Raw genomic sequence first — 115,343 nt, 5'->3', positions numbered from 1 at the left:
AACGATATCTCCGATATCTAAGCCCTGATATTTTTCTTTTAATTCATTTTGAACCGGTTTCGCAGCGTAAGCTTGAATGCGGCCAGAGGTTTCTTGAATCACTAAAAATGGACCACGCTTAGCCATAATACGACCAGCAATAGCAACAGTTAGACTCAACTCTTCTAGCTCTTCTTTCGTTTTTTCACCGAATTGCGCTTGAATATCGCCCGCTAAACTATCGCGACGAAAATCGTTAGGGTGACCATTTGCTTTACAGTTAGTGCGGATGTTATCTAATTTAGCACGACGCTCAGCAATCAGCTTATTCTCTTCTACGTTTGGCTGTTGTACCTGTTCAGTCATTTTATTTTGCCCTTATAATGCGCTTACAAGCCTGACTTCAGGCTGGCTTCGATAAATTTATCTAGATCACCGTCAAGAACCGCTTGTGTATTGCGGTTTTCAATTCCGGTGCGTAAATCTTTAATACGAGAATCATCTAATACGTAAGAGCGAATTTGGCTGCCCCAACCGATATCTGATTTCGAATCTTCATTCGCTTGTTTTTCTGCATTTTGTTTTTGTAGTTCAAGCTCAAACAGTTTTGCTTTTAACTGTTTCATCGCTTGATCTTTGTTTTTATGCTGCGAACGATCATTCTGACATTGAACCACGGTATTGGTTGGCAAGTGGGTAATACGCACCGCCGACTCTGTGGTGTTTACGTGCTGCCCACCGGCACCCGATGCACGATATACATCGATACGAAGCTCAGCAGGGTTAATGTCGATAGCGATGTTGTCATCAATCTCCGGATAGATAAATGCAGAAGCAAAAGAAGTATGCCGACGACCACCAGAATCAAACGGCGACTTACGAACCAAGCGATGTACACCTGTTTCTGTGCGTAACCAACCGTAGGTGTATTCACCTGATATCCGCACAGTAGCCGATTTCAAACCAGCGACTTCCCCTCCAGAGACTTCAATGACTTCGGTCTTAAAGCCTTTGGATTCAGCCCAACGAAGATACATACGAAGTAACATAGCGGTCCAATCTTGCGCTTCAGTACCACCAGAGCCTGATTGAAGATCAATATAGCAATCTGAGCTGTCGTGCTCACCGGAAAACATACGGCGAAACTCAAGTTTTTCTAACTTGGATTCAAGCTCGGCAAGTTCAGGCTCTATTTCATCGAAGGTTTCTTGGTCTTCAGCTTCAACCGCAAGCTCAAGTAAACCGTCAACATCTTCGACACCTTGATCAAGAAGATCAATGGTCTCAACCACGGCTTCTAAAGAAGAACGCTCTTTGCCTAGCGCTTGTGCTCGCTGAGGTTCGCTCCATACATCTGGTTGTTCTAATTCTGCATTTACTTCTTCTAGACGCTCTTTTCTGGCGTCATAGTCAAAGGTACCCCCTCAGGATATTCGTGCGCTGTGTCACGTCCTGTAAGCGGTTTTTAATAGGATTGATTTCAAACATGTTTACTCAACATTTATGAATAGAATTTAACCGAAGAATTCTACTCAAAAATGTGATGAAGATACAGAAAAAATTGTAATACTATTAATTCATTTGAATAATAGATTCGAACGAAATGCGCTCAAAACGGCAAGCATTTATGAAACTCATCTAACAATCAATATGATCAACCATCAATTGCAATGACTGATTGCCTCTAAACTCATTTATATCAAGCTTGAAAGCAAGCTTGACTGTTTTTGCAGTGGCATCAGGCCAGCGTCTTAAATCCACATTAAATGCGATAGCATCCAACATTATATTAGTAGGCTGTCCTTTGAAAAGTGGTTCCACCATCATTTTCAGATGCTTCTCACCAACCAATTTTTGGTGCAGTAGTCTAAACTCACCATCAAAGATAGGTTCAGGGAAATTTTGTCCCCAAGGGCCACCTTCTCGAAGTTCCGTAGCGGTATTCATTGAGAACTGTTCTGGCTGTAATTCACCATCAGATAAAACAATACCTTGCAATGCGGACTCATCAAGCTTGTTGCGTACAATCTCATCAAATAGTGACGCGAAGGTCTGGAAGTTCTCTTCTTTAATGGTTAAACCGGCCGCCATAGCATGGCCACCAAACTTAAGAATTAAACCCGGATGAGTTGTATCCAAAAGATCCAGAGCATCGCGCATATGCAACCCGGGGATGGATCTACATGACCCTTTTATATCGCCATCGCCACCGTCAGCGAAAGCAATGACTGGACGATGAAATTCATCTTTAATTCGAGAGGCTACAATTCCAATAACCCCCTGATGCCAGTCTCTCTGAAACAACACTATCCCATAGGGAAGTTCGGTGTCCTCACCAAATTGTAGCTGCTCACAAAACGCCATCGCTTCTTGTTTCATGCCTTGTTCTATTTCACGTCTAGTTTGATTTAATCCATCTAACTCACTGGCCATTCTTCTTGCGGCGTGTATGTTATTACTCATCAACAACTCAACACCAAATGACATATCATCTAAACGACCAGCTGCATTAATCCTTGGGCCCAAAGCAAAGCCAAAATCTGCGGCTATCAAACGACGCGCATCGCGCTTTGATACTTCAATCAACGCCTGAATACCGGGGCGTCCTTTTCCTGCACGAATTCGCTGAACACCTTGATGGACCAATATACGGTTATTCTCATCAAGAGAAACCACATCGGCAACCGTCCCTAACGCCACCAGATCCAGAAACTCAGCAAGATTAGGTACCGGTATACCTTTCAATGAGAACCAATTTCGCTCTCTCATGAACGCACGAAGCGCAAGCATCAGATAAAAAGCCACACCAACACCAGCCAAAGATTTGGATGGGAATTGGCACGAATCTAGATTGGGGTTCACCATCGCATCAACATCGGGAAGGACTTTTCCCGGTAGATGGTGATCGGTAACGATGACTTGAATGTTGTTTTGTTTAGCGTATTTTACCCCTTCGATAGAGGAGACGCCATTATCCACAGTCATGATGACATCGGCTTTATACTCAATGGCTTGATCAACCACTTCTGGGCTCAACCCATACCCATCTTCAAACCGATTGGGAACGAGATAGTCAACGTTATGACAACCGAGAGCTCGTAATGCGAGTACTGACAAAGCCGAACTGGTTGCGCCATCGGCATCAAAATCGCCCACAACAATAATTCGCTTACCCTGCTCAATAGCGGCAAAAAGTAGCTCTACGGCTTTTTCTATCCCACCCAGTGCTTTATAAGAAAGTAACCCTTGGGCCGATTTTTCAAGCTGGCTAATATTATCTATACCTCTGCTGATATAGATGCGCCTAAGCAATTCAGGAATAGAATCCGGAAGGTTTGAAAGGTCTATTTGAGGACGGCGTTTTATTTCTGTCATGATGAATTAGGTTACTCGGTGTGTGAAATAGGTCTTTAGAGCAAATAGCCAGCTTGCAATGGCATTTGAAAGCCGAATGATCTTTCTCTCTAAAACACCCTTATATATAAAAAGGAGGTATTAGAAGGAAAATTAATGACTACCCGACTTTCATATGATCATCGTATTTATTGTGCCATCTCTAGTTCAATGCGTTGGAACATACCCGCTGGTGGCATATATCCGGCCAACAATTTGCCATTTGGTAGAAATACAGCAGGCGTACCACTGATACCTAAGTCACGACCCAATGCATATTGCTCCATAATTTTTTGCCCACACTGCTCTATATCCGCGGTTCCTGCTTTGAAAGGTTGCCCCGATTTAGATAGTGTCATTGCTTTAGCTGGATCCTCTGCACACCATACATTGGCCATTTCTTGAGCCACTTCACCTGTTGGACCTTGGCGAGGATAAGCAAGATAGCGAACCGTAATACCTAAATCATTGTAGTCTTTCATTTGGCGATGCAATCGCACACAGTATCCACACGTTGTATCGGTAAATACGGTAATCACATATTTTTCATTTTCAGCGGGGTAAACAATCATGTCTTCGGTGTATTGTTCTATTTTTTCTGCATTAAGTGGCGCTTGTCGCTCGGCAAGCACATCCACATATTCACCATTGTCACCAAGTGCATACAAAGTACCCGCGATAAATTGATCTCCTTGTGCATTCGAGAAAACCAACCCGCTCGATGTCTCAACCTCATATAAACCATCGATGCTTGCGGGTGCAATAGAAACAATACTCACCCCCATTGCTTCAAAACGACGCCTTAATTTGGCTTCATCAAACTGACTTCCAGCTTCAGCGGCGCTGTCTACGGTTTCTTGTATCGGGGTCGTCACCTCAACGGCACTTGTAGTATCCGAAGCATTTGTATCCGCGGCATCACATGCCGCAACGAAAAATGGAGTAGCTAAAATCAATATATTGCGTAACACGCTCATTAATAACACCTTTTAAAATTATTACTTATTTATGCTCTAGGATGATGCTGCGAATGGATCTGTTTTAACCTTTCCGTGGCAACATGAGTATAAATTTGCGTTGTTGATAAGTCACTATGTCCTAATAACATTTGCACCACACGGAGATCTGCCCCGTTATTAAGCAAATGTGTAGCAAATGCGTGTCTTAATACATGGGGTGACAACAGGTCTGTATCTATTCCCGCGATCACTGAATAGTGTTTAATTCGATGCCAAAATGTCTGTCTTGTCATCTGCTTGGCTCTTTTGCTAGGAAAAACCACATCCGAACTCTTTTCACCCAATAGAATAGACCGTCCATCCTGCAAAAAGTTTTCAATCCAATCGACTGCATTTTCTCCCATAGGGACCAAACGTTCTTTATTACCTTTGCCTATAACACGAACGACACCCTGACGCAGACTCATATTCTCCATTGTTAAGCTAACCAGCTCAGTCACTCGTAGCCCTGTCGCATAGAGAAGCTCTAACATCGCTTTATCCCTTAGTTCCAAAGGGTCATTAGGGTCTGGTGCATCTAACAAAGACTCAACCTGTTGTTCAGAAAGGTCTTTAGGTAATCTCTTTGGCAACTTAGGGCTAATTAGCAATGCACTAGGATCATCAGTTCGCACTTTTTCTCTATACGAATATTGAAATAAACGGCGAATCGCTGACAGCATTCTCGCTTTAGACGTCTGCTTATAGTTTTCGTCTGTTAACCACGCTTGATAATCTTGTAAATCAGAAATAGTAATAGTGGTAAACGTTAAGTTATTATCTTCCATCCACTTAATCAGCTTAGAAAGATCATTTCGATATGAAGACAGGGTATTTTCAGAAAGCCCTTTTTCCATCCACAAAGCATCGAGGAACTGTTCTACAAAAGCTTGGTCATTCATCTTTTATCATCACTCAAACACTGGCTTTCAGAGTAATTCAGCAAAAGCTAAATTACTAGAATTTTATCAAAACAGGAACTAAGGACTGCAATCATACCCTGTTTATAGGTAAAATCCTTAGCAAAGACCTAATATGCGAATCTATCTAACATGAAAATTGGACTCTTCTACGGATCAACCACCTGCTATACAGAAATGGCAGCGGAAAAAATACGTGCCATTATTGGAGAAGAACTCGTCGACATTCACAACGTCAAAGAGACGTCATTAAGTGTAATGAACGATTATGACCTATTGATTTTGGGCATTTCAACATGGGATTTTGGTGAAATACAGGAAGATTGGAGTGCGATTTGGCAAGAAATCGCAGGGGTTTCATTGAAGAACAAGCACGTCGCGCTGTTTGGTTTGGGTGATCAAGAAGGTTATGGCGAGTGGTTTTTGGATGCTATGGGCTTACTTCATGATGAGCTAATACCGACAGGTGCACAATTTCTTGGGTATTGGTCTACGGATGGCTACAAATTTGAGGCATCAAAAGCCCTTACTGAAGATGGTTCATTGTTTGTAGGATTAGCACTCGATGAAGACTCTCAGTACGAATATAGTGATGTACGTATTGCGAATTGGTGTGAACAAATCCTCACTGAATACCAAGAAACACTTTGAACCTCTAGCATTCAACAGATCTAGAGGTTCATAAGCTTGGTTCGCTTAGCATAGGTAACCTTCCCTTAACCTAAGCAATATACTGCTGACTACAAACAACAATGCCCCTGCGTAAACCGCGAGGACATTGGATTAAGAGAGGACTTTTCAGTAAAAAACTAGGCTGCTTCTTCCACCAGAGATTTCTGTTTCTTGCGACCAACAAATAGCATTGTAATCAATGCTAACCCTGTCGGTAGCAACCAACCCATACCATATTCAAATAATGGTAAGAACGTAAATACCGAAACATCCACCCCAGCAATTTTCGCGGCATCTATTACGGCAAATAACAGCGAAACAATAATAACACTCCGATAGGCTAATTGTGGATTTGGTAAACGCTTTCTAAAAAACGTTAACGCAACCAACGCTATCGCCACCGGATACAGCGTAAATAGCACAGGCACTGATAGTGAAATAAGTTGAGCTAAGCCAACATTTGCTACCGTAGCGCATATAACACCGATGATGATGACCCAAGCCTTGTAGGTAATCGGAGTTAGCGTACTAAAGAAATCAGAACAGGCCGATACTAACCCTATAGCTGTGGTTAAACACGCCAGTAACACGATAGTCGATAGGACAAGTTGACCAGACGAACCGAATAGTGATTGCACATATTGACTAAGAATAATCCCACCATTATCCGCGCCTTCTACTACACCACCACTTGTTGCACCTAAATAAAATAGTGAGATATAAACAAATGCCAACCCTAACGCAGCAATAATTGCGGCGATAGTTAGATATTTTGTCGTCGCGGCTTTATCCGTAATGCCTTTGCTGCGCAACGAATCCACTATCAACATACCAAACATCAACGCACCAAAGGTATCCATGGTGTTATAACCTTCAAGAAACCCTTTGATCAAAGGTTGAGAGATATAATCACCTTGAGCGGCCAAAATAGTGCCCTGAGGATTTACAAATACAGCAATCGCTAGAACAACAAGTGTGACAAATAGCGCGGGAGTTAAAAACTTACCGATCACATCAATAAGCTTGCCTTGAAACCAAGCAAAAAACATAGCAACGGAGAAAAATAAGATCGAGAACAGTGTGAGATCAAGTTGTGCTGCATTAGCAATGAAAGGTTTAATCGCCATTTCATAGGCAACAAGACCGGTACGTGGCGCCGCAAATGCAGGACCAATGATGACAAAAATTAAAACGGCCATTATTGTTGCTGCTCGTTTGGGGAGGTCTTTAGTCAGTGACTCCCACGTGCCACCAGCAATAGCTATTGCTATAATAGTTATCAAAGGTAGCCCTACAGCCGTTAGCAGGAAGCCGATCATGGCTAAAAACGCATTATCACCAGCAAGTTGCCCTGCCAAAGGAGGAAAAATGATATTTCCCGCCCCTAAGAAAAAGGCAAAGAGCATAAATCCTACAGCAATAATATCCGTTAATTTTAAGTTCTGACTCATAGGTCAACCTTATAATAATATTTCATCAATTCAACAACAGCCAGAACATCTGACTTTTTAAGGTTGGTGATAATGAAGAAAAAGAGAAAAACAATCAATAAGGTTAATAAAAACGGAATTTAACTTCACAATATGAACAGTAAGGCAGTTTTATTGACCAGTAATATAGAAAAAGACAGCTTATACGACTCGAATAATGAACGATTTGCACTACAGAATATAGATAATAACTTCATTCAATTAATTCAAACTAGTTATAAACTCCGCATATTAGAGTGTATACAGAAGATAATGACAGAATTAAAAAAAAGAACAAAAGACTTTAAATTCAAAAGGTTCAACGTTTATGGTGGATTCTCTGGCATGCCTGTCAGTACCGATGGCGTACTGTTAGGTGCTTGGATTGACTCAGATCAAAGCAACGCTATTTTAGACATAGGTACGGGAACTGGCCTACTTACATTAATGTGTGCTCAACGCTTTCCACATGCACAAATATCGGCGATTGAAATAGATTTAGAGGCCTATGATGCTGCGAAAATCAATTTTCATCATTCAGGTTGGACTGATCAAATTAATCTTATTCATGGCGATATTTTACAATGGGAAGCCGTAAATCCATTCGACACGATTATTTGTAATCCCCCTTATTTCACTGATGGTGAGCAATCTCATTCATCCCATAGAGCGACCGCACGACATACCGATTCTTTATCGCACTCCCAGCTATTGGTTGTATGTGAAAAGCGACTAGCACCAGATGGAAAAGCGAACTTTATTCTCCCGCTAGTTGAGGGCATGGCGTTTATCTCTGCCGCGAAATCTTTGGGGTGGTCGGTTTCTCGGTTATGCCAAGTTGCACCAACGGATACCAAGCCCGTCAGTCGTTTATTAATAGAACTGAGCCTAAAAGAACACAAAACCGAACCATCAAATTTGATCATTCATCAAGCTGGGCAATACTCCGCAGACTTTATTGCTCTAACGAAAGATTTTTATTTGAAGATGTAAGATATAATGATGTTGATATAACCATTATTCCTCTATAATGCGCGACCGAACTTTTAACTACTGCTTGTGGAGATCCTACTGTGATCAATAATTTTTCTGACCTTGAGCTTGATGAAAACCTTGTTGAAGCTATTACCGAACTGGGTTTTGAGCGCCCGACTCAAATTCAGGCTGAGGCGATCCCACTAGCATTAGATGGCCGAGATATTCTTGCTTCTGCGCCTACAGGAACAGGAAAAACCGCTGCTTTTGTTCTCCCTGCTTTGCAATTTTTGCAGGATTTTCCTCGCAGAAGAGCAGGACCAGCTCGTGTTCTTATTTTAACGCCAACAAGAGAGTTGGCAATGCAGGTTGCCGATCAAGCTCGTGCACTAGCAAAAAATACCAACCTGAAAATCATTACGATTACCGGTGGTGTAATGTATCAAGATCACGCTGATATTCTGGCAAAAACACAAGATATTGTCGTCGCAACACCGGGGCGATTAATGGAATACATCGATGGTGAAAAATTTGATTGCCGCGCTATCGAATGGTTGATTCTTGATGAAGCGGATCGAATGTTAGATATGGGCTTTGCACCCGTTGTCGACCGTCTTGCTGGCGAATGCCGATGGAGAAAGCAGACACTGCTTTTCTCTGCGACATTAGAAGGCAAAGGCGTGGAAGGCTTTACTGCCGATCTTCTAAAGGAACCAGCAGAAATTGAAGCGGATCCTTCTCGACGTGAGCGTAAAAAGATAACTCAGTGGTATCATCGTGCCGACACACTAAAACACAAAAACGAGCTGTTAAAGCATATCCTCAAAGAACAGGCTGATCGGTCTATCATCTTTGTAAAAACCCGAGATCGTCTAGCGGATGTAAGATCACTGCTAGAAAGTGCACAGATACCGTGTAGCTGGATCCAAGGTGAGATGCAACAAGATCGCCGCAACAATGCGATTCGTCGTTTCCGCGAAGGCGAGGTGAACGTACTCATCGCGACGGACGTTGCCGCTCGTGGTATCGACCTTCCTGATGTGTCTCATGTGATTAACTATGACCTACCGCGTACTGCCGATGTTTATATACATCGCATTGGACGTACTGCTCGCGCCGGTAAAAAAGGTAATGCGATATCTTTAATCGAAGCACACGACCAATCAATGATGGCTCGTATTGCTCGTTATATCCAAGATGATGTGAAAGAACGTTTTGTGAAAGATATGCGCCCAACGCATAAAAAACCAAATGTTGGCAAAAAGAAGAAAGTCAAAGCAAAGACCGCAGCACCAGTGAAAAAGAAGAAGAAAAATAAAAAGAAAAAATAGTCGTCAATAAATAGACCCTTTAGTCACTCTATGCACAAAAAAGCGTCATATCCATACTCTGGAAATGACGCTTTTTTATTCGATTAATCTTCTAATTCTGCTCTTCTCTCTTGAATACCAACTCTGTCGCTGATGACTCTTCTTCTACAAAATAATAACCTGCCACATCAAACTGAGTTAAAGTCTCAATTGAGGAGATACGGTTATCGATGATATAGCGAGCCATCATGCCACGAGCTCTTTTGGCAAAAAAGCTGATCACTTTATACTGGCCGTTCTTGCAATCTCTGAATATTGGCGTAACAACAGTGCCATCAATCTGTTTGGTTTTTACCGACTTAAAATATTCATTAGACGCAAGATTAATCAGAACATTGTCGCCCTGTTCGTTTAAAGCATAATTAAGCTTTTCGGTAATCACACTCCCCCAGAATTGATACAGATTTGAACCACGTTCATTCGCCAATTTGCTACCCATTTCTAGGCGATATGGTTGCATAAGATCTAGCGGCCTTAATACCCCATAAAGACCAGACAACATACGTAAATGAGATTGTGCATAATCAAAATCAGCTTCACTCATCGTTTGGGCATCTAACCCCGTGTAAACATCACCTTTAAAGGCCAAGATAGCTTGACGAGCACTCTCTGGGGTAAAGGTTTCACTCCACTGTTCGAATCTCGCCACATTTAAGCCAGCGATCTTATCGCTTACCTTCATCAAGGTGGAAATATCCAAAGGCGTTAGCTTCCGGCACTCGTTGATGAGTAATTTAGCATGACCAATCAGTTCTGGTTGAGTATATTTTTCAATAGCTAACGGGGATTCATAATCCAATGTCTTAGCCGGCGAAACAACAATGAGCATATTTTTTCTTCCCTGGTAATTCTATTTGTTATGCGACTAGATTATAGAAAAAGTCGCACCCAGTCAGCACGTCTTATTCTATTTATTTAATCGCTCTCAACAATGGATGGTTTTAGTCAATCATCCCAAACATCTTTTTCTAGTTGAGCCATTAACTCTGGAAACTCATTCGGTTTAAATTTGGGCACTCGTCCCATAATTAATTGACGGTTATAATCTTTGGCGAGTTTAATCACAATACCAGACAGCAACATTATCGCCATCAAGTTAACGATAGACATCATCCCCATAGAAACACTCGCCAGTGCCCATATCGTTGGCAATGCTTCGATCGATCCATACATCACCATACACAACACCAATACACGCAAGACCATACTGCTTGTTTTATGATTATGCTCTAGAAAAGTCAGATTCGTTTCTGCATAGGAATAGTTTGCAATGATGGAAGTAAAAGCAAAAAGAAAAATGGCAATGGCAATGAATGAACTTCCCCACTCGCCTACCTGAGAACTCAACGCCTTTTGAGTCAGTTCGATGCCGGTAATGGATCCGTGAAGTTCGTATTCACCAGACACAAGAATAATCGCGACAGTGGCTGTACATATCACTATCGTATCAAGAAATACGCCAAGCATCTGTACATAACCTTGGGATGCAGGATGTGGAGGATATGGCGTTGCCGTTGCTGCTGCATTAGGCGCAGAGCCCATACCTGCTTCATTTGAAAACAAACCTCTCTCAACCCCATTAATGACAGCTTGAGAAATCGAATACCCCACCCCACCGGCCACGGCTTCCTGAACCCCAAAAGCACTCTTAACAATGAGAAACAGCGCCCCTGGCACCTTATCTACGTTTAAGACAACCACGACAGCCGCCAACGCTAAATAAGCAAGTGCCATCAAGGGCACAACGATTTCTGCAGTACGCGCAACCTTGCGAATACCACCAAAAATAACAAATGCCGATAGGATCACAACGAAAATGCCGACGTACATTGAATCCCAGCCAAAAGCGGTTTCCATTGCACTCGCGATAGCGTTGGCTTGAACTGCATTAAATACCAAACCAAAAGTAATGATTAAAAACACAGAAAAAAGCGCGCCTAACCAGCGCATCCCTAATCCTTTCTCCATGTAGTAAGCTGGACCACCACGAAAATTACCGTCGTCATCTCGGGTTTTATAAAGCTGTGCCAAGGTGCTTTCAGCAAAAGAAGTCGCCATACCTAGCATACCTATCAACCACATCCAGAATATCGCTCCTGGGCCACCAACCGTCAACGCAATTGCCACACCAGCCATATTACCGGTTCCGACTCGAGCCGCTAAGCTCGTACACAAAGCTTGAAATGAAGAAATACCTGAACCTTCAACGGTTCGGCTATTTCTAAGCACTTTAAATGTATGGGTGAAATGCCGAAACTGAATAAAACCTAATTTAACAGTGAAGAAGACCCCAACACCGACGAGTATATAGACAAGTATCGATCCCCATAAAAGATCGTTAAGTAAACGAATAGTTTCTGCCACAAGGTCCTCTCCGTGGATGATGGCGAATAGAATATTTTACCTACAACATTCTGGTTGAACTCATTCAGAAGTCAACTTACAAAACCAGAACTCGGGAGGAAGGTGCTAACTGATTAATTTTTAAACAGTTCGGCCGTATAAAACTGTGAATTAAGGTAGATTTCCTAATAAAAGCTTCATCAAAGGGTAACAAATGAGAAACACATCATAGTTATTCTTACCACACTTATGGTACTTAAAAGACTCCGTTAGGAGTACATTAAATAAGAGAGGTCAACATGGAAGGCTTTCTACTAGATGACATTATGGAATCGGACTCTAACCCAACGCGTTCTGGTCGTGCCAAGCCAGCGAAACGCCGATGGCGTGAAATAGAAGCAATTAAAGATCGTCAACGCTTACAAAGAGAGTTGATGGAATTAGATGTTTGCAATAGTTATGGTTTAAAAGAGAACGATCAGTATTAAATACCAATTAAAATACAGAAACAGGCACTCAAGTACCTGTTTCTAAACCTACAATTGGTAATTGTTTTTTATACTAAACCATCATTCTTACTCAGTTTTCACTTGCCTGACACGTTCAGCAAGTTGCTTATATTGGTCAGCAATAGTATTGCCAAAGACAGGATCATCATCGCTATGATCCCAGCGACTTTCCACTTCCTGCCAATCTTCTGTCGTAAAGGTACTTTTTATCAGCGGTAGTATCTCTTTCTCTTCAATATCTAAATGACGCTTCTGGTTTTGTATGAAGCTTTCTAACTGATCCAGAAAGACATCCTGAGGTACCACAGCATCTTGAAGAATCATATCCACAATTAATATAAAATCTTGCGTTTTCTCAGACAACTTTTGGTGCTCAAGTTCCAAATTTTTAATTCCAGAATTTACTGGATATTTTTCAACATAATAACGATAAAGTATATCTTCTTTTGGGTGGTGTACAGTTTCAGAATGGCTAGATAGGTACTCAACAATTTCTTTTATCAAACTGTAATTAATTGGCTTCTCATCCTTAAGTGCATTCCATTTGCTCCTAAGAATAGCTAACAAGCGTACCATATACCCGTGTTCGCGGTGGATCTGCTCCATCATCATTGCTTGCTTCTCCTTTTTAATTAACCTGAACTCAGGTTAGTTATATCCATACCCTTAATAAGTGTATATAAAGAATGGCAAGCGTGCTTTGATAGTGGTCGAAATTCAACCAATTAATTACCGGTTAACAATATGGATATCAATCAAAATTAGGTTGCCAGTCAATCGGTTTTCGACCTGTCTCAACCAGAATTTTATTGGTTAAAGAGAAGTGCTTACACCCAAAAAAACCACGATGAGCCGATAATGGTGAAGGATGAGGAGCATTCAAAACATAGTGCTTATTACGGTCAATAACTTTACCTTTTTTCTGTGCATGTGCCCCCCATAACAAGAAAACGACGCCTTGGCACTCCGTATCAATCACGGAAATTATCTTATCTGTAAACGCCTCCCAACCCGCTTTAGAGTGAGAATGCGCTTTGCCTTGCTCCACAGTCAGCACGGTGTTAAGCAACAAGACACCTTGTTTAGCCCAACTTTGGAGAAAGCCATGTTTCGGTATTTCAAAGCTAGCAATATCTTGCGCCAATTCTTTATAGATATTGACGAGCGACGGGGGTGTCTTAACATCTGGTAAAACTGAAAAGCAAAGACCATGAGCTTGATTCGGACCGTGATAAGGATCTTGCCCTATAATCACGACTTTTACATCGCTAATTTCGGTCAGAAAAAAAGCATTATAAACATCCGCATCTGATGGATAAATAACCCTGCCGGCCTCTCGTTCAGACTGAATAAATGCTAAGGTTTGTCTGAAGTAATCTTTCTTTTTTTCTTGTTCAATCACGTCGTTCCAGGCCAATCTATCACTCATGTTTGCACTCCTTTAAAACAAGAAGTGAATAATATACAACTAAAAGAGAAACAGAAAGCGGGGTTCTTTGAACCGATGATCTCCGACGACTAAATTCGAGTGTGATCAAGCATGTCTTTGAGGGGTTCTAAAGTGGCCCCTACCTTGTACATGACGGTATGGCACTGGGGTTCTAGGTCGGCTGTATAACAAAGATGAAAAACGCATATTGGCATCCTCTTGTGGCTAGGTTTGTGTAGCGCACGATATAAAGATCGTTTACTTAATCTAGTGATGAAAGAAGGATGCCAACTTTTTTATTTTATTGTTAACTCGTCATTCAAGGCCTCAATTTTGCTTACTTTTGCATCTCTAAATGACGGAGAGCTTGTATTTCATCTCCCCATATCTCAGGTTCAATTGTTTCTAAAATCAAAGGCATAGAATCAAATCGGCTATCTTGAGCTATATATTCAAAACAATCCCAGCCAATTTTCCCTTTACCTAAAGAATGATGACGATCGACATGACTATCAAAATCCACTTTTGAATCATTTAGATGCATCGCTCTTAAATAGTGCATACCAACGACACTATCAAACTCAGCAAACGTTTTTTCACATGCTTCTTTCGTACGCAGATCATACCCAGCAGTAAAAGTGTGGCAGGTATCAAGGCAAACCCCTACCCGTTCTTTATCCTCCACTTGAGCAATTATTTCAGCAAGGTGTTCAAACCGCCAACCTAGGTTAGTTCCCTGCCCTGCTGTATTCTCAATAACAGCCACAACATCTGGCACAGCTTGGTGGGCAAGATTAATCGACTCTGCAATTGCCGTTAAGCACGCCTGTTCTGAGATCTGTTTCAAATGGCTCCCAGGATGAAAATTGAGCAAATGTAAACCAAGTTGCTGGCACCTTTCCATCTCATCGATAAATGCGGCACGCGACTTTTCTAACTTCTCTGGCTCTGGTGCGCCAAGATTAATCAGATAGGAATCGTGAGGAAGTATTTTTTCCGGTCCAAAACCTAATTCGAGACAGTTTTTTTTAAACTGATTAATACTCTCTTCTGTTAGGGGTTTAGCCACCCATTGCCTTTGATTTTTAGTAAACAGGGCAAACGCATTTGCACCAATCTCTTTCGCTCTAATTGGTGCATTCTCTACTCCACCCGCAGCAGATACATGCGCACCAATAAATTTTTTACTCACCATTAGAACTCTTTCTTTCATTTGTTAGTTTTTAACGACGTTATAGTAATAAGGGGAACAATACAAACACTCAGATTGTTAATTTAATTAAGCAATGCAGTTAGCAGTATGATACGGAAATGTAGTCAATTTACTACAATGCGTAAGTGATAAAATTATCATATAGAACAGCATTTTACGGGAAAACACTGAAACTAAAGGGTTCTTGACCTACATCAATAAAATTAGCACAAAAAAAACAAGGTTTTTAGTTGTATTTTGACCTAAATCAATATTATTATGGCTGCAACAAGTTATCGAAATATGCTAATTAATTTAATCACGTAAGTGAACTAGGAGAAGTTTATGATCCAAGGTATTCAAATCACTAAAGCAGCAAACGATGAGCTACTAAACTCTATCTGGCTACTAGACTCAGAAAAAAACGAAGCTCGTTGCATAGCAGCTGTTTCTGGCTTTGAAGCTGATCAAGTTGTTTCAGCCTCATCTTTGGGTCAATTCGAGAGCCGTGAAGTTGCAGTAGAGACAACACCACTTGTTGAAGGTGGCCAACACCTTAACGTTAATGTTCTTAAGCGTGAAACGCTAGAAGATGCTATCAAGAATCCTGAGAAGTACCCTCAGCTAACGATTCGTGTATCTGGTTACGCTGTACGCTTTAACTCGCTGACGCCAGAGCAGCAAGCAGACGTTGTTGCGCGTACTTTTACAGAAACTATGTAAACATCGTCGCTATAAACCGATAAAGAAGCCGCAGGATAATCAAATATGTCCTGTGGTTTTTTTGAATTAACTAATTATCCTACATGCATTATATCTCACGCTTTTCCCCTTAATTGAGAATTTAAGAAAGTAACCTTGCAACCGAACGCTCCCTCATTTATCACCTCATCGTAAAATGACCAAGCTTATCTATTTGACAATATTGCCGTAAGTGACGGTTGGTTACATTCAACGGATGAATAGACTGACTGGTGACAAAAGTTGATACTCTCGCACCGACGTAATTTGGTTCAACCTGTATTAGGGCTATAAATTGTAGATTTTTTGATTCTTGCTAGGTTGGTCAGCCTTCTACCTTGTCACCGCAAGATAAAATCGATAGGCTCCCACTAAGTTATTAGCCTAATACCAAACACGGAGCTCTATGTCATCCGCCTTACATTATCAATTAGGCCTCTCTCCGGAAATTATTTTCACTCCAGAACAACATCTTCTGGTTGTCGGTGGAGAAATTTGTCATCTCGAACCTCTACAGTCACGTATGCTCACCTTTTTTATTCAACATCAAGGTGAAGTTCTAAATACCAAAGATATTGCCTCTCAAGTCTGGGAGCGTAGCCAAGTGTCCGATAATTTGGTCAGGCAAGTTATCAGTATTTTAAGATCGCAACTACGAGACAAAAGCAGACCTTATTCCATTATTAAAACCATTCCTAAGCAAGGGTACCTGTTTGATATAGACGTTATTGCCTTACCATCAATATCTAAACCGGAACAAAATAACCTCTCTAATAATGAGGCGACTAACCCTGGACTGGAATCCGACAAGAAGAAAGAAAAAACACCTTATCGTCATAAAATGGCGGCAGTATTGATGCTTTCCCTAGCCATTACACTTGCTGGTTTGGCTCTATATTGGCAAGATCTTCAGCCTAATGTTAATCAACCTTCAGTCATGGGTAATCAAATTATTCCCGTTGTATTTCATGATATTGTCTTGGATAAAAATCAGGATTTCACTGTCGCACGAAGTGTGTACGAATACATTTTCTTTGGCTTGAACTCATCGAAGAATATCGTCGGATATCGTTATTCTCAATTAACACCAGAAGCCATTGAACAGATTAAATCTGAAGGCATTGAGCTGAAAAGTTGGATTAAACAGACAGATTCTGGTTATGTAATAAAGATGTCGTTGGAAAATCATAGAAATCCAGAATCTAGTTTGCAACTCGAACAACGTTTTACTATCGACAATTTTTTCTCACCTATTGGTGATCTTATTTTAGATGTTAAAACGCGTGTCGTGCCGGTTGAATCTAGTTATAACGTTGCCAGTCATAGAATTACGTCCATTCAAAATTATGACGACTGGCGGGTCATCGCCAAAGGCATTTCTTTGTTCTATCAAGGAAAAGGTTTTCAAGAATTGGATGGCATTGAGAAAGAGCTTGTTGAGCTACGAGCACAAGGCAGAGAATACTATTTACTCGACTCTCTCGGTTCGTATATATCGTCTATGCGGTATTTAAATCAAGGCCAACTAGAAGACAAACATCGCGCTTTGACTCAGGCAAATCAGGCGTTTGAAAAGAACCCTCGTTGTAACATCGCCAATACGACATTAGGGTTAGCTCTGCTTCTAAACGATCGAAGTGAACAAGCCTATCCTTACCTATTTTATGCATCTGAAAACTCCCCTAGCCCACTGAGTTATTACCTTTTAAGTATTGCAGATCAACAATCTAATAACCCGAGAGGGGCGGAATATAACTATCAGCGATTTTCTGCGTTAAACAAGAGTGATACAGGTCAACTATTTGGTCTTAATGAGTATTTACAAAAACCAAACCTTTTTGATAAGACTAAATCTGAACATTAAACTTCATGGCTCACCGATCTAGGTAGTAGAGGCTCCCCCTTTACTACTGAACTAACCGAATAGCCGTTCATCACTATATCAATTATTTGATTTTTGTTTGCTTTACTCTCTGATTGTCTTGCATCAGCTTTAACACTTTCCTCATACCCCACAATCTCGTCATCGAATCATTCATATTCATTATTAAAGCAACATAAGCATCGAGGAATTTATATGAACACGTTGGTTTACGTATTTATGACCATGGTTGTCTGGTGGCTAATACGCTCACCAGAAAAAGAGGGCCGATCTATCCGCTGGTTTGTTATTTCATTATTGACACTAGTACTTTATATCGTCGCATACATTTGGAAACACCCATATTTATATGGACCACTATAAGGAGAGCGCTAAGATGATTAATATCAATGAAAAGAATTTCTACAACATCATTGCCATTGCAACCCTTATATTAGGCTTTGGTGTCTTCGTTGCAACGTTCTACGAACAACTGTGGCTAGGGGATATGCCGTGTGCCAGTTGTCTAATTACTCGGCAGTTAATCTTGTTGGTTATGATGGCTGCCTGCTTTGTATTGAGGTATGGTCCACGATCACAGTTTGTTGGTTTCATTCTGATTATTGCTGCCATAGATATTTACATGAGTATGCGCCATTCAACCTTCCATTGGTTTGAGTTCGAAGGCACAGAAGGTCGTTTCATGGGGGTTCACATGTATCTTTGGGGCTATTTCTTGCAAACTGGTGTTGTCGCCATGGTTGGTCTTCTCATGTGCGTGATGCCTAAAGTCTTTGATTTTTGCAAAACCATACCAGCGAATGGCCGAGTTTTAAATAATCTACAAAAGTTCACATTTTGGGCGGTATTGTTCCTTATCATAGGGAACTTGGTACTCTCATTTGCCTTAGTCGGCCCTCCACCTCTAAAAGCACCTTATCCTGCGACATACTGGAGTTGGATTGAGAACGGCTGGAACTGGTAATATCACGATATAATAATGCCTTAGCGAAAAGGCGCTACATTAGCGCCTTTTTTTATCTCTTTTTTATGCTCTAATTTAACGATATTTTACTCCCTACAATTGTTTCCCAGCCCAATGCTCTGTAGGCTATAACTCCTTATCTACCTCAGAAGCGAATCAACACATGAGAGCGCCTACCCGAGTAAGCATTCTAATTATGCTAGGCATACTATTCTTAGCGCTCAATCTAAGAGGTCCATTTACAAGTCTGGCCCCTGTGCTCGCGCAGATAATGCATGATCTTGACCTAGCCTCATCCGCTGCTGGCTTCCTCACCGCATTACCTTTGCTCACTTTTGCCCTGTTTTCCCCAATGGTTACCCATTTGTCTCGCAAACTGGGCTTAGAACCTAGCTTGTTGCTTGCGCTATTGCTCATTTCATTTGGTATTGGTCTACGGTCATGGGGGTTCATTTCAACATTGTACTTGGGCACCATTCTCATCGGTATCGGCATTGCCATAGGGAATGTACTTTTGCCTGTGGTCGTAAAAATCAACTATCCGACACGCATCGCGGTCGTCACCTCTATTTATATATTCACGATGGGAATTGGCTCAACACTAAGCTCTAGCCTAATGGTGCCTCTATCTGAGCTTACTTTTTTTGGTTCAACTGGGTGGCAGCTTGCTCTCTTTATGAACGTATTATTTCCTATCCTCGCTCTCACCATCTGGTTTCCAAAAATCAGAAAAAAAACGTCGGAAGTGAAAAACCAACATACTGTCGACAGTTCGACCTCAATACGCAGTTTGCTAAAAAGCAGTGTCGCATGGCAAGTTACATTGGCCTTAGGTCTAAACTCATTCACCTTTTACTCTTTAGCAGGTTGGCTGCCAAAAATATTAAACGACCTTGGTTACAGTGAGATTGATGCCGGCTATATCTACGGATTTTTGCAGTTCTCGACAATGGTCCCTGGGTTACTGTTACTTCCAGTGCTAGGCAGAAAGAACAACCAGCGATGGCTTATTACTGTATGTGCCTTTAGTGTGTTTATCGCTTTAATTGGCTTACTTTACCTTCCCGATTTAGCCATATTTTGGGTTGGACTGTTTGGCCTTACGAATTGCTCTACGTTTATCATTGCTTTGTCATTTATTGGCTTGCGAACCGAAAATGCCAGCCAAGCCGCAGCGCTCTCTGGCATGTCCCAAGGCATTGGCTATGCTCTAGCAGCAACGGGCCCAACGATTGTTGGTCAGATCCACGCTAAAAGCGATTCATGGACCATTCCTTTACTGCTTATCGCTGCTGTAGCATTAATTTGTACCTGCTTTGCCGCCCTAGCCGCAAGAGATAAAAAGGTGCTGCGTTAGCGTATTGATAAAGCAGTTGCTTTAGGTAAATATCATTACTTCGACAATACTTTCGTATATTGCAGGGAGAGTAGATAAACCGATACGGCAAATACATTAAGATGGCGTAGACAAAAAGTTCGCGGAATTCTTTATGAAGATGATGCCCTAGTAAAAACGAATCCTCTTTGTACGTAATTTATTAACAGTATGCCTAACCCACACACCATTAGGAGTGGATTTATGAGCAACGTTACTATAGTAAATCAATGATATTCCGAAAACCCTACCAAGCGACAGGCTCTCAACTTACTGACAACACCTTAATAACAAGAAAAAATAATTACCTTTTAGATAACATTGTACAAAGAGACGCAAGAAAACTAGGGCTAAAACACAATATCGTTAATATCTTCTCTTTATCTTTACTGCTCTCATCTGCCACTTTGGCATTTATTCCTCAAGTTGACTCCATTATTTTTGTTCTCATTTTTGTTATTAGTTTATTATTTTTTAGTCAATACAAGCTGCGAGCGATGGTTAGCTCCGCAGAAGGAAATGGAGTCAGTCTTACTCACAATCGATCTTCACAGAAATTTTTGGTGATAAAATCCATTCAATTACAGTTAGTCCATCAGCTTAAAACACACAAAGAAAAACTTTAATAGTCATGCTGATTACAAACTTACTTAATTTGGTATAGGCATAAAAAAGCGGGTGACTCTATTGAATCACCCGCTTTAAGTAAGTCTTAACACTCAGTATCAACGGTTGTAGGCAGTTGATGCCTAACTACACGTTTTTATAAGAATGACTTCTGAACCTTTCTCAACACCACTTTCAGCGCTTCAAAATCAGCATCCAGCTCTTCCGATAGGTTTTCCATCACAGCATGCTTGGCAAGCGGTGCGGGTACCTCAATATCGGTTCCTAGAATATCGTCCACAACTTCTTTGAACTTAGCAGGATGAGCGGTACATAAGAATAAGCCTGTTTCGCCGTCTTGGAGCTGTTCATTTAAGCTTCGGTAAGCGATAGCACCATGTGGTTCACATAGGTAACCAAGATCGTTCAGCTCTTTTACCGATTCTGCGCTCTGCTCGTCCGTTACCACACCTTTGCCTAATGTATCTAAGCCCCAGCCTTTAATACGGCATAGCTCTTCAATGCGGGGCCAGTTATTTGGCTGGCTAACATCCATGGCGTTAGACGTGGTGGCAATCGTTGGTTTTGGATCCCACTTCCCTGTTTCTAGATAACGAGGAACGGTATCATTCACGTTAGTCGTGGCGATGAAACGTTTAACTGGTAAACCCAGTGCTTTCGCTAGCAGGCCTGCTGTTAGGTTGCCGAAGTTACCACTTGGAACGGAGATAACGAGGTTCTCACGCTCTGCTTTGCTCATTTGAGCGGCCGCTTCAAAGTAATAGCAGATCTGAGCCATTAAGCGGCTAATGTTGATTGAGTTAGCCGAATTTAGGCCAATCTCTTCACGCAGCGCTTGGTCATCAAATGCTTGTTTAACCAAGGACTGACACGCATCGAAATCACTGTTGATTGAAACCGTGTGAATATTTTTACCTAAAGTACAGAAAAGCTGCTCTTGTAGGCGGCTGATCTTTCCTTTTGGATAAAGGATCACAACATTAATATCTTCCATTCCATAGAAGGCATGGGCTACAGCAGCGCCAGTATCGCCAGATGTTGCGGTCAGGATAGTAATTTTGCCACCATCCGTTACGGCAACAAGTGACTGAGCCATAAAGCGGCCACCGAAGTCTTTAAACGCCAAGGTTGGTCCGTGGAATAGCTCAAGCGCATAAATGCCGTCTTTAACACTTTTGATTGGTGCCGGAAATTGAAAAGCATTTCCAACGAGTTCAAGCACCTGTTCTGTACTCAGTTCGTCACCAATAAGTGCGGATAAAATCTTACCACTGCGGGAGATAAAGTCTTCTGCTAGCAGTGCATCCACATCATCAAACTTTGGCAGTTCAGATGGGAAAAATAGACCTTGATTGCGGCCTAACCCTTGGCGTACAGCTTGCCCAAAGGATACTTGTTCGTCATTTTCTTTGATGTTATACAGCTTCATAGCTCACTTCCTGTCACGCTCGAACCCTGTTTATCTAAACGACAAACGTGAACGAATCCTTCTTCATTTTGGATATAATTTTGTTCTAACCAGCGAGCAACTCGCTCAGCGACATCTTTTTCTTTGCAAATACTAAATAGTGTCGGGCCTGACCCCGAAATTCCAGTCGCGAGTGCACCTGCAGACATTGCATATTTACGCGCATCAGCAAAACCCGGTAATAGTTTCTCACGATATGGTTCTGCGATCACGTCTTTGATCATCTTAGCTGCGAGTTCAGGTTGCCCAGAATGACAAGCATGTATAAACCCAGCCAAATGACGACCGTGAGCAATGACATCTTGACGGCGGTATTGCGATGGTAATATCTCACGCGCGTCTGCGGTAGACACGGTGATACCTGGATAGGCCATAACCCAATACCATTCATCAAAACAGGGCACTTCTTGACTGATCATGCCGAGCTCTTCTAGCATCAATTGCAAACCACCTAGGTAACACGGCGCGACGTTATCGTAATGGATGCCACCAGAGATTTTGCCTTCCATCTCTCCCATTAGAGCAAGTAGTTCTGTTTCATTCAACGGCTGACCGTGGAAACGATTGAGTGCATCCAGAGCAGCAGTGATAGAGCAAGCACTCGAACCTAACCCGGAACCAATAGGCATATTCTTCTCAAGAGTCATCTCTAGAGGCTTAAGTACAATCTCTTTCTTATCTAATTCACGAGCAAAAACTACCCAACAATCGTAAACAATGTTCTCTTTAGGATTGGTAGGTAATTTTGCAACAAAACGACCTGATGTTTTTAACTCAAACGGAGAATCACCCGCTTTCACCAACACACGGTCACCAAGAAGCGTACCATCAATAGGAGAGACTGCTGCCCCTAACACATCAAAACCAACGCTTACATTACCGATAGAAGCAGGCGCATAAACGACAACAGCCATATCACTTGAATTCATCCGTTATACTCCTAGTTTCCAGCCTAAGGTACGCATTACATCCGCAAATACGCCCGCTGCGGTGACTTCAGCACCAGCACCGTAACCACGCAGCACGAGTGGAATGGGTTGATAATAACGGCTATAAAATGCCAGAGCATTCTCTCCATCTTTCACTTTATTCATTGGATCATTTCCATCAACAGCAACAATTCGTACTCGACATTTACCGTCATCGATTTCACCGACATAACGAAGTACCTTGTCTTCTTGTGCCGCTTTCTCGACTAAATCAGCGAAATAAGCATCCGCTTCTGGTAAACGAGCCATAAAGTCATCCACAGAACCGGTGTCATCAAAACCCGGTGGCAACGCTTGTTCAACAACAACATCGTCTAGTTCTAGCTCCATCCCTGCTTCACGAGCAAGGATAAGCAGTTTTCTAGCGACATCCATACCCGATAGATCATCTCGCGGATCAGGCTCTGTAAAACCATTCTCTTTTGCAATGTTGGTTGCTTGACTAAGTGTCAAACCTTCGTCCAATTTACCAAAGATAAAGGACAGGGAACCGGACAAAATACCATTGAACTTGTCTAACTCATCACCCGCAGAGATCAAATTTTGAAGGTTTTCAATAACAGGAAGACCTGCACCCACCGTTGTTTCATACAATAACTTACGACGAGAACTACGAGCGACCTGACGCAACTGATGATAATACGCCATGCTTGCTGTATTCGCTTTTTTGTTCGGAGTAACGACGTGGAATCCAGCGGCTAGAAAATCAGCATACTGCTCTGCTATTCCTTCGCTAGACGTACAGTCCACCAACACAGGGTTAATAATATGATTTCGTTGTACCGTAGAGATAAGCGCAGCTAATGAGAACTCCTCAGAAACATGCTCCATACGATCACGCCAGTCACCTAAAGGCAATCCTTTCGCATCAAGTAAAACACCTTTGCTGTTTGCAAGGCCACAGACGCGAATAACAATACCCTTTTGCGCCAATTTTGCTTGTTGACGTTGTACTTGATCGACCAGTTCAGCACCCACACCACCCACACCAACGATAAATAGATCGAGGAAATGCTTAGAGTTGAAGAAGTTCTCGTGACAAGCTTTGATAGATTCAGACACTTTGTTTTCAGGAATCACGGCAGAGATAGCTCTCTCAGATGAGCCCTGTGCAATAGCAACGATATTTACGTTCACTTCTGCAAGTGATGAGAAAAACTGCGATGCGACGCCTTTCGATGTACGCATACCATCACCAACTAAGGTAACAATCGCGACATCGTCAATAAATTCGACTGGTTCTAATAGGCTATCTTTTAGTTCAAGTTCAAAGGCATCATGCAGAGCCTGTTCAGCTCGTTGCTTATCGACGGCTTCAATACAGAAACTAATGCTGTATTCCGACGAAGATTGAGTAATCAATACAATAGAAACACCTGATGAGGACATCGCACCAAATACACGACTCGCCATTCCTACCATGCCCTTCATTCCTGGGCCTGATACATTTACCATGGTCAGTTTGTTTAGCGTTGTAATACCTTTAATTGCAAGGTTATCTTCGCCAGTGTCTTGGCCAATTAGTGTACCCGCACCTTGAGGGTTAAAGCTATTTTTGATTAAGCAAGGAATATGGAACTGAGCGATAGGGGCAATGGTTTTAGGGTGAAGTACCGATGCACCAAAATAAGACAGTTCCATGGCTTCTTGGTAACTAAGCGATTTAAGCAACCTCGCATCGTCAACTAAACGTGGATCGCAATTGTAAACACCGTCAACATCTGTCCAGATTTCACAACAATCCGCTCTCAAACAAGCAGCAAGAACAGCAGCAGAGTAATCAGAACCATTACGGCCAAGGGTGACAAGTTCACCTTTTTTATTGCCCGCAGTAAAACCAGGCATGATATTCACGTGACCAACAGGCAGTGGTTCTTTTTTGAAGTTTAACGTTGAAACTTCAACATCAACCATCGCTTCAAGGTGATCACCTTTAGCAAACAGAAATTTGACAGGATCGATAAGGCTTGCCGCTTGACCTTTCGCTTCCAATACCGCCTGCATCAGTTTAATCGAGATCCTCTCTCCTTTACTGATGATTCGAGCGTTCGCGTTATTTGGGCACATGCCTAGCAACGCAATACCATGGACGAACTGGCGTAGTTGCAACATAGATACATTTACTTGCTCATCAAATGCTGCATTGTCTACATTCGGCAATATCGCTTTTATTTCTGTAAATAGTTGAGCAAAAGAGTTCTCTAACTCTGCAATTTGCAGATCGGCGTCACCGTTTCGAAGTGCGCCTTCAATAACAGCAACCAATTTATTTGTTGTTTTCCCTGGTGCGGATAAAACCACCGCTACCTCTTCTTGTTGAGCATTGTTCGCAATAATGTCTGCCGCTCTTAAAAAACGGTCAGCATCTGCTAACGATGATCCACCAAACTTGAGAACTCGCATCCCTACCTCCAGTATGTTTAAAACTTGTATAAAAAAAGGCCTGTATCTTCTTGGATACAGGCCTTTTTTTGAAATTTCTTTCGTTTAGCAGCCTGCCCCAACATTGGTAATGTCGGTAATAATGGTTATGGTCATTATTGTGTGGCGTACTGTATGCATAATTATGTATTTACATTCGTGTTTTGTGTTTGCTTACCCATACATTTACCGATTTTCACTCATAGAGTCAATTTAAAGTTCAATTTTTTTTCGCTCAGCCTCTTATTTCCGACAAAAAACCATTTTTGAGACTCACTTATTAACTGATTGTTTTTCAAACAAATAGCATGGAATATCAATCTCTAAATAACCAAAACAACTATATAAAGAACAAAATGGAAGGATCCCCTTTTCTGATTTTGTGTTTTAATTAAAGTTACTGATAATCAAAGTCAGAACAAAAATCGAACCATCATAATAACAATAACAATCAGCAGGGAGGCGAAAATGAAGACAACACTATTCATATGTGTCGGCCTTTCTATTTTTTCGGCTCACACCCTTGCCGTTACGTTACCAAATCTCCCAACTCAAAATGAAGGTTCACCTCATAAACTGTTTTTGTCTAGTCAAACTGAATCCAATAATGAATTTGATTCTTGGAAGATAGATAGCGGCTATGCTTATTCGTTGTTTGACTCTGTCGATCTTTATGTAGGGGCACGTTTAGACAACTCTTCCGAGCAACATAGTGAAAATGGTTTTCTAAGTGGGGTCAGTTATACCTTTAATGAAAGACTGTCGCTTAAAAGTACAATTCATACTACAAAAGAGTTTCTTGAAGATGGGACTGAAGAAAGTACAGTGTCCGCCGAAGTCACCAGCCTAATGAAAATATCAGATAATGTAGACCTGCATGCCACTTTCGATTACGAACAGTGGCAGCAAGGTGTTGAAGTGGGTTTAGGTTTTCGCTTTTAGAGTTCGAGCAATTTATTTGACAACAATGTGCCATTCCAATCTGCGTAAACATAATCGCCTGGGTGAACCATCTGACGGTTCATGGTTAGGCATACATTTACCTCACCAGCGCCTTTCTTTTCCGTTTTAAATGGACATGCTGCTAAGGCTTTAATACCGATGTCGAGTTCCGACATAACCGCAACATCTCGTATTGCACCATTAACAATGACTCCCTCCCAACCATTCTCAATAGCTAAGATAGCAAGTTGATCACCTAATAGTGCTTTCTTAAGGGAACCATTCCCATCGACAAAAAGAACTTTACCTTTTCCATCTTGTTCCAAAACTTCTCTCACTTTAGAGTTGTCATGGAAGCAGCGTACGGTGACCACTTGACCAAAGAAAGCATAGCGCTGACCAAAGTTTTGTAGTGGCAGGTCAAGCAATGTTACTTGATCCTCGTACTTGTCACATATATCTGGAAGTATATCGTTCATTTTTCCTCCTTGATTTACACAGTCTCTCGAAACACAGATCAACTGTGATTGATTTTAAATTCTGTTTTACTTATTCATTGCTAATGAATATCTGCTATTAATATTTTTGTAAGACGATCTTCTGAGAGAAACCACGTATCATCTCGAGAAGTTGTTTTCTAAGCAGGATATGAAATAGAGCTGATCATTTTCCACGAGCTATATGGCATTATGGTGAACAGTATTTCGAGCTCTATCATGAATTCTGAGGCATTTTTACAGCACAAATTTCTTCGAACCATGCTCTTTTTAAATCACCATCCAACATTTTGCAATAACTAAAATCACTCAAAACTCTCTTGATTACCTCATTTACCCTATCAATTTCATCTTTTAACCCTACACAGATGTACGGATTTCATGCGGTATTAATGGAAAACTGAGGCAGATTTAACTCGCTGTTAATAAAGAAATAAACATCCTTATAAATACTCTGCAATTTTGAATTTTTACCCACGCTTGCTTCCTTGACATAAAACTCAATAAATAGAGCAAATGTTATGTTATATCTATTGATGTAAATCAACAAAGTGAAAAGAATTAACAAACTGTTATTGTTGCGATACGTTTAAGATAATAAAATCCATCGCAAATATAGCAAAAATGTAAACAAGCATACTCGATTATATGTTTACCTCTAAAAATAGGTTATTTCCAGGGACTGGCGTACCTAGTTAAAGTGTTTTTTAACGGTTTTTGTTACAAGTTGTCGCAAAGATTTTACCCATATGTTACTTTTTGCTTAGAATTATTTAAAATATACACAAAATCTTTACAATTTAGGTGTCGCCAATGCAAACCCCGCAAATACTCATTGTTGAAGATGAGCAAGTTACTCGTAACACGCTAAAAAGTATTTTTGAAGCTGAAGGATATACCGTATTCGAAGCAAGTGATGGTGAAGAAATGCATCATGTACTTGCTGATAACCAAGTTAATTTGGTTATCATGGATATCAATCTCCCTGGCAAGAATGGACTACTTTTAGCTCGTGAACTTAGAGAGCAGGCAAATGTTGCTCTTATGTTTTTAACTGGTCGTGATAATGAAGTTGATAAGATCTTGGGCTTAGAAATAGGTGCCGATGACTACATCACCAAACCATTCAACCCACGTGAACTTACTATTAGAGCACGCAACCTCCTGACTCGCTCAATGAACGATAATACCGTCTCTGAAGAGAAAAGAAGTGTTGAAAAGTACGAATTTAATGGCTGGATATTAGATATAAATAGCCGTTCTTTAGTCAGCCCATTGGGTGACGGCTATAAGCTACCTCGTTCAGAGTTTAGAGCACTGCTTCATTTTTGTGAGAATCCAGGAAAAATCCAGACTCGAGCGGATCTTCTCAAGAAGATGACTGGACGCGAACTTAAGCCACATGACCGTACGGTTGATGTCACTATTCGTCGTATCCGTAAGCATTTTGAATCAATCACAGATACACCAGAAATCATCGCTACGATCCATGGTGAAGGGTATCGCTTTTGTGGTGATTTAGAAGAGTAACAAATTCGCTTTCGGCGATAGGCACTATAAATTAGTCGCCTATCACCTTAAGCTTATATTACAGTTATCCAACTCAACCGCTATTACTTATCTTGTCCCGCTAACCATGCTCTCAAGATCTCAATGTCATTTTGATATTCATTTTTAATCTCATCAACCCAGTCCGCAATATTTTCCCACCATGCTGGCATTTCTGGTGACTGAGCTTTTTGTGCGACTTTTTGAATATGCATTAATCCGATAGACCCGGCTGCACCCTTTATTTTATGCGCTTCCGATACAATTCCGTCTTGATCTTGCGCCACCATATTAGAGTCTAATATCTCTAAATAACCCGGCAACATCTCTTCAAACATTTTTATACTCTCTAACACTGGCTGCGTACCAACGATATCCACATAGGATTTGAGCATTTCAATATCTAAAAGCGTCGAAGCAACATCTGAGCTTGATATTTTTTCTTGTTCTTTTAGTGGTTCCCCACTCTTTTTAGGTTCATCTTCAATACACCATTTTTCAATGACCCTTTGAATCGCTTTTACTGAGAGAGGCTTACTAAGTGCGTCATCCATTCCTTTTTCGATATAGTCTTTTTTGTCTTTCATTACATTCGCAGTCAATGCAACTAATGGAGGTAACTCTGTAAATTTCTCACGGTAGTATTGTGCGACATCAAAACCCGTCATATCTGGCAACTGAATATCCAGCAAAACTAAATCATATTTGTCTGGGGAGAACTGTGCGATGGCGTCCTCCCCATCCATTGCGATATCAACAGAGTGACCCAAACTTTCCAGCAAAGATTTAGCAACCGTAATATTCAGTTGAATATCTTCTATCATGAAAATACGAATCGCTCTTTGTTTCTTCGGCTTGTTCTTCACTTCAGTGACCGCTTTAACAACCGGTACGCGGATATTTAGAGTAAAGGTGCTTCCAAACCCTTCTTCACTGCTGACAAGGATATCTCCGCCCATCATTTTGACCAATTGCTTGGAGACAGCGAGCCCAATCCCAGTTCCTACTGCATGTAAATTATCCTTACCCGATTTCACTTGATAATACATCGCAAAGATTTTATCGAGTTCTTTTTCAGGTATACCAATGCCCGTATCTTCTACTTCAAATACAATGTCGGCCATGCCATCTTCAACATCAACGCCGACACTCATTACCACACCCCCCTCTTTGGTAAACTTGGTGGCGTTTCCAATTAAATTCCAAAGCACTTGACGTAGACGGGTCGCATCGGCTTCGATAAAACTAGGAAAGTTGGTCAGTCGCTCTAGATCGAATCGCAAACCTTTTTGTTCGGCCATCAACGCCGAAATACTCTCCATCTCTGAAACAAAATCTTCTAGATTGATCGCCTTTGGCAATAATTCTAATTTTCGACGATCAAATTTGTCCATATCGATAATATCGTTAAAAATATTACCCAAGGTAATAGCACTGACATTGATGGTTTGCATATGTTGGCGCTGTTCTTCCGAAAGTGAAGTATCTAGCAGCATTCGACTTAAGCCAACAATGCCATTAAGAGGGGTTCTTAATTCATGGCTCACGGTAGAGACAAAGGTGGTTTTATCTCTACTCGCCTTTTCTAAAGCATCTTGATACTTCTTACGCTCCGTGATGTCTCGCCCAAAGCCAACCAATCCTAGGTGACGCCCTTCTTTGTTATAAAATGGTACTTTACGAAGCTCAAAATAGACTTTTTTTCCGTCTGGATATTCTAACCATTGTTCATAAGTGATCTCTTCATTATTACGAAAAACCAGTTCATCCGTGGTGACGACTTCCTGTGCAATTTCTTTGCTGTAAACATCCCAAGGAGTCAAACCAACTAACTCTTGCTCTGAACGACCCGTTAGTTCTTCAACCGCTCGGTTGCATCCAGAAAAAATACCCTCTGCATTTCGATAATAAATAAGGTCTGGTGATGTATCGATAAAAGATCGAAGTAGTGTCGTCCGTTCAGCTAGCTCTAGTTGCGTTTTCTCTCTCTGATAAACTTCATTCTCAAGATCATTGATAGCATCTTGTCGAGCTTCTTCCGCTTTTTGTCTCTCTTCTATCTCTTGATTGAGCTTAATTATGTTCTGTTGTAATTGATTATTCAGCTCTTTATCTCGTGAACGCATTTCTTTTAACTTAGAGACCAACTTGGAAAGTCTCTGGCGAGATTCTTCTAACTGATCCACTACAACAGACAAAAAGTACACCGCCCATGGGGTAATAAGAAGCCCAAAGAAAACAGAGCGAATAATGTCTATGTCATCAACATTCCCTTGCAGGCCTAGTGTGATGCCAACCTGAACAAAAACCGCAAGAGCGACGAGCGCAAGGGCGAGAAGAATCGAAAACCGAAGAATGCCTAGCTTAACGAGAAGATCAACATAATACTGAGCTAAGCTTTTGATTGGTTTCATTTATTACTCCGAGAAAAAGAAGATACGCTATTCTATCCATTAGGAAGTAGCTTGTAAGTACTACCTATCACTTTTTACCACTAATTTTGATGATATCGGGTCTGGTTTCGCCCCTGTTTTTTCGCTGAATAAAGGGCCTGATCTGCATAGCCTATTAATCTATTGGGCACATCGTTGCTCGTCGGTGTTACCGATACAACACCAATACTCAATGTAATTCGATCGCTCACTGACGAGAACTCATGCTTAATATTTAGCTCCTTAATCACATCATGAATTTTTCTTGCCAGTACTTGTGCTCCGTTGTAATTGGTATTCGGAATAACGAAGCCAAATTCTTCGCCACCATACCTTGCTACACAATCCGATGAACGTGTCAGGACCTGTTGAAATGACTGTGCTACGAGCCTTAACGTTTCATCACCTTTTTGGTGCCCATAGTTATCATTAAAGTCTTTAAAGAAATCGATATCGCACAGCATCACTGTGAGTGACATTTTTTGTCTTTTATGAATATTCAATATCGTATCAAGTTGTTCGTCAAAGCTTCTTCTATTCGCTATTTGCGTTAAGCCATCCAAAAAGCTTAGCCTTTCTAATTCATGATTCATCTCTTCCAACTGCATTTCCACTAGGCAACTATCGGTCACATCTCGAGTCATAAGCAATACACCATTCGCCCCAGAGTTAGGATCTTTATAAGGCGATTTTACAACGTCAAACCATCTAGGATGACCGTTCTCATCAAACGTCTGCTCACGATATCTCAATGGTTTACCGTCTTTGAGTACTTGCTCATCGGTGCGAGAGATATCTTTATCCATTTTCTGTAGCAAAACCTCTTCAATTCGTTTTCCCACTAGCGTCGTGTAGTCAGCAATGCCCAGCATATCAGCAAAGGCTTGGTTACATGCTTCATACACTTTGTTTTCATTGAACAATGCAATACCGTCGGGTGAAGATTCTAACAAGGATTCTAAAATAGTATCCCTTTGTGCCAGAGCTATCTCTGTTCCCTTGCGCTTCTCCATTTCATCACGTAGGTCCTGCTGCATCTTAAACCAATCGGTGACATCATGGCTTATACCTAGAGAACCAAGAACCTCGCCATCGCTCGATAGTAGTGTCGATTGTGAGGTTTCTAGCAAGCAACCTCTACCTTCGGGATCGGTTGTCCAACGCCTCTGTGTACTTCTTCCTTGAAGGATTCCTTCAATATCGACATCGGACTCGTCAACTCTTCCTTTCCAAAACTTATCAAAGGCGTGGTTGGTATCGACAATATGACCGTCTTTATTCTTGATATAAATTAGTTCAGAAAGTGTATCGAGCGAGGTTCTAGCAATCCTTAAGGAGGTTTTCACTTGTTCATTTTCTAAGCCAGAATTTTGATGCAAAGTTGCATACAACAACCAAGATGAACGGTTATTGAAACGAATTTTTTGCCCAGAAAAGTCAATATGGATTGGAGGTCTATCTGAAGTGGTCCACGTCTGTTCAAGGTTTTGAAAGCGCTTGCCACTGATCGGTTTAAATGTCTTTAAAAAAGAGGCCTCTTCTAACCCTGATGGGTATAGGTATTTTTCCCCAATTTTTCTTATGCCTAGTTGTTGCATAGCACTTCGATTAGATAGCGAAATGATACCTGACTCCCTATCAATCACCATTATTGCGATTGGCGCATTCTTATAGTAAGAGGTAATTTGATTTTGATACTTTCGCCTCTGCATAACGATGATAGAGAATGCGATTACAACCACCAGCACTTCTATTTCTGCAAAGTAATTCCATTTTGCTATCTGATAAAACAGGTTGTCCATTTCGTATCGTGTTCATTTATAAATAATTGTTACGAATATATCAGTTTGTTCTGCTCTGTTCTTTAACTATCGGTATTGAGTACACGAATGGAACATCGGTCAAAGAGCCTTGCGCACCATCTTTGTCCAATGCTCGTCCTATTTCTGTCATCCCTAACCATCTATTTTCACACCAAAGTGGAGCAAGTAAAGTCGGGCGGCGGGCGGCGGCAGAGACTCTGTGATACACCACTTCTGGAGGTGTCATTCGAATAAGTTCACTGGCTACAGCAACATATTCGTCCATTTCTGGGGCTTCTAATCGACCAGTTCTCCACGCTTTGGCCATCGTACTCCCCTCAACGATATGCAGTGGATGAAGTTTTATACCATCCGTGCCCACTTCCAAAACCTTCCCCATCGTGTCGAGGTAATCGATTTTGGTCTCTTTTGGTAAACCGATGATGAGATGCGTACACACTTTTATACCCAATGCCCGAGCTTTTTTAGTGATCTCTGCATAGCATTCGAAATCATGCCCTCTATTTATACGTTTCAACGTATCGTTGTTTGCTGTTTGTAAACCCAACTCGAGCCAAATCTCGTAACCTTGCTGAACATAATTAGATAACAAATCTAAAACCGCGTCAGGAACGCAGTCTGGCCGAGTTCCTACACACAAACCAACCATATCCGCGAGCTTTAACGCTTCTTCATACATGTTTTTAAGGGTCTGAACTTCAGCATAGGTGCTTGTGTAAGCTTGAAAGTAAGCGAGATACCTTTTGGCTCTCTTCACCTCCCCCGCTCGCTCTGTTAGCTGTTCTAAGATGCTCTGTTTCTGAGTTTTCTCATCAGAAAAAGAAGCCACATTACAATAAGTACAACCACCTCGCCCTAGCGTTCCATCTCTATTAGGACAGCTAAAACCGCCATGTAGCGTTAGTTTATGGACTTTTTCTCCATATCTATGTTGAAGGTCTTGACCAAGGGTATTGACTAATTCATGTAATTGCATCGATTCGAACTACCTACTTCTGGTTATTGAGTGCATATGAAAGAAAATTACATCATTGAAAAATAACGCCGCGAAATTATAGGCAGTGGTACAAAGTGATTCACTATCCCATATCAATAAAGCGATACAGATTCTAATAAAAATGCACTATCTTCGCTTGAAATTGGCATCTTTGGGGCATTTTTACTGTTTATTATTCATGTGTTTATTAAAAAAACAGAATCAAGCTCAACTTTTTGATGGAATTAAGCTACACAAAATTGTAGGATGGATGGATGTCTGCATTTAAAACCCTAGGGAAAGGGCCCGCATTTTAATGCAGAATAATCTGTGTATATCCAACCCGCCAACACAAACCACCATAAAGTGGCCTGATAACAACGGATAACACTGACGGAAATGTTTTTTTCACAAATAAATTTCCTGTGAAGAACGGAATGGACTCAAGCTAACCACACTTGGTGATGCTATGAACTATACAAATAATAAAATGACAGGGTGGAAATGCCTTAGGCATGTTACGCCTGAAATTTAATTGGAAGGATGTATCTTATGGTAGATAGAGAGCAGAAAAAACAAGGTCTTTATACTCCTGAATTGGAGCATGACGCTTGTGGTATTGGTTTTGTTGCTCACTTAAAAAACCGTAAATCGCACGACGTTGTAACCCAGGCGCTAGATATGCTAGCGAGAATGGAACACCGTGGCGGTCAAGGTTGTGATCCATGCAGCGGAGACGGTGCTGGAATCTTGCTACAAAAACCTCATGAATTTTTACTTGAAGAGTCGGTAAAGCTTGGTATTAAGCTACCGTCTTTTGAAAAGTATGGTGTGGGCGTATTACTTTTCCCTAAAGATAAGTACAAACGTCAGCAGTGCCGCGATATTTTAGAGCGTAACGCACGTCGACTCGATCTAGAAATCGTAGGTTATCGAGTTCTCCCTGTAGACAACTCTATGCTTGGTGATGATCCACTAACTACTGAGCCACAATTCGAGCATGTCTTTATTTCTGGTAGCCCAGGAACAACACCTGAAGAACTTGAACGTAAACTGTATGTATTACGTAACTACACCGTTCGTGTATGCCTAGAAAGTGTCTCTAATATCAAAGACGAGTTTTATATCAACTCAATGTCTTATAAGACGCTTGTTTATAAAGGTCAGTTAACTACTGAGCAAGTACCTCAATACTTCTTAGACCTTGGCAATCCAGCCATGGTTACCGCTCTAGCGTTAGTACACTCTCGTTTCTCTACCAATACCTTCCCTAGATGGCGTCTAGCTCAGCCTTTCCGTTATATCGCACACAATGGTGAAATTAACACCGTACGCGGTAACTTAAACTGGATGAAGGCCCGTGAAGCGATTCTTGAGTCAGATCTGTTCACTCAAGCTGAAATCGATATGTTGCTTCCTATTTGTCAGGAAGGGATGTCGGACTCATCTAACTTTGATATGGCGCTAGAACTGCTGGTTCTTTCTGGTCGTTCATTGCCACATGCACTCATGATGATGATTCCTGAAGCGTGGCAAGAAAACAAAAACATGGACAAGACCCGCCGTGCATTTTATCAATATCACGCGAACTTGATGGAACCATGGGATGGCCCAGCTTCTGTCTGTTTCACTGATGGTGTTCAAGTAGGAGCGACACTAGACCGTAACGGTCTTCGCCCTTCTCGCTATACAGTAACCAAAGATAACTTCCTAGTGATGGCATCTGAATCTGGTGTGGTAGAGATTGAACCAAACAATGTGGAATATCACGGTCGTTTACAACCAGGTCGTATCTTTGTGGCTGACCTTGAACAAGGCCGCATTATTTCTGATGAAGAAGTGAAAGATGGTATCGCTTCATCTCAGCCCTATCAGCAGTGGGTTAAAGACAACTTATTAAGCCTGAAGAAGTTGCCTGATGCGGATAACATGCATCACCAACCTTCTGCAGAACGCTTACTTCATAGCCAACAGGCTTTTGGTATCACAACTGAAGAAGTAAACGAAATTATTGTTCCGATGGCTAGAGAAGGTAAAGAACCTCTAGGCTCCATGGGCGCAGATTGGCCACTGGCGATACTTTCTCACCAGTCCCAACACTTATCTAACTACTTTAAACAGCTCTTTGCTCAGGTAACCAACCCACCTATTGATCCGATTCGTGAACGTATGGTTATGTCTCTGAATACTTACCTAGGTAAAGATCAGAACCTACTAACTGAAACAGCAGAACACTGTCAAAAAGTTGAGCTTGAGTCGCCTGTTCTTTCTAACTCTGAGTTAGAGAAACTACGAGCCATTGATAACGAATACCTCCAAGCTAAAACGCTTGATATAGTATTCCGTGCAAGTGAAGAAGAAGGCAAGCTAGAGCGCGCTCTTAAACGAATCTGTCAGTATGCTGAAGATGCGGTTAACGATGGCTACTCAATTATTCTTCTGACTGACCGTGCAACCAACTCTAATCATGCTGCGATTCCTGCCATGCTTGCTGTTGGTGCCGTTCACCATCACTTAATTCGTAAAGGATTACGTGCTAAATGTGACATCGTTGTTGAAACAGGTGATGCTCGTGAAACTCACCATTTCGCAACACTTATTGGTTATGGTGCCAATGCGGTTAACCCTTACCTAGTAATGGAATCCATTGTTGACCTTCAGAAGAAGAAGAAACTAGACGCAGAAACGCCATCAGAAACGTTGTTTTGCAACTATCGTAATGGTGTCAATGGCGGCTTGCTTAAGATCTTCTCTAAGATGGGCATATCTACACTGCAGTCTTACCATGGCGCACAGATCTTCGAAGCGCTTGGTATCAGCAAATCTGTGGTTGATAAGTACTTCACAGGTACCGTTACTCGTATTCAAGGTTTGACTATCGACGACATTGCGAAAGAAGTATTGGTACGTCATCGTATCGGCTTCCCGACTCGTGAGATTCCAGTACAGATGCTGGATGTGGGTGGTGTTTATCAATGGAAACAACGTGGTGAAAAACACCTGTTTAATCCAGAAACGATTTCACTGCTTCAAAAGTCTACGCGTAACAAAGACTACGATCAGTTCAAACAGTATACCAATGCTGTAGACGCTCAAGGGGACAACGCAGCAACACTACGTAGTCAACTAGATTTCGTTAACAACCCTTCTGGATCCATTCCTCTTGAAGAAGTGGAACCAATTGAAAGCATTCTCAAGCGCTTTGCCACTGGTGCAATGAGCTTTGGTTCTATCTCCTACGAAGCGCACTCAACACTTGCTGTTGCGATGAATCGTATTGGAGCGAAATCGAACTCCGGTGAAGGTGGTGAAGATCCTGATCGTTTCGAAAGAAAAGAGAATGGAGATTGGGAACGTTCAGCAATTAAACAAGTTGCCTCTGGCCGCTTTGGTGTTACCTCTTACTACCTCACGAATGCTGATGAAATTCAGATTAAGATGGCGCAGGGAGCGAAACCCGGCGAAGGTGGTCAATTACCAGGCGATAAAGTGGATGATTGGATCGGGGCAACTCGTCACTCTACTCCAGGTGTCGGCTTGATTTCACCACCACCGCACCACGATATCTACTCAATCGAGGATCTGGCTCAGCTGATCTACGACTTGAAGAATGCGAACCGTGATGGCCGAGTGAACGTGAAACTCGTGTCTGAAGCCGGTGTAGGTACTATCGCTTCTGGCGTTGCAAAAGCCAAAGCCGATGTCGTCCTTATTGCAGGCTTTGATGGCGGTACAGGTGCTTCACCTATTTCGTCCATTCGTCATACTGGCCTTCCTTGGGAACTGGGATTGGCAGAAACGCACCAAACGTTGCTGAAAAATGGTCTACGTAACCGTATTGTTGTTCAGTCAGATGGTCAGATGAAAACACCACGTGACCTTGCAGTTGCAACACTGTTAGGTGCTGAAGAATGGGGTGTAGCAACGGCTGCACTGGTTGTTGAAGGTTGTATCATGATGCGTAAGTGCCATAAAAACACTTGCCCTGTAGGTATCGCCACACAGAACAAGACACTGCGTGAACGCTTCGACGGCCGTGTAGATGACGTGGTTACTTTCTTCCAATACATGGCTGAAGGCCTACGTGAAGTAATGGCAGAACTTGGGTTCCGCACTATTCAAGAAATGGTTGGTCAATCTCACAAATTAAAAGTACGTGATGATATTAAACATTGGAAATATAAGAACCTTGACCTAACACCTGTACTTCATGTTGAAAAAGCGCGTGAAGCAGATGGCGTCTATAACCAAATCAAACAGAACCACCAACTTGGAGATGTTATTGACCGTAAGCTGATTAAGATAGCGAAACCAGCATTAGAGAAAGGCGAATCGGTTTCAGCAAGCTTGCCAATAATAAACACCGATCGTAGTACCGGTACTATGCTATCGAATGAAATTTCGAAAGTATACAAAGACCAAGGGCTACCAAAACCGATGGAAGTCAAATTCACCGGTTCTGCAGGTCAATCCTTCGGTGCATTCCTTGCAAAAGGTGTGAAGTTTGAAGTTGAAGGTAATGCGAATGATTACTGGGGTAAAGGCCTATCTGGCGGTACCCTCGTGCTCTACCCGGATTCAAACACTACCATTGTGCCAGAAGAGAATATCGTTGTTGGTAACGTCTGTTTTTACGGCGCAACCTCTGGTGAGTCATTCATTAGAGGCCTTGCTGGCGAACGTTTCTGTGTAAGAAACTCAGGTGCGAAAGTAGTTGTAGAAGGTATTGGAGACCACGGTTGTGAATATATGACCGGTGGTATTGCCATTATCCTTGGCTCAACAGGTAGAAACTTTGCAGCAGGCATGAGTGGCGGTACGGCTTATGTTTGGGACAAAGTTGGGGACTTCGATAAGAGACTTAACCCCGAACTTGTCGACCTAGATCCAATTGAACAAGAAGATAGAGATCTTCTTGAAGATATGTTAACTAAACACATCAAGTTCACTGGAAGTTCGGTAGCAAAAGCTTTCCTTGATGATTTTGACGCAAACTTAGCGCAAATGATCAAAGTAATGCCACGCGATTACAAAGCAGTAATGCAAAAGCGCAAAGCGGATGCTCAAGCAGTAAACACGGAAATGTTGGAGGCAGTATAATGGGTAAGGCTACTGGATTTTTAGAGCATGGTCGTGAACTGCCAAAGAAGACCGACCCTAGTGTTCGTATTCAAAACAATAAAGAGTTCGTTCTAAACGAAGAGTTTGGTGAAAACATTGAAACTCAAGCTTCTCGTTGCATGGATTGTGGCGTGCCGTTTTGTCATAGCGGCTGCCCTATTGGTAATATCATTCCTGAATTTAACGATGCGGTCTATCGTGATAGCTGGGAAGAAGCATGGCACATTCTGAGCAGCACAAATAACTTCCCAGAGTTCACGGGTCGTATTTGCCCTGCTCCTTGTGAGACAGCCTGTGTACTGGGTATTAACCAAGACCCAATCACTATCTGTAACATTGAAAAAACGATTGTAGAGACTGCGTACCGTGAAGGGTATGCTCAACCTAAAAAGCCACGTATTCGCTCTGGTAAAACAGTGGCCATTGTCGGTTCAGGTCCGGCTGGTCTTGCTGCTGCAGAACAACTGAACAGCGCTGGCCACTGCGTGACTGTCTATGAGCGTGATGAGAAAATAGGTGGTTTATTACGTTTTGGTATCCCTGACTTTAAACTAGGCATGGATGTTATTGATCGTAAAATCAACCTGATGGAGGATGCTGGAATCATTTTTGAAACCCATTCTCATATCGGTGTAGACATTAACGCTCTGCAATTTCGTCAAGACTTTGATGCCGTTATATTAACCGGAGGTTCTACCGTTCCTCGTGATCTTCCGATCCCAGGGCGTGAACTTAAAGGCGTTCATTTTGCGATGGAATTCCTCGGTCAAAATAACCGCCGTGCAAACAACATGAATCTAAAGACTGAAGAGATTCATGCGAAAGATTGCAACGTGATTGTCATTGGTGGAGGCGATACTGGTTCTGACTGTGTGGGTACATCAAACCGTCATGGTGCAACAAGTATTACTCAAGTTGAAATCATGCCAATGCCACCAGAGAAGCGTCCTGTAAACATGCCATGGCCTGAGTATCCAATGATTCTTCGTACATCGTCTTCCCATGAAGAAGGTTGTGAACGTCACTGGAACATTCTAACCAAAGAGTTCATCGGTGACGAATCAGGTCAGGTAACGGGTTTACGTTTAGCGGATATAGAGTGGGAAGACGCGAAACCAGGCGAACGTCCAAACTTTAAAGAAGTTGAAGGTAGTGAACGCGTTGTTCCTTGTGATAAAGCTTTCTTGGCAATGGGTTTCCTTCACCCGGAACCAACCGGTGTTCTCGCCCAACTTGACATCAAATTGGATGATCGCGGTAACGTCGCGACAGAAGACTTTGCTACCAACCAAAAAGGTATCTTTGCTGCAGGTGATATGCGTACAGGTCAATCATTAGTGGTTCGTTGTATCAACGAAGGCCGTGAATGTGCTCGCGCAGTAGATGCTTACTTGATGGGGGGTACTAATTTGGAAGCCAAAGCAGATTCGTTGATGCTTTCAAATGCTTAATCTTTTTATATAACAAAGGTTTCCTTCCAAACTTTGTTTTGGCCAGCTATTTTAGCTGGCCTTTTTTGTTCTTGAGTCTTAAACAACAAGTACTCAAAACGTCCATGTACGTATATAAAGTGACCTCCTAGTACACTTAACAATGAGCCTCCCAACCTATTGATATCTGCTTTATGATATCCACATTGCTGAACAGTTCGTTTTCCAGATAAGCATAGGCTCGCGTCTAAATTCTAGATTCCCAGTCCAAATCTATATGCTACAATCTCACATTAGCTATCTATTTAAATCTCTAAGAGAAAATCATGAAAATCGGCATTATTGGTGCGATGGAACAAGAAGTGTCCATCTTAAAAGACGCATTGTCTAACTGTGTAGAAGAGAAAAAAGGAAGCAGTACTTTTTTTTCTGGCCAGATAGAAGGGGTTGATGTTGTTTTACTTCAATCGGGTATTGGTAAAGTTGCCGCTTCCATTGGAACCGCCATTCTTTTAGACCAATATTGTCCAGATATTGTCATTAATACTGGCTCTGCCGGAGGCTTTGACTCGAGCCTAAACCTAGGTGACGTTGTTGTATCAACAGAGGTTCGTCATCACGATGTAGACGTTACCGCATTTGGTTATGAAATGGGGCAAATGGCAGCACAACCCGCCGCATTTACAGCCGATGATAATCTCATCAGAATAACTGAGAAAGCGATAGCGATGAAAGATGGGCAACACTCTGTTCGAGGTCTTATTTGTACTGGCGATGTTTTTGTCTGTACCGATGAGAAAGCACAATATATTCACAACTATTTTCCGTCGGTTATCGCCGTTGAAATGGAAGCGGCAGCCATTGCTCAGACTTGTCATCAATTTAATATCCCATTCGTCGTTGTACGCGCGATATCTGATGTTGCGGATAAAGAGTCTCCAATGAGCTTTGATGAGTTTCTGCCACTGGCCGCAAAAAATTCATCTGAAATGGTCATCAACATGGTTAAATTGTTGAAATAGCCAATATGCAAACAGCATTCGACCAGATAGTAAGTAATGGCGCTCTATTGGTTTTGTGGGGGGGCTTGCTCTTCCACTTAATCTTACCTATTCCTATGTCGGCTCATCCTGCGACATTATGGCGCGCCTTTGCCAGAATATTGGCAGAAAAGGTCAATACTAATAAAAGCCATTCCCAAAGTATTCTTTCAGGCTCTTTAGCGTGGATGTTAATGACCTTGCCCGCATTTGCCGTTTTGGTCGCACTAAAACCATTGGTTTGGCAACCTCAGTTGTTCGATCTTGCTCTTTTATTGCTTGCTATTGATTGGCGAAATAGTGAAAAACTGGGCCACGCTCTGGCGGATGCGCTTGCAAAAGAAGATAAAAAACTTGCCCGAAGCCTTCTTCTGCCGATTCTAAATAGAGAAACAAAGTCTTTGTCCCCATTAGGTATTGGCAAAGCGGGTGCTGAAACCTTGATTTTGGGTTATGGTCGAAACGTTGTGTCCGTGCTTTTTTGGTTTGGCTTAACCGGCGGGATTGGCGCGCTCATGTTTAGGTTAATATCCGAATTAGCCAGAGCATGGTCTCCTAGCCGCAGTGAGTTCCTCCCTTTTGGCCTTACTTCTATTCGAATGTTGGCACTGGTTGAGTTTATACCACTGCGCATGTTCAGTATCATGATCATCATTGGAAAGAATGCAATGCAGGTTTTTACTCAAGTATTAACGCAGAGTAAAACATGGCCAACGCCCGGATCTGCTTGGCTTCTTTCTTCGGTTGGCAATAAATTAGAGCTCTCCTTAGGTGGCCCCGCTATTTACGGCAACAATAAAACTATCCGACCAAAAATAGGTGGCAGAGTTGCACCGGGGGCGTTGCATCTTGGTCAGATCCAAAAACTACTCGCATGGCGACTTTTTGTCTGGATAGCACTGCAAAGCATAATTATGTTTTTGTTTTATCAAGGTATTTAGCTTGCGTCTTACTCTATTCGTTTTATTATTTTCAGTCTCCTCATTCGCTTATTGCATAGATCGAGTGATCTCACTTGCCCCATCTTCCACTGAGTTAATCTACGCGGCAGGGTTAGGTGATAAACTGGTTGCAGTGAGCAAGTACAGTAACTATCCAGAAGAGGCGCAATCACTAGAAATAGTGGCCAGTTTTGACAGCGTTAATATCGAAAGGATTGTCGCTCTCAATCCAGATCTTATTGTTGCTTGGCGATCTGGTGGTTCAATGAAGGCTCTCAACCAACTTAAAGAGCTTGGTTTTTCCATCTATTATTCCGATACAACTTATTTATCTGAAATAGCCGATAGAATTGACGAATTAAGTCAATATGCAGACTCTGCAAAAATTGGTCATGACAATGCACAAGCCTATAGAACAGAACTAAAGAGGCTACAAAACCACTACTCCAATAACGTTCCAGTTTCCTATTTTTATCAACTAAGTAGCAAACCCATATACACCATTGCGAAAAACCATTGGCCTAGCGAGGTTTTTTCACTCTGTGGTGGCGTGAATATCTTTGAACAATCCCCAATACCCTACCCACAAGTAGGTTTAGAACAAGTTATCTTAAAGGCACCAGAAGTGATGTTTACGTCACCTCACACGATACAAAACACGGAAATTTGGCAACCATGGCAAGAGCAAATACCCGCAGTTAAGCATCAGTTTATCTGGTCGCTCAATGCCGATTGGTTAAACCGCCCCACTCCTCGTTCATTAAAGGCAGTGGCACAAGCCTGTGAGTTTTTTGACATCGCCAGAAAGGAATACAACCCGGAGACACTTAGATAAAATATACGCAGTAGTGTATCCATCATTAATGTAATCCGACGGATTAGGATAAATACTTCGTCATCACACTAGAAATTGGAGTAAAATCGAGCCAATTTTCACCCTAACTAGTTTTTAGTCACCTATGGATTCTACCCTACTTTACTTTATTGATATATTTGGAACCGCTGTTTTTGCTATTTCAGGCGTACTGCTCGCTGGACGGTTAAAGATGGACCCATTTGGTGTCATTGTGCTTGGTAGCGTTACAGCTATTGGGGGCGGATCTATCCGAGATATGGCATTAGGTGCTACGCCTGTATTTTGGATTACAGACATCGCCTACATCTGGATAATTATCATCACCTGTTTGTTAACCATGATAATTATTCGTCGACCGAAGCGTTTACCTTGGTTTGTATTGCCAGTTTGTGATGCCATCGGGCTAGGTGCGTTCGTCGGTATTGGTGTAGAAAAGTCACTATTATTTCAAGACTCGTACTTGATTGCCGTGATTATGGGGGTTATTACTGGATGTGGTGGCGGTATTATTCGTGACGTACTCGCACGAGAGATACCAATGGTGCTAAGAAGTGAAGTTTATGCCACCGCTTGCATTATCGGTGGCAGTATTCACGTTGGAGCACTCTATTTCGACTACAGCAATAGAACGGCATTTATCGCGGGCGCTCTCGCCACACTGATCATTCGATTGGGCGCAATTAAGTGGCACCTATCACTGCCTACTTTCGCTCTTCATCGATAATGAACTTAACTTAATAGCTCTACTAACTTAGCAAGGGCGTGATAACACGCCTGTTCGCGGACTCTTTCTCTATTACCACTAAAACAAACCATCTCTTGCTCTTCAAACTGGTTGCCTATTTTCCAGCCAAACCATACGGTTCCTACTGGTTTATCCTCCGTTCCTCCTGTCGGACCCGCTATCCCACTCACCGATATTGATATCGTTGCTTGTGAATGTCTTAACGCTCCAGATGCCATCTCTTCTACCGTTTCCTGACTTACCGCACCATAGATATTGAGTGTTTTAGGACTGACACCAATCATGTCCATTTTTGCTTCATTGCTATAAGTAACAAACGCTCTATCAAACCAAGCGGAACTCCCTGAAATATCGGTAATGGCAGACGCAATACCTCCCCCGGTACAAGATTCTGCCGTAACCAAAACATGGTTATTTTCTGCTAATAAAACACCTACTTTTTGGCTTAATTCGCTTAGTGATAGCATCGGTCAAAAACCCTCTTATTGACTCTATTTTTATTGTTTATTTACATATCCTAACGCTCTAAAAATCATTGTCAAAGAACTCATTTTTATTTGCTCATTATTTTCAACCTCAGACAATCCAAAAAATGAATGGTTATGCAATGCCCTTATATCTAACGAAAAGAACGACATTGAGGAATGTCACTCATATTAAATTAACGTTACCTGGATGAAGGACGATCCAAAATTCCTCTAAATCATCTTGCCTGTAATGTCGATTCAAGTATCCTTAACGTCACAAAAATCAGTTCACTAGCGATCACTAAGGTCACCATGACAAAAGCGACTCACACACACACGCCGATGATGCAACAATACCTAAGACTCAAGGCAGAAAATCCTGAGATTTTACTATTTTATCGTATGGGCGATTTCTACGAGCTTTTCTATGATGATGCTAAAAAAGCGTCCCAGCTTTTAGATATTTCGCTTACAAAACGCGGGGCGTCTGCTGGTGAACCGATTCCGATGGCTGGCGTTCCTTTTCATGCCGTTGAAGGCTATCTCGCCAAGTTAGTTCAGTTGGGCGAATCTATAGCTATATGTGAACAGATTGGCGACCCCGCCACCAGTAAAGGCCCAGTAGAACGACAAGTTGTTCGCATCATAACGCCTGGAACTGTGACTGATGAAGCCTTACTTTCAGAACGTTCTGATAACCTAGTTGCGGCTATTTATCACCAGAAAGGCAAATTTGGTTATGCCACATTAGATATTACGTCTGGCCGCTTTCAGTTATCTCAGCCTGAGACTGAAGAGGCTATGCTTGCAGAGCTACAACGAACCACACCAAAAGAACTCCTTTTCCCTGAAGACTTTGAACCTATCGATGTTATTTCAAGCATTAAAGGGAGCCGTCGTCGTCCAGTTTGGGAATTTGAATTAGACACCGCTAAACAACAGCTCAATCAACAGTTTGGTACACGTGATTTAATTGGGTTTGGCGTAGAACAAGCGAGCTTAGGCCTATGTGCCGCTGGATGCCTAATTCAATATGTAAAGGATACTCAAAAAACGGCACTGCCACATATTCGCTCGCTCACCTTTGACAGCCAAGATAATTCTGTGATCCTCGATGCAGCCACTCGCCGCAACTTAGAAATAACGCAAAACCTATCGGGTGGATACGACAATACACTCGGATCTGTAATCGATCATAGCTCTACCGCGATGGGAAGCCGAATGCTTCAACGTTGGCTGCATCAGCCTATGCGTTGCAAAGAGACTTTAAATCAGCGCTTGTCGGCAATATCAGAGATAAAAGATCAAGGTGCATTTGTCGAGCTCAAGCCGGTTCTTAAGCAGATTGGTGACATTGAGCGAATCATTGCTCGTTTAGCCATTCGTACCGCTAGACCTCGAGATCTAGCCCGCCTACGTCATGCTATGCAACAACTTCCTGAACTTGAAAGCTATTTGCAAACCTTATCAAATCCATACGTGGCTAAACTGGCTCAATATGCCGCACCAATGGACGACATCTGTCATCTATTAGAAACCGCAGTGAAAGAAAACCCTCCTGTAGTTATCAGAGATGGTGGCGTCATCGCTCCAGGGTACAGTGAAGAACTCGACGAATGGCGCACACTCGCTGACGGCGCGACAGAATATTTAGAAAAACTAGAATTGGAAGAGAGAGAAACACACGGTATAGAATCGCTAAAGGTGGGGTTCAACAACGTACATGGCTTTTATATTCAAGTCAGCCGTGGCCAGAGCCATCTCGTTCCCGCACACTATTTGCGTCGACAAACACTAAAACACGCTGAACGCTATATCATTCCAGAACTAAAAGAACATGAAGATAAGGTGCTAAGCTCTAAATCTAAAGCACTGGCGATAGAGAAACAACTTTGGGAGCAACTTTTTGACTTATTGCTTCCTCATTTAGAACAGATGCAAAATTTAGCGTCTGCGATTTCACAATTAGATGTATTGCAAAATTTGGCAGAAAGAGCCGATAGCTTAGGTTATTGCCGTCCAAAATTGACTGATTCCGTTGGAATACAGATAAAAAATGGACGACACCCGGTTGTTGAACAGGTGATGAATGACCCATTTATTGCGAATCCTATCGACCTGAACCCAAGTCGTAAGATGTTGATTATTACAGGTCCAAATATGGGGGGTAAGTCAACCTATATGCGCCAAACTGCGCTTATTGTATTACTCGCCCATATTGGTTCCTATGTACCAGCAGAAGAGGCCGTTATTGGCTCGATTGACAGAATTTTCACTCGAATTGGCGCCTCTGATGACCTCGCATCTGGTCGTTCAACCTTTATGGTTGAAATGACTGAAACCGCCAATATTCTACACAACGCAACCCCACACAGCTTAGTGTTAATGGACGAAATAGGTCGCGGAACCAGTACCTATGATGGGCTGTCTTTGGCCTGGGCCAGTGCAGAATGGCTGGCCAATCAAATTGGGTCAATGACGCTGTTTGCTACCCACTATTTTGAGCTTACAGAATTGCCAAATTTAGTCGACCATTTAGCCAATGTACATCTGGATGCCGTCGAGCATGGTGACAGCATCGCCTTTATGCATGCTGTGCAAGAAGGCGCGGCAAGCAAATCCTACGGTTTAGCTGTGGCTGGATTAGCAGGCGTACCTAAGACCGTAATCAGAAACGCAAGGGCAAAACTAAATCAACTAGAAAAACTTGCCGATCAACCACGTGGAAACAAAAATGAAGTCGATATTGCTAATCAACTCAGCTTAATACCTGAACCAAGTGAAGTAGAAGAAGCGTTATCGAATATCGACCCGGATGACCTAACGCCAAGGCAGGCTTTAGATGAGTTGTATCGTTTGAAAAAGCTGCTTTAAAAGCAATGAAAAAGGCGCTGCTAGGTTAATAGATTAACCAAGCAAACGCCTTTCAATTTCGCCAAGTAAAATTACATCTGATCAACATCAAATAGAGATTCCATATTCAATCCCTGCTTGAGTAAGATTTCACGTAACCGGCGTAAACCTTCCACCTGTATCTGACGTACACGTTCACGTGTTAGGCTAATTTCACGGCCGACTTCTTCAAGTGTTGACGGCTCGTAACCAAGTAATCCAAACCGTCTCGCGAGTACTTCTTTCTGCTTAGGGTTTAATTCATCTAACCAGTCGATAAGCGAATTTTTAATATCATCATCTTGAGTTGATACCTCAGGATCTGAGTGGTTAGTATCTGGAATAATATCGAGTAGTACTTTTTCGCCATCACCACCAATCGGTGTATCTACCGAGCTTACTCGCTCGTTTAGACGTAACATCTTACTGACATCACTCACAGGCTTATCTAGTTTTTCAGCAATTTCTTCTGCTGTAGGCTCGTGATCCAACTTTTGTGAAAGTTCACGCGCGGTTCTTAGATAGATATTTAACTCTTTAACAACGTGGATGGGTAAACGGATGGTGCGTGTCTGGTTCATCAATGCACGTTCTATTGTTTGACGAATCCACCACGTGGCGTATGTAGAGAATCTAAATCCACGTTCTGGATCAAATTTCTCAACTGCACGGATAAGGCCTAGGTTGCCTTCTTCAATGAGATCAAGTAACGCGAGTCCTCGGTTACTGTAACGACGTGATATCTTAACCACAAGACGCAGATTACTTTCAATCATACGTTTACGTGCTGCTTCGTCGCCGCGTAAAGCTCTTCGAGCGTACAACACTTCTTCTTCTGCCGTTAATAGTGGAGAGAAACCAATTTCCCCAAGATAAAGTTGTGTTGCATCTAGACTTTTAGCGGTGACTTCTAACTCTTCTTTAGCTACCTTTTTAGATTTAACTTCTTGTACAAGACGACCCGAACCCAGCTCTTCCAGAGCTTTCTCGTTTGTCTCGAACTCTTCGACTTTTGTTGCTGCATTGCTGATACCCATAGTGCCTCCCCTTGGCGAGCTAGCAAGACATTCTTTTTATAAATGTCGTTGAAGTAATTTTTTCTTAAGGCAAGTACCTCTGTGGATTAACAGACTTACCTTGATAACGAATTTCAAAATGCAGTTTTACGTTATTGCTACCAGAACTTCCCATGGTTGCTATTTTTTGTCCTGCTTTTACATTTTGTCCTTCGCTTACTAGCAAACGGTCGTTGTGGGCATATGCACTTAGATAGTTATCATTATGTTTCACAATAATTAAGTTACCGTATCCTCGAAGTGCATTCCCAGAGTAAACGATTTTACCGCCTGCCGTAGAAATGATGGATTGACCTCGCTGCCCTGCTATGTCAATACCTTTATTTCCCTGGTCTCCGGAAGAAAACTTCTTAATAACTCTACCTTTAGTAGGCCAAATCCATTTAGAAATCTTGTTATTCTTTGGCTTTGGATTACTGACAGTTTTGTTAACATTTTGTTTACTCTTAGAGCCAACATACTCTTTTGATTTACTCTGATCAACATTCTTTTTAGTGGGGTTTTTGGTTGAACTTGAATTATTTGAAGTTGATTTTGTCGTCTTATTGGCTGGTTTTTTTGCAGATTGAGTTGTTGATTTCCCCCCAGAAACAGATGAAACAGATGTTCCACCAGTTGCAGTACTAGCTGCGGTTACTGATGCAACAGTGACTGCGGAAGATCCTGAGCCAGATCCTCCATAGGCTGGAGATTTATAGGCAGGTTGCCACAATTTAAGTTTTTGTCCCGGTCTGATCGTGTAAGGAGCAGCAAGTCCATTGTAACGAACCAAGTCATTTACATTCTTATCTGTGACGTATGCGATAAAATAAAGGGTGTCTCCCTTTTGCACTTGATAAAAACTTCCTCTGTAACTGCCTCTTTCAATCGTACTGTAGTCTTTATTGATGCTTGAAACCGGCGCAGGAGAAGTTGCCGTGCACCCTATAAGTACGCAGCTCAAAATGCTTATACAAAATATCAGTTTCAATTTACTTTTCATGCTTTACGCTAAATCACCTGCTATTAAAGGTACAAATCGAACCGGTTCAATAACCGTTGAAATGAATTCACCACCTTGTCTTACTATTTTCAACAATTGTTGATTATCGCCACCAACTGGAATAACTAAACACCCTTTGTCTGCTAGCTGAGCTAACAACTCTTGCGGAACCTGAGTAGCCGCGGCGGTAACGACGATCGCATCGAAAGGAGCTTGAGTCGACCATCCTTGCCAACCATCGGCATGCTTAGTAGAGACATTGTATATATCGAGTAACTTAAGTCGCCTTTTCGCATCCCATTGCAATGATTTGATACGTTCTACGGAATAAACTCTGTCCACTAACTGGGCCAACACCGCGGTTTGGTATCCTGAGCCTGTTCCTATTTCTAGTAATCTAGAATTAGGGAACAAGTTTAACAATTCCGTCATCTTGGCAACAATATATGGCTGAGAGATTGTTTGCCCATGAGCAATCGGTAAAGCATTATTATCATAGGCCTGATGCATTAGCGCTTCAGATATAAAATGTTCTCTCGGTACTCGACGAATAGCATCGAGTACTTTGGGACATTGAATTCCACTAGAAGATAGAAAATCTATTAATCTATCTGCTTGAGGGTTGCTCATTTCACGTTACCTTTTAGCCAAGTATCCATGCTACCAAGAGAATCATGCGCCGTTAAATCGACCTGCATTGGAGTAATAGAAACCAGTCCATTCTCTATCGCATAAAAGTCGGTACCTAAACCTGCATCTTGCTCTCTTCCTGGAGGCCCTAACCAATAAACATCATGACCTCGAGGGTCTTGTTGTTTGATCATGGTTTCTGCGTGATGACGTGCGCCAAGTCGTGTGACTTGCTGCCCTTTCAGTTCATCAAATGGTACATCCGGTATATTGATATTAAGAAGTCGGTTTGCCGGAATAGGCGACATATTATGTTGATCAACAATCGCACGAACAATTCTACCCGCGGTCTCAAAATGTTGATCGCCTACCAATGAAAATGCAATCGACTGAACACCAAGAAAGTGTCCTTCCATTGCGGCGGCAACCGTCCCTGAATAAAGCACATCATCGCCTAAGTTAGCACCATGATTGATTCCAGAAAGTACAAGATCGGGCATGTCATCTTTAAGCAACTCATTTAATGCAAAATGAACACAATCTGTTGGCGTCCCTTGAACCGAATAAATGTTTTTCTCGATTTCGACCACCCTTAAAGGGTTTTCTAGTGTTAACGAGTTTGATGCACCAGAGCGATTCCGGTCTGGGGCAACAATAACAATTTCGGCCATATCCTTTAATGATTCAGCAAGTGCTTTAATTCCATTTGCATGCACACCATCATCATTACTTAGTAGAATCTTCATTACTTATCCTTGATCAAAATGACGCTCTACTGGGATTTCTTCAATTAACTCTCTAACAATAGAAGTTGCAAAGCTGCCAGATGTTAATGAAAATGAAAGTTGGATCATACTATCTTCCACTTTGAAGCGAAGACCTAAAGGCCTTAATAGTACATCCCTTCGATCATGACGCATTCTGTTACCTCGGATGAGAGCCATCAGCTCAGGCTCTGCATCAACCACAGCCTGTTCTATCTCAAGCGCATCTTCTTTTGTAGGTAAAGCATTATCTCCAGCTAATGCCGCTGTTAAGGTTGATTTACCTGCCTCTAATTCTTCCTGAAAGCTTGATATGTTTGCTTCATCAATCTCAATTAACTTATCAGGTTGACTCACGATATCACCGGCAATCAGGGTATTAATAACCCCTTTGTTCATCCGGCTTGACACAATGTGATTAAATATCCAAGAACGGGCAGTCGATAAATAAAGGCTACGTTGATTCTGGTTTTTAGTTCGAACGTTATCTCTACCCCAACGTCTTGCTTCAGATAGGTTATTGCCTTCTCTACCAAACCTTTGCGCACCAAAATAATTAGGCACACCGTTTTCGATCACTTGTTGTATTCTCGCTTCGACATCGTCTGTATCCGTCACTTCAGACAACGTAATTTCAAAATCGTTACCAATGAGGTCTCCCGGACGGAGTTTTCTGTTATGGCGTGCCGTTTCGAGAATTTGAATACTTGGATACTGCTGTTCAAACACTGAAAAATCAGGTGTATCCAATTTTGGAAGCTGGATACTGAGCCATTGTTCAGTTATCGCATGCCTATCTTTTAAACCGGCCCATCCGATATTCTTAGATTTAACACCGCATACTTTGGCTAATTCATTTACCACAAAACTGGTATTTTCACCTGTCTTACGAATACGAACCATTAAATGCTCACCAGATCCCGAAAATTCAAACCCCAGATTTTCTTTTACAACAAAGTGCTCTGGTTTCGCTTTCAATTTAGCTTTTGAAGTTGGCTTACCATGTAAATAAGCCAATTCGGCTAGGATATCTGTCATTAGTTTTCTATCTTCTTTAATAAAACAACAGCTTCGCACGCAATGCCTTCTTTTCTTCCGGTAAAGCCGAGTTTTTCTGTTGTTGTTGCTTTCACGTTTACATTATCCACAGACGTTCGTAGGTCTTCTGAAATAACATCACGCATACACTGAATATAAGGTAACATCTTAGGAGACTGGGCAATAATGGTCACGTCTAGGTTGCCAATTTGATAGCCTTTCTCGTTGACAAGTCGGTATACTTCTTTCATCAACTCACGACTATTTGCACCTTTCCATTGTTCATCCGTATCCGGAAAATGACGGCCAATATCACCCTGCGATATGGCACCTAAAAGTGCATCTGTTAAAGCATGGAGTGCAACATCACCATCAGAATGCGCTATCAATCCTTGTTCATAAGGAATAGAAACACCACCAATTATTATTGGTCCATCACCACCAAACTTGTGCACATCAAAACCGTGGCCAATTCGGATCATCAACTATTTCCTTTTTCCTAAACACTAGGGTCTATTGTTCTTTCGTGGTTAAAGTTTTTTCGAGATAATGTTATATTCGTTCACCTAACGCGTTCACCTAGATAGAAAGCGGCTAAAGCTAAATCTTCGGGCTGCGTTATCTTAAAATTATCCATCCTTCCTATAACTAGCTTAGGCTTACAACCCGCCCACTCCATTGCCGATGCTTCATCAGTAATGTTAATGCCTGCCTTCATCGCACCAACCAGTGCATCATGTAGTGGCTGAACCTTAAACATTTGGGGTGTTAATGCATGCCACAAATTTTCTCTATCTACGGTTTCATTTATCGAAGCCGAACGGTTTCCACGTTTCATTGTATCTCGTACCGGTGCCGCTAAAATACCGCCGTCTTCTGTCACCATTACCTGCTTGATCAATTTATCGATATCAGCTAAATCTATACAAGGTCTAGCCGCATCATGTACCAATACCCACGCATCTGGTTTTTTAACCGTATGCAATAAATAATCAAGGCCAGACAACACCGAGTCAGCACGCTCTAAACCACCGATTACACGGATAACATTGTTGTTCGACGCCAATGAAAGCTGCTTGAAATAAGCATCGTCATCAGAAACGGCAATAATAACCTTATCAATACTAGGATGTTCTAAAAGCTTATCAACGGTGTGTTCTAAGATGGTTTTATTGTGCAGCTTTAAGTACTGTTTAGGCAGATCTGCTTTCATTCTACTACCAATACCGGCAGCAGGAACAATGGCATAAAGTGGTTTTAAGTGTGGAGTCGTCATTTACGCATTCGACCTATTGAGAGCTGTCGTCGATGATTCGATAAAAAGTTTCACCTTCTTTAACTAAGCCAAGCTCATTTCTCGCTCTCTCTTCGATAGCGTCTAGCCCTTGTCTTAGATCTTCGATTTCGGCAAACATCTTCGCGTTTCTTTCATTCAACTCTCTGTTTACCGACTGCTGAACCTCTATTTCACTCACTACATTGGTACGCTCAAGCATACCGTTCTTCCCCCAAACAAGGGTGTAGATCAGTAAAGAAAACAGTAGTACTAAGGCAAGAGTAAATAGACGCACGCTAGATTATTCTCGTTGTATTAATTGTGGATGATATGGGAAGTATATATAGCATAAATTGGGGCTAGGGGCGAGATTAGTGGTTCATCCATGAATCTAAGAGTCTGAATCTAAAAGAGAGCAAAGCCATCGTTTCAGTTCTAGAACCTAGGTTCCTTTAGACATAAAAAAGCGCCTCACAAAGAGACGCTTTTAAATAATACTCACAACTAAAGAGTTACAAAATCAAACAATCCTAATGGATTATTGACCTTTAACTTCTTTAAGACCGTTAAAAGGAGCACGAGCACCTAGCGCTTCTTCAATACGGATAAGTTGGTTGTACTTAGCAACACGGTCAGAACGGCTCATAGAACCAGTTTTGATTTGACCTGCAGCAGTACCTACCGCTAGATCAGCGATAGTTGCATCTTCAGTTTCACCTGAACGGTGAGAAATAACCGCAGTATAACCAGCATCTTTAGCCATCTTAATTGCAGCTAGAGTTTCAGTTAGAGTACCGATTTGGTTGAACTTGATAAGGATAGAGTTAGCAACGCCTTTCTCGATACCTTCAGCAAGAATCTTAGTATTAGTTACGAATAGATCATCACCAACTAATTGAAGCTTGTCGCCCATAAGATCAGTTTGATGCTTGAAACCATCCCAATCTGACTCGTCAAGACCGTCTTCGATAGATACGATTGGGTATTGGCTAGCAAGATCTTGTAGGTAGAAGTTGAATTCTTCAGAAGTGAAGACTTTTCCTTCGCCTTTCATGTTGTAGTTTCCAGCTTCTTTGTCGTAAAACTCAGATGCTGCACAGTCCATAGCAAGAGTAACGTCTTTACCTAGCTCGTAACCAGCAAGCTCTACAGCTTCTTTGATTGCAGCTAGTGCAGCAGCGTTAGATTCTAGGTTAGGAGCGAAACCACCTTCATCACCAACTGCTGTGCTGAGGCCTTTAGCTTTAAGTACTTTAGCTAGGTTGTGGAATACTTCTGCGCCAATGCGTAGAGCTTCTTTAAGAGTAGAAGCGCCAACAGGTTGAATCATAAATTCTTGGATATCAACGTTGTTATCCGCGTGCTCACCACCATTGATGATGTTCATCATTGGTAGAGGCATAGAGAATTGACCTGGAGTGCCGTTTAGTTCAGCAATGTGCTCAAACAAAGGCATACCTTTAGCTGCTGCAGCTGCTTTAGCATTCGCAAGAGATACCGCTAGGATTGCGTTAGCACCAAATTTAGCTTTGTTATCTGTGCCATCTAAGTCGATCATCACTTGGTCAACTTCAGCTTGAGCTTTAGCATCTTTACCAGTTAGAGCATCAGCAATTGCACCATTTACAGCGTCAACCGCTTTAAGAACACCTTTACCTAGGAAACGGGCTTTGTCACCATCACGTAGCTCAAGAGCTTCGCGAGAACCAGTAGATGCGCCAGATGGAGCAGCAGCCATACCGACGAAACCGCCTTCTAGGTGTACTTCAGCTTCTACAGTTGGGTTACCACGTGAGTCGATGATTTCGCGACCTAGAACTTTAACGATCTTAGACATTGATGTTTCCTCTCATTCATTTGTATATCAAAACTAAGAATAACCACACCTTATGTGCGATTATCCGGATTCTTGTATTACTTATTTGTTTTCTAATTCACCGCGCTGATATTCACCAGCTGCCTTTACAAATCCTGCGAACAACGGATGACCATCGCGAGGTGTAGATGTGAATTCTGGGTGGAATTGAGATGCAACAAACCACGGATGGTTTGGATTCTCGATTACCTCAACAAGTTTCTTGTCTGCGGATAGGCCTGATACTTTAAGGCCTGCTTTTTCAATTTGCGGACGAAGATTGTTGTTTACTTCATAACGGTGGCGATGACGCTCATGGATTGTCGCGCTACCGTAGAGCTCTTTTGCCAATGTGCCTTTTTCTAGATGACATAGCTGAGAGCCAAGACGCATAGTACCACCAAGATCAGATTGCTCAGTACGTTCTTCAACTTTACCTTCGCCATCGACCCATTCGGTAATCAATCCTACCACTGGATACTTTGTTTCTTTATCAAACTCTGTTGAATGTGCCCCTTCAAGTCCTGCAACATTTCTTGCAAACTCTATTAAGGCGACTTGCATACCCAAACAGATACCTAAGTAAGGCACTTTATTCTCACGTGCGTATTGTGCCGCAAGGATTTTCCCGTTAATACCACGGTCACCAAATCCACCGGGAACAAGAATAGCATCTAGACCTGCTAGCGCCTCATCACCTTTACTCTCAACATCTTGAGAATCAACGTACTTAATTTTTACGTTTAGTCGATTTTTTAATCCGGCATGTTTCAGCGCTTCGTTAACAGATTTGTAAGCATCTGGAAGCTCGATATATTTACCGACCATTCCAATGGTTACATCCGCTGTTGGGTTTGCTTCTTCGTAGATGACTTGCTCCCACTCAGATAGATCAGCGTCTGGTGCATCAATACCGAAGCGTGTGCATACTAAATCATCTAAAGATTGAGCTTTTATTAATTGAGGGATTTTGTAGATTGAATCTACATCCTTCATAGAGATAACGGCTTTTTCTGGTACGTTACAGAAAAGAGCAATTTTCTTACGTTCATTCGCAGGGATAATACGATCACTACGGCAAACCAAAATATCAGGTTGTATACCAATAGATAGCAGCTCTTTAACAGAGTGTTGAGTCGGTTTCGTTTTCAGTTCACCAGCGGCAGCTAAATAAGGTACTAATGTTAAGTGCATAAACATAGCATGTTCACGCCCTACTTCAGCCGCTAGCTGACGAATCGCTTCCATAAATGGCAACGACTCTATATCACCCACAGTTCCGCCAACTTCTACAAGTGCGATATCATGGCCTTTAGCGCCGGCATAAACACGATCTTTGATTTCATTAGTAATATGTGGGATAACCTGAATAGTCGCACCAAGGTAATCGCCACGACGTTCTTTACGAAGAACATCGGCGTAAACACGACCTGCAGTAAAGTTGTTACGTTTCGTCATTTTGGTACGAATGAATCGTTCATAATGACCAAGATCAAGATCGGTTTCTGCCCCGTCTTCTGTAACAAATACTTCACCGTGCTGAGTTGGGCTCATTGTGCCCGGATCAACGTTGATGTAAGGGTCAAGCTTCATCATGGTCACTTTAAGACCACGAGCTTCTAAAATAGCGGCAAGAGATGCGGCTGCAATACCTTTACCTAGTGAGGATACAACCCCGCCAGTAACAAAAATGTAATTTGTCGTCATGTTTAACCTGAAATTGGTTGAATGAGGGAAAAAAGGTGCTTTCTGGACGGGATGTAAATATACCAGAAGCCCTTTATCGCCACAACGTGAAACTTATCACACTTGGTTAATTTATTTTTTGCTTCAAATCAATTCCGCCAATCATAAGCTGACGCAGAGCGGTTAGGCTTATTTCTCGGAACAAAGTATAGACACCGATACTTCACTCTAGCAAGGCACAGCGCAACTGGTCAGATCTTATCGATTGAGAAACCTATTTTCGGTAGCGTTCACTAACCACCCTTTTTCACAACATCCCACATTGCATCCAATTCATCCAAACTAAAATCGTCCAATTGTTTTCCTTTCTCACGAACGAGACGCTCAACACCTTTAAAGCGCTTTTCGAATTTATTGTTTGCTTTACGTAATGCTGCTTCGGGATCTTTTCCTAGATGACGAACTAAGTTAACCGTGGCAAAAAGAAGATCGCCCAACTCTTCCTCTACTGCCTCTTCATTAGGCGTTACCTGAAGCACTTCTTCCAGAACTTCATCGAGCTCTTCTTTTACTTTATCTACCACAGGCCCAAGCGTATCCCAATCAAATCCATGTTTAGCGCAGCGTTTTTGAATCTTATTCGCCTTTGAAAGCGCAGGAAGCGACGACGGTACAGAATCGAGAATGCTCTCTTCTGTTTTGCCTAATTTGGCCTTCTCTCTCGCCTTTTCCTCTTCCCAGTGCACATTTAATTCGTCAACGCTCTCAAATTTAGCTTGAGAAAATACATGAGGATGACGACGAATAAGCTTTTCGTTGGCCGTTTCTACAACATCATTAAAATCAAAAAGCTGTTGTTCTTTCGCCAGTTGACTATAAAAAATGACCTGAAAAAGAAGGTCACCTAACTCTTCCTTGAGATTATCCCAATCTTTATTATGTATAGCATCCACTACCTCAAATGTCTCTTCAATAGTATGAGGCACGATGGTTTCAAAATTCTGTTTTAGATCCCAAGGACAGCCTTGCTCTGGGTCTCTGAGTTGGGACATAATCAAAATCAATTCATCAATGGGATTCGCTGTCATTTTTAACCTTTTTATAATAATAGAATAGAGCGTATTGAGAGACTCTAGTTTAACCTTCTGACTGAAATGACATCTTTAATCTGCTCAATCCTTGAAACAATTCGGCTAAGTATTTCAACATTTCTGACCTCTATGTTGAAATCCATTATCGACATTTGACGTTTATAATCGCTGCGGCTTTTCATGCTAGAAATCTTTAACTTTTCGTTTGCCAGCAGCGTGGTGATATCCTTAAGTAAGCCGCTTCGCTCTAATGCTTCAATCCTTAACGTAAGTATAAAGTTACCCGCAAAGCTCGCTCCCCAAACCGTGTCAATAATACGTTCAGGTGCATGTAACCTTAACTCTGCCAGTTGCTCACAGTCACTTCTATGGACAGAAATGCCCCGTCCCTGTGTAATATAACCGGCGATGATGTCTCCAGGTATTGGCTGACAACAGCGTGCGAGATGAGACATGAGGTTGTCGACCCCTTCAACCACGATGGCGTCTTTATGGGAGTGGCTTTGGCTTGACGATTTAGATTCTGATTCTTGTAGTTTCTCTAGCGCTTGTTTATCTTCTTCTTCTGCCGTCGGCTTATTTACGAGGGCATTTATATGGTTGATAACCTGATTTATTCTCAAGTCACCACTACCAATGCCAGCATAAAGCTCATCTGGTGTATTTACATTGAACCGTCGAAGTGCGTAATCATTGGCATCCTTCACTGTTGCGCCAATTTTTGCTAATTCTGTCTCTAGGATTTCCCGACCCGCTTCTACATTCTGCTCACGGCTCTCTTTCCTAAACCAGGCGTTAATCTTGGCTCTAGCTCTGCTTGAGTGAACAAACCCAAGTGAACTATTCAACCAATCTCTTGATGGGTTCGGCTCTTTTTGAGTAATGATCTCCACCTGATCCCCCATCTCAAGCTTATGGGTAAACGGTACAATTCTTCCGGCCACTTTTGTGCCGATACATCGATGCCCTACCTCAGAGTGAATATGATAGGCAAAATCAAGTGGTGTCGCTCCCATTGGTAAATCAACGACATCACCTTTTGGAGTAAAGGCATAAACACGATCATCAAATACTTGACTACGAAGTTCATCCAACATTTCACCAGAGTCAGACATTTCCTCTTGCCAATCGAGTAATTTACGCAGCCACGTGATTTTCTCATCATAGCCACTGCGTCCAGTCGATGCGCCCTCTTTATATTTCCAGTGCGCCGCAACACCTAGTTCAGAATCCTCGTGCATCTGTTTCGTTCTGATTTGAATCTCGATTGTTTTGCCTTCCGGACCAAGGATAACGGTATGGATAGACTGATATCCGTTTGGTTTTGGATTGGCAACATAGTCATCAAACTCGCTAGGAAGGTGTTTGTATTTGGTGTGAACAATACCTAGTGCGGCATAACAATCTTGAAGTTCATCGGCAATAATCCTTACCGCACGAACATCAAATAGTTCATCAAATGCGAGATTTTTTTTCTGCATTTTCCGCCAGATACTGTAAATATGTTTGGGACGACCACTCACCTCAGCATTGATATTCGTTGCTTTCATTTCAGACATTAAATCTGCTACAAAATCATCGATGTAATACTCACGCACAATTCGACGCTCTGAAATTTGTTTGGCAATTTGCTTATAGATATCTGATTGCTGATAACGGAACGCGTAGTCTTCTATTTCCCATTTTAACTGACCGATTCCAAGTCGGTTGGCCAGAGGTGCATAGATATTGGCACACTCTTTTGCTGCGGTTTGGCGCACTTCAATAGGCTTATCTTTGACTTCACGAAGATTACAGATGCGCTCCGCAAGCTTGATAACAACACAACGAAAATCATCGACCATAGCGAGTAGCATACGACGGACGTTATCCACTTGACCAGACGCAGCTGAATCCGCTCTGGTGACGTTGAGTTGACCAATAGCGGCCATCTCTTCAACACCATCGATAAGCTTGATAATCTCTTTACCATAGACTTCTTCCAGCGCCTCTCTTTCAAAGAAACCGCTAGAAACAACAGGAAATAACTGAGCCGCAATCAAGGTTGCTCTATCCATAGAGAGTGTGATCAATATTTCGATCATCTCGCGACCTCTCCAAAGCAATAACGATGCTTGCTCCTTACCCTCAAGGTGAGCCTCACACTGCCTATAGACTTCCAGAAGCTTTTTACTGGTTTTATTATCCTGTCCTAAGCTAGAAACCCATGTCTCTAACTCAAACTCTTCATCTTTGTTTAAGTGCGCACTACGTACCGCAACCATTTTAATTCCTAGCTTTTTCTATTTGAAGACTGACACGTCGTCTGTCGTCTTATTTATTTGGTATTTACTATTTCTTTGAAACAGAGCCATCGATTCTAAATGACTAGTATGTGGAAACATATCCAGCATGCCTAGTCGGGTCAATTTAAAGCCTTGGTCAAGTAAACTCTGACAATCTCTGGCAAGCGTAGCAGGATTACAAGAAACGTACACTACGCTCTTAACTCCAAGCTCAAAAAGTTGATCTACAACGCCGCTTGCCCCTGCTCTAGCAGGGTCTAGCAACACCTTGTCAAACTTAGATTTAGCCCACTCATTATTTGATATATCTTGTTCAAGATTGGTTTGAAAGAACTCGACATTATTAATCTCGTTTTTCTTAGCATTAGCTTTGGCTTGGTCCACCATTTCTTGTATACCTTCGACGCCAACAACCGCTTTTGCTTTAGTTGCCATTGGCAGACTAAAGTTCCCGAGACCACAAAAAAGATCAAGCACTCTGTCTTCGCTGGTAATATCTAGCCACTCTATCGCTTGGCTCACCATCTGTTGGTTCACCTTTCGGTTAATCTGAATAAAGTTCGTCGGCAAAAATGGAATAATAAAGCCACCTTCACTGTATGCTGGCTTTTCGCCTTCCAATAGCTGTAATGTGTCTTGATCCGATAAAACATAAAGCGCTAACGCTTTTCTTTTTGAAAACTCACGTAACGATAACAAATCTACATCGGGTAACGGTTTCATCACTCTCAACATAAGAACCGGTTGATCATCCCCCAACGCCAGCTCTAAATGGCCTAACTCTGTCTGTTTTTTAAAACTAGTGAGCATAGTATACAATTCAGGCAGTAATTCATTTAGCTTGGGTTCTAGGGCGGCACAATGGGATACCTGAACAATTTGTTTGCTCTGTTTTTTGCGAAAACCAAACTCAAGTTTTGAACCGTTCTCTTTTTGGCCACCTTTGGTATTGAAATACAGGCTTATGCGCGCACGACGTCGGTAGCCTTGATCTTCGCCAAGAATTGGCGCTGCCAACTCGAGTTCTTCACCAGAGAATTTTTTTATCAGTTGACGAAGAGAATTCTGTTTATATTCTACCTGTGCAGAATGGTTTAGGTGTTGCATATTGCAACCTCCACACTCTTTATAAACAGGACAAAATGCTTCCATACGTTCAGGGCTTGATTTAAGTATTTTGATTAACTTTGCACGAGAAAATTTACTTTTGCTCTCAGTGAGTTGAATCAACACTTCTTCTTCAGGCAATACGCCATCGATAAAAACTGTTTTTTTGTTTAAAAATGCTATTCCAGCACCTTGATGATCGAGCCTTTCAACACGAACCTGCTGATGCTTTGTATCTAATGAAGTTTTCTTTTTAGGTTGATAAAAACGCGCCATGTTAAGTCTCTTTTGTCCTAGTATCACTATTCTTACTTGGGAAGATTGTCGAATTGATGTGCTTTGTTTAAGCTATTGATATATTTTCCCATATCCAGACCGCATTGTAATTAGCGAATAAGTAATCAGATAATAATGACCAGATATGGCCTACGAGCCCGCGTAATCACTCTAACTTTAGCGCCAACATTAATTGTTGGCTTGTTATTGAGTACATTTTTTACTTCAAATCGTTATAACGATTTGGAAACTCAGCTGATCTCTTCAGGAACGAGTATTCTAGAACCTCTCGCGATTGCAAGCGAATATGGGATGACGGAACAAAGCCATGAAGCGGTTCGGCGCATTATTAGTTACGCGCACAGAAAAAATTCGGCTATCGTTCGGAGCATTGCCGTTTTTGATGCTAACCATCAGCTATTTGTAACGTCTAATTTTCATCCAAATTTTGAAGCGCTAACATTCCCCCGAGATAAACCGATACCACTTTTGACCAACATCGAACTGGTTGACTCCCGTTTAATACTAAGAGCACCAATTATTGCCGAAGGGAAGTTTTTTCTGCAGAGTGAGACCGCGACTGACCTCAATCAACCCCTTGGTTACATTTCCATGGAGCTCGATTTATCGACGCTTAGATTACAACAATATCAGGAAATTTTTGCGGCGCTCGTCGTATTAGTTCTAGGTCTTGGTCTTTCTGCTGTATTTGCGTATCGGTTAATGCACGATGTAACACAACCCATCACCAACATGCAAGAGACCGTCGACCGAATACGTCGTGGTCATCTAGATTCACGAATTGAAGGCACAATGCATGGTGAGCTCGATTCGCTCAAAAATGGTATCAATGCCATGGCAATGTCTTTGTCTGAATACCATGTAGAAATGCAGCATAGTATTGACCAAGCAACATCCGATCTTAGAGAAACATTAGAGCAACTTGAGATTCAGAATGTTGAATTAGATATCGCCAAAAAACGGGCTCAGGAAGCCGCTCGTGTTAAATCTGAATTTTTGGCTAATATGTCTCATGAATTAAGAACACCACTTAATGGCGTAATTGGTTTTACGCGCCAAATGCTCAAGACAAACCTATCCTCTAGCCAGACTGATTATCTACAAACTATTGAACGTTCCGCCAACAACCTATTACATATTATCAATGACATCTTAGACTTCTCGAAACTTGAAGCCGGTAAGCTATTGCTCGAAAATATCCCGTTTGAATTCCAAGAAAGTCTAGAAGAAGTGGTTAGCTTGCAGGCGACCACCGCTCATGAAAAGGGATTGGAAATCACCCTCAAGGTCGATCCTAAAATCCCTGCGGGGCTCATTGGTGATCCGTTACGTATTCAGCAGGTTTTGACAAATTTAATGGGTAACTCAATTAAATTTACTGAGCGAGGAAACATTGATATCAGCGTTGAGTTACGAGCAAAAAAAGACGACAGTGTTGAGCTACAATTTATGGTTCGAGATACCGGTATAGGCATATCTGAAAGACAGCAGTCTCAACTATTCCAAGCATTTAGCCAAGCAGACGCGAGTATTTCGAGACGTTATGGAGGGACAGGTTTAGGCTTAGTCATCACCCAGAAATTAGTTGGCCAAATGGGGGGAGAAATAAGCCTAACAAGTCGGTTACACCAAGGCTCTACATTCTGGTTTACTTTACGTCTTGCAACGACTGATCTTCCGCAGCTTCATCAGGTTGAAAGCCAATATTTGCAAAATAAGCGTGTTCTCCTTATTGAACCAAATATGCAGGCCGCCTCGATCGTTCAACAACAACTTGGCCAAGAAGGCTTACTGGTTACCTACCAAACCAGCGTGCCAAATGATTTCGATAGACAAGATTGTGCATTAATCAGTCTCTCTCCTAAAAAAGAGAATAGCTTTAAAGAGGTCAGCAAATGGATAGAAAAAACTCAAACCTATGCGGATCAAGTAATCATCGCGATTCCAAGCACAGAACTTGCGTTAGCAGAAAAAATTTCTGAAACCTTTCACATCCAGTGTATGACAAAACCACTTTCACGCAGAAAACTATTAGGTTCACTTGCTAAGCATCAACAACAAACAAGTGTTGTGCTAGCCGAACCTGAAGTCGTTGAAATAGACGACTACGAAAAAATGGACCTCAAAGTGATGGCAGTAGATGACAATCCTGCCAACCTAAAATTGATTACAGCATTGCTTTCGGAACGTGTTGAATATGTGGTCTCTTGTTCTAGTGGCAAAAAGGCAATAGACGAAGCGACGAAGCAGAAATTTGATATTGTGCTTATGGATATTCAGATGCCTCATATGGATGGGGTAACGGCGAGTAGGAAGATAAGAGAAATAGAGCTAAACAACGATACCCCTGTTATAGCTGTGACTGCACACGCAATGAGCGGTGAAAGAGATCGTTTACTCAATGCTGGCATGGATGATTATCTAACAAAACCGATAGAAGAGCATATCCTTCAGCAGGTATTAGTTCACTGGAACCCAAACGCTCAGGAGTCAGTTGATAAACTTGAATTGCCCTCTGAAGTGATAATAGAGAGTCCGACCGACAAACCTAAAACAGATGTTATTGTTGATTGGCAAACCGCACTAAAACAGGCAGCCAATAAAGTGGAACTTGCCAAAGAAATGCTACAAATGTTAATAGACTTTATTGCTGAAGTTTCAGTGGTAGTGGAACAGGTATTAGAAGAGGATGATTATTCAACAGATGAACTCTTGCACTACATCCACAAACTTCATGGCAGTTGTTCATACAGCGGTGTTCCAAAATTAAAAGCGGTGTGTGCTGAGATTGAAAAATCACTTCGTTCGGGAAGAAGTATAGAAGATATCGAACCAGAGCTATTTGAACTGCAAGACGAAATGGACAAAGTTCTCACGACAGCGAAGCTTTATCTCAAATAAGATTTATACCTAAAATAAAAGCTGTATCTTAATAATAGATACAGCTTAAATGGTGACTAAGATTCCATCACTACTGTCGCGACAGCGTAATGTCGTTCATCAGAAATAGACAAGTGTACATGCGTGATACCTCGCTTATCGGCAATATCTTTGGCTCTGTTTTCTAACATTAGAATTGGTTTGCCATTTTCATCATTGCTAATGACGAAGTCATGGAAGGTAACGCCATGGGCAATCCCCGTCCCCAGAGCCTTAGACGCGGCTTCTTTTGCAGCAAAACGCTTAGCCAAAAAACGGCCTTGCTGCTTAAGAGTTAGATAGATTTGATATTCAGATTCCGCCAGAATTCTTTTGGCAAAAGCATCACCATTTCTTGATAACGCTTTCTCTAACCGCTCAATTTCCGCAATATCAGTTCCTAGCCCAACAATAGCCATCGATCTATCGTCTAGCTTGTATCATTGCCGTTCTCATATCTGCAACCGCTTTGTCTAAGCCGTCAAACACAGCGCGTCCCATGATAGAGTGCCCTATATTAAGCTCATAGAGCTCCGGAAGCGCGGCAATAGCACCAACGTTGTGATACGTTAACCCATGGCCTGCATTTACTGTTATGCCTTGGTCATCTGCATAGCTTGCAGCCGCAGCAATTTTTTTGAGTTCGTCTTGTTGATCTTGTTCTGTTTTTGCGTCCGCATAATGACCAGTATGAAGCTCTATAAATGGTGCTTTACAAGCTTTGGCTGCGTCAATTTGCTCACGATCAGCATCAATAAATAACGAGACTTTAATACCGGCTTCAGTGAGTTTCTTGGTTGCCGCTTTAATCTTCTCTAATTGGCCTTTAACGTCCAAGCCACCTTCAGTGGTGAGTTCTTCACGTTTTTCAGGGACAAGACAAACAAATTCAGGTTTGGTCTCGATCGCTATTTCGACCATCTCATCGGTGACCGCCATTTCTAAGTTCATACGAGTTTGAATGGTTTCACGAAGAATTCTCACATCTCGATCTAAGATATGACGGCGATCTTCACGTAAATGAACCGTGATACCATCGGCACCTGCTCTTTCCGCTATCTCAGCTGCGTGTACAGGATCGGGATATTTTGTTCCTCGTGCATTACGTAAAGTGGCAATATGGTCGATATTGACCCCTAAAAGAATAGAGCTCATTTCTCATTACTCCGTGTTTTTGGGAATGGCTGTTCTGACAGCAAATAGTTCCCGACTTTTTAATGGTTTACCGCCAAGATAAGGCTTTAAGGCTATACGTGTAAAGCGTTTTGCCGCTTTTAGCTGCTCTTTAGTTAAAAAACGTCTTTCTGAAATAGCAATAAGCTCATTACCAAAGAAAGTAAGGTTATCGTTGCGAACACTCGCAATAAAGCCTTTTTGTTCTCTAAATCGATAGGTCATTTCAGGATCAACGGGTTCTCCTGTCCCTGCACAATGCATAAAATCTACGCCATAACCTAAAGAGGACAACAACGCTAATTCAAAACGCCTAAGCGCAGGTTCTGGATTTTCAGTTTGTGCAAGTTCTGTAAGGGCATGAAGATAGTCGTGAAATAATGCGGGGTAAGGTGTCTCATTTTCTATTACTCGATCGAGCAGTTCATTCACATACAGTGCAGAGTATAAATTAATACCGTGGATTGGCAGCCCCAAACTAATTGGTTCGGCCTGGCGAAGTGTTTTCATACTGCCTTTTCCAGACCACTTCATGAGTAAAGGTGTAAAGGGTTGTAATGCACCTTTTAAATTGGAACGTTTTCCTCTGGCTCCTTTGGCCATAATGCTAACCCGTCCATATTCTTCGCTGAATACATCAAGAATTAAGCTGGATTCGCTATAGGAACGCCGATGAAGAACAAAACATCTCTGCAGGTTTTCTATCATAGTACATCCCTAAGAAGCTAAATACATGTTCCTTAAATGTGCTACACCATGCAGCCAGTTGATTTCTAAAAGCAAAACAACAGCACCTGAGAGTGCTGCTGTTTTTCATGGGAGAATTTATAAATCGTCCATGTAACCCAATGAACGAAGCGCCCTTTCGTCATCGGCCCAGCCAGATTTCACTTTAACCCATGTTTCTAGATAAACCTTGCGACCAAACAGCTCTTCCATATCTAAACGAGCTTCACGTCCAATCGTCTTTATTTTGTCGCCACCTTTACCGATGACCATTTTTTTCTGGCCGCTGCGCTCGACAAAAATCAAGGCATTGATGTGAAACCCATCCGTGTCAGGGTTGTAATCAAATCTCTCTATCTCAACGGTAATGGAATATGGTAATTCATCACCAGTAAAACGCATCAGTTTTTCGCGCACGATTTCTGATGCCATGAAACGCTGAGAACGATCGGTGACATACTCTTCTGGAAAGTGGTGTACGGCTAGAGGCAAGTGTTCACGAACATGCTTACGCAGTACGTCTGTGTTCTTACCATTTTTAGCTGAAATAGGCACGACATCAACGAAATCCATCTTGGCCGATAGCGCCTGCATATGGAGCATAACTTCGTTACGGTCCTTGACGTTATCTACCTTATTCATGCAAAGAACAACGGGGAAATTCGCTTTCTTCAGCTTGTTCAACACCATCTCATCGTCGTTAGTCCAGTGTGTGCCATCCACTAAAAACAGAACCAAGTTAACATCGCTTAATGAACTATTTGCTGCTCGATTCATTAATCGGTTAATCGCGCGCTTTTCCTCAATATGTAAACCAGGGGTATCAATATAGATAGCCTGGAAGTCACCATCTGTCTCTACACCCATAATTCTATGGCGAGTAGTTTGCGGTTTTCGCGATGTGATCGAAATTTTCTGCCCAAGAATATGATTGAGTAGAGTCGACTTTCCTACATTCGGACGACCAACAATCGCAATAAATCCGCAACGTTGATCCTCTGTAGAGACGCTTTTCTCACTATTTTTAGCAAAATATGCATCCAAATCAATTTCATTGTTATCTTCAGCCATTGGTTACTTTCTCCAGTGCTATTTCTGCAGCCGCTTGTTCTGCCTTGCGGCGACTGGTTCCAATTCCAATAACAGGTTTATCCACACCCGCTAAAATACATGAAACCGTAAACTCTTGGTTATGGGCTTCACCTTTAATATTAGTCACTGTGTAGATTGGCAACGGCTTTTTACGCCCTTGCAAACACTCTTGCAAGCGAGTCTTTGGATCTTTTTGTGATACACCCGGCTCAATCGACTCTAAACGAGATTGATACCAAGAGAGAATAATTCTTCGTACTCCCTCAACATCGCTATCAAGATAAACGGCACCAATGATTGCTTCCACTGCGTCCGCAAGAATTGAGTCACGACGAAAACCACCACTTTTTAGCTCACCTGGACCTAATTTTAAGTAATCTCCTAGAACGAACTCACGTCCTAGTTCCGCTAGCGTTTTTCCACGCACTAGAGTTGCACGCATGCGGCTCATGTCCCCTTCATCAATCTTAGGGAAACGGTGATAAAGATCGTCTGCAATGACAAAACTTAAAATTGAATCGCCCAGAAATTCAAGACGTTCGTTGTGTTTTCCATTGGCGCTACGATGAGTAAGCGCCAAATGAAAAAGATCAGCATCATTAAACTTATAGCCGATCTTTTTCTCTAATTTGGAGATTGGAGTAGTAACCATGCTCTCTCTATTAATATTAATCTATGCCACCGATGCGGTTAAAACGCACACCTGTAGGAATCCATGAAGGTAGTGCACTGCTTGCACCACGTTCAAACTCAAAGCTAATCCAAATACCGACTGCTTTGCCAACTAAGTTCGCTTCTGGTACAAAGCCCCAGTAACGACTATCTGCACTATTGTCACGGTTATCTCCCATAACAAAGTACTGGTTTTTTGGTACAACCCACTCGCTCACACCACCACGTGGTTGATACGCACCAACATTATCTTGGCGAAGCGGGTTAATTAAAATTTGGTGATCCGCTTCTCCTAGCTTTTCATCAAGCTGAATAAGAGGAATACCTTGTTGCTGAAATTCACTTTCTACTACGTTAAACAAGTCAACTTGCTTACACGTTTGCTCACCTTGTGGTTGAATACAAATTTCTTTTTTCTTATTATATCGTACGGTATCGCCAGGCATACCAACCACACGTTTAATATAGTCAATATTAGGTTGTGGTGGATATTTGAAGACAACAACATCACCACGTTCTGGTTTGCCTGTTTCGACTAATTGAGAGCGAAACACAGGATCTTTTATCCCATAAGCGTACTTCTCCACCAAGATAAAATCACCCACCAACAATGTTGGCATCATTGATCCAGATGGAATCTGAAATGGTTCATAAATAAACGAACGCAGTATTAATACAAAAGCAATAACCGGAAAAATTGATACGCTATTTTCAATCCACCATGGTTGTGTCGAAAGTTTACGCGTAATGTCTTCTGTTAAGCCATTTGTTTGCGCTTGTACTTCAGCAACCTTTAGCTGGCGTCTTTTTCCCCATACTAATCTTTCTAGGAGCCAAACAACTCCGGTAACAAGAGTTACTATTACCAATATAAGTGAGAATGTGTTAGCCATCGATTTCCCTTTATTTCTAAAAAGAAGAAAGGGCATTGAAATACCCTTTCTTTATTAAAATTTGGTCTAGATTGTATTATTAATCTTTGCCGACGTGAAGAATCGCAAGGAAAGCTTCTTGTGGTAATTCAACATTACCTATCCGCTTCATACGTTTCTTACCTTCCTTCTGTTTTTTCAACAGTTTTTTCTTACGGCTAATATCACCACCGTAACATTTTGCAATAACGTTTTTACGTAACTGTTTAACCGTTGAACGAGCAATGATATGACTACCAATTGCGGCTTGAATTGCGATATCAAACATTTGACGCGGAATAAACTCTTTCATTTTCTCGACAAGTAAACGCCCACGAGACTGAGCGATATCTTTATGAGTGATAATCGCAAGTGCATCCACTTTATCTCCGTTAATAAGTACGTCTACGCGTACCATATCGGATTCAATAAAATGATGAAAATTGTAATCAAGCGATGCGTATCCACGAGAGGTTGATTTTAATCGATCAAAGAAATCTAAAACCACTTCCGCCATTGGGACATCATAAGTAATCGCGACTTGGGTACCGTGATAAACCATGTCTACTTGTGTCCCACGCTTCTCGACACATAGCGTAATAACATTACCTAGATATTCTGCAGGCACAAGAATATTACAACGTGCTATTGGTTCGCGAATTTCTTCTAGGTCATTAATTGCAGGAAGTTTCGCAGGGCTATCAACATAGAGTACATCACCATTATTTTTCTTAACTTCGTATACCACTGTCGGAGCAGTAGTAATTAGGTCGAGATCATATTCGCGCTCTAGACGCTCTTGAATGATCTCCATGTGCAACATGCCTAAGAAACCACATCGAAAACCAAAACCTAGAGCGGCTGAACTTTCAGGCTCATAGAAAAGAGAGGCATCATTTAGGCTAAGTTTACCTAGCGCATCACGAAAGTTTTCATAATCGTCTGACGAAACGGGGAATAAGCCTGCATATACCTGAGGCTTAACCTTTTGGAAACCCGGTAGTGCCTCTACACTTCCGTGCTTAGCATGCGTTAATGTATCACCTACGGGGGCGCCCAGTATGTCTTTGATACCACAAACAACCCAGCCTACTTCGCCAGTACTAAGCTGATCAGTATCGAGGCGCTTAGGTGTGAAGATACCAATTCGGTCCACACCCCAATCTTGCCCTGTACTCATCACTCTAATTTTGTCATTTTTCTTCAATACGCCATTTTTAATACGTACCAGAGAAACGACACCAAGATAGTTGTCAAACCAAGAATCAATAATCAATGCTTGCAGCGGGGCTTTGGTATCGCCTTTTGGTGCTGGAATTGAGCGAACGATGTTTTCAAGTACCGCATCAACACCTAGCCCTGTTTTAGCCGAGCAACATGTTGCTTCTAGTGCTTCAATACCTACGATTTCTTCGATCTCTTCAGAGACACGTTCGGGATCAGCCGCAGGTAAATCAATTTTATTTAGGATTGGAACGACTTCTAAATCCATTTCAATCGCTGTATAGCAATTCGCTACTGTTTGAGCTTCAACACCTTGGCCTGCATCAACAACAAGAAGCGCGCCTTCACATGCGGCTAAAGAGCGAGAGACTTCATAAGAAAAGTCTACATGGCCTGGGGTATCAATAAAGTTCAGTTGATATGTTTCACCATCTTGAGCTTTATAATCTAACGTAACACTCTGAGCTTTGATTGTGATACCGCGCTCGCGTTCTATGTCCATAGAATCAAGGACTTGAGTGTCCATTTCACGTTCACTTAAGCCTCCGCAAATTTGGATCAAGCGGTCTGAAAGTGTCGACTTACCGTGGTCGATATGGGCGATAATAGAAAAATTGCGAATGTGCTTCATAGGTTGGTGTGACTTAACTCGTTGCTAAAATTGAATGGGAAAAATACGCATCAATGATGGTATTTCGATCAAGTTGCGCGATTCTACCCAATTTCAGGCTTTGCCGCTATCTTCATTTACATTCAAACGTTAATTTGATGTTATTTGTTACCTTTAACTAACGTCAAGATACTCGCTCAGCAATATCGATTTTGTCACCAAACACTCTTAATAAAGTGACAATTTGTTCTGATTTCGATTGAAGCTTAGTTGAAAAATGTCGAGCAAGCCAGACTCCTCCCCCCATAAAAAGAAGGGAACATAGTATCGTCCATCCTTCCCCGCCACTGACTTCTCCACCACCGAACAATGGGCTAATAACCAGTTGTCCAAATAGCGCCCCTAACATCAACGCCGCGAGAGGGAGAAGATAAACAAGAGAAGCGAATTGAAGCAGGTTTTTTTCAGGCAGACCAATCTCTATCATTTGTCCTGCCTTTACATCTTCTTGAGTCATCAATGTCCATGCATGGCTCTTATTGCCAATCGCTTTAGAGACAATACCCGTACCGCAACTTTTTTGTGAGGAGCAATGGCTACAGCTGGTCTGTTGTTCACAGGATAAGCCAATTTGATATCCCTGTTTTGTCTCTTTCACAGTAACAACGGTTGCCAGTGCTGTCATCATTGGGTAGAAACCTCTTCCGTTGACTTCAAAGACGATTCTAATTCTGCAGGAGCACTAAAGTTCACTGATTTGGCTATTTTAACTGCTGTCGCTGGTGGAATATCGCCTACAACAGTCACCTCTTTGTTTCCTCTAACGAAGCTCTGAAGTGTTCTTCTTCCTTGCCTAATTAGTTTGTTTTTTAGTGACAGATCATCCGCTTCAGAAACGTAAACCGAAAAACTGAACAATCCATCGCTATACATTTGGCTCTCTACCACTTTTTGTGTCGTAACCATTTTATAGCGATTTAAATTGTGTGCTTCGAACCCTGACGGTATCCATTTTACTTTCCAAAATGACTCAGTCGTTTCTTGCTTAGGCATGGAGATAACATTTGGTAGCTTAACGTCCTCTAACTTAACTAATGCTGAAGCAATACGATCACTCACCGTGTAAGAGATCGTTCTATACTGCTCTAATACTTCACCATCTCTGTCAACGAGGTCGGCTCGAAGAGGTAATTTAGATTTCTCATCTATCCACATTACATAAGAATATCGTTGACCGTCTTTAGGTACAACGCGAACAACTTGTGCAGCCGAATTGGCTTCTCTAGCCCGCCCCATCAGTACAAAGTCGTAATACTCACTCAGTTTTCCAATATCGCTATCAAGCATAGGAATGAGGGGCGCAACCATGTTTCCTGACTCAATAGAAAAAGGCTCTACGCCCGGTTCTATATAGCTAATTTCTTGACCGCGACGAATAACTTCTCTAACTGGTCCGCTTAAATAAACAAGATGCGCGTAGACCATATCATTGTCATTAGCATGCATGTACCGAAGAGGTTCAATACTGTTTTTTTTAATCAGAATGTAGGAGAGTTCATAATTTAAGTGCTTGCTTGCTTGGTTCATTTGATGCAGCAAAGCCTCAGCTGATATTTCTTCAGCTGAGGCTTGTGTTGATATCAAACTGAACAGTGTCAAAGCACTGATCAGAAATTTTTTCATTCAGTTACCGAATCTACTTCTAACCCGTTAACACCTGATTGCTCAGACGATAGGCGAAGTTGAAGTTCATAATCTTGTAGCATCGCATTTATACGCGTGCGCTGCTGCGTCAGTTGTTGAGCCTCATTATTCTGTTTTGCAGACACTGAGTCTCTAGTCAAGCTTACGGGTTCTACACTACCTGCAAAAGGAATAGTTTGCAGAACAGGTAATTGTTTAGATGCAATACTGGTAGATTCAGAACCACCATACTGCTGCACTCCAACTATTACCATAAGAGAAACACACGCGGCCACACCAACCTGGCCAATTTGTGTTAACCATGCGGGTAAACGTCGTCGAGCTTGTGCTGGAGTAGGTTGAGACTCAATTAATGGGGTAACCACTGGTTGATGTCTAGGCTCTGCATCGAGCGCCGCTGCTACACTTCCAGCAATATTCCAATTTGCTGTTTCAGGGGCTTCACCTCTCATAACATCACCAATAAGATGATAGTTTTTCCAAGTGTCCTGACTTTCAACGTCCTGTTCGAGCTCTGCAATTAGAGCTTCATCCACAGCTTCTCCGTCCATAAGTGCTGAAAGTAGTTCTTTGTCAGCCATTTAATTCACCATATCAGTATTCTGGAGTTAACCAGAAAAAACATTAACGTCTCAAAAGCGGTTCAATTTTCTTTTCAACCGCTTCTCTTGCACGGAAAATACGCGAACGAACTGTCCCTACAGGACAGTCCATTACTGCAGCAATATCTTCATAACTCAAGCCATCCAGCTCTCGCAGTGTCATCGCTGTTTTTAAATCTTCAGGCAATGCTTCTATCGCACCAAAAACTACACGTTTCAATTCATTGGACAACGCTAAGTTCTCAGGGTTCGATATTTCTTTTAACGCACTACCCGTTTCGTAATATTCAGCTTCATCAGCATCAACATCGCTTGCAGGAGGTCTTCTTCCTTGCGCAACTATGTGGTTCTTCGCGGTATTGACAGCAATTCTGTAGAGCCAAGTATAAAACGCACTTTCACCCCTAAAATTTGGGATAGCACGATAGGCTTTAATAAAAGCCTCTTGTGCGACGTCTTGGACATCACCTGAATTACCAACATACCTAGAGATTAGATTACACACTTTATTTTGGTATTTAATGACCAAAAGATTAAATGCTTGCTTATCTCCATTCTGAACTCGCTCAATGAGTACTTGATCGGTCAACTGCTCGTTCATTCGAGCACATACTCCTATGTTATCGGCCTTATCTTCTCAGATATGAACTTTTATTATTCAATAATGTAGTGTTGACACCACAGTTTACATGAGCACTATTGTGACTCTAGTAAATGAAAGAAGTTCAATGATTATTGAATAATTTATCAATTTATTGAACAGTGTACTGTGTAAACACAAATTAACTGATTATCCGTTGTTCAAATTCGCGCTTTTAAACGCCCACCACTTCAACTTAACCAGCTTCTTTAATTGGGATAGTGAGGGCGATATTACCGAATTGCAACCGTTCTTCTGTCCTTATTGTGAAAGAAATTTGAAGGCAACGCCTTTTAGCCACATAATCATTGGCGTAACTCAAGTAATATAAGACTGCGTAGTTTCGTGCTCTAAACGGGAAAAAAGATTTATGGACACAAATCGAGATCATCAATGTGACGTATTAGTTATTGGTAGCGGAGCGGCTGGCCTAACTCTAGCGCTGCGTATTGCTAAAAATGCAAAAGTCGTTGTATTAAGTAAGGGGCCTAGAAGTGAAGGGTCGACTTTTTATGCGCAGGGAGGGATTGCTGCTGTATTTGATGAATCCGATAGTATTGAGTCTCACGTAGAAGATACGCTCATAGCAGGAGCCGATCTTTGTGAAAAAGAAACCGTGGAATTTATTGCCAAAAACGGCAAAAAATGTGTGCAGTGGCTTATCGATGGTGGTGTGCCATTCGATAGAGAAGAAGACTATTCCGAAGAAAAGCCACGCTACCACTTAACACGAGAAGGTGGCCACAGCCATCGTCGTATCTTACATGCGGCTGATGCAACCGGAATGGCGATGCAAACCTCTTTACAAGATAATGCGCATAACCATCCCAATATTTCTATTTTTGAAAGATACAACGCACTTGATCTCATTACTGAAGATAAAGTTGGCGGCGACAAGAAAAAAATCATCGGTGCTTACATATGGAACCGTAACGATGAACACGTTGAAACTATTCGAGCCAAATTTGTTGTTTTAGCAACTGGTGGCGCGTCTAAGGTTTATCAGTACACCTCAAATCCTGATGTATCGTCTGGTGATGGTATTGCAATGGCATGGCGTGCGGGGTGTCGAGTTGCGAATATGGAGTTCAATCAATTCCACCCTACTTGTCTATTTCACCCTGAAGCGCGTAATTTTTTACTTACCGAGGCTTTAAGAGGTGAAGGAGCGTACCTGCTTCGCCCTGATGGTTCTCGATTTATGCCTGACTTTGATAAAAGAGAAGAACTCGCTCCTCGTGATGTAGTGGCGAGAGCGATAGATTTCGAAATGAAACGATTGGGGGCGGATTGTATGTATCTAGATATTAGTCACAAACCCGATGAGTTTATTGAAAAACATTTCCCAACCATTCATATGCGCCTTCAGGACCTTGGCATTGATATGACTAAGGAACCTATTCCAATTGTACCCGCAGCACACTATACCTGTGGTGGTGTAATGGTGAATCAACAAGGTCAAAGCGACCTAAACCACCTATACGCGATTGGAGAGGTGAGTTACACAGGATTACATGGTGCGAACCGTATGGCATCCAACTCCCTTTTAGAGTGTGTGGTTTATGCATGGTCTGCGGCAAAGGATATACTGACAAAGCTCGATGATGCCGAGCTACCTCCAAAAGTACCGGCTTGGGATGAAAGCCAGGTAAATAATTCGGATGAAGAGGTAGTCATTCAACATAACTGGCATGAGTTAAGACTGTTTATGTGGGATTATATGGGCATTGTTCGTACCGATAAGCGTTTGGAGCGCGCGATGAGACGAATTCAAATGCTTCAACAAGAAACACATGATTATTATAGTAATTTCAGGGTATCTAATAACCTATTGGAAATGCGTAACCTGCTCCAAGTAGCGGAGTTAATGGTACGCTGTGCAATGAAGCGTAAGGAGAGTCGCGGACTGCATTATACGCTCGACTACCCTGAGCTTATTGAAGGTTCTGGACCAACGATATTAGTCCCTGGAGAAGAATCTTAAGATTAATTGCGAAGCAAAAGGGAGTAATGGTTATCACTCCCTTTTCTTTGCAATGATAGAGCGGAGCATCACGAGGAACTGACGATAATCTTTCTCAATACATGCATCACACCAAATATTAATTTTGGTCCCTTCAAGCGTGGTGATCTGAACCATAATTGGCTTATACAAAATAAAAACACTTCTGCACCTACTTCGATGATTGTTCAACTTCAATTCACCAGACGAATAAATTTCTAACCTTCCAGTATTCGAAGAGAAGTCACCAACAATAATCAGCCGAACAATAGGAACAATCAAATACAAGGAGACCACTGTGGGTAGAGTGGAAAGTAGCACAGCCCATATCATAAAAATTAAAAGACTAATTTGGATGAGATGAGCCATTTTTGAAGGGCGTAAGTACAGATTAACTAAGCTATTATTAGCGTAGTTTGCTTCTGTTATGCGCAACAATTTTATCAATCATATTAGCTAGTTTTTCATCATCACTTCTTCCGTGCTGCATCACCCAATTAAAAAGGTCGGGATCATCGCATTCTAAAAGAGCAACAAAATCATGCTTCTCATCTTCAGAAAGTGAATCAAAGCACTCATCATAAAACGGCATGATGACAACATCGAGTTCTAGCATGCCCCTTCGACATGCCCATTTAATACGTGCTTTATCTTCTCGTTTATACATCTAACTACCTCTGATTAGTCCTATATACTGAATATTACAACCACCTCGACATGATAACGCTAATCCGATAGGTATAAACAATAATGAAAGGATAGCTGACAAAAAAATGTAAGCAGATTAACATTATGGCAATAAGATACCTCTTCTAAGAATGAAATAGCCAAGGCGATACTATTATGAAATGGCAAAACCGATTCACAAAGCTCGAACTAAATTCAACTGACCATATACCAGAATTAGTGGTGACCGATCTTAAATCATGGAATTTAATATCGGTCACGGGAGACGACAAAGAGTCATACCTACAAGGCCAACTTACCTGTGATCTAGCGACTCTCACCCCCCAAGAATCGACGCTAGCTGCTCATTGTGACGCGAAAGGCAAAGTATTTAGTATCTTCCGTTGTTTTCAGAACAAAGATGGTTACGCGCTTTTTCATCACTCCTCAACGATTGAAACCTCTTTGAAAGAAATAAAGAAATATTCTGTTTTTTCCAAAGTAGAACTTGATATCAGTTCTGATATTACTATTGGTCTACTTGGTAGCAATGCGGATAACGTCATAGACAACTTAAGCTCAACTCGTGGCAACGTACGAGCGATAGACGGTGGAAGCGCCGTTAAAATTGAGAATAATCGATGGCTCCTAGTTTTGAATTGTGATGCAGTCGAAGCAATTTTAGATAGCTTACACAGTGCATTTTTCGCAGAAGAAGATATCTGGGACAAATTTGATATTGAAAAAGGGATACCAAGAATCATAGAGGCGACCCAAAACACTCAAATCCCTCAGGCATTTAATTTACAAGCTATCAATGGTATCAGCTTTAGCAAAGGTTGTTATACAGGCCAAGAAACCGTCGCAAGAGCAAAGTATAGAGGGACGAACAAAAGGGCGATGGCGATAGTTAAAGGCCACCTTGAATCGACATTTGATTTACCATTAGAACTAGAAAGAAGCGTTGGTGAAAACTGGCGCAGTGTAGGGGCATTATTTGCGCATTATAGATATGCCGACGGCATCACTATTGGCTTGATTATTCTTCCGAACAACCTAGATAAAGAAACAACATTAAGACTAACCAGTCAACCCGACACTAACTGGCAGATAGAGAACCTCCCATATACTATTGAAGAATAATGTAAAAAATCACAGTGAATTTAGAACCGAGGAGGAGGTAACATATCGAATGTTGCCTCACGACTCCCTAACAAATCGCACTGAATATGCAAAAAATAGCAATGAACAACGAAAGCAACATGACCGAAGTTACATTCCACATCCTCGATAAAATCTGAATTCCCTCCCCCAACTATCCGATAGTGTTAGAAATTAGCGTTATCAAATTTAAGAATTTCTGTAACAGGGGACAAATAAATGGAACAAATGTATAATAAGCCGATATTAATCATGAATTTTTATTCCGATTAATGAATATATATACTTATTAATACATACCTCCTATATGCTCCCTTTCCCTGCTTTTATACTCCGTTAACATCTAAGAGCAGGTAAAGTGAATCCACTGATTGAGTCAGTTACATCCACTTTTGTGTAATGCATCTATGACTATTCGCCCGCCATTTTTGGCGGGTTTTTTTTATCTCTTAGCACCCTCTTTTGTTACAAAAAACAGAAAATGGTCTATTCTTTTAAAGTGCTCATCGTAGTTTGTATAAAATTCCATCAATAGCGTATTTTGAGTATTTCATCAATTGCTAATTAATGTTTTATTTTGAGGCACACATCACTACCAGATAGCATAAATGCTTCGATTTTGACTTAATCAGCACAAAAACCCAATTTAGTCCACATCGTGACGGGATTCCACCATTTCAATCACAATATGTTCACATACCTCAAGGTATAATCTACATCGTACGGTATATAACAAGGATAAAATATGAGGCTATTTAAGCGCTATACACCAAGTATGATAGCGAAACATATAAGTCGACTTTTTAAGGGAAGAATATACATCTACGGGATAGGCAGATTTGAATTTGATAATGGGAAATTAATCATTCCTGAAAAGGCAGAAAAGCGTCATTTCCAAACAGTAAAAGAAATAAACCAAGAAATTATGAGGCTGCGATGTGCTTACGCATAATGAGATTCTCAATCTATTCAGACGCATAATTATTTAATAATATACTGACTATTAAACTAATTACAAAACTAAAAAGTTTGGCACCTGCCAAACTTTTTAGTTTATAGAACAACTTGTTATAAGGTTTAAACTTGCTGCGATATATTTTGTTGTTTTGCTAGGTCAGGTAAGTTTCCTTTTAACCCTAAAGCTCGTTTCATTACTTCATCTTTTGCACCTGGTAAGCGACTAGCCAGTGTCATTCCAAGTCCTCGAATTAACTTTTTAGCTGGATTTTCGCCCTCAAATAGATCTTTGAACCCTTGCATGGCCGCAATTACTTTTGCCGCTTCAGCTTTACGCCAACGCTCGTATGTACGTAGGTTACTGCGTTTACCTATATCTTCACCTGCATTCCACAAACGAATGACTTCTTGAGCAAGAGAAGCTGCATCCAACAGGCCTAAGTTCACGCCTTGCCCAGCCAGTGGGTGAATAGTATGTGCAGCATCACCAACCAAGGCGATTCGATCTATAACAAAATCTCGGGCGTATCTCATTTTCAAAGGAAAGGCTTGTCTCTCGCCAATCAGTTTGCACTTACCCAGTCGCATATCAAACTCTGCACTGAGATGCTTATTAAATTCGATGTCTGACATAGTAAGTAATTGCTGAGTCCTATTCGGTTCTGTTGACCACACAATCGAGCTCATATTCGTATCAGATAAAGGTAAGAAAGCTAAGGGTCCAAGAGGGGTAAATACTTGTCTTGCGACTTTTTTATGATCTTCAGAAGTCTGAATATTAGCAACTAAGGCGCTGTGTCCATAATCCCAATGCGTCAACGGAATATCAGCCTGTTGTCTAACCCAAGAGTTTGCACCATCAGCACCAACAACCAATTTCGCGGTTAACGACTCGCCACTATCTAACGTTAACCACGCTTCACTTTCACCCATGACAAGCGAATTACATTTAGCTGGCATGAAAAGCGACACATTTTCTTGGCTTACTATTTGGTCAAGCAAAGCGAGCTGAATGACCCTATTTTCTACAATATGTCCTAAATTGGGCTGACCAAGGTGTGTAGAATCAAATTCTATACACGCAAAACTATCTTGCTCCCAAACTTCCATTGCGCAATAAGGGGATGTTCTTCTTTGTTCTATACCAGACCAAACCCCTACATTTTTTAATATTTGCTCACTTGCACGGCTTAAGGCTGAAACTCTAACGTCAGCCAAAATATTTAATGTTCTTTCCGGTTCATAACCTTCAATAACCGCTATTCGCAAATCGGTATCTTTTAGAGCAGCGGCAAGGGTTAATCCGACCATTCCTCCGCCAATTATCGCAATGTCTACACTCTGCATCATAATTTACCTTTTCACCAAACCCATTGTTCTTCGCAACAGAGGCATTTTTAATAAAGGGATATTGTCCATCGCCATTAATCCAAGGTTTCGCCCTACACGCAGAGACAACCAATCATTAGAGAATATTTGTACCATACCAGTAATTAAAGCTATCGTGCGAGAACGATCTTGTTCCCGACATTTCCTGTACCCACTCAATACTGAATAATCCCCCGCATCTATTTGACCATCAATATTTTCGACTAGACTTGCAATATCACGAATGCCAAGGTTAAACCCTTGACCTGCCATAGGGTGAAGCAACTGTGCTGCATTTCCAACAGTAGCAAAGCGGTGAGACACTATTTGATCTTTTTGTTTTAAGATCAATGGATAACTAGCCGTCACTCCAGTTTTAATTATTTTACCTAACCGCCATCCAAAAGCTTGTTGTAACTCTTCTATGAATGCTTGGTCTGATAGACCGACCATTTTTTCAGCTTCTGCAGGTTTCAAGCACCACACAACGGACATTCGATTTTTAGACATAGGTAATAATGCGAGTGGACCACTTGGTGTAAAACGCTCAAACGCTCTTCCATTGTGATGTTCCGATATCTCTACATTGGCAATAACGGCGACCTGATCAAAATCAAACTCGCGGTTGCTGTGGCCCAATATATGACTGCATATTGAGTCGGCACCATCTGCAGCAACAAGAAGTTTACATTTAATCTCTTTGCCACTGCTGAGTATAATTTTATTATTATCCGCATGCCTTGAAATTCGCTCTACAGAGTCTGGGCATATATAGTCGATATTATCTGATTTTGAAATAAGTTCACTATAGAGAGAACCGATATTAGCCAGTTCTACAACATAACCCAACGCCGGCGTATTACGCTCGTCTTTTGTTATCTCTGTAATTCCTGCATGTCCACGATCAGAAACATGGATGTATTTGATTTCAGTCGTAAGTGGGCTGATTTTAGGCCAAAGCTTAAACCCTTCTAAGATCAACTTAGTACCATACGACAAAGCAATAGACCGTGAGTCAAACCCAGGATGATTTTCTTTTTCCATCGGGTAAGGTTCAACAACCGCAATGGAAAGAACGCCTTTCGATACATTGCTAAGAGCCAAAGCCAGAGTAGATCCCGCCATCGCCCCGCCAGCAATTACAACGTCGTATGTTTTCATTTCGTGGTATCGCCTTAATGTATCGTTGTATTCACTTTATCTTGAGGCAGCTTTTTACCAAACTCTGCATGGATAGTAAGTACGCACGCTTTTACATGCTCGATAACTTGCTCTAGTAAATCAGCTTGCTCTATTAAATCGTCATCTTCATCTATGCCTAACTTACTGATCTCTTCTAAATCAGTAAGGGCTTCTTTTATGTCTTTAGGCGCCTTTCTCAGAGCCTCATTGACCAAACCAAGGCCAGAAATAAAATGGTTAACCCACTCAGACAACGCATCCGCCATTTCCATCAAATCGGCATCATCATCAGGAAGTAGCATAAACAGTTCCATATCTGTGCCTGTTAGCTCCTCGATACTTAGAGATAACACGGACTCCGCATACTTTAATGCTCTGTCCGGCCACCCCATCCCATCATTGGTATAATCAAAAATCAGTGGTTGCCAACTTTTGTCTGAAATAGACAACCCACCACTTAACATTCCAACTAATAACCCGTGTAATTCTGCTGGGGTAACAGAAAGGCTAGATGCCTGAAGTCCAGATGCTATAGTTACATAATCTGGAAGTGTTGTTTTGCTCATGATTGCTCGCATTTTTACTAAAGATAACACATTCTAGCATTTCCACTTGTTAGCGAAAACTGAAAGAAAATTTGATTACCTTTTGGTCACATTGTTGAATTACTGTGTTGTCACTTCGCCATTTTACTAGTAATAGTGTGAAATACTTGAATCTTCACATGGCATTTTCTATAGTGCTTGTTCGGCTATAGCACAAATATATACCCAAGTGACTTTATAGCGTAGGTGACTTGGGTATATACGTGATAAGAGTTAGTTCACTATGAGTAATCATGCGGTTGAAATTGAAATATTGGGTAAGTTAACTCGAGTTAATTGTCCTCCAGGACAAGAAGAGTCTTTGCGTGAAGCTGCGCAAGATCTTGATAATCGATTAAAAGAAATGACAGAGCGAACTAAAGTGTCCAATACGGAAAAATTGCTCACTATCGCAGCCCTCAATGTTTGCTATGAATTGCAACAAGTGCAGAATAAAAAAGATACCAATCAAGATCAAATTTCAAAACGCATTGAACAGCTCAGTGCTTCATTAGATGAAGCGCTTAATTTACCCAAATAGATTTTACTAAGTAGACTATTTGTCTAGGATCGTATTAAACTGTTTTACCCTGGGGTGTTTGTCAGCAGGATTTAAGTCCCTGAGCCGATAAGCAATACCCAAGGGTTAGTACTTGATTACTATTGCGCAAGCTCGACTCGTATCGAGAAGCCTACGGTAACCATTGCTGATCCGCCTTGAACCAGCTGGTTCAAGGGCCATTAATCCTCAACGGCACTCTGGGGTATCCTCATGCAAGACTTACGTTTATCAATACGTAAAGAGATCAGGCAAAAGAGAAATCATATTTCTTCTCTTGATCAAACCATAGCGGCTAACGATGCGCTGTCGAAGATAAAACAACTACCGCGACTGCAAGAAGCAGAAAACATCGCCGTCTATCTTACTGTTGATGGCGAACTCGATACGCACCCCACCATCGAATATTTCTGGCAAAAAGGCAAAAACGTTTACCTACCAGTCTTACACCCTTTTGCTAAAGGTCATCTGCTCTTTTTGCGTTACGATGTAGACACGCCAATGATTGAAAACAAATTCAATATAAAAGAACCTAAGCTCGACCAAACCAAACTTATTCCTATCGCTCAACTCGATATTATATTTACGCCACTTGTTGCTTTCGATGTGACTGGGAACCGATTAGGTATGGGGGGAGGCTATTACGATAGAACGTTGGAACAATGGTTTAAAACCGGACGAGGCGCAACTCCAATTGGCATTGCTCACGACTGCCAACAAGTTGACAAGTTACCAAATGAAAATTGGGATGTCCCACTACCTATCATTATTACACCAAGTAAAGTTTGGCAGTGGTCACGGTCTCCATTGGGAAATTAGTCAATTAGTCGCTATAATCCCGCACGCATTATCGAGACTATCATACCCTTACTATTAAATTATACGTTCTGGAGAACATCATGACACAAGATGAAATGAAGAAGGAAGCTGGCTGGGCTGCACTCAAGTATGTTGAAGCAGGAAGCATTGTTGGAGTTGGTACAGGCTCAACAGTTAAACACTTCATTGATGCACTTGGAACCATGAAAGATGACATCAAAGGGGCGGTATCTAGCTCTATAGACTCAACAGAGAAACTGAAGGCACTGGGAATCGAAGTCTTTGATTGTAACGAAATCGATAAGCTAGATGTGTATGTTGATGGTGCAGATGAAATCAACCCCGCAAAAGAGATGATCAAAGGCGGTGGAGCAGCACTGACACGTGAAAAAATTGTTGCCGCGCTTTCAGACAAATTCATCTGTATCGTCGATGGCAGCAAGGCAGTTGATGTCATGGGCGAGTTTCCCCTACCTGTAGAAGTTATTCCAATGGCTCGTTCATTCATTGGGCGCGAGCTAGTTAAATTAGGTGGTGATCCTGCGTATCGCGAAGGCGTGGTAACGGACAACGGAAACATTATCATTGACGTGTATGGCTTAAAAATTATCAATCCAAAGCAACTAGAAGATCAAATTAATGCTTTGCCAGGTGTTGTTACCGTTGGTCTATTTGCTCATCGCGGTGCTGATGTTGTCATTACTGGTACACCAAATGGTGCAAAAATCGAAGAGTAAATAATAGAATTCCGTAATTTGACTACAAACGGTGCATTTATGCGCCGTTTTTTATTAATTATTCCGTAATATTCTTACCCTTTTGTCACTTTTTTTGATAATTTAGGAGTCAGAAAATGTACAGCAGCATCGTTTGGCAAATAAGTCAGACAAAGGTTATACATTGATTACTATAATTTGTGCCGACGAAACATCCCCCATTTTAAGGACGAGAATTAATGGCTAAAGTATCACTGGAAAAAGATAAGATTAAAATACTGCTGTTAGAAGGTCTACACCCTTCAACTGTAGAGGTTTTAGAGTCTGCTGGTTATACCAATATTGCATACCACAAAGGCTCTTTATCTGATGACGAATTGCTAGAAGCGGTAAAAGATGTACATTTTATTGGTATCCGATCCCGAACAAATTTAACAGACGAAGTATTCAAAGCAGCAAACAAGCTCGTTGCCGTTGGTTGCTTCTGTATTGGGACAAACCAAGTAAATCTGAAGTCCGCAGCAAAACGTGGCATTCCAGTATTCAACGCCCCATTCTCCAATACGCGCAGCGTAGCTGAGTTGGTATTAGGTCAAGTTCTTCTCATGTTAAGAGGTATCCCAGAAAAAAATGCTCTAGCACACCGTGGGATATGGAAAAAATCAGCCGATGCTTCATACGAAGCTCGCGGCAAAAGACTTGGCATCATCGGATACGGACATATCGGTACCCAACTCGGCATTATTGCTGAAAACTTGGGCATGCGCGTCTATTTTTACGATATAGAAAACAAGTTATCGTTAGGTAACGCAACGCAAGTTCATACCATGAGCGAACTGCTTAATAAATGTGATGTTATTTCACTTCACGTACCTGAAACTGATGGTACTAAAAATATGATGGGTGCTGAAGAGTTCTCACGCATGAAACCTGGCGCCATCTTTATTAACGCCGCTCGCGGAACGGTCGTGGATATACCAGCGCTTTGTGAGGCACTTGAATCAGGTCATCTTGGTGGCGCCGCGATTGATGTATTCCCAACAGAACCAAAAACAAATGCAGATCCGTTTGAATCACCATTGATGAAGTTTGACAATGTTATCTTAACACCTCATGTCGGGGGATCGACTCAAGAGGCACAAGAGAATATCGGCATTGAAGTAGCGGGTAAACTTGCTAAATATTCTGATAATGGCTCAACGCTTTCTTCAGTGAACTTTCCTGAGGTATCTTTACCAATCCATAAAGAGGCATCTCGATTACTCCATATCCACGAGAACCGTCCAGGCATCCTGACCCAGATAAATACCATCTTTGCTGAGGAAGGCATTAACATTGCGGGTCAGTACCTACAAACAAACTCTGATATGGGCTACGTGGTTATTGATGTAGAAGCAAGCCGTTCGCAAGAAGCTCTTGTAAAACTGAAAGAGATTGAAGGCACGATTAGAGCTCGTCTACTCCACTAATCGTATTACAACAAAAAAGGCATCTGAAGATGTCTTTTTTGTTGTTTTTTATATCTTGTCACTGCAAGTGAGGTCATATTCTGGATATGAGCCCCGCGTCCTTTCAACGTTTTATTTTTGCCCATATCTATTTCTAAACAAGACACTAGATGATCTCAAAAATGCTAATACTTGTCGTTTAGTCTGCCAATTTGTATATCACCGATACTCTATCTTTAATGACTAAAGCAGAATCGTCATATCCGGCAGGAGATGACTCGCTTCGGCTATCCATTGTTTTCATCATAATCGGTGGTGCATATGAATTGTTGTACGATATTTTCCAAATACCATCGAGATCCATTCCGAACCCTTTCGCCAAAGATTGCGCTTTCTCGTTGGCATCTTTAATGGCTTCGTCCCTGGCTAGTTCTTGATATTTTTTGTGTTCGGTTACTTTCAACTGAATAGTGTCTATACGATTGATGCCATCACCTAACGCCCCATCAATATAGGTATTCAAATGCTCTAACTGCGTCACAACAACCGTCATGCTTCTCGATGCTTGATACCCGACAAGCTCTGATTTTCCTGATTTTGGGTAACTATATTTGGGAGACAGATGAATATTCGTCGCTGAGATGTCATCTCTAGATACCCCGGCATTGGTTAGTCTTGCTATGAAAGCGGTTACGACGTCATCCACTCTTTTCTTTGCATCTTCTGCAGTAAGCGTTGACTCTTCCACTCTTACCGTAAACTCAGCCATATCAGGTTTGACAATCACTTCACCATAACCAGATGTTTCTATATGAGGAAAATTCCAGTTCTCAGCCCAAGAAGGTATGCTGTAGAGCGATAAAATAACGATAACTGACGTAAGGATTCTTTTCATTCCAATAACCTTAATTACTATTTGAGAATGATATGTTAACGATTAAAATTTCATTTACGTCATCAAAACGTTAGATTTATTTCTGTTGTGGCAGCTTTTCTTTTGCGTATTGGATAATTGCGTTAGAAAGCTGCTTAAGCACACCGCTTTCCAGTTGCCAGTGATGCCAATATAACGGGTTAGAGATACTAAGCTCAGGAACAATATTAACTAAGCTCCCTTTTTTAAGTTCATCACTAATTTGCAGTTTAGGAATCAATGAATACGCCACTCCTAAGGTGGTCAAATTAACAAACGCTTCTGAACTTCTTACTGTATGTTTAACCACACTTGTGATCGACAAAGAGAAGTTTTTTTGAATAAATTGCTCATGCATATGGTCGTATTGATTAAATACAACAGCTGGCGCCTTCATTAAGGATTCTCTGGTAACACCGTCAGAGAAATAACGTTGGCAAAAGTCCGGGCTTGCTACACATATATACTCTGAAACCCCTAAGAAATCGGCTACGCAACCAGGTATTGAATTGTTTTCTATACATATTGCTCCCACTACTTCTCCTGTCCTTAGTTTCTCTAACGTTCTGTTTTCATCATCAACAATGAAGTTAAGCGCTAATTTGGACTCCAAAAGAATCGGAGCAAGGCTTGGCAACAGCCAAGTGGCTAAACTGTCTGCATTCGTCGCTATTGACACATCGATGGGTAGATCACTATCGCTGCTGTTTAGATCCGGTAGGAGATCTTGTTCCAACAAAGAAACCCTACGATAAAGCCCTAAAAGTTTTTGACCTACAAGCGTTGCTCTCGGTGGTTGCTCTCTTACCAAGACTGGTTGTGAAGACCACTTCTCCAACTGCTTAATTCTTTGAGAAACAGCCGATTGAGAAATGCACAATTTTTTTGCTGCTTTCTCAAAACTGCGATAGTCCACCACCGCATCTAGCGTTTCTATCCATCGGTAATCCAAACCTCTCATTGTTATTCCTTTGCAGTCATTAGCTTTGCTTATTATATATTAATATTATTAAATTTATTTATGTTAGTGCATTCATTATGCTGTATTCAACTTCTAAACAACATTAAGGTACAGGTGTGAATTTTTGGATTTTATTTCAAGGTTTTGGGTTGGGAGCGAGCATGATCATCCCCATTGGTGCGCAGAACGCTTATATTTTAAATCAAGGGATAAAAAAGAATCATCACTTAACCGCCGCTACGTTGTGCAGCTTGATAGATGCATTATTAATTTCACTTGGTGTTTTTGGTGGCGGTGCCATTTTGTCTCAAAACGAACTTCTATTAAGCACGGTAACTATTGGTGGTATTGCTTTTCTTACTTTTTACGGTTACTTATCTCTAAAAAGTGCCTTTCAATCTCAAACTGAAAATCTCAATATCAATACCATTACCAAAAGTCGACGCAGCGTAATTCTAAGTGTGTTCGCTGTATCTCTACTCAACCCACATGTCTATTTGGATACCGTTGTTGTCCTCGGTTCCATTGGAGGTCAATTTGAAGGGAGTGATAGGTTATCTTTCGCTATTGGCACCATGACCGCTTCATTTGTTTGGTTTTTTGCCTTATCAATTGCGGCATCTAAGCTCGCGCCAACACTGTCAAAACCCAAGGTCAAAGCAAGTATCGATATAGGTGTCGCTCTAATTATGTTTCTGATTGCGGCTTCTCTTGCCAAAGGACTTATCATTCAACATCTATAACGGACAAAATTTACAATTCAATTAATGATTTTTTAGTCTTGGAAGTAACCCTTTCTAAATACAAAAAATAACACTCAATTTTTGTCCAAAAAAAAGCCCCAATTAAGGGGCCTTTTATAATGAGAGGATTGTAACTTAACCCTCTTTGTTTAGATGCACATCCATCTGTGGGAATGGTATCTCAATGCCTTCTTTATCCAAGCCTTCTTTTATAGCTTGAAGGGTATCAAAATAAACGGCCCAGTAGTCCGCAGTGCTGCACCAAGGGCGAGCAACAAAGTTAACCGATGAATCAGCAAGAGCAACGACACCAACTGTGATTCCCGGCTCTTTTAAAATACGTTCATCAGCTTCAAGGATTCGAGTAATTACTTCTTTAGTTTTCTGAAGATCTGCAGAATATGATACACCGATAACATGATCAATACGGCGAGTATCATGATGCGAATAGTTAACAATTGCCCCACCAATCACACTACCATTAGGAACAACAACCATTTTATTATCAGGTGTGGTTAATACCGTTTGAAATATTTGAATAGATTGAACAGAGCCAGCTACACCACCGATTTCAACATAGTCACCCGACTTAAATGGACGAAACGCAACAATAAGGACACCCGCGGCAAAATTAGAAAGCGATCCTTGTAAGGCTAGACCAACGGCTAAACCTGCAGCACCAATAACCGCAACCACAGAGGCGGTTTGAACACCAAGGCGACCTAACGCAGCAATCAATACAATGACAAACAAAAGATAACGAACTAATGCATGGACAAAATCAACAACCGCTTTGTCCAAGTTTTTCTTATTTAAAGCCTTGGCGACCGTGTTTGCTATACCTTTTACAATCAAGTTACCAATAAAAAGAATCAGCACAGCAGAGAGGATATTTACGCCGTATTGAATCAATAGTTCTGAGTTATCGGTAAGCCACGTCTCTGCCATTGAGAGACTCTCCGTTACACCTGCAACTACCGTGTCTTCACTCGCCATTTTTCCATCCTTAAACATTAGTTATACAACGTCCTTTACGGCTATAAGAATTTTATTCCCATAGCAAAGACGTCGTGATTTATACCGCTTTAGTCAGCTCAAAACAAAATTACATAAAATTAATTTATATTGCATTAGCATGCTGTTGTTTTATCGTTCATAAAGAGACACGTTTCTTGTTCGGTAGACGATAACGCAACCACCAAGAAAAGATCCAGACTCTAAATTAAGAATAACGACATTTTCACTACTAATGTTGTTTATTGTTATGCAGTTGTGAAATTTAAGCACAAAAAAACCGCTCAATCGAGCGGTTTTTACTATTTAACGATTTAAACGAATTATAATACGTCTACAGCATTAAGATCAGAGAACGCTTTTTCAAGGCGCGTAACCATAGAAACTTGAGCAGCACGTAACCATACGCGTGGATCGTAATGTTTCTTGTTAGGTGCTGACTCACCAGTTGGGTTACCGATTTGACCTTGCAAGAAATCGCGATTAGCAGCTTCGTACTGACGGATACCATCCCAACATGCCCACTGAGTATCAGTATCGATGTTCATTTTGATAACACCATAACCGATAGACTCTTGAATCTCTTCTTCAGAAGAGCCAGAACCACCGTGGAATACGAAGTTAAGTGCATTTGGTGCAAGACCAAATTTCTCAGTACAGTAAGCTTGAGAGTCACGTAAAATAGTTGGAGTAAGTACAACGTTACCAGCTTGGTAAACACCGTGTACGTTACCGAAAGATGCCGCGATAGTGAAGTTAGGGCTGATAGCATTCAACTTCTCATATGAATATGCAACATCTTCAGGAGAAGTGTAAAGCTCAGACGCGTCCATATCAGAGTTATCTACGCCATCTTCTTCACCACCAGTACAACCTAGTTCAATCTCTAGAGTCATACCCATTTTCGCCATGCGAGCAAGATATTGACCACAAATTTCAATGTTTTCTTCAAGAGACTCTTCAGAAAGATCGATCATGTGTGAAGAAAATAGAGGCTTACCCGTTTGAGCGAAGAACTCTTCACCTGCGTCTAGCATTCCGTCAATCCAAGGAAGAAGCTTCTTAGCTGCGTGGTCAGTATGCAGAATAACTGGAACACCGTAAGTAGCGGCAACAGCGTGTACATATTTAGCACCCGCTACAGCGCCTAGAACCGCAGCACCTTGACCTTCTAGCTTAACACCTTTACCAGCGAAGAATGCAGCACCACCGTTAGAGAACTGAACGATAACAGGAGCTTTAGCTTTAGCTGCTGCTTCTAATACTGCGTTTACAGAATCAGTACCAATACAGTTAACTGCAGGAAGTGCGAAGTTGTTTTCTTTTGCAACTTCAAATACTTTTTGTACGTCTGCTCCAGAGATAACACCTGGTTTTACGAAATCGAAGATCTTAGACATGGAATGAGTCCTATTTTCTGTCGTTTTAAATTAAATTCTTAAAAATTTGCAATCGTTTGCTCATAACGCGCAGGCATTCTAACAATAAATAGCCAGCATCAGCAAACACAAAGGCGAGAGTATATTCCCGCCTCCATAAATCATTATGCTTTAGCACGTTCTTCTAGCATTGCTACAGCAGGAAGTACTTTGCCTTCAACAAACTCAAGGAATGCACCGCCACCTGTTGAGATGTAAGAAACATCTGCTTTAATACCGAATTTGTCGATAGCCGCAAGAGTATCACCACCACCAGCGACAGAGAAACCTTCTGAATCAGCAATGGCTTTAGAGATGCCAGCGGTGCCTGCTTCAAAGTTTTTGAATTCAAATACACCAACAGGGCCATTCCAAAGAATGGTTTTAGCGTTGCTGATAATTTCAGCAAGAACCGCAGTAGATTCTGGGCCAAGGTCAAAAATCATGTCGTCATCTTGAACCTCAGAAACATGCTTGATTACCGCTTCCGCATTTTCATCAAATGCTTTTGCACAAGCAACATCAGTTGCTACAGGGATTGCACATTCTTTCATCAATATCTTAGCGGTTTCAACTAGGTCTGCCTCGTATAAAGACTTACCTACATTGTGACCTTCAGCTGCGATAAATGTATTCGCAATACCACCACCAACAACAAGCTGGTCGGCAATTTTAGAGAGTGACTTAAGAACGGTTAGTTTAGTTGAAACCTTAGAACCACCAACAATAGCAACAAGAGGACGCGCTGGATTGTCCATCGCTTTGCCTAGTGCTTCAAGTTCTGCAGCAAGAAGAGGGCCTGCACAAGCAATTGGTGCGTTAGTTCCAACACCGTGAGTTGAAGCTTGAGCTCGGTGAGCAGTACCAAACGCATCCATTACAAATACATCACAAAGCGCCGCATACTTCTTAGAAAGCGCTTCTTCATTCTTCTTTTCGCCTTTATTAAAGCGAACGTTTTCAAGAACAACAAGCTCACCCGTGTTTAGTTCTAGACCGTTTAAGTAATCTTTTGCAAGTTTTACTTCACAATCAAGTGCATCATTTAAATAGTTAACTACAGGTGCTAGAGAGAACTCTTCAGCATATTCGCCTTCTGTAGGACGACCTAAATGTGAAGTAACCATTACTTTGGCGCCAGCTTCTAGGCACATCTTGATAGTAGGAAGTGATGCTAGAATACGTGCATCAGAAGTTACTTTACCGTTTTTTACTGGCACGTTTAGATCAGCACGAATAAATACACGTTTACCTGCTAGATCCAGGTCAGTCATCTTGATTACAGACATTGTTTGTCCTCTCGATTTATAAATTTAAGAAAGTTTATTTAGCTCGGCATATACCAAGCATAGAAATTCTTTAACTGCTATGTCATGTGGGGGTAGATTTCATTTATTTCAATGGGCAAATAAATTATTTAAGCTACTTTTTACATGACAGCATTGCAATAGTTGTGTCTAGCATTCTATTGGCGAAACCCCATTCGTTGTCACACCAAACTAGCATTTTCACTAGACGACCATCACTCACTCTAGTTTGCGAACCATCCACGATTGCACTGTGTGAATCGTGATTGAAGTCGATCGAAACTAAAGGCTTCTCAGTATAGTCAACAATGTGACGTAATGTACACTGAGATGCCTCTATGATGGTTTGATTTACGTCATTAACTTTCACTTTTGTGTTAATTGTGACGCTTAAATCCATTGCCGTCACATTTACAGTGGGCACTCGCACCGAAATTGCTTCAAATTTGTTGGAAAATTTCGGAAATATTCTTTCGATTCCTTTATGAAGTTTCGTATCCACAGGAATAATTGACTGACTAGCAGAGCGAGACCTTCTCAGATCCGGATGATAAGCATCAATAACTTGTTGATCATTCATCGATGAATGAATTGTCGTGATGGTGCCAGAGTCGATTCCAAATGCATCATCTAATACCTTGATTATCGGTACGATACAGTTAGTTGTACAGGATCCATTTGACACAATATTATGCTTATCCAGAAGTGTTTTATGGTTAACACCATAGATGATGGTATTGTCTAGATCGTTTGCTCCTGGATGAGAAAACAGTACCTTTTTTGAGCCCGCAGCAATATGTTTAAGCCCATCGTCTCTATTTCCATATACACCCGTGCAGTCTAAAACAACATCAACTTGCAGATCTCTCCACGGCAGTAGCTCAATATCCGCTAAATGAAGAATTCTAACCGAATCGAACTCACCATTCTGATGATGGATAAAAAGGTGTTCTTGGTCGTTAGATACTTTTTTACCAAAACGTCCATGGCTAGTGTCGTATTGAAGAAGATGCGCCATCGCATCCGGTTGTGCCAACTCATTTACGGCAACAACTTGAATCTGGTTATTTTTACCACTTTCATAAAGCGCACGCAGCACATTACGACCTATCCGGCCGAAGCCATTAATTGCTATTCTTAGCATCGACTGAAATCTCATCCTTTTTGTTTGAACAAGGATAATACTGGATATAGAGATAAATCGCATGCAGAAAAAAACCGAGCAATCTGCTCGGTTTTATTTCGCGATGGCTCGTACGGTTACGCGAGCACTTCATTCGCGGCTTTAACCACGTTCTCGACAGTAAAGCCGAACATCTTGAAGAGTTCACCCGCTGGAGCCGACTCACCAAAGGTGGTCATTCCGATAATACGACCGTCAAAACCAACGTACTTGTACCAGAAATCAGCAATACCCGCTTCAACAGCAACACGGGCTCTTACGTCAGCAGGTAGAACGGCTTCACGGTAAGCGGCGTCTTGCTTATCAAATACATCCGTTGCAGGCATAGAGACAACGCGTACCTTTTTGCCTTCGGCTGTCAGTTGCGCGGCGGCTGCAACGACAAGCTCAATTTCTGAGCCAGTGGCAATAAGGATAAGCTCAGGCTTACCATCACAATCCTTCAATATGTAGCCACCCTTAGCAATGTCAGCAACTTGAGACGCGTCGCGCTCTTGCTGTGCTAGGTTTTGGCGAGAGAAGATAAGCGATGTTGGGCCGTCTTTACGCTCAATAGCGAATTTCCAAGCCACGGCGGATTCAACTTGGTCACAAGGGCGCCATGTGCTCATGTTTGGTGTCAAACGTAGAGAAGAAACCTGCTCAACCGGTTGGTGCGTTGGCCCATCTTCACCCAAACCAATGGAGTCATGCGTATAAACCTGGATATTCTGCACTTTCATCAGTGCAGCCATGCGTAAGGCATTACGTGCGTATTCCATAAACATCAGGAAGGTCGCGCCGTAAGGAACAAAACCACCGTGAAGGGCTAAGCCATTCATGATAGCCGTCATACCGAATTCACGCACACCGTAATGGATGTAGTTACCCGATGCATCTTCCGGTGTGATTGACTTAGAGCCAGACCACATGGTGAGGTTTGAAGGCGCAAGGTCAGCCGAGCCACCCATAAATTCAGGTAGCATCGCACCAAACGCTTCTAATGCATTTTGAGACGCTTTGCGTGAAGCGATATTCGCTGGGTTAGCTTGAAGGTCTGCAATGATTTGAGACGTTTTTGCTTCCCATTCTGCTGGTAGCTCACCGTTTACGCGGCGTTTGAATTCTGCTGCAAGCTCTGGATATGCTGCTTCATAAGCTGCAAATTTCTCGTTCCACGTTGCTTCCTTAGCTGCGCCTGCTTCTTTTGCAGACCATTGCGCATAGATTTCCGATGGAATTTCAAAAGGACCGTGCTCCCAGCCTAACGCTTTACGTGTTGCAACAATTTCGTCTGCGCCTAGTGGTGCGCCGTGACAGTCGTGAGTACCTGATTTGTTAGGAGAACCAAAACCGATCACTGTTTTAGTACAGATAAGAGTAGGTTTACCCGTTTCTGCTTTCGCCGCTTCAATCGCTGCATTGATAGCCGCTGCATCGTGACCATCTACCGCAGGGATAACATGCCAGCCGTACGCTTCAAAACGTTTCGGTGTGTCGTCTGTAAACCAACCGTCTACTTCGCCATCGATTGAGATGCCATTGTCATCCCAAAATGCAACAAGCTTACCAAGGCCTAAAGTACCCGCAAGAGAACACGCCTCGTGAGAGATACCTTCCATCAAACAGCCATCGCCCATAAACACATAAGTGTTGTGGTCAACAACGTCGTGACCTTCTTGGTTAAACTGAGCGGCCAATGCTTTTTCAGCTAATGCCATACCCACGGCGTTAGTGATACCCTGACCAAGAGGACCCGTCGTGGTTTCAATGCCTGGTGCATAGCCATATTCTGGGTGACCTGGTGTTTTCGAGTGTAGCTGACGGAAGTTTTTCAAGTCGTCAATAGAAAGCTCGTAACCTGAAAGGTGAAGCAGAGAGTAAATCAGCATAGAGCCGTGGCCGTTAGACAATATAAAACGATCTCGGTCAGCCCACTCTGGGTTTTGTGGGTTATGGTTTAGGTGACCACGCCAAAGTACTTCGGCGATATCAGCCATACCCATAGGTGCGCCAGGGTGACCTGAGTTGGCTTTTTGAACACCGTCCATGCTAAGGGCACGGATTGCATTTGCTAGCTCTTGCTGAGAAGGTAGTTGAGAAGGCATGTCTGCTCCTGAGTAGATACACGAATTCATTGATTAAGGTGAACGCTAGTTAACCTAAACACAGTTAATTAATAGCGGCGCTATATTCTCTCAGAGCGAAATTAGGACTGCAATCGATTTCCTCGCCAATTATTAGCGAATATCTAACACTTTTTGATGAAAGTCATCTCATCTACTTAAATTTGTATTCACGTACTCTATGATCCAGTTCAAAAAAAACTTGTATTTCTAGCTTCAAATACTAAAATAGACGTCTAGATGTAAAAACGCCTACTCAAGCGTATTTTTTGCACAATTCATTTTCTTATTTTTTAGAGGTGCTACATGGCATCTTTTTTAACGTTTTAATACGGAGCTGTCTACTATGGCTAAACATCTATTTACTTCTGAATCTGTTTCAGAAGGCCATCCAGATAAAATCGCAGACCAAATTTCAGATGCTGTTCTTGATGCCATCCTTGAGCAAGATCCTAAAGCACGTGTTGCTTGTGAAACCTATGTAAAAACTGGCATGGTCATGGTTGGTGGTGAAGTAACCACATCTGCATGGGTAGATATTGAAGAGATCACTCGTCAGACCGTTCGTGAAATTGGCTACGTTCATTCAGATATGGGTTTCGATGCGGACTCTTGTGCAGTACTGAATACCATCGGTAAGCAATCTCCAGACATCAACCAAGGCGTTGATAAAGCGGATCCAAAAGAGCAAGGTGCTGGCGACCAAGGCATCATGTTTGGTTATGCAACAAACGAAACCGCAGTATTAATGCCTGCACCTATTACCTATTCTCATCTACTTGTTCAAAAACAAGCAGAGGTTCGTAAAAATGGGACGCTAGATTGGCTGCGCCCAGATGCTAAAAGTCAGGTCACTTTCCAATACGATCAAGGCAAGATTGTAGGTATTGATGCCGTTGTTCTTTCAACTCAACACAGCGATACTATTTCTACACCGGATCTGCGCGAAGCAGTGATGGAAGAGATTATCAAGCCAGTACTTCCTTCTGAATGGCTAAGTAAAGAGACTAGCTTCTTTATTAATCCAACGGGTCGTTTTGTTATTGGCGGCCCAATGGGTGACTGTGGTCTTACTGGTCGTAAGATTATTGTGGATACTTATGGCGGTGCAGCTCGTCACGGTGGCGGAGCATTTTCTGGCAAAGATCCATCAAAGGTGGATCGCAGTGCAGCTTACGCCGCTCGTTATGTTGCTAAAAATATTGTTGCCGCTGGTTTTGCAGATCGCTGTGAGATTCAACTTTCTTATGCCATTGGTATTGCTGATCCAACATCGATTATGGTCGAGACATTCGGAACCGAAAAAGTGTCCCACGACGTCATCATCAAAGCCATTCGTCAGTTCTTCGATCTTCGTCCATATGGCCTACAAGAAATGCTCGACCTTCTTCAACCAATCTATAAGAAAACGGCAGCTTACGGCCACTTTGGCCGTGAAGAATTCCCTTGGGAAGCGACAGATAAAGTCGACGTTCTACGCGATTTTGCTGGGCTAAAGTATTAACGTTTATTCTGTTAAAAAAACGCTTAAAATATAACACGAAGCCCTCAATTATAGAGGGCTTCGTTATTTTTTCCCTAAAATTCATTCGTTTAACGCTTCACTTTCCTCTCCCCAAAATTGGACTAGACTTAACCTAGATGAAAATAATACTGAGTTGCAATCTCATTATCGAATGCACTTTTGTTATTACGTTTTCATCCCTTCAATTTTTGTAAATAGAGGTTCATCGTCGTTAGATTTAATGAACCTCTATTTGTTGGAATTGGTCATCAAGTTGTTAATCTCTTCTAGGGAGGCCACATGGCTACAATTGTGCCAGATAAACTACATAAAAAAGAATCTAAACAACATCATGTTCCTGATCATGACTACGCACGAACGATTGCTTGCAATAAGATCGATGCTTCCGCGCCCTTTCGTTGGGTGAGATTGGGTATTAAGGATTTTTTCCTACTACCAACCATCAGTTTTTTTTATGGGCTTTGCTTTATGGCCGCCGCGATCGCGGTAGTTCAATTAACTCAGTGGCAAGGATCACACCTTATTGTGTTACCTAGTCTTATCGTATTTATGCTAATAGGTCCATTTTTAGCGCTTGGACTGTATGACGCGAGTTGGCAGCGCGAGAAAGGTCATCAAGCTAATCTTCTTAAATCTATAAAAGCGATCAATAGAAACTCTACTTCTCAATGGGCATTCGCGGTATTGCTCACTGTTACTCTAATTTTTTGGATGAGAATTGCCGCTCTTGTGCATGTTTTTTACCCACAAGTTGAAAGCGCACCGTTAGCTGACTTCATTCCTTTTCTTCTTACTAACGCCGTTATCGGGTTAGTGGTTGCTGGGTTGATTTTCAGTATTTCTGCTTTCTCTATCCCGTTAATGATGGAAAGGCGTGTAGACATGATGACTGCCGTGTTTACAAGTTTCAATGCTGTAAAAGAAAACCTATCGGCAATGATTGTCTGGGCGATAATGATCTGTATTGGTACCCTAATTGGCTTTGCGACCTACGGCGTCGGAATGCTAGCGGTCATTCCAATACTTGGGTATGGTACATGGCATGCTTATCGCGAAACCATAGTAAGAAAATAGAATTCACCTTATAATCAGCGCCTCAGATAATACTGAGGCGTTTTTTTTAGGAGTTTTCTTTGGGCAATATAGAGCTTACTTATCAAGCAAAAAAAGCATTGTGTCATCATGTTGCCACTGCGAATCAATATTTTGGCCAATCATTTCCGATCCCTGATATCAACTTTAAACTTAGAGGAAAGGCCGCCGGAAAGGCTTATCTACAAGGCTGGGAAATTCGTCTTAATCCGATTCTTTTTAGTGAAAATAGAGAGCCGTTCTTGCAAGAAGTCATCCCACACGAATTAGCACATTTAATCACTTTCCAGCGATTTGGCCGTGTGAAGCCTCATGGGAAAGAGTGGAAGATGATGATGGAACGTGTATTTCTATTGCGTGCAAAAACCACACACAACTTTGAAATCACCTCGGTTCAAGGAAAGACATTTGAATATCAATGTCAATGCAACTGTTACCCACTCACTATTCGTCGCCATAACAAGGCACAAAATGGCAACGCACAATACAGCTGCAGAGAGTGCAAACAAAAACTCGTTTACACAGGCATTCAATTAACCTAGTCAGGTTATTAGAGCAAACTGGAATAACTTAGGATAAACAACCTAACGTAATACCCTTGTTTTTTCAGCAAAATGCATCCATGTTATCAACAGAAAATAAACCTCAGGACCACCAGCAATGCGCGTACCTAGAATTTACCATCCAGAAATCATAGACAATCTTGGCATTATCTCTTTAGGTGAAGATGCAGCTGGCCATGTTGGCCGCGTACTAAGAATGAAACCAGGCCAAGAGGTACTCTTATTTGACGGTACAGGCGCACAGTTTCCTGCAACCATTACAGAAGTCACGAAAAAGTCGGTTCTTGTAGAAGCCCTGGCAAGAGTGGAATGTAGTATTGAGTCACCGTTAGATATTCACCTAGGTCAGGTTGTCTCCCGTGGCGACAAGATGGAATTTACAATCCAGAAATCTGTCGAGCTCGGCGTTAATACAATCACTCCGCTAATTTCCGAAAGATGCGGTGTAAAATTGGATACCAAAAGGTTTGAAAAAAAACTTTATCAGTGGCAAAAAATAGCAATCGCAGCATGTGAACAGAGCGGAAGAAATTGTATTCCCACAATTAGACCTATCATGCAATTAGAAGAGTGGTGTGGAGAAGAAGACAATGCGCTTAAATTAAACCTTCATCCTAGGGCAAAATACTCTATCAACACACTACCTGAACCCATTAAAAAAGTTAGATTACTTATTGGTCCTGAAGGCGGCCTATCTGCAGAAGAGATCGCCATGACGGAATCATATAAATTTGAAGAAACGCTGTTAGGCCCGCGAGTATTAAGAACAGAAACGGCTGCACTAACGGCAATTACCGCATTACAGGTCCGCTTCGGTGATCTTGGCTAATCTGCCTTGGCGACCCTAAACAGAGGAGAACACAATGATTAAATTAGGCATAGTAATGGACCCAATTTCGTCCATTAATATTAAAAAAGATTCTAGCTTTGCCATGATGATTGAGGCACAGAAACGCGGCTACGAAATTCACTATATGGAGATGAACGATCTTCACCTAGAACAAGGTGTCGCGATTGCAGATACCAAAATAGTCACGTTAAAAGAAGATCCTAATTCATGGTTTGAATTCAGATCAGAGCAAACCATCGAACTTTCTGAATTAGATGCTGTTTTAATGCGTAAAGATCCCCCTTTTGATACCGAATATATCTATGCGACGTACATTTTAGAGCGCGCTGAAGAAAACGGTGCTTTAATTGTTAATAAGCCACAAAGCTTACGTGATTGTAATGAAAAACTGTTTACCGCTTGGTTCCCTGATCTCACACCAACGACAATAGTGACTCGTAAGTCCGATAAAATTAAAGCTTTTCAAGAAGAGCACGGCGATATTATTTTAAAACCATTAGATGGAATGGGTGGAGCGTCAATATTTCGTGTTAAGAAAGGCGATCCGAATGTCTCAGTCATTATCGAAACCCTAACCAATCATGGGCAAAATTATGCCATGGCTCAGACATTTGTTCCGGATATCAGTAATGGTGATAAACGCATTCTAGTGGTCGACGGTGAACCGATGCCATACTGTTTAGCTCGTATCCCAGCAGAAGGAGAGACCCGTGGTAACCTTGCTGCAGGAGGCCGAGGCGAAGCGAGACCATTGAGTGAAACGGACAGAAGAATAGCAATGGCTGTCGCTCCGACACTAAAAGAGAAAGGGTTAATATTTGTCGGTCTAGATGTTATCGGTGACAGATTGACGGAAATAAATGTCACCAGCCCAACGTGTATTAAAGAAATAGAAGCCGCATTCGATGTATCAATTACAGGCAAGTTGATGGATGCCATAGAGCGTCGAGTAAATAAATGATCGGGTAATGGAGTCTATATGAATTTAGCTAACCACTTTTTAGTTGCAATGCCTAACATGCGAGATCCGCTTTTTCATCGCTCAGTGATTTATATTTGCGAGCATAGTAAAGACGGTGCAATGGGGATTGTGGTCAATGCTCCTATCAACATTACAGTAGGCGGAATGTTGAAAAAAGTAGATGTAGACTCTGTTCACCCACAGATCCATAAAGAGAGCTTGGAAGCCTCAGTGCTTAACGGAGGCCCCGTATCGGAAGATCGAGGCTTCATTCTTCATGAACCGAAAGATCAATACCTTTCTAGTATTCAAATGACCGATCGCCTTAGTGTCACCACGTCCAAAGACATATTGAGCGTATTGGGGACAGAAGCAGAACCTAACAACTATATTGTTGCTCTTGGTTATTCCGGTTGGACAGCAGGACAGCTAGAAAATGAATTAGCGGAAAACTCCTGGTTAACCGTAGAGGCTGATCCAATGGTGATATTTGAAACTCCGGTACAAGAAAGATGGGAAAAAGCCGTGCAGATGTTAGGCGTTGAGCCAAGTCAGTTGTCGGCAGATACGGGACATGCTTAAACATCGGTTAAAAACCTGTCATTCAATAGAAGCAATACATTTCAATAACTAAGAGTACAAAATGAGTTCAAATTCTAAAACCATTATTGCTTTCGATTTTGGTACAAAAAGTATCGGTAGCGCCGTTGGGCAAGAGATAACGGGTACAGCAACACCATTAAAAGCGTTTAAGGCTAACGACGGCATTCCAAATTGGGGGGATATTGAAAAAATGCTTAAAGAGTGGCAACCCGATCTAATTGTTGTTGGTCTCCCTACTGATCTACACGGTAAAGAACTAGAAACCATATCCCCAAAAGCAAAGAAGTTCGCTAATCGACTACATGGACGGTTTGGTTTTGCTGTAAAACTGCATGATGAGCGTCTTTCAACAGCAGAAGCGAGAGCTGACCTATTCGAGATGGGTGGCTATAAAGCACTGAGTAAAGGTAATATTGACTGTCAATCAGCGGTAGTTATCCTGGAAAGTTGGTTTGAATCTCAGTGGCGCTAACGAAAATAGGCGTTGTAATAATACTTATTTTCGTCAGCTCGAGTTTTAATTACCCCATATCTACCTTTACACCTGACAATGCACTACTGTCGAGTTCGCCCCTATTTGTCTTCATCATTAGTCGCAAATCATTTGCAGAATCAGCACTGTGTAGTGCATCAACTTCTGTGATCTTGCCTTCTACCACAAGTTGGTAAAGCGACTGGTCAAATGTCCTCATACCTGATTCTGCTGATTTAACCATTGTTGGTTTCAGTTCATGAAGATCACCGCGCCGAATAAGATCGGAAACTCTTGGTGTATTAAGTAATACCTCAAAAACACCATGTCGGCCTTGTCCATGTTTATCTATAATCAACTGTTGACCAATTATGCCCTTCAAGTTGCTCGATAGGTCAAATAAAAACTGTTCTTTATGGTCTTTAGGAACCAGATTAAGAATGCGTTCTAACGCTTGATTCGCATTGTTTGCATGCAATGTCGCCATACATAGATGGCCTGTTTCGGCAAATGTCATGGCAAATTCCATAGTTTCACGACTACGAATCTCACCAATTAAGATCATATCTGGTGCTTGGCGAAGTGAGTTTTTTAATGCCACTTCATAGCTTTCAGTATCAACACCAACCTCCCTTTGCGTAACAATGCATTGGTCATGTTCATGAACAAATTCAATTGGGTCTTCCACTGTCAAAATATGACCGCTTCTGTTCTGATTTCGATATCCAGTCATTGCTGCCATGGTGGTCGATTTCCCTGAACCAGTAGAACCGACAATCAAAACGAGTCCTCTTTTTGCAACGGAAAGCTCTTTCATTATCTCTGGGAGCATCAATTCATCACAGGTAGGGATTTCTGTCTCGATTCTTCTTATCACAGCACCAGGCAGCTCTCGTTGAAAAAAAGCACTCACACGATATCGGCCACTATTGCGTACTATCGCAAAGTTCGCTTCTTTGGTTCGATCAAATTCCGATTTTTTTTCATCATCCATCAGAGCATTAAGCAAAAAAGAGACGCTCTCTTTATTCAGTTTTTCTCCGATGGCACGCAATTGCCCGTCAATACGCAGCAGGCAAGGCGAGTCGACCGTAATGTATATATCTGACGCTTTATTGACGCTCATCTCATACAGAAGAGTATTAATATCAACAGCCTTGTTAAGATCCATCGGTTTATGACCCAAACGACATCGCCTCCATCTCAATTTTCTTATTTACTTCATCAATGTCGACGATATTCTTCGCCAACAGCTGCTTCGCACTCTGTTCCATTGTTCTCATACCAACGGAAGAGCTCGTTTGAATAATGGAATACATTTGGGCAACTTTATCTTCTCGGATAAGATTTCGGATTGCGGGTGTGCCCATCATAATTTCGTGACATGCAACTCGGCCACCACCAATTTTTTTCAATAATTTTTGTGCAATAACGGTCTTAAGAGATTCAGACAACATTGACCGAACCATCGATTTGTCACTTCCTGGGAAAACATCAATAATTCGATCAATCGTTTTTGCCGCTGAGCTTGTATGCAAAGTACCAAATACCAAATGACCCGTTTCTGCAGCCGTCAACGCCAAACTAATGGTTTCTTGGTCCCTTAATTCACCAACAAGAATGACATCTGGGTCTTCACGCAGTGCCGACCTTAACGCGGCCTTAAAGCTATGGGTGTCTTTATGCACCTCACGTTGATTAATTAAACACTTAATATTTGAATGCACAAATTCAATTGGGTCTTCGATGGTTAATATATGCTTATTAAAGTTACGATTGATATGATTAACCATTGCCGCTAACGTTGTTGATTTTCCAGAACCCGTTGGCCCAGTGACCAATATCAAGCCTTTTTCCATTTCGGAAATTTCACTAAATATACTTGGTGCATCTAACTCTTCTAGCGTAGGGATATCCATTGGGATGGTGCGCAAAACAGCTGAGCACCCACGTCTTTGATTAAAAGCATTGATGCGGAATCGGCCTATTTGTGGAATCTCATACGAAAAATCGACTTCAAGCTTCTCTTCAAATTCACTTCTTTGTGCATCCGTCATTATTTCAAATAACAGGTGATGCACCTCAGAATGACTTAAAGGAGGAATACCTAGCTTCCTAACATCGCCATCAATGCGTATCATAGGGGCAACACCAGCAGAAAGATGTAGATCTGAGGCATTATGTTTTACACTAAAATCTAATAGCTCAGTGATATCCATATAAATTCCTTAATAAAGTCAATTATGTATAGTATTCAACAAAATATTGAACAGGTCACTAAACAGATGCGCACTGCCGAACATAAGTGTGGTCGAGAACCAAGTTCCGTGCAACTTTTGGCCGTGAGTAAGACCAAACCCATAGAAGCCATAGAAGCAGCGATCGAGGCAGGACAAAAAGCATTCGGTGAAAACTACGTCCAAGAAGGTGTCGAAAAGGCACAGTATTTTACTAAAAACTTTAACAATGCAGGGTTAGAGTGGCACTTCATTGGTCCAATCCAATCCAATAAAACCAAACCTATTGCCGAAAATTTCCAATGGATTCACTCTATCGATAGAGGCAAGATTGCTCAACGCTTAAACGACCAAAGACCTAACGAATTACCACCTTTACAAGTTTTAATACAAGTAAACACAAGTGGGGAGGAATCTAAGTCAGGTATTAATGAAGCAGAAGTTTTTTTATTAGCTGAGTTGATTTATTCCCTTCCTAACCTCACTTTAAGAGGATTGATGTCTATTCCAGCAAATGTAACCAACTATGAGTCTCAGTTGAACGCTTTTACTCAATTAGCCGTTATTCAACAGAAACTCGCTGATAAATACGCAGAAATAGATACACTATCTATGGGCATGAGTGGTGATATGGAAGCCGCTGTTCAGGCTGGAAGCACGATGGTACGTATTGGCACCGCTATTTTTGGTGCTAGAGATTACCCTACTACATCTTAATTTGTTGTTAATTACGGAAGAGGTCAGTCAATGGAAAACAGAAAAATCGCCTTTATTGGAGCTGGTAATATGGCTCGCTCAATTATTGCAGGGCTTACATCAAGTGGATATGATTCAAGCAACATTATAGCCACAGACCCAAATAAGGAACAGCGCGATTTATTGACGACTCTGTATGATATCAATACCACAGGGGACAACGCAGAAGCGGCCAACAGTGCTGATGTTATTGTGCTAGCGGTAAAACCTCAGATTATGGAATTAGTTTGCGGTGGATTAACCACTGTCGATTTATCAAATAAACTGGTTATATCAATAGCCGCTGGCATTTCTGCAACGAGACTAAATACGTTTTTAGAAACTGAAGTTAACTTAGTTCGAGTCATGCCTAATACGCCAGCATTAGTAAGTAAAGGGATGAGCGGCCTTTATGCCACACCATTGGTTAGTGACGCTGATAAAACATTCGCCAGCCAACTTATGCAGGCCGTAGGCAAAGTATGTTGGGTTAACGAAGAATCTGCTATTAATAACGTCATTGCTGCGGCTGGAAGCGCTCCTGCTTATTTTTTCCTGTTTATGGAAGCAATGCAAAATGAAGCGATAGCTCAAGGCTTTGACAAGGAGACCGCAAGGTTACTTATCCAACAGTCTGCCCTTGGTGCAGCTGAAATGGTCATTGCAAATGCCGATATCGATATTTCTACATTAAGAGAACAGGTTACCTCAAAAGGTGGTACAACAGCCGAGGCCTTACGCACTTTTAATGAACACCAACTTACGGAGATTGTGGCCAAAGCAATGCAAGCCGCCGTTTCTAGAGCAGAAGAGATGGAAAAGCTCTTCTAATTACCAATTAACCAGTTTAGTTTTAACCTTAAGGGTCCACAATGAATTCAATGAACTTTCTTATTTCCACCGTGTTTGATCTCTATATCATGGTGGTATTATTGAGGATATGGTTACAAGTGGCTCGCGCCGATTTCTACAACCCTTTTTCTCAATTTATAATTAAGGCCACTCAACCGATTGTCGGCCCGCTTCGCCGAATCATTCCGTCGATAGGTAGCTTAGATTTATCCACCGTACTGTTTGCTTATTTACTGTGTGTTATAAAATTTGTTGCCTTGATTCTAGTTGCAAATGGGACGCTCGTCTTTAGTGTCGATTTCTTAATATATGGTTTCTTATCGCTATTAAAAGCCGCCGGCGGTTTATTGTTCTGGGTACTCCTTCTAAGGGCGATATTGAGCTGGGTAAGTCAAGGCCGCAGCCCAATCGAATTTGTATTCCATCAATTAACCGATCCATTACTCGCACCAATTCGTCGAATCATTCCAGCGATGGGTGGTTTTGATTTAAGTGTGTTGGTATTGTTTATAGGGCTTCAATTTGCCAACTTCCTGATGAGCGATCTTATTGGACCTATTTGGCTACAGCTATAATGTCAGCAATCACACAAGATCTCGATGATCTTGTCCTTAAGCTCTATATCCAACCAAAGGCCAGCAGGGACAAAATTGTTGGCCTGCATGGAGAAGAGCTTAAAATTGCAATTACGGCACCACCAGTAGACGGAAAAGCTAACGCCCATTTAACCAAGTTTTTATCTAAGCAATTTAAAACTGCAAAAGGTGATATTAAGATAGAAAAAGGTGAATTAGGCAGGCATAAGCAAATAAGAGTAAGCTCTCCTTCCCACATCCCAGATATCATTAAAGCTCTCTTGTGAGAGCTTTTTAAATTCAATTGATTACGAAGTACACACCTATGACAAAGAAAATAGTATTGGCAACAGGAAACCAAGGCAAAGTAAAAGAGATGGCAGACCTACTCTCTGATTTTGGTTTTGATGTATTCGCTCAAAGTAAATTCAATGTTTCAGAAGTAGCTGAGACAGGGACCACTTTTATTGAGAACGCCATAATAAAGGCTCGACATGCTGCCAAAGAAACAGGCTTACCTGCTATTGCCGACGACTCAGGCCTTGAAGTCGACAGTTTGTTGGGTGCTCCAGGCATCTATTCTGCTCGTTACTCTGGTGAAAACGCGACAGATAAACAGAATTTAGATAAGCTGTTAGCCAATATGGTTGATGTTCCTGAAGACAAAAGAACGGCACGTTTTCACTGTGTATTAGTATTAATGAAACACGAAAATGACCCAACTCCCATTGTTTGCCACGGAAAATGGGAAGGCAGAATTCTGACGAAACCAAGCGGCAAAAATGGATTTGGATATGACCCTATTTTCTGGGTACCCGAAACAAACTGTGCATCGGCTGAACTTGATTCCGTTCAGAAAAAACAGTTATCGCACAGAGGCAAAGCGCTAAAACAATTATTTGCCACATTAAGTAGCGAACAATAACCTATGTTTACCCCGTCAAAACCGATGCTAACACCACCAAACCTCAGTCTTTACGTTCACATCCCATGGTGTGTTCAAAAGTGCCCCTATTGTGATTTCAATTCTCATGCGCTAAAAGCTAAGATCCCAGAAAAGCAATATATTGACGCCCTAATTGAAGATTTAGATACCGATATATCACGTTATTCCATCGAACAAGACCATCGAAGGTTACACTCTATTTTTATCGGCGGTGGGACACCTAGTTTAATATCTCCTCACGAAATTGGACGGCTGTTAAAAGAAATTGGTAACCGAATACCCTTCAAGGAAGATATTGAAATCACCATGGAAGCCAACCCTGGCACCATTGAAGCCAAGCGTTTTGAGCAATATAAAAAGGAAGGGGTAACTCGAATATCAATTGGCGTACAAAGCTTTGAGCAATCCAAGCTAAAAAGGTTAGGAAGGATCCATGGTAAGGAAGAAGCGATCACCGCAGCAAAACTTGCTCACAAGATAGGTTTAACAAGCTTTAATTTGGACCTGATGCATGGTCTACCAGATCAAACGGTAGGCCAGGCTCTCACTGATCTCGAAAAAGCCATTGAGCTTAATCCTCCTCATCTTTCTTGGTATCAACTAACTATAGAACCAAACACGCTTTTCCACTCAAAACCACCGATATTACCGGATGATGATGCACTATGGGATATATTCGATTTAGGTCATCAGAAACTCTTTGGTGCAGGTTATATCCAGTACGAAATATCTGGCTACAGTAAACCCGGTTATCAGTGCCAACACAACCTGAACTATTGGCGTTTTGGTGACTATTTAGGCATTGGTTGTGGCGCTCACGGTAAGCTCAGCTTCGCCGATGGTAAAATCATCAGAACAACCAAAGTAAAACACCCTAAAGGCTATTTAAATCTCATCAAACCCTATTTACAAAGTGAAACAGAAGTAGAAAATGCCGATCGTCCATTTGAGTTCTTTATGAATCGTTTTAGACTCATCGAGGCGTGTCCAAAACAAGATTTCATTGAAACAACAGGACTAAGCATTGATGTTATCCAACCTAAAATAAACTGGGCAGTAGCGAAAGGGTACTTACAGGAAAGTGAATATACTTGGCAGGTAACAGAAAAAGGAAAACTGTTTTTAAATGACCTGTTAGAAGGGTTTATGTAATAAGGACTCGCGGGTGTAAAGCTAAGGAATAAATCAAGCTCTTTAGCATTACACCTGACACTCGGTAATCTCTTAACCTACATGTTTGTATTTAATGTCCCAAACCCCATGACCCAACCTATGGCCACGCGCTTCAAATTTGGTTAATGGTCGCTCTTCTGGTCTAGGAATATAATCCCCATCAGACGCGATATTCTCGTAACCTGGCGCTTCGTTCATTACTTCAATCATATGCTCAGCATAGTTTTCCCAATCTGTTGCCATATGGAAAACACCTGACTCAACAACCAATTTTTGACGTACCATAGCGACAAAATCCAATTGAACAATGCGGCGCTTGTGGTGGCGTTTTTTATGCCAAGGGTCAGGGAAAAACAGTTGTAACGTAGTCAAACTGTTATCTGGAATCATATGAGTGAATACTTCAACCGCATCGTGGCACATCACTCTCAAGTTAGTCACACCGGCATCATTTGCCAAACTCAAACAGGCACCAACACCAGGGCTATGTACTTCGATGCCAATAAAATTCTTTTCTGGCGCGTTTTTAGCCATCTCTACCAATGACGCCCCCATACCAAAACCAATCTCTAATACAACGGGATTACCATTGCCAAAAACCGCCTGCCAATCTAGCAGCGTATCTTGATAATCGATACCCATCGTAGGCCAGCATTCTGTTAAAGCCGCTTCTTGACCTTTTGTTAGGCGTCCTTCACGACGTACAAAGCTACGTATTTTTCGTACTAACTTACCATCTTCAGTATATTCGTTTGTCGTTACTTCGCTCATCGGCTTTGCCTGTTCATTGTTCAATCAAAGCGTGGATTATCCAAAGTTTCATCCATGGTGCAAGGAATTTTCTTTAAAAAATACCCTTAATATATATGTGTTTTACACACATCCTTAATTGTGGTGCAATTTCGCTACAAATAAAAACAGAAAAGAGAATGTCGTGACTCCATTTGCAGGCGCTATATTAAATTGGTACGAATCCTTTGGCCGAAAAAGCCTACCATGGCAAAAAGATAAAACGCTTTATAAAGTTTGGTTGTCAGAAATCATGTTACAGCAGACTCAAGTCACTACCGTCATTCCCTATTTTGACCGTTTTTTAGAAAAGTTTCCAACCGTCGATGACCTTGCTAGCGCTCACCAGGATGAAGTACTTCACCTATGGACTGGCTTAGGTTACTACGCTAGAGCACGTAATCTGCACAAAGCTGCCAAAATGGTGGTCGAGCATCATAATGGGGAGTTTCCACATGACGTAGAACAGATGAACGCCCTTCCGGGAGTGGGACGTTCTACCGCTGCCGCCATTTTATCTTCCGTCTTAAAGCAGCCTCACGCAATACTTGATGGAAATGTTAAACGTACCTTATCCAGAGCATTTGCGATTGACGGGTGGCCCGGGAAAAAAAGTGTCGAAAATCAACTCTGGGCGATAGCAGAAACACACACTCCCCTTATTGACGTTGATAGATACAATCAAGCAATGATGGACATGGGCGCACTCGTTTGTACGCGAAGTAAACCTAAGTGCCCACTCTGCCCAGTTAATGACCATTGTGAAGCCAAGAAACAAGAGCGACAGCTAGAGTTTCCAACCAAGAAGCCAAAAAAAGAAAAACCAGTAAAAGAAACGTGGTTCGCTATTCTATATCACGACAATAAAGTATGGTTAGAACAAAGGCCGCAAACTGGTATCTGGGGAGGGTTGTACTGCTTTCCCGACAACAGCAACTCAGATTTGTCCCATCAGCTAAATATTCGCTCAATACATGATGACCATGTTGAGGTCCACAAAACGTTGATAAGCTTTAGACATACTTTTAGCCACTACCATCTCGACATTACGCCAGTACTTATCAAATTAACCAAGCAACCTGATTTGATAATGGAAGGAACGAAGGGTCTCTGGTATAACATATCTCAACCAGAAGAGGTTGGTCTGGCTGCTCCTGTTAAGCAGTTGATACTAAGCCTTCCTTTTGAAGTGCATGTTTGAGAACCAACGAAGGAAAAATTATGAGTCGTACCGTATTTTGTGAACACCTGAAAAAAGAAGGTGAAGGGCTAGATTTTCAACTCTACCCGGGAGAATTAGGCAAACGTATTTTTGACAATATTTCAAAACCAGCGTGGGCACTATGGCAAAGTAAGCAAACTATGCTGATCAATGAGAAAAAACTCAATATGATGGATCCTGAACATAGAAAATTACTCGAAGGCGAAATGGTCAAGTTTCTATTCGAAGGTCAAGATATTGTTATTGAGGGCTATACGCCGCCAACTCAATAACTCACAATAGTCTAATAAGATGGCTTATCGCCATCTTTGTTGTTTATACGTCATATGAAAAAATATATAGTTTCAATACTGTTGGTCGCTTTAGTTGGTTGTAGTCGTGAGTTTGTTGAAAACCATCTCTATGACATTGACTATCAACCTACCAATCGATTCGCAAAACATTTAGCACAACTGCCCGGCCAATTTCAGAAAGATCAAGGTGCCTTAGATGCCTTAATAGGCAACTTTTCCGGAAGTATTGAAAAACGCTGGGGCAGCCATGAAATTCGAATGGCAGGCAAAATTAATTACGTTAAATACATCGACAATTATCTGAGCCGCTCTGAAGTGAATTTCTCTGATGGCACGATTGTCGTAGAAACAGTGTCGCCAACAGATCCAAAAAAACACTTAAAAAATGCAATTATTACTACGCTTTTAACACCTGATGATCCTGCAAGTGTCGACCTATTTTCTTCGTCTAGTATCACGCTAGAGGGGCAACCGTTCCTTTACAAACAGGTCGTTGATCATGAAAATCAACCTATCCAATGGCGATGGCGTGCAAATAGGTTTGCAGATTACCTGATCGCCACACAACTAAAAACCAAAAATGTTGATTTCAAAAAAGCCTTCTACGTCGAAATACCTATGGTAAAAGAGCACTATGAAGTGAGAAGTTACAAATACGCGAATATTGTGCAAAAAGCGTCCAAAAAATACGACATCCCTGAAGACCTAATCTACGCAATTATTAAGACGGAAAGCAGCTTTAACCCGTACGCAGTCAGTTGGGCTAACGCTTATGGTCTGATGCAGGTTGTTCCCAAAACAGCAGGTGCCGACGTATTTAAACTGGTTAAGAAAAAACCAGGCATTCCGACCCCCGAATACTTATTCGATCCTGAAAAGAACATAGACACTGGCACGGCATATTTTTATATCTTAAAAAACCGCTACTTAAAAGACGTTAACGACACTCTATCTTTAGAGTACAGCATGATTTCTGCTTATAATGGTGGGACAGGTGGTGTATTGAATACATTTGATAGAGGTAGTAGAAGTCGCGCAATGACAAAACTGAATTCACTGCAACCTAATCAAGTTTACTGGGCACTGACTCAAAAACATGCAAATAACGAGTCGAGAAAATACCTACAAAAAGTAACGAATTATAAAAAAGACTTTAACGCAAACTAAGACTAGTCAGACATTTAAGAGAGCAAATATTCAGCGTAAAAGTTCAAATTGACTAAAATCGCGCCAAACAGTCACTTTTTTGCCATTTTTTTGCAAAAACAAGTTGACGATAGGCTCGAAAATCCGTTTAATAGCGCTCCGTTGCCCGGATAGCTCAGTCGGTAGAGCAGAGGATTGAAAATCCTCGTGTCGGTGGTTCGATTCCGCCTCCGGGCACCATAATAAACATTGGTGTCGGTAATAACGACTTCAACGTGTAAGCAAAAAAATTAAGTGCGCCGACTTAGCTCAGTAGGTAGAGCAACTGACTTGTAATCAGTAGGTCACCAGTTCGATTCCGGTAGTCGGCACCATTTTTTTGCCTCGATAGCTCAGTCGGTAGAGCAGAGGATTGAAAATCCTCGTGTCGGTGGTTCGATTCCGCCTCGAGGCACCATATTATTGATATATTGTTTCTACGAAATATCATAATTCCCTTTTAGTTCAGTTGGTAGAACGCCGGACTGTTAATCCGTATGTCGCTGGTTCAAGTCCAGCAAAGGGAGCCACATTTAGAAAGCCATCTCGCAAGAGGTGGCTTTTTTTTTATGCCATCACTTATCGCTATCAACACCTTTTATGCTTTCTTACTTGCTTTTTCATTAATAAATCATTCTTTTCAGAGTTCCTTTCTCTATACAAACAAGTGCTTTCAAGCCTACTAACTAGACTAAACAGCTCGTTAAGTATAAAAAATCATCAAACGCAATATTTTTTGCTATTTTCTATTGACCTTAACAGAGAAAAACCGTTTAATAGCGCCCGTTGCCCGGATAGCTCAGTCGGTAGAGCAGAGGATTGAAAATCCTCGTGTCGGTGGTTCGATTCCGCCTCCGGGCACCATAATTAAAATTGGTGTTCAAATGAACATCTATTTAAAAGAAAAATACGGGCCGACTTAGCTCAGTAGGTAGAGCAACTGACTTGTAATCAGTAGGTCACCAGTTCGATTCCGGTAGTCGGCACCATTTTTCTTAATGTTACAATTCCCTTTTAGTTCAGTTGGTAGAACGCCGGACTGTTAATCCGTATGTCGCTGGTTCAAGTCCAGCAAAGGGAGCCACATTTAGACATTACGCAGACGCTTAATGTTACGGCGCCGACTTAGCTCAGTAGGTAGAGCAACTGACTTGTAATCAGTAGGTCACCAGTTCGATTCCGGTAGTCGGCACCATCACAAAATCTGTTCCCTTTTAGTTCAGTTGGTAGAACGCCGGACTGTTAATCCGTATGTCGCTGGTTCAAGTCCAGCAAAGGGAGCCACTTTCAAAAAGCCATGTCGAAAGACGTGGCTTTTTTTGATCTTGTTCATTCAGTATCCCTACAAACTCATCGATTGCGGCCAAACAAACTCGTTTCAAATTCAAACGATAAAACTGATAAGATCGCTTTCGTTATGTTTGCCTTACCTTTAGCCATAATTAATGAAGTTTCATCTCTAAGGGGGCATGCCACACATGCTACCTGACAATATAACTCAACTCGTGCTAATCTTTCTTCCGAACCAAAAGTTGAAGCAGTAGCGCTTGGCGGCTCTGGAACCTCCCACAATGAAGATAAACGGTTCAACTATGGACTTTTATATCTATTGGCGTTCTCCTATATCTGAAGCCACTAGAGAGGCCATTTTTAGCGATCTTTTCCAACATTGAAATTAACAATAAATATTGGGAGATCGAAGATGACGGTTATTTATTAGATGGGGCAGAGGTCGAACTAATTTGCCTCGACTATTGAATAGGTTTCCTCCCTATCCCAGACAAAGAGAAAAAGATTAATAGGTCACGCCGCATTACATTGCAAAGGAGCCCCTAAGGACCTTCAAGCCTCTTTAGCTAAGATTTTACATTGTGGGTCAACTTATAAGTTTAATGTATTAGATGCGATTAGAGAGGCTAATAGCAACTTCTATAAATTAGTTAATATGGACACCACTCCACCGTCCGCTAAAAGCCCCCCTGTACGCTTAGCAATGCGCCTACTCTTTTGCCCATTGAGTCAGCTCCATGGCAACCATATTGTCGTTCAGGTAACTTTCCTTATCCCTATTGACTTAAAGCGCAAAAAAGCCTCAGCATTTCTACTGAGGCTTCTGAACTTTTTTTTGTAAGAACTGACGGAGTGGACGGGACTCCCTTTGCGTTTATACCAATCTAAGTAAAAATATGATCTAATTGAAGCTTCCCGAATCAACCTAATATCGCAATGGATAGCTTCAATAATATCGACTTCAAAAAGCTTGCTAGTCAGCAAAAATCTATGCAGATGAAAATGCGTTTTTTTGGCCTTGGCACACTTCAAAGACGGAGCTTCTAGAACCCAAATTGCAAAATCTCTTAAAGTGAGCAGAACCAGCGTGAATAAATGGGTTCAAATCTTTCTAGAAGAAGGTATCGATGGTTTCCAAGAAAAACCACGAATTGGAAGACCAGCATTTTTGACTCTGGCTCAACGTGAGCAACTCAGCCAATACATCAAAACAGAAGCTGAAAACTCATCAGGTGGTCGACTGACTGGCAGTGACATTCATACATATATTGTTCAGAAATTTGGTCAACACTACCACCCTGACTCTATCTATTATTTACTAAATCATATGGGATTTTCGTGGATAACATCTCGTTCGAAACACCCTAAACAGTCAGATGAAATCCAAGAGGATTTTAAAAAAATTCAAAATAGAAACGATCCTTAAGATCCCCGGTCACATTGGGCTTGAGCACGTTGATATCTGGTTTCAGGACGAAGCTAGATTCGGACAACAGAACACCACAACTCGTTTGTGGGCTGAAACAGGAACACGCCCAAGAGCGATAAAACAACAACAATTTGAGTACGCTTATCTGTTCGGTTCTGTTTGTCCTAGCAGAGGAATTGGAGAAGCTATGGTCGTGCCTTGGGTCAACAAAGACATTATGACTGAGCACTTAAAGCAAATAGCCGATATGACAGAAAAAGGGAGACATGCTGTCGTGGTTATGGACGGCGCTGGCTGGCATACAGATGACATCGCTAACGAATTTGATAACGTGAGTATCATCAAACTGCCTCCCTATTCACCAGAGCTCAATCCGATTGAGCAAGTGTGGAGTTGGTTACGACAACGTTATCTAGCAAACCAAAGTTTTGAAGATTACGAAGATATCGTTTCCCAAATTTGTTCCGCATGGAATAGTTTCCTAGAGAGCAGAAAAAGGGTAACAAGAATGTGTTCAAGGACTTGGGTAGACCTGATCAGTTAATTTTCCAGATTGGTATTACTTGTACTTTTTCTTAAACCTGCCCCATACTCTTTATCCATGATATCAACCATCCCATTAAGGACGATATTCTTCATTTTTTCTTCTTCTAGTTGACGTTCGAGGCGCATGATTTTTTGAGCTGGAGTCTCTTTTGATTTAGGCATATTGGGTACATAAATTGGTTTCGACCAATCTAGCTTACCATGCTTTCTTAGCCACATGAGCATGGTGCTGCGTCCCTGAATACCATAGTGTTTTTGAGCTCGATTGGGTGTTGGATTGTCCATTTTAAAGTCCTCAATATGTAAACACATTTCAGGACGAGACAATAAACGCAAAAAAGCCTCAGCATTTCTGCTGAGGCTTCTGAACTTTCTTGTAAGAACTGGCGGAGTGGACGGGACTCGAACCCGCGACCCCCGGCGTGACAGGCCGGTATTCTAACCAACTGAACTACCACTCCACATGGTATTCTTACGACAATCGAAGTCTTATAAAACTTAGCTTTGATTGTTTTTGCCTTATCTTTCCTAAAAAAGATAAAACGATATTAAAGCCTGGCGATGTCCTACTCTCACATGGGGAGACCCCACACTACCATCGGCGCTATTGCGTTTCACTTCTGAGTTCGGCATGGAATCAGGTGGGTCCACAACGCTATGGTCGCCAAGCAAATTTGGTAAAGCTTCCTAATAACTTAGAAAACTTTAATAATCTGGATTACTGACCTAAATAAAAGTTCACACACATTCAATGTTCTTACATTGAGTCCACAAAACCCCTTGGGTGTTGTATGGTTAAGCCTCACGGGCAATTAGTACAGGTTAGCTCAACGCCTCACAACGCTTACACACCCTGCCTATCAACGTTCTAGTCTCGAACAACCCTTTAGGACACGTAAAGTGCCAGGGAAGACTCATCTCAAGGCTCGCTTCGCGCTTAGATGCTTTCAGCGCTTATCGATTCCGAACTTAGCTACCGGGCAATGCCATTGGCATGACAACCCGAACACCAGTGGTTCGTCCACTCCGGTCCTCTCGTACTAGGAGCAGCCCCTTTCAATCTTCCAACGCCCACGGCAGATAGGGACCGAACTGTCTCACGACGTTCTAAAC

At 41.7% G+C, this 115,343-nt stretch carries 100 protein-coding genes, 10 tRNA genes, 2 rRNA genes, 1 other RNA gene, 2 pseudogenes and 1 other annotated feature (2 of these 116 running past the window's edge); of the genes and pseudogenes, 54 read left to right on the top strand and 61 right to left on the bottom strand.

The genetic code is table 11. From position 1 onward, the window contains the following. The 5 genes from lysS to xerD all read right to left on the bottom strand — a co-directional run. Positions 1 to 345 carry the start of a lysine--tRNA ligase gene (gene lysS / locus IUZ65_RS02500; RefSeq protein WP_195702229.1) on the bottom strand. 1,170 nt of this gene lie to the left of the window's left edge, so 345 of the gene's 1,515 nt are visible here — the first part of the coding sequence; the start codon lies at positions 343 to 345; its stop codon lies off the left edge, out of view. Between the two features lie 23 nt (positions 346 to 368). Beyond that, positions 369 to 1,467, bottom strand: a protein-coding gene (prfB, locus tag IUZ65_RS02495; RefSeq protein ID WP_195702228.1) for a peptide chain release factor 2 whose coding sequence is annotated in 2 segments (ribosomal slippage) — positions 369 to 1,391 and positions 1,393 to 1,467 — 1,098 coding nt in all. Because the reading frame shifts where the segments join, the coding sequence is not laid out codon by codon here. Positions 1,468 to 1,617: 150 nt separating this feature from the next. Then, the gene (recJ, locus tag IUZ65_RS02490; RefSeq protein ID WP_195702227.1) at positions 1,618 to 3,354 is read right to left on the bottom strand and encodes a single-stranded-DNA-specific exonuclease RecJ; all 1,737 of its coding nucleotides are present in this window, start codon (positions 3,352 to 3,354) and stop codon (positions 1,618 to 1,620) included. 167 nt (positions 3,355 to 3,521) lie between these two features. Then, on the bottom strand, positions 3,522 to 4,349 hold the full coding sequence (locus IUZ65_RS02485; RefSeq protein WP_195702226.1) for a thioredoxin fold domain-containing protein: 828 nt from the start codon (positions 4,347 to 4,349) through the stop codon (positions 3,522 to 3,524). A gap of 29 nt (positions 4,350 to 4,378) precedes the next feature. Further along, positions 4,379 to 5,272, bottom strand: a complete 894-nt coding sequence (gene xerD / locus IUZ65_RS02480; RefSeq protein WP_195702225.1) for a site-specific tyrosine recombinase XerD — start codon at positions 5,270 to 5,272, stop codon at positions 4,379 to 4,381. Positions 5,273 to 5,422: 150 nt separating this feature from the next. Between xerD and fldB the strand changes: the two genes are divergently transcribed. Continuing rightward, complete coding sequence (fldB, locus tag IUZ65_RS02475) at positions 5,423 to 5,941, top strand: flavodoxin FldB (RefSeq protein ID WP_195702224.1); 519 nt, start codon at positions 5,423 to 5,425, stop codon at positions 5,939 to 5,941. A gap of 158 nt (positions 5,942 to 6,099) precedes the next feature. Here fldB and brnQ read toward each other — a convergent pair whose 3' ends face one another. Then, entirely contained in the window at positions 6,100 to 7,413 is a 1,314-nt protein-coding gene (brnQ, locus tag IUZ65_RS02470) for a branched-chain amino acid transport system II carrier protein (RefSeq protein ID WP_195702223.1), read from the bottom strand. A 291-nt stretch (positions 7,414 to 7,704) separates the two neighbouring features. Between brnQ and IUZ65_RS02465 the strand changes: the two genes are divergently transcribed. After that, the gene (locus tag IUZ65_RS02465) at positions 7,705 to 8,424 is read left to right on the top strand and encodes a tRNA1(Val) (adenine(37)-N6)-methyltransferase (protein WP_195704975.1); all 720 of its coding nucleotides are present in this window, start codon (positions 7,705 to 7,707) and stop codon (positions 8,422 to 8,424) included. Between the two features lie 80 nt (positions 8,425 to 8,504). Then, complete coding sequence (gene srmB, locus IUZ65_RS02460) at positions 8,505 to 9,737, top strand: ATP-dependent RNA helicase SrmB (protein ID WP_195702222.1); 1,233 nt, start codon at positions 8,505 to 8,507, stop codon at positions 9,735 to 9,737. 91 nt (positions 9,738 to 9,828) lie between these two features. On the opposite strand, the gene yaaA is transcribed toward srmB, so the two are convergent. Further along, entirely contained in the window at positions 9,829 to 10,605 is a 777-nt protein-coding gene (yaaA, locus tag IUZ65_RS02455; protein WP_195702221.1) for a peroxide stress protein YaaA, read from the bottom strand. A gap of 116 nt (positions 10,606 to 10,721) precedes the next feature. Beyond that, entirely contained in the window at positions 10,722 to 12,140 is a 1,419-nt protein-coding gene (locus tag IUZ65_RS02450) for an alanine/glycine:cation symporter family protein (protein ID WP_195702220.1), read from the bottom strand. A gap of 278 nt (positions 12,141 to 12,418) precedes the next feature. On the opposite strand from IUZ65_RS02450, the gene IUZ65_RS02445 reads away from it, so the two are divergent. Continuing rightward, on the top strand, positions 12,419 to 12,607 hold the full coding sequence (locus tag IUZ65_RS02445) for a DUF3545 family protein (protein ID WP_195702219.1): 189 nt from the start codon (positions 12,419 to 12,421) through the stop codon (positions 12,605 to 12,607). An 87-nt stretch (positions 12,608 to 12,694) separates the two neighbouring features. Here IUZ65_RS02445 and IUZ65_RS02440 read toward each other — a convergent pair whose 3' ends face one another. The 3 genes from IUZ65_RS02440 to nfo form a co-directional block, all read right to left on the bottom strand. Then, the gene (locus IUZ65_RS02440; RefSeq protein WP_195702218.1) at positions 12,695 to 13,240 is read right to left on the bottom strand and encodes a hemerythrin domain-containing protein; all 546 of its coding nucleotides are present in this window, start codon (positions 13,238 to 13,240) and stop codon (positions 12,695 to 12,697) included. A gap of 139 nt (positions 13,241 to 13,379) precedes the next feature. Then, complete coding sequence (ung, locus tag IUZ65_RS02435) at positions 13,380 to 14,057, bottom strand: uracil-DNA glycosylase (RefSeq protein WP_195702217.1); 678 nt, start codon at positions 14,055 to 14,057, stop codon at positions 13,380 to 13,382. Between the two features lie 337 nt (positions 14,058 to 14,394). Continuing rightward, positions 14,395 to 15,252, bottom strand: a complete 858-nt coding sequence (nfo, locus tag IUZ65_RS02430) for a deoxyribonuclease IV (RefSeq protein WP_195702216.1) — start codon at positions 15,250 to 15,252, stop codon at positions 14,395 to 14,397. 342 nt (positions 15,253 to 15,594) lie between these two features. Here nfo and grcA point away from each other — a divergent pair, with 342 nt between their 5' ends. The 5 genes from grcA to IUZ65_RS02405 all read left to right on the top strand — a co-directional run bounded on the left by grcA (position 15,595) and on the right by IUZ65_RS02405 (position 20,837). After that, positions 15,595 to 15,972, top strand: coding sequence for an autonomous glycyl radical cofactor GrcA (grcA, locus tag IUZ65_RS02425; protein WP_195702215.1), 378 nt, complete (start codon positions 15,595 to 15,597; stop codon positions 15,970 to 15,972). Between the two features lie 424 nt (positions 15,973 to 16,396). Next, complete coding sequence (locus IUZ65_RS02420) at positions 16,397 to 17,854, top strand: winged helix-turn-helix domain-containing protein (protein WP_195702214.1); 1,458 nt, start codon at positions 16,397 to 16,399, stop codon at positions 17,852 to 17,854. A gap of 394 nt (positions 17,855 to 18,248) precedes the next feature. After that, positions 18,249 to 18,836, top strand: a complete 588-nt coding sequence (locus tag IUZ65_RS02415) for a disulfide bond formation protein B (RefSeq protein ID WP_195702213.1) — start codon at positions 18,249 to 18,251, stop codon at positions 18,834 to 18,836. Positions 18,837 to 18,999: 163 nt separating this feature from the next. Then, positions 19,000 to 20,193 (top strand): MFS transporter, encoded by a 1,194-nt coding sequence (locus IUZ65_RS02410; protein ID WP_195702212.1) that lies wholly within the window; start codon positions 19,000 to 19,002, stop codon positions 20,191 to 20,193. A 248-nt stretch (positions 20,194 to 20,441) separates the two neighbouring features. Further along, positions 20,442 to 20,837: a hypothetical protein gene (locus IUZ65_RS02405; RefSeq protein WP_195702211.1), complete on the top strand. Its 396-nt coding sequence runs from the start codon at positions 20,442 to 20,444 to the stop codon at positions 20,835 to 20,837. Positions 20,838 to 20,974: 137 nt separating this feature from the next. Here the strand turns inward: IUZ65_RS02405 and thrC are convergent, their stop codons facing one another. From thrC to thrA, 3 genes are read right to left on the bottom strand one after another with little or no spacing between them, the layout of a single operon-like run. Beyond that, positions 20,975 to 22,267 (bottom strand): threonine synthase, encoded by a 1,293-nt coding sequence (thrC, locus tag IUZ65_RS02400; protein ID WP_195702210.1) that lies wholly within the window; start codon positions 22,265 to 22,267, stop codon positions 20,975 to 20,977. Further along, the gene (gene thrB / locus IUZ65_RS02395) at positions 22,264 to 23,220 is read right to left on the bottom strand and encodes a homoserine kinase (protein WP_195704974.1); all 957 of its coding nucleotides are present in this window, start codon (positions 23,218 to 23,220) and stop codon (positions 22,264 to 22,266) included. The genes thrC and thrB overlap by 4 nt, the downstream gene beginning before the upstream one ends. A gap of 18 nt (positions 23,221 to 23,238) precedes the next feature. Then, on the bottom strand, positions 23,239 to 25,698 hold the full coding sequence (thrA, locus tag IUZ65_RS02390; RefSeq protein WP_195702209.1) for a bifunctional aspartate kinase/homoserine dehydrogenase I: 2,460 nt from the start codon (positions 25,696 to 25,698) through the stop codon (positions 23,239 to 23,241). Positions 25,699 to 25,727: 29 nt separating this feature from the next. Then, positions 25,728 to 25,844: a sequence feature (Thr leader region), on the bottom strand. A 340-nt stretch (positions 25,845 to 26,184) separates the two neighbouring features. On the opposite strand from thrA, the gene IUZ65_RS02385 reads away from it, so the two are divergent. Beyond that, positions 26,185 to 26,658 carry a ribonuclease regulator gene (locus IUZ65_RS02385; RefSeq protein ID WP_195702208.1) on the top strand — a complete coding sequence of 158 codons (474 nt, stop codon included), beginning with the start codon at positions 26,185 to 26,187 and terminating at the stop codon, positions 26,656 to 26,658. Here IUZ65_RS02385 and IUZ65_RS02380 read toward each other — a convergent pair. After that, the gene (locus tag IUZ65_RS02380) at positions 26,655 to 27,137 is read right to left on the bottom strand and encodes a putative 4-hydroxy-4-methyl-2-oxoglutarate aldolase (RefSeq protein WP_195702207.1); all 483 of its coding nucleotides are present in this window, start codon (positions 27,135 to 27,137) and stop codon (positions 26,655 to 26,657) included. The two genes, IUZ65_RS02385 and IUZ65_RS02380, sit on opposite strands and share 4 nt — an antisense overlap. An 831-nt stretch (positions 27,138 to 27,968) precedes the next feature. On the opposite strand from IUZ65_RS02380, the gene arcA reads away from it, so the two are divergent. Beyond that, positions 27,969 to 28,685 (top strand): two-component system response regulator ArcA, encoded by a 717-nt coding sequence (arcA, locus tag IUZ65_RS02375; RefSeq protein WP_195702206.1) that lies wholly within the window; start codon positions 27,969 to 27,971, stop codon positions 28,683 to 28,685. Between the two features lie 83 nt (positions 28,686 to 28,768). Here the strand turns inward: arcA and arcB are convergent, their stop codons facing one another. From arcB to IUZ65_RS02360, 3 genes are all read right to left on the bottom strand, one after another. Continuing rightward, positions 28,769 to 31,117 (bottom strand): aerobic respiration two-component sensor histidine kinase ArcB, encoded by a 2,349-nt coding sequence (gene arcB / locus IUZ65_RS02370; protein ID WP_195702205.1) that lies wholly within the window; start codon positions 31,115 to 31,117, stop codon positions 28,769 to 28,771. Positions 31,118 to 31,197: 80 nt separating this feature from the next. Next, positions 31,198 to 32,937 carry a sensor domain-containing diguanylate cyclase gene (locus IUZ65_RS02365; protein ID WP_195702204.1) on the bottom strand — a complete coding sequence of 580 codons (1,740 nt, stop codon included), beginning with the start codon at positions 32,935 to 32,937 and terminating at the stop codon, positions 31,198 to 31,200. 40 nt (positions 32,938 to 32,977) lie between these two features. Then, positions 32,978 to 33,934 (bottom strand): TIGR01212 family radical SAM protein, encoded by a 957-nt coding sequence (locus IUZ65_RS02360; RefSeq protein WP_195702203.1) that lies wholly within the window; start codon positions 33,932 to 33,934, stop codon positions 32,978 to 32,980. A 552-nt stretch (positions 33,935 to 34,486) separates the two neighbouring features. Between IUZ65_RS02360 and gltB the strand changes: the two genes are divergently transcribed. The 6 genes from gltB (at position 34,487) to IUZ65_RS02330 (ending at position 44,046) form a co-directional block, all read left to right on the top strand. After that, on the top strand, positions 34,487 to 39,034 hold the full coding sequence (gltB, locus tag IUZ65_RS02355) for a glutamate synthase large subunit (protein WP_195702202.1): 4,548 nt from the start codon (positions 34,487 to 34,489) through the stop codon (positions 39,032 to 39,034). Beyond that, a complete protein-coding gene (locus IUZ65_RS02350) occupies positions 39,034 to 40,506 on the top strand; it encodes a glutamate synthase subunit beta (RefSeq protein ID WP_195702201.1) in 1,473 nt (490 codons plus the stop codon). The genes gltB and IUZ65_RS02350 overlap by 1 nt, the downstream gene beginning before the upstream one ends. Positions 40,507 to 40,811: 305 nt before the next feature. Continuing rightward, on the top strand, positions 40,812 to 41,507 hold the full coding sequence (mtnN, locus tag IUZ65_RS02345; RefSeq protein WP_195702200.1) for a 5'-methylthioadenosine/S-adenosylhomocysteine nucleosidase: 696 nt from the start codon (positions 40,812 to 40,814) through the stop codon (positions 41,505 to 41,507). 5 nt (positions 41,508 to 41,512) lie between these two features. Beyond that, positions 41,513 to 42,466 (top strand): cobalamin biosynthesis family protein, encoded by a 954-nt coding sequence (locus tag IUZ65_RS02340; RefSeq protein ID WP_195702199.1) that lies wholly within the window; start codon positions 41,513 to 41,515, stop codon positions 42,464 to 42,466. Between the two features lies 1 nt (position 42,467). Beyond that, positions 42,468 to 43,301, top strand: a complete 834-nt coding sequence (gene btuF / locus IUZ65_RS02335; RefSeq protein WP_195702198.1) for a vitamin B12 ABC transporter substrate-binding protein BtuF — start codon at positions 42,468 to 42,470, stop codon at positions 43,299 to 43,301. Positions 43,302 to 43,425: 124 nt separating this feature from the next. Beyond that, positions 43,426 to 44,046 carry a TRIC cation channel family protein gene (locus IUZ65_RS02330; RefSeq protein WP_195702197.1) on the top strand — a complete coding sequence of 207 codons (621 nt, stop codon included), beginning with the start codon at positions 43,426 to 43,428 and terminating at the stop codon, positions 44,044 to 44,046. Positions 44,047 to 44,051: 5 nt separating this feature from the next. Here the strand turns inward: IUZ65_RS02330 and IUZ65_RS02325 are convergent, their stop codons facing one another. Beyond that, positions 44,052 to 44,534 carry a CinA family protein gene (locus IUZ65_RS02325; RefSeq protein WP_195702196.1) on the bottom strand — a complete coding sequence of 161 codons (483 nt, stop codon included), beginning with the start codon at positions 44,532 to 44,534 and terminating at the stop codon, positions 44,052 to 44,054. A 312-nt stretch (positions 44,535 to 44,846) separates the two neighbouring features. On the opposite strand from IUZ65_RS02325, the gene mutS reads away from it, so the two are divergent. Further along, on the top strand, positions 44,847 to 47,408 hold the full coding sequence (mutS, locus tag IUZ65_RS02320; RefSeq protein WP_195702195.1) for a DNA mismatch repair protein MutS: 2,562 nt from the start codon (positions 44,847 to 44,849) through the stop codon (positions 47,406 to 47,408). Between the two features lie 71 nt (positions 47,409 to 47,479). Here mutS and rpoS read toward each other — a convergent pair whose 3' ends face one another. The 13 genes from rpoS to rlmD all read right to left on the bottom strand — a co-directional run bounded on the left by rpoS (position 47,480) and on the right by rlmD (position 61,492). Continuing rightward, the gene (gene rpoS, locus IUZ65_RS02315; RefSeq protein WP_195702194.1) at positions 47,480 to 48,463 is read right to left on the bottom strand and encodes an RNA polymerase sigma factor RpoS; all 984 of its coding nucleotides are present in this window, start codon (positions 48,461 to 48,463) and stop codon (positions 47,480 to 47,482) included. 64 nt (positions 48,464 to 48,527) lie between these two features. After that, positions 48,528 to 49,484: a peptidoglycan DD-metalloendopeptidase family protein gene (locus IUZ65_RS02310; protein ID WP_195702193.1), complete on the bottom strand. Its 957-nt coding sequence runs from the start codon at positions 49,482 to 49,484 to the stop codon at positions 48,528 to 48,530. 3 nt (positions 49,485 to 49,487) lie between these two features. Further along, positions 49,488 to 50,114, bottom strand: a complete 627-nt coding sequence (locus tag IUZ65_RS02305; protein WP_195702192.1) for a protein-L-isoaspartate(D-aspartate) O-methyltransferase — start codon at positions 50,112 to 50,114, stop codon at positions 49,488 to 49,490. After that, a complete protein-coding gene (gene surE / locus IUZ65_RS02300; protein WP_195702191.1) occupies positions 50,111 to 50,860 on the bottom strand; it encodes a 5'/3'-nucleotidase SurE in 750 nt (249 codons plus the stop codon). Before surE ends, IUZ65_RS02305 begins: the two co-directional genes overlap by 4 nt. 3 nt (positions 50,861 to 50,863) lie before the next feature. Beyond that, a complete protein-coding gene (gene truD / locus IUZ65_RS02295) occupies positions 50,864 to 51,916 on the bottom strand; it encodes a tRNA pseudouridine(13) synthase TruD (RefSeq protein WP_195702190.1) in 1,053 nt (350 codons plus the stop codon). Beyond that, positions 51,916 to 52,398 carry a 2-C-methyl-D-erythritol 2,4-cyclodiphosphate synthase gene (gene ispF / locus IUZ65_RS02290; protein ID WP_195702189.1) on the bottom strand — a complete coding sequence of 161 codons (483 nt, stop codon included), beginning with the start codon at positions 52,396 to 52,398 and terminating at the stop codon, positions 51,916 to 51,918. Before ispF ends, truD begins: the two co-directional genes overlap by 1 nt. A gap of 80 nt (positions 52,399 to 52,478) precedes the next feature. Beyond that, the gene (ispD, locus tag IUZ65_RS02285; protein WP_195702188.1) at positions 52,479 to 53,192 is read right to left on the bottom strand and encodes a 2-C-methyl-D-erythritol 4-phosphate cytidylyltransferase; all 714 of its coding nucleotides are present in this window, start codon (positions 53,190 to 53,192) and stop codon (positions 52,479 to 52,481) included. A gap of 13 nt (positions 53,193 to 53,205) precedes the next feature. Further along, entirely contained in the window at positions 53,206 to 53,487 is a 282-nt protein-coding gene (gene ftsB, locus IUZ65_RS02280; RefSeq protein WP_195702187.1) for a cell division protein FtsB, read from the bottom strand. Between the two features lie 243 nt (positions 53,488 to 53,730). Next, entirely contained in the window at positions 53,731 to 55,029 is a 1,299-nt protein-coding gene (gene eno / locus IUZ65_RS02275) for a phosphopyruvate hydratase (protein WP_195702186.1), read from the bottom strand. A gap of 81 nt (positions 55,030 to 55,110) precedes the next feature. Beyond that, positions 55,111 to 56,754: a CTP synthase gene (locus IUZ65_RS02270; RefSeq protein ID WP_195702185.1), complete on the bottom strand. Its 1,644-nt coding sequence runs from the start codon at positions 56,752 to 56,754 to the stop codon at positions 55,111 to 55,113. A 272-nt stretch (positions 56,755 to 57,026) separates the two neighbouring features. Next, complete coding sequence (gene mazG / locus IUZ65_RS02265; RefSeq protein WP_195702184.1) at positions 57,027 to 57,821, bottom strand: nucleoside triphosphate pyrophosphohydrolase; 795 nt, start codon at positions 57,819 to 57,821, stop codon at positions 57,027 to 57,029. A 44-nt stretch (positions 57,822 to 57,865) separates the two neighbouring features. Next, positions 57,866 to 60,088 carry a GTP diphosphokinase gene (gene relA / locus IUZ65_RS02260; RefSeq protein WP_195702183.1) on the bottom strand — a complete coding sequence of 741 codons (2,223 nt, stop codon included), beginning with the start codon at positions 60,086 to 60,088 and terminating at the stop codon, positions 57,866 to 57,868. An 18-nt stretch (positions 60,089 to 60,106) separates the two neighbouring features. Continuing rightward, positions 60,107 to 61,492, bottom strand: coding sequence for a 23S rRNA (uracil(1939)-C(5))-methyltransferase RlmD (gene rlmD, locus IUZ65_RS02255; protein ID WP_195702182.1), 1,386 nt, complete (start codon positions 61,490 to 61,492; stop codon positions 60,107 to 60,109). A gap of 135 nt (positions 61,493 to 61,627) precedes the next feature. Between rlmD and barA the strand changes: the two genes are divergently transcribed. Next, on the top strand, positions 61,628 to 64,414 hold the full coding sequence (barA, locus tag IUZ65_RS02250; RefSeq protein WP_195702181.1) for a two-component sensor histidine kinase BarA: 2,787 nt from the start codon (positions 61,628 to 61,630) through the stop codon (positions 64,412 to 64,414). Between the two features lie 56 nt (positions 64,415 to 64,470). Here the strand turns inward: barA and acpS are convergent, their stop codons facing one another. The 11 genes from acpS to rpoE form a co-directional block, all read right to left on the bottom strand. After that, the gene (acpS, locus tag IUZ65_RS02245; RefSeq protein WP_195702180.1) at positions 64,471 to 64,851 is read right to left on the bottom strand and encodes a holo-ACP synthase; all 381 of its coding nucleotides are present in this window, start codon (positions 64,849 to 64,851) and stop codon (positions 64,471 to 64,473) included. Between the two features lie 4 nt (positions 64,852 to 64,855). Further along, entirely contained in the window at positions 64,856 to 65,587 is a 732-nt protein-coding gene (gene pdxJ, locus IUZ65_RS02240) for a pyridoxine 5'-phosphate synthase (RefSeq protein ID WP_195702179.1), read from the bottom strand. A gap of 6 nt (positions 65,588 to 65,593) precedes the next feature. Next, the gene (recO, locus tag IUZ65_RS02235) at positions 65,594 to 66,313 is read right to left on the bottom strand and encodes a DNA repair protein RecO (RefSeq protein WP_195702178.1); all 720 of its coding nucleotides are present in this window, start codon (positions 66,311 to 66,313) and stop codon (positions 65,594 to 65,596) included. A 117-nt stretch (positions 66,314 to 66,430) separates the two neighbouring features. Beyond that, positions 66,431 to 67,402 (bottom strand): GTPase Era, encoded by a 972-nt coding sequence (gene era / locus IUZ65_RS02230; RefSeq protein WP_195702177.1) that lies wholly within the window; start codon positions 67,400 to 67,402, stop codon positions 66,431 to 66,433. Beyond that, complete coding sequence (rnc, locus tag IUZ65_RS02225) at positions 67,395 to 68,075, bottom strand: ribonuclease III (RefSeq protein WP_195702176.1); 681 nt, start codon at positions 68,073 to 68,075, stop codon at positions 67,395 to 67,397. The genes era and rnc overlap by 8 nt, the downstream gene beginning before the upstream one ends. A 16-nt stretch (positions 68,076 to 68,091) precedes the next feature. Beyond that, positions 68,092 to 68,988, bottom strand: a complete 897-nt coding sequence (gene lepB / locus IUZ65_RS02220; protein ID WP_195702175.1) for a signal peptidase I — start codon at positions 68,986 to 68,988, stop codon at positions 68,092 to 68,094. A gap of 79 nt (positions 68,989 to 69,067) precedes the next feature. Continuing rightward, complete coding sequence (gene lepA, locus IUZ65_RS02215; RefSeq protein WP_195702174.1) at positions 69,068 to 70,861, bottom strand: translation elongation factor 4; 1,794 nt, start codon at positions 70,859 to 70,861, stop codon at positions 69,068 to 69,070. 163 nt (positions 70,862 to 71,024) lie between these two features. Then, on the bottom strand, positions 71,025 to 71,528 hold the full coding sequence (locus IUZ65_RS02210) for a SoxR reducing system RseC family protein (protein WP_195702173.1): 504 nt from the start codon (positions 71,526 to 71,528) through the stop codon (positions 71,025 to 71,027). Continuing rightward, positions 71,525 to 72,523, bottom strand: a complete 999-nt coding sequence (gene rseB, locus IUZ65_RS02205; RefSeq protein WP_195702172.1) for a sigma-E factor regulatory protein RseB — start codon at positions 72,521 to 72,523, stop codon at positions 71,525 to 71,527. Before rseB ends, IUZ65_RS02210 begins: the two co-directional genes overlap by 4 nt. Continuing rightward, positions 72,520 to 73,125, bottom strand: coding sequence for an RseA family anti-sigma factor (locus IUZ65_RS02200; protein ID WP_195702171.1), 606 nt, complete (start codon positions 73,123 to 73,125; stop codon positions 72,520 to 72,522). Before IUZ65_RS02200 ends, rseB begins: the two co-directional genes overlap by 4 nt. 43 nt (positions 73,126 to 73,168) lie before the next feature. Continuing rightward, positions 73,169 to 73,747, bottom strand: a complete 579-nt coding sequence (gene rpoE / locus IUZ65_RS02195; protein WP_195702170.1) for an RNA polymerase sigma factor RpoE — start codon at positions 73,745 to 73,747, stop codon at positions 73,169 to 73,171. A 409-nt stretch (positions 73,748 to 74,156) separates the two neighbouring features. Here rpoE and nadB point away from each other — a divergent pair, with 409 nt between their 5' ends. Continuing rightward, the gene (gene nadB / locus IUZ65_RS02190) at positions 74,157 to 75,770 is read left to right on the top strand and encodes an L-aspartate oxidase (protein ID WP_195702169.1); all 1,614 of its coding nucleotides are present in this window, start codon (positions 74,157 to 74,159) and stop codon (positions 75,768 to 75,770) included. 424 nt (positions 75,771 to 76,194) lie between these two features. On the opposite strand, the gene IUZ65_RS02185 is transcribed toward nadB, so the two are convergent. Next, complete coding sequence (locus tag IUZ65_RS02185; protein ID WP_195702168.1) at positions 76,195 to 76,455, bottom strand: FAD assembly factor SdhE; 261 nt, start codon at positions 76,453 to 76,455, stop codon at positions 76,195 to 76,197. 176 nt (positions 76,456 to 76,631) lie between these two features. Here IUZ65_RS02185 and ygfZ point away from each other — a divergent pair, with 176 nt between their 5' ends. Both ygfZ and IUZ65_RS02175 read left to right on the top strand, forming a co-directional pair. Further along, positions 76,632 to 77,597, top strand: a complete 966-nt coding sequence (ygfZ, locus tag IUZ65_RS02180) for a tRNA-modifying protein YgfZ (RefSeq protein WP_195702167.1) — start codon at positions 76,632 to 76,634, stop codon at positions 77,595 to 77,597. A 763-nt stretch (positions 77,598 to 78,360) separates the two neighbouring features. Beyond that, positions 78,361 to 78,567 (top strand): DUF1107 domain-containing protein, encoded by a 207-nt coding sequence (locus IUZ65_RS02175; RefSeq protein ID WP_195702166.1) that lies wholly within the window; start codon positions 78,361 to 78,363, stop codon positions 78,565 to 78,567. Positions 78,568 to 78,692: 125 nt separating this feature from the next. Here the strand turns inward: IUZ65_RS02175 and IUZ65_RS02170 are convergent, their stop codons facing one another. From IUZ65_RS02170 to IUZ65_RS02160, 3 genes are read right to left on the bottom strand one after another with little or no spacing between them, the layout of a single operon-like run. Next, complete coding sequence (locus tag IUZ65_RS02170; protein ID WP_195702165.1) at positions 78,693 to 79,922, bottom strand: FAD-dependent 2-octaprenylphenol hydroxylase; 1,230 nt, start codon at positions 79,920 to 79,922, stop codon at positions 78,693 to 78,695. A 3-nt stretch (positions 79,923 to 79,925) separates the two neighbouring features. Continuing rightward, positions 79,926 to 81,101, bottom strand: a complete 1,176-nt coding sequence (ubiH, locus tag IUZ65_RS02165; protein ID WP_195702164.1) for a 2-octaprenyl-6-methoxyphenyl hydroxylase — start codon at positions 81,099 to 81,101, stop codon at positions 79,926 to 79,928. A 14-nt stretch (positions 81,102 to 81,115) separates the two neighbouring features. After that, entirely contained in the window at positions 81,116 to 81,688 is a 573-nt protein-coding gene (locus IUZ65_RS02160; protein WP_195702163.1) for a YecA/YgfB family protein, read from the bottom strand. Positions 81,689 to 81,950: 262 nt separating this feature from the next. Here IUZ65_RS02160 and zapA point away from each other — a divergent pair, with 262 nt between their 5' ends. The 5 genes from zapA to serA all read left to right on the top strand — a co-directional run bounded on the left by zapA (position 81,951) and on the right by serA (position 85,269). Then, positions 81,951 to 82,247 (top strand): cell division protein ZapA, encoded by a 297-nt coding sequence (gene zapA, locus IUZ65_RS02155; protein ID WP_195702162.1) that lies wholly within the window; start codon positions 81,951 to 81,953, stop codon positions 82,245 to 82,247. Positions 82,248 to 82,290: 43 nt separating this feature from the next. Then, a non-coding RNA gene (ssrS, locus tag IUZ65_RS02150) (6S RNA) lies at positions 82,291 to 82,476 on the top strand. A gap of 2 nt (positions 82,477 to 82,478) precedes the next feature. Beyond that, on the top strand, positions 82,479 to 83,084 hold the full coding sequence (locus tag IUZ65_RS02145; RefSeq protein WP_195702161.1) for a 5-formyltetrahydrofolate cyclo-ligase: 606 nt from the start codon (positions 82,479 to 82,481) through the stop codon (positions 83,082 to 83,084). Positions 83,085 to 83,164: 80 nt separating this feature from the next. Continuing rightward, positions 83,165 to 83,821, top strand: coding sequence for a ribose-5-phosphate isomerase RpiA (gene rpiA / locus IUZ65_RS02140; RefSeq protein ID WP_195702160.1), 657 nt, complete (start codon positions 83,165 to 83,167; stop codon positions 83,819 to 83,821). A 218-nt stretch (positions 83,822 to 84,039) separates the two neighbouring features. Next, positions 84,040 to 85,269, top strand: coding sequence for a phosphoglycerate dehydrogenase (gene serA, locus IUZ65_RS02135; protein ID WP_195702159.1), 1,230 nt, complete (start codon positions 84,040 to 84,042; stop codon positions 85,267 to 85,269). A gap of 178 nt (positions 85,270 to 85,447) precedes the next feature. Here the strand turns inward: serA and IUZ65_RS02130 are convergent, their stop codons facing one another. Together IUZ65_RS02130 and IUZ65_RS02125 are read right to left on the bottom strand one after the other, a co-directional pair. Beyond that, positions 85,448 to 86,143 (bottom strand): oxidative stress defense protein, encoded by a 696-nt coding sequence (locus IUZ65_RS02130; protein ID WP_195702158.1) that lies wholly within the window; start codon positions 86,141 to 86,143, stop codon positions 85,448 to 85,450. A gap of 76 nt (positions 86,144 to 86,219) precedes the next feature. After that, positions 86,220 to 87,122: a LysR family transcriptional regulator ArgP gene (locus IUZ65_RS02125; protein WP_195702157.1), complete on the bottom strand. Its 903-nt coding sequence runs from the start codon at positions 87,120 to 87,122 to the stop codon at positions 86,220 to 86,222. A 116-nt stretch (positions 87,123 to 87,238) separates the two neighbouring features. Between IUZ65_RS02125 and IUZ65_RS02120 the strand changes: the two genes are divergently transcribed. Further along, on the top strand, positions 87,239 to 87,865 hold the full coding sequence (locus tag IUZ65_RS02120; protein WP_195702156.1) for a LysE/ArgO family amino acid transporter: 627 nt from the start codon (positions 87,239 to 87,241) through the stop codon (positions 87,863 to 87,865). Between the two features lie 135 nt (positions 87,866 to 88,000). Here the strand turns inward: IUZ65_RS02120 and mscS are convergent, their stop codons facing one another. From mscS to tkt, 5 genes are all read right to left on the bottom strand, one after another. Further along, on the bottom strand, positions 88,001 to 88,861 hold the full coding sequence (gene mscS, locus IUZ65_RS02115) for a small-conductance mechanosensitive channel MscS (RefSeq protein WP_195702155.1): 861 nt from the start codon (positions 88,859 to 88,861) through the stop codon (positions 88,001 to 88,003). Between the two features lie 341 nt (positions 88,862 to 89,202). Continuing rightward, positions 89,203 to 90,279, bottom strand: coding sequence for a class II fructose-bisphosphate aldolase (gene fbaA / locus IUZ65_RS02110; protein ID WP_195702154.1), 1,077 nt, complete (start codon positions 90,277 to 90,279; stop codon positions 89,203 to 89,205). 143 nt (positions 90,280 to 90,422) lie between these two features. After that, positions 90,423 to 91,586 (bottom strand): phosphoglycerate kinase, encoded by a 1,164-nt coding sequence (locus IUZ65_RS02105; RefSeq protein WP_195702153.1) that lies wholly within the window; start codon positions 91,584 to 91,586, stop codon positions 90,423 to 90,425. 133 nt (positions 91,587 to 91,719) lie between these two features. Continuing rightward, positions 91,720 to 92,748, bottom strand: a complete 1,029-nt coding sequence (epd, locus tag IUZ65_RS02100; protein ID WP_195702152.1) for an erythrose-4-phosphate dehydrogenase — start codon at positions 92,746 to 92,748, stop codon at positions 91,720 to 91,722. A 116-nt stretch (positions 92,749 to 92,864) separates the two neighbouring features. Further along, a complete protein-coding gene (tkt, locus tag IUZ65_RS02095) occupies positions 92,865 to 94,874 on the bottom strand; it encodes a transketolase (protein WP_195702151.1) in 2,010 nt (669 codons plus the stop codon). 364 nt (positions 94,875 to 95,238) lie between these two features. Here tkt and metK point away from each other — a divergent pair, with 364 nt between their 5' ends. From metK to ruvX, 7 genes are all read left to right on the top strand, one after another. Further along, positions 95,239 to 96,396, top strand: coding sequence for a methionine adenosyltransferase (metK, locus tag IUZ65_RS02090; RefSeq protein ID WP_195702150.1), 1,158 nt, complete (start codon positions 95,239 to 95,241; stop codon positions 96,394 to 96,396). 300 nt (positions 96,397 to 96,696) lie between these two features. Then, a complete protein-coding gene (locus IUZ65_RS02085) occupies positions 96,697 to 97,491 on the top strand; it encodes a DUF2189 domain-containing protein (RefSeq protein WP_195702149.1) in 795 nt (264 codons plus the stop codon). A 59-nt stretch (positions 97,492 to 97,550) separates the two neighbouring features. After that, the gene (locus tag IUZ65_RS02080; protein WP_195702148.1) at positions 97,551 to 98,051 is read left to right on the top strand and encodes a SprT family zinc-dependent metalloprotease; all 501 of its coding nucleotides are present in this window, start codon (positions 97,551 to 97,553) and stop codon (positions 98,049 to 98,051) included. Positions 98,052 to 98,169: 118 nt separating this feature from the next. Further along, positions 98,170 to 98,901 (top strand): 16S rRNA (uracil(1498)-N(3))-methyltransferase, encoded by a 732-nt coding sequence (gene rsmE, locus IUZ65_RS02075; protein ID WP_195702147.1) that lies wholly within the window; start codon positions 98,170 to 98,172, stop codon positions 98,899 to 98,901. A 34-nt stretch (positions 98,902 to 98,935) separates the two neighbouring features. Further along, on the top strand, positions 98,936 to 99,883 hold the full coding sequence (gene gshB, locus IUZ65_RS02070; protein WP_195702146.1) for a glutathione synthase: 948 nt from the start codon (positions 98,936 to 98,938) through the stop codon (positions 99,881 to 99,883). 18 nt (positions 99,884 to 99,901) lie between these two features. Beyond that, positions 99,902 to 100,465 carry a YqgE/AlgH family protein gene (locus IUZ65_RS02065; protein ID WP_195702145.1) on the top strand — a complete coding sequence of 188 codons (564 nt, stop codon included), beginning with the start codon at positions 99,902 to 99,904 and terminating at the stop codon, positions 100,463 to 100,465. Positions 100,466 to 100,526: 61 nt separating this feature from the next. Then, complete coding sequence (ruvX, locus tag IUZ65_RS02060) at positions 100,527 to 100,958, top strand: Holliday junction resolvase RuvX (RefSeq protein ID WP_195702144.1); 432 nt, start codon at positions 100,527 to 100,529, stop codon at positions 100,956 to 100,958. Positions 100,959 to 101,007: 49 nt separating this feature from the next. Here the strand turns inward: ruvX and IUZ65_RS02055 are convergent, their stop codons facing one another. Continuing rightward, positions 101,008 to 102,084 carry a PilT/PilU family type 4a pilus ATPase gene (locus IUZ65_RS02055; protein ID WP_229638088.1) on the bottom strand — a complete coding sequence of 359 codons (1,077 nt, stop codon included), beginning with the start codon at positions 102,082 to 102,084 and terminating at the stop codon, positions 101,008 to 101,010. A 49-nt stretch (positions 102,085 to 102,133) separates the two neighbouring features. Beyond that, positions 102,134 to 103,177, bottom strand: a complete 1,044-nt coding sequence (locus IUZ65_RS02050; RefSeq protein WP_195702142.1) for a type IV pilus twitching motility protein PilT — start codon at positions 103,175 to 103,177, stop codon at positions 102,134 to 102,136. Positions 103,178 to 103,201: 24 nt separating this feature from the next. Between IUZ65_RS02050 and IUZ65_RS02045 the strand changes: the two genes are divergently transcribed. Genes IUZ65_RS02045 through hemW form a run of 6 tightly spaced genes read left to right on the top strand, consistent with a single transcriptional unit; the run spans position 103,202 to position 107,455 of the window. Next, positions 103,202 to 103,912 (top strand): YggS family pyridoxal phosphate-dependent enzyme, encoded by a 711-nt coding sequence (locus tag IUZ65_RS02045; RefSeq protein WP_195702141.1) that lies wholly within the window; start codon positions 103,202 to 103,204, stop codon positions 103,910 to 103,912. A gap of 30 nt (positions 103,913 to 103,942) precedes the next feature. After that, positions 103,943 to 104,761: a pyrroline-5-carboxylate reductase gene (proC, locus tag IUZ65_RS02040; RefSeq protein WP_195702140.1), complete on the top strand. Its 819-nt coding sequence runs from the start codon at positions 103,943 to 103,945 to the stop codon at positions 104,759 to 104,761. Positions 104,762 to 104,802: 41 nt separating this feature from the next. Beyond that, complete coding sequence (locus IUZ65_RS02035) at positions 104,803 to 105,357, top strand: YggT family protein (RefSeq protein ID WP_195702139.1); 555 nt, start codon at positions 104,803 to 104,805, stop codon at positions 105,355 to 105,357. Further along, on the top strand, positions 105,357 to 105,644 hold the full coding sequence (gene yggU, locus IUZ65_RS02030) for a DUF167 family protein YggU (protein ID WP_195702138.1): 288 nt from the start codon (positions 105,357 to 105,359) through the stop codon (positions 105,642 to 105,644). Before IUZ65_RS02035 ends, yggU begins: the two co-directional genes overlap by 1 nt. Positions 105,645 to 105,682: 38 nt before the next feature. Beyond that, the gene (locus IUZ65_RS02025; RefSeq protein ID WP_195702137.1) at positions 105,683 to 106,282 is read left to right on the top strand and encodes an XTP/dITP diphosphatase; all 600 of its coding nucleotides are present in this window, start codon (positions 105,683 to 105,685) and stop codon (positions 106,280 to 106,282) included. A gap of 24 nt (positions 106,283 to 106,306) precedes the next feature. Beyond that, the gene (hemW, locus tag IUZ65_RS02020; RefSeq protein WP_195704973.1) at positions 106,307 to 107,455 is read left to right on the top strand and encodes a radical SAM family heme chaperone HemW; all 1,149 of its coding nucleotides are present in this window, start codon (positions 106,307 to 106,309) and stop codon (positions 107,453 to 107,455) included. Between the two features lie 72 nt (positions 107,456 to 107,527). Here the strand turns inward: hemW and trmB are convergent, their stop codons facing one another. Beyond that, positions 107,528 to 108,247 (bottom strand): tRNA (guanosine(46)-N7)-methyltransferase TrmB, encoded by a 720-nt coding sequence (gene trmB / locus IUZ65_RS02015; RefSeq protein WP_195702136.1) that lies wholly within the window; start codon positions 108,245 to 108,247, stop codon positions 107,528 to 107,530. 163 nt (positions 108,248 to 108,410) lie between these two features. On the opposite strand from trmB, the gene mutY reads away from it, so the two are divergent. The 13 genes and pseudogenes from mutY to IUZ65_RS01950 all read left to right on the top strand — a co-directional run bounded on the left by mutY (position 108,411) and on the right by IUZ65_RS01950 (position 114,228). Beyond that, a complete protein-coding gene (gene mutY / locus IUZ65_RS02010; RefSeq protein ID WP_195702135.1) occupies positions 108,411 to 109,466 on the top strand; it encodes an A/G-specific adenine glycosylase in 1,056 nt (351 codons plus the stop codon). 20 nt (positions 109,467 to 109,486) lie between these two features. Next, on the top strand, positions 109,487 to 109,759 hold the full coding sequence (locus tag IUZ65_RS02005) for an oxidative damage protection protein (RefSeq protein ID WP_195702134.1): 273 nt from the start codon (positions 109,487 to 109,489) through the stop codon (positions 109,757 to 109,759). 54 nt (positions 109,760 to 109,813) lie between these two features. Then, complete coding sequence (mltC, locus tag IUZ65_RS02000; RefSeq protein WP_195702133.1) at positions 109,814 to 110,947, top strand: membrane-bound lytic murein transglycosylase MltC; 1,134 nt, start codon at positions 109,814 to 109,816, stop codon at positions 110,945 to 110,947. A gap of 143 nt (positions 110,948 to 111,090) precedes the next feature. After that, positions 111,091 to 111,166, top strand: a tRNA-Phe gene (locus IUZ65_RS01995). A 58-nt stretch (positions 111,167 to 111,224) separates the two neighbouring features. Continuing rightward, positions 111,225 to 111,300 (top strand) — tRNA-Thr (locus IUZ65_RS01990). Positions 111,301 to 111,307: 7 nt separating this feature from the next. Then, positions 111,308 to 111,383 (top strand) — tRNA-Phe (locus tag IUZ65_RS01985). Positions 111,384 to 111,419: 36 nt separating this feature from the next. Further along, positions 111,420 to 111,495 (top strand) — tRNA-Asn (locus tag IUZ65_RS01980). Between the two features lie 258 nt (positions 111,496 to 111,753). After that, a tRNA-Phe gene (locus tag IUZ65_RS01975) sits at positions 111,754 to 111,829 on the top strand. 49 nt (positions 111,830 to 111,878) lie between these two features. Continuing rightward, positions 111,879 to 111,954, top strand: a tRNA-Thr gene (locus tag IUZ65_RS01970). Positions 111,955 to 111,973: 19 nt separating this feature from the next. Then, positions 111,974 to 112,049, top strand: a tRNA-Asn gene (locus tag IUZ65_RS01965). A gap of 35 nt (positions 112,050 to 112,084) precedes the next feature. Next, a tRNA-Thr gene (locus IUZ65_RS01960) sits at positions 112,085 to 112,160 on the top strand. Between the two features lie 13 nt (positions 112,161 to 112,173). After that, positions 112,174 to 112,249, top strand: a tRNA-Asn gene (locus IUZ65_RS01955). A 942-nt stretch (positions 112,250 to 113,191) separates the two neighbouring features. Continuing rightward, a pseudogene (locus tag IUZ65_RS01950) lies at positions 113,192 to 114,228 on the top strand (IS630 family transposase). 26 nt (positions 114,229 to 114,254) lie between these two features. Here IUZ65_RS01950 and IUZ65_RS01945 read toward each other — a convergent pair. The 4 genes and pseudogenes from IUZ65_RS01945 to IUZ65_RS01930 form a co-directional block, all read right to left on the bottom strand. Further along, a pseudogene (locus IUZ65_RS01945) lies at positions 114,255 to 114,503 on the bottom strand (IS3 family transposase); the annotation flags it as partial. A gap of 111 nt (positions 114,504 to 114,614) precedes the next feature. Further along, positions 114,615 to 114,691, bottom strand: a tRNA-Asp gene (locus tag IUZ65_RS01940). A 92-nt stretch (positions 114,692 to 114,783) separates the two neighbouring features. Then, positions 114,784 to 114,899: ribosomal RNA gene (rrf, locus tag IUZ65_RS01935) — 5S ribosomal RNA — on the bottom strand. 122 nt (positions 114,900 to 115,021) lie between these two features. Further along, positions 115,022 to 115,343 (bottom strand): 23S ribosomal RNA (locus IUZ65_RS01930) (it continues 2,571 nt past the right edge of the window).

Origin of the sequence: Vibrio sp. VB16 (assembly GCF_015594925.2) — a bacterium.
Taxonomy (GTDB): Bacteria; Pseudomonadota; Gammaproteobacteria; order Enterobacterales; family Vibrionaceae; genus Vibrio.
The sequence above is the reverse complement of the archived record's forward strand: the minus strand, read 5'-3'. Positions and strand labels throughout refer to the sequence as shown.

Coding starts and splice junctions, on each gene's coding strand:
- IUZ65_RS02025 (WP_195702137.1), top strand. CDS start 105,683: ATGACAAAGAAAATAGTATTGGCAACAGGAAACCAAGGCAAAGTAAAA.
- recJ (WP_195702227.1), bottom strand. CDS start 3,354: ATGACAGAAATAAAACGCCGTCCTCAAATAGACCTTTCAAACCTTCCG.
- IUZ65_RS02170 (WP_195702165.1), bottom strand. CDS start 79,922: ATGATGCAGAGTGTAGACATTGCGATAATTGGCGGAGGAATGGTCGGA.
- IUZ65_RS02175 (WP_195702166.1), top strand. CDS start 78,361: ATGAGGCTATTTAAGCGCTATACACCAAGTATGATAGCGAAACATATA.
- ygfZ (WP_195702167.1), top strand. CDS start 76,632: ATGAAATGGCAAAACCGATTCACAAAGCTCGAACTAAATTCAACTGAC.
- mazG (WP_195702184.1), bottom strand. CDS start 57,821: ATGACAGCGAATCCCATTGATGAATTGATTTTGATTATGTCCCAACTC.
- IUZ65_RS02130 (WP_195702158.1), bottom strand. CDS start 86,143: ATGAAAAGAATCCTTACGTCAGTTATCGTTATTTTATCGCTCTACAGC.
- fldB (WP_195702224.1), top strand. CDS start 5,423: ATGAAAATTGGACTCTTCTACGGATCAACCACCTGCTATACAGAAATG.
- rnc (WP_195702176.1), bottom strand. CDS start 68,075: ATGGTTACTACTCCAATCTCCAAATTAGAGAAAAAGATCGGCTATAAG.
- yggU (WP_195702138.1), top strand. CDS start 105,357: ATGTCAGCAATCACACAAGATCTCGATGATCTTGTCCTTAAGCTCTAT.
- rlmD (WP_195702182.1), bottom strand. CDS start 61,492: ATGGCGCGTTTTTATCAACCTAAAAAGAAAACTTCATTAGATACAAAG.
- IUZ65_RS02485 (WP_195702226.1), bottom strand. CDS start 4,349: ATGAGCGTGTTACGCAATATATTGATTTTAGCTACTCCATTTTTCGTT.
- IUZ65_RS02305 (WP_195702192.1), bottom strand. CDS start 50,114: ATGAGCAACCCTCAAGCAGATAGATTAATAGATTTTCTATCTTCTAGT.
- IUZ65_RS02415 (WP_195702213.1), top strand. CDS start 18,249: ATGATTAATATCAATGAAAAGAATTTCTACAACATCATTGCCATTGCA.
- IUZ65_RS02055 (WP_229638088.1), bottom strand. CDS start 102,084: ATGAGCGTCAATAAAGCGTCAGATATATACATTACGGTCGACTCGCCT.
- fbaA (WP_195702154.1), bottom strand. CDS start 90,279: ATGTCTAAGATCTTCGATTTCGTAAAACCAGGTGTTATCTCTGGAGCA.
- xerD (WP_195702225.1), bottom strand. CDS start 5,272: ATGAATGACCAAGCTTTTGTAGAACAGTTCCTCGATGCTTTGTGGATG.
- arcA (WP_195702206.1), top strand. CDS start 27,969: ATGCAAACCCCGCAAATACTCATTGTTGAAGATGAGCAAGTTACTCGT.
- proC (WP_195702140.1), top strand. CDS start 103,943: ATGGAAAACAGAAAAATCGCCTTTATTGGAGCTGGTAATATGGCTCGC.
- IUZ65_RS02440 (WP_195702218.1), bottom strand. CDS start 13,240: ATGATGATGGAGCAGATCCACCGCGAACACGGGTATATGGTACGCTTG.
- IUZ65_RS02050 (WP_195702142.1), bottom strand. CDS start 103,177: ATGGATATCACTGAGCTATTAGATTTTAGTGTAAAACATAATGCCTCA.
- surE (WP_195702191.1), bottom strand. CDS start 50,860: ATGAAGATTCTACTAAGTAATGATGATGGTGTGCATGCAAATGGAATT.
- IUZ65_RS02005 (WP_195702134.1), top strand. CDS start 109,487: ATGAGTCGTACCGTATTTTGTGAACACCTGAAAAAAGAAGGTGAAGGG.
- ruvX (WP_195702144.1), top strand. CDS start 100,527: ATGAGTTCAAATTCTAAAACCATTATTGCTTTCGATTTTGGTACAAAA.
- acpS (WP_195702180.1), bottom strand. CDS start 64,851: ATGGCTATTGTTGGGCTAGGAACTGATATTGCGGAAATTGAGCGGTTA.
- IUZ65_RS02045 (WP_195702141.1), top strand. CDS start 103,202: ATGTATAGTATTCAACAAAATATTGAACAGGTCACTAAACAGATGCGC.
- IUZ65_RS02145 (WP_195702161.1), top strand. CDS start 82,479: ATGCAAGACTTACGTTTATCAATACGTAAAGAGATCAGGCAAAAGAGA.
- yaaA (WP_195702221.1), bottom strand. CDS start 10,605: ATGCTCATTGTTGTTTCGCCGGCTAAGACATTGGATTATGAATCCCCG.
- hemW (WP_195704973.1), top strand. CDS start 106,307: ATGCTAACACCACCAAACCTCAGTCTTTACGTTCACATCCCATGGTGT.
- epd (WP_195702152.1), bottom strand. CDS start 92,748: ATGCTAAGAATAGCAATTAATGGCTTCGGCCGGATAGGTCGTAATGTG.
- ispF (WP_195702189.1), bottom strand. CDS start 52,398: ATGATCCGAATTGGCCACGGTTTTGATGTGCACAAGTTTGGTGGTGAT.
- zapA (WP_195702162.1), top strand. CDS start 81,951: ATGAGTAATCATGCGGTTGAAATTGAAATATTGGGTAAGTTAACTCGA.
- IUZ65_RS02210 (WP_195702173.1), bottom strand. CDS start 71,528: ATGATGACAGCACTGGCAACCGTTGTTACTGTGAAAGAGACAAAACAG.
- IUZ65_RS02200 (WP_195702171.1), bottom strand. CDS start 73,125: ATGGCTGACAAAGAACTACTTTCAGCACTTATGGACGGAGAAGCTGTG.
- IUZ65_RS02310 (WP_195702193.1), bottom strand. CDS start 49,484: ATGAAAAGTAAATTGAAACTGATATTTTGTATAAGCATTTTGAGCTGC.
- rseB (WP_195702172.1), bottom strand. CDS start 72,523: ATGAAAAAATTTCTGATCAGTGCTTTGACACTGTTCAGTTTGATATCA.
- era (WP_195702177.1), bottom strand. CDS start 67,402: ATGGCTGAAGATAACAATGAAATTGATTTGGATGCATATTTTGCTAAA.
- IUZ65_RS02105 (WP_195702153.1), bottom strand. CDS start 91,586: ATGTCTGTAATCAAGATGACTGACCTGGATCTAGCAGGTAAACGTGTA.
- IUZ65_RS02330 (WP_195702197.1), top strand. CDS start 43,426: ATGGATTCTACCCTACTTTACTTTATTGATATATTTGGAACCGCTGTT.
- IUZ65_RS02270 (WP_195702185.1), bottom strand. CDS start 56,754: ATGACGACAAATTACATTTTTGTTACTGGCGGGGTTGTATCCTCACTA.
- IUZ65_RS02185 (WP_195702168.1), bottom strand. CDS start 76,455: ATGTATAAACGAGAAGATAAAGCACGTATTAAATGGGCATGTCGAAGG.
- pdxJ (WP_195702179.1), bottom strand. CDS start 65,587: ATGAGCTCTATTCTTTTAGGGGTCAATATCGACCATATTGCCACTTTA.
- gltB (WP_195702202.1), top strand. CDS start 34,487: ATGGTAGATAGAGAGCAGAAAAAACAAGGTCTTTATACTCCTGAATTG.
- relA (WP_195702183.1), bottom strand. CDS start 60,088: ATGGTTGCGGTACGTAGTGCGCACTTAAACAAAGATGAAGAGTTTGAG.
- IUZ65_RS02325 (WP_195702196.1), bottom strand. CDS start 44,534: ATGCTATCACTAAGCGAATTAAGCCAAAAAGTAGGTGTTTTATTAGCA.
- trmB (WP_195702136.1), bottom strand. CDS start 108,247: ATGAGCGAAGTAACGACAAACGAATATACTGAAGATGGTAAGTTAGTA.
- recO (WP_195702178.1), bottom strand. CDS start 66,313: ATGATAGAAAACCTGCAGAGATGTTTTGTTCTTCATCGGCGTTCCTAT.
- eno (WP_195702186.1), bottom strand. CDS start 55,029: ATGTCTAAGATCGTTAAAGTTCTAGGTCGCGAAATCATCGACTCACGT.
- metK (WP_195702150.1), top strand. CDS start 95,239: ATGGCTAAACATCTATTTACTTCTGAATCTGTTTCAGAAGGCCATCCA.
- IUZ65_RS02420 (WP_195702214.1), top strand. CDS start 16,397: ATGTCATCCGCCTTACATTATCAATTAGGCCTCTCTCCGGAAATTATT.
- rpoE (WP_195702170.1), bottom strand. CDS start 73,747: ATGAACGAGCAGTTGACCGATCAAGTACTCATTGAGCGAGTTCAGAAT.
- tkt (WP_195702151.1), bottom strand. CDS start 94,874: ATGCCTTCTCAACTACCTTCTCAGCAAGAGCTAGCAAATGCAATCCGT.
- nadB (WP_195702169.1), top strand. CDS start 74,157: ATGGACACAAATCGAGATCATCAATGTGACGTATTAGTTATTGGTAGC.
- mscS (WP_195702155.1), bottom strand. CDS start 88,861: ATGGCGAGTGAAGACACGGTAGTTGCAGGTGTAACGGAGAGTCTCTCA.
- arcB (WP_195702205.1), bottom strand. CDS start 31,117: ATGAAACCAATCAAAAGCTTAGCTCAGTATTATGTTGATCTTCTCGTT.
- rpoS (WP_195702194.1), bottom strand. CDS start 48,463: ATGGGTATCAGCAATGCAGCAACAAAAGTCGAAGAGTTCGAGACAAAC.
- serA (WP_195702159.1), top strand. CDS start 84,040: ATGGCTAAAGTATCACTGGAAAAAGATAAGATTAAAATACTGCTGTTA.
- IUZ65_RS02065 (WP_195702145.1), top strand. CDS start 99,902: ATGAATTTAGCTAACCACTTTTTAGTTGCAATGCCTAACATGCGAGAT.
- ispD (WP_195702188.1), bottom strand. CDS start 53,192: ATGACGACTCCACACTTAAAACCACTTTATGCCATTGTTCCTGCTGCC.
- gshB (WP_195702146.1), top strand. CDS start 98,936: ATGATTAAATTAGGCATAGTAATGGACCCAATTTCGTCCATTAATATT.
- mutS (WP_195702195.1), top strand. CDS start 44,847: ATGACAAAAGCGACTCACACACACACGCCGATGATGCAACAATACCTA.
- ung (WP_195702217.1), bottom strand. CDS start 14,057: ATGAGTGATAGATTGGCCTGGAACGACGTGATTGAACAAGAAAAAAAG.
- IUZ65_RS02445 (WP_195702219.1), top strand. CDS start 12,419: ATGGAAGGCTTTCTACTAGATGACATTATGGAATCGGACTCTAACCCA.
- mltC (WP_195702133.1), top strand. CDS start 109,814: ATGAAAAAATATATAGTTTCAATACTGTTGGTCGCTTTAGTTGGTTGT.
- IUZ65_RS02035 (WP_195702139.1), top strand. CDS start 104,803: ATGAATTCAATGAACTTTCTTATTTCCACCGTGTTTGATCTCTATATC.
- IUZ65_RS02085 (WP_195702149.1), top strand. CDS start 96,697: ATGGCTACAATTGTGCCAGATAAACTACATAAAAAAGAATCTAAACAA.
- rsmE (WP_195702147.1), top strand. CDS start 98,170: ATGCGCGTACCTAGAATTTACCATCCAGAAATCATAGACAATCTTGGC.
- truD (WP_195702190.1), bottom strand. CDS start 51,916: ATGACAGATATCCTAGCCGAATTGGCTTATTTACATGGTAAGCCAACT.
- IUZ65_RS02465 (WP_195704975.1), top strand. CDS start 7,705: ATGACAGAATTAAAAAAAAGAACAAAAGACTTTAAATTCAAAAGGTTC.
- IUZ65_RS02360 (WP_195702203.1), bottom strand. CDS start 33,934: ATGCAATTACATGAATTAGTCAATACCCTTGGTCAAGACCTTCAACAT.
- IUZ65_RS02340 (WP_195702199.1), top strand. CDS start 41,513: ATGCAAACAGCATTCGACCAGATAGTAAGTAATGGCGCTCTATTGGTT.
- IUZ65_RS02410 (WP_195702212.1), top strand. CDS start 19,000: ATGAGAGCGCCTACCCGAGTAAGCATTCTAATTATGCTAGGCATACTA.
- barA (WP_195702181.1), top strand. CDS start 61,628: ATGACCAGATATGGCCTACGAGCCCGCGTAATCACTCTAACTTTAGCG.
- mtnN (WP_195702200.1), top strand. CDS start 40,812: ATGAAAATCGGCATTATTGGTGCGATGGAACAAGAAGTGTCCATCTTA.
- IUZ65_RS02125 (WP_195702157.1), bottom strand. CDS start 87,122: ATGAGAGGTTTGGATTACCGATGGATAGAAACGCTAGATGCGGTGGTG.
- thrC (WP_195702210.1), bottom strand. CDS start 22,267: ATGAAGCTGTATAACATCAAAGAAAATGACGAACAAGTATCCTTTGGG.
- lepB (WP_195702175.1), bottom strand. CDS start 68,988: ATGGCTAACACATTCTCACTTATATTGGTAATAGTAACTCTTGTTACC.
- IUZ65_RS02385 (WP_195702208.1), top strand. CDS start 26,185: ATGAAGACAACACTATTCATATGTGTCGGCCTTTCTATTTTTTCGGCT.
- IUZ65_RS02380 (WP_195702207.1), bottom strand. CDS start 27,137: ATGAACGATATACTTCCAGATATATGTGACAAGTACGAGGATCAAGTA.
- IUZ65_RS02350 (WP_195702201.1), top strand. CDS start 39,034: ATGGGTAAGGCTACTGGATTTTTAGAGCATGGTCGTGAACTGCCAAAG.
- nfo (WP_195702216.1), bottom strand. CDS start 15,252: ATGGTGAGTAAAAAATTTATTGGTGCGCATGTATCTGCTGCGGGTGGA.
- thrB (WP_195704974.1), bottom strand. CDS start 23,220: ATGGCTGTTGTCGTTTATGCGCCTGCTTCTATCGGTAATGTAAGCGTT.
- IUZ65_RS02405 (WP_195702211.1), top strand. CDS start 20,442: ATGATATTCCGAAAACCCTACCAAGCGACAGGCTCTCAACTTACTGAC.
- IUZ65_RS02160 (WP_195702163.1), bottom strand. CDS start 81,688: ATGAGCAAAACAACACTTCCAGATTATGTAACTATAGCATCTGGACTT.
- ubiH (WP_195702164.1), bottom strand. CDS start 81,101: ATGAAAACATACGACGTTGTAATTGCTGGCGGGGCGATGGCGGGATCT.
- IUZ65_RS02365 (WP_195702204.1), bottom strand. CDS start 32,937: ATGGACAACCTGTTTTATCAGATAGCAAAATGGAATTACTTTGCAGAA.
- brnQ (WP_195702223.1), bottom strand. CDS start 7,413: ATGAGTCAGAACTTAAAATTAACGGATATTATTGCTGTAGGATTTATG.
- lepA (WP_195702174.1), bottom strand. CDS start 70,861: ATGAAGCACATTCGCAATTTTTCTATTATCGCCCATATCGACCACGGT.
- grcA (WP_195702215.1), top strand. CDS start 15,595: ATGATCCAAGGTATTCAAATCACTAAAGCAGCAAACGATGAGCTACTA.
- thrA (WP_195702209.1), bottom strand. CDS start 25,698: ATGCGAGTTCTCAAGTTTGGTGGATCATCGTTAGCAGATGCTGACCGT.
- rpiA (WP_195702160.1), top strand. CDS start 83,165: ATGACACAAGATGAAATGAAGAAGGAAGCTGGCTGGGCTGCACTCAAG.